Origin of the sequence: Algorimicrobium echini (assembly GCF_900115185.1) — a bacterium.
Lineage (GTDB): Bacteria > Bacteroidota > Bacteroidia > Flavobacteriales > Flavobacteriaceae > Algorimicrobium > Algorimicrobium echini.
This window is the reverse complement of sequence record NZ_FOVN01000001.1, coordinates 1,153,191-1,268,533: the sequence shown is the minus strand read 5'-3', so window position 1 is coordinate 1,268,533 and position 115,343 is coordinate 1,153,191. Positions and strand designations below refer to the sequence as shown.

Here is a 115,343-nt window from a genome sequence, read left to right as displayed (position 1 = left end):
AATAATCCAACGCGCTTCCAATCTTCATCACCTGTAACATCCTCTTCGGGAAACGAAACGGATTTATAGTAAATTAATTCTTCTAAAAATTTAGAGAAAAACACATCAGCTCCAAACTGAATGGCACTTTTATGCCCTAAACGTTTATCTGCATAAGCTGAAACAATGTAGAATGGAAATTGACCACTTCCTACTACATCACTTTCATTAATTCCGCTTCTAAAAGCAATGTTATACTTAATGCGTTCCGTAAACTTTTCTTTGGTAATGGTGTATTGGTATTCAGAATCTTCTTCATCTAGATTGTAGGTAACCCCTAAATTAAACGTAATGGAGTTGACACTGGTATTTGGCGCTTTCACGTTGGCATTGGAATAATGAATTAAACTAAAACCAGCTTGTAAACCGAACTTATCAAAAATCCGTTCGCGTTTATAGTTCAACATTAAATAAGTGCTACTTAAAAGCGACGTTCCAAAGGCATTATTTCTGGGATTTTCTATTTTGTCATACGGATTGGTTGTATAACCCAAACCCTGTCCAATACGCAACATTAAATTTCGTTTTAAAAAATAGAAATTATAATGTGCATACAATGAGTAATTGGTTCCTAAAACATCATTCTTTAAATTCTGGTAAGCGAATGACACACCATAATCTGGATAACCATAGCGTTGTTCCCAATCTTCATTACCAAAAGTTTTTTTGTTCCAACTTAATATAAAACCTTCTGGATGTCCTTTAATAAGGTGTAAAATATCATTATTATGAAGTGCTATATTTCCCTTAAAATAATTTAAGTCGAAATAGGAATCCGTGGGTTTATCTTGTGCCAAAAGCGTAGCAAAACCAATACAACATAAAAAAGTAAACAGGTGCTTCATTCTAAAACTTGTGGCGCAAATGTATGTAATTTCTTAAAAGCATCTTACTTTAATTTCTGAAGTGCATTTTCTAGCAGTTCAAAAACCGTATCAATATCTTCTTTTTTTGCTGTTCCTACCGATAGTCTGAACCAATTGGAATCTGTTGATGTTCCAAAGGCATAAAAAGGCACAATGGCTAATTTGGCCTCATGCAATAAAAAACTAGTAACCTCTTGAATGGTTTTAAGGGTTGTCCCTTCTTGCGTTGTTTTTCCTATTAAATCAAACTGAACCGTTAAATACAATGCGGCTTCAGGCTGAATAGCACGTACAGGAAACCCTTTAGTTTGTAAAGCATTAAAACCTTGGTAGAATAAAACTAACCTATCATTCAATTCGGTTTTAATATGTGTTAAATAGCCTTGAACCACTTCTGTCTGATTTAAATACGAAGCCGTTGCCAATTGTTCGGCTTTGGGAGCCCAAGCACCAATATGGCTCAATAAGGCTTTCATTTTATTAATTACATGTACAGGCCCAAAAGCCCAACCAACACGAACACCAGTAGCAGCAAATGCTTTAGAAATTCCATCAATAAAAATGGTGAAATCTCGCATTTCAGGAACCAGCTCCACAGGATTGTAATGAATGGTCTCTCCATAAGTTAATTGCCAATAAATTTGATCATACAGTAGGTAAAGTGGTTTTTCATTTAAAGAGGCACGACGCTTGTTTTCTTCAACTACCAATTCTGAAATTTCCAAAAGCGCTTCTTTAGTAAACGTTGTTCCTGTAGGGTTTAATGGCGAACATAAAGCAATTAAATTAACCTGTTGAATATGTGGTTTAATATCTGAAGCTGTGGGCATAAAGTTATTTTCAACCTTGGTTTCTAAAATGACAGACTTGTTTCGCGACAAATAGGTATAGGCATCATTATTCCATGAAGGAACTGGATACAAAACGGTATCTTCCAAATCTAAAATAGTTTGGTAAACGGCAAAAATTAAAGGTCTTGCTCCTCCAGAAATTAAGATTTCGTCTTTTGAATAGTCTAATTTTAAATTTCTTGACAAGTAATTAGACACACTTACACGTAAGGCTTCCATACCATTTGCCTGCGGATAATTGGTTTGGTTATCATTGTAAGCCGAAACAATTTCAGTTTTCAACTCATCTGGAATTGGAAAAATACTGGAATCAAAATCGCCTATAGTTTGGTTATAAACGACCTCGCCTTGTGCTTTTAATGCGGTAACTTCACCTGCAATTTTAATGATTTCAGAACCTTTTAAACCTTCAGCTAATTTGGATGTTTTCATGTGTATAAGTTACTATTTTTGCAAAAATAAGCTATAAGCAAGTATTAAAAAGAGAATTATATCAAATTTATTAAAATACGCTGGAAGCTATTGTTTTAATATTATCACTTTTACCCATAGAATAATAATGGAGCACTGGAATATTTGCTTGTTTCAATACTTGTGATTGTTGAATACACCATTCAATTCCAACCTGTTTTACCTGCTCATTTGTCTTGCATTTAATAATTTCTAAAATCAAGCTTTCAGGTAAATCTACATGAAACCGATGCGGAATTATATTTAATTGTTTTTTGGTAGCGATAGGCTTTAAACCCGGAATTATGGGCACTGTAATTCCAGCCTTACGACACTTATCTACAAAATCAAAATACTTTTGATTGTCAAAAAACATTTGTGTTACAATATAGGTGGCGCCATTTTCAATTTTATGCTTTAAAAATTGAATATCCCGATCCAGACTAGGCGCTTCCATGTGCTTTTCAGGGTAGCCGCCAACACCAATACAAAAGTCGGTTTTGGAAACATTGAGCAATTCCTCATCTAAATATTGCCCTTTATTTAAAGCTTCAATTTGCGCAACCAATTCACTAGCATAAGCATGACCTTCCTTTTCGGGTTTAAAATAGACATCGCTTTTTACGGCATCACCACGTAAAGCCATGACATTATCGATACCTAAAAAATCCAGATCTATTAGAAAGTTTTCTGTGTCTTCTTTAGTAAAACCACCACATAAAATGTGCGGAATAGCATCTACTTGATATTTATTCTGAATAGCGGCACAAATGCCAACAGTTCCTGGTCGTTTTTTAACAACTTGTTTCTTAAGCAATCCATTTTCTAATTCCTTATACACATATTCTTCTCTATGATAGGTGACATCAATAAATGGCGGATTAAACTCCATTAACGGGTCAATATTATTAAAAATAGATTGCACATTTTGTCCTTTTAAAGGCGGTAAAATTTCAAAAGAAAACTGGGTACTCCCTTTGGCTTGCTTAATATGTTCGGTTACTTTCATATTCATTTCCTATGACATTAGGAATCTCATTTTTTGCTTCAGATTGATAATCTTCTGTAGCTTGTTCATATTTTATTTTTTATTTATGCGTTATTTAAGAGCCTCATTTTATCTCTTACGTATTAGCGATACAGACAAATACTTTTTGGCTGCATTACATGAATTGATGTAAAAAGTATGTTATTATTATCTTACTAATCAGCCATACTTGGGCGCAACCATTTTTCTGCTTCCTCATTACTTATTCCACGTCTTTTGGCATAATCCTTTAATTGATCGGGTGTTATTTTACCCAATCCAAAATATTTAGCATTTTTATTTCCAAAATAATACCCAGAGACACTAGCTGCTGGCCACATAGCCAAACTATCCGTTAATTCCACTCCAATAGTTTCTTGAACCTTTAGCAGTTTCCAAATGGTTCTTTTTTCCAAATGATCTGGACACGCTGGGTATCCAGGAGCAGGACGAATACCATGATAGGCCTCTTTAATCAACTCCTCATTGCTTAAGGTTTCTTGATCTGCATAACCCCAAAAATTTGTACGGATTTCTTTGTGTAAATATTCGGCAAAAGCTTCCGCTAACCGATCAGCCAATGCTTTTATCATGATGGCATTATAATCATCATTTTCTTCTTCAAATTGCTTGGCTAATTCAGCTGTTCCAAAACCTGCACAAACACAAAAACAGCCCATATAATCTTGTTTTCCGGAATCTTTTGGCGCAATAAAATCGGCTAAAGCCATATTTGGTACTCCAGGCCGTTTTTCTAATTGCTGACGAAGTGTTAAAAAAGTAAAAACATCCGATTGATGCTTATTATCTACTTCAATATCATCATCATTTACTGCATTGGCAGGAAACAAACCGAAAACAGCTTTCGCTTTTAACAGTTTTTCATTAAACACACGTTTTAATAAGGCCTGTGCATCTGCAAACAACTCGGCAGCTTGCTCTCCAACCAGCTCATCTGTTAAGATATTTGGAAACTTGCCGTGTAAATCCCAACTCCTAAAAAATGGACTCCAATCTATAAATGGTTCCAATTTGGCAATATCAAAATGGTTTATTACCTGAACACCCAATTGTTTTGGTTTTATTATTTCCGTGGTATTCCAATCTATTTGAAACTTACGTTTACGAGCTTCTTCAATCGTGATATAATCTTTCTGTTTACCACGTTTTAAAAATTGTTCACGGAATTTGTCATATTCTTCACGAATCTGTTTCTTATAAACCTTATTGTCTTGCTGTAATAAATTACCAACAACGGTAACAGCTCTAGATGCATCATTAACATGAACGGTAGTGTGACTGTAATTGGGTGCAATTTTTACAGCCGAATGTGCACGTGATGTGGTAGCACCACCGATTAATAATGGGATGGTTATGTTTCGTTTTTGTAACTCTTTTGATACATATACCATTTCATCTAAAGAGGGTGTAATTAAACCACTTAATCCAATAATATCAACATTTTCAGCAATAGCGGTTTCTATAATTTTTTCGGGCGATACCATAACACCTAAATCAATAATCTCATAATTATTACAACCTAGAACGACACTCACTATATTTTTTCCAATATCATGAACATCACCTTTTACGGTAGCCATTAAAACACGTCCAGCAAATTCTTGTTTTCCATCTTTTTCTGCTTCAATAAACGGCTGTAAATATGCGACGGCTTTTTTCATAACCCGAGCCGATTTAACAACTTGTGGTAAAAACATTTTACCACTTCCAAATAAATCGCCAACCACATTCATTCCAATCATTAAGTGGCCTTCAATTACTTGAATTGGCTTTTCTGATTCTTGACGTGCTTGTTCAATATCGTCAATAATGAAGGTGTCTATACCTTTTACTAAACTATGCGTAATACGTTCTTGTAGTGGGTAACTTCGCCACTCTAAAACTTTAGCCACATCAGCTTTTTTATCATCTTTTACCGTTTCTGCAAAATCTAAAAGCCGTTCAGTAGCGTCCTCTCGTTTATTAAATAACACATCTTCAACACGTTTTAGCAACGTCTTTGGAATGTTATCATATACTTCTAAAAGTGTTGGATTTACAATTCCCATGGTCATACCATGTTGAATGGCATGGTATAAAAAAGCTGAATTTATAGCTTCACGTACAACCGTATTGCCGCGAAATGAAAACGACACATTGCTCACACCTCCTGATACATTAGCATGAGGTAAATTTTCACGTATCCATTTTGTAGCTTGGAAAAAATCTAAAGCATTTAAACGGTGTTCATCCATTCCTGTTGCTACAGGAAAAATATTAGGATCGAAAATGATATCTTCTGCTGGAAAACCTACTTGATGGATTAAGATATCATAGGATCGCTTACAAATTTCAATACGTCGTTCATAAGTATCGGCTTGTCCAACCTCATCAAATGCCATTATAATAACTGCAGCGCCATACCGCTTAACTAAAGTTGCTTGGCGTACAAATTCGGTTTCGCCTTCTTTCAAACTTATAGAATTCACAACCGATTTTCCTTGAACCACTTGCAAGCCTGCTTCAATAATTTCCCATTTAGAACTATCAATCATTATTGGAATTTTGGCAATATCAGGCTCTGAAGCTATGAGATTTAAGAATGTTATCATGGCGTATTTACCATCCAACATTCCTTCGTCCATATTAACATCTAGAATTTGCGCTCCACCTTCCACTTGATCGCGAGCTACATTTAAAGCTTCATCAAATTTTCCGTCTTTAATAAGTCGTAAAAACTTACGTGATCCTGTAACGTTAGTACGTTCACCTACATTAATAAAATTGCTTTCTGGTGTAACTACAAGCGGTTCTAATCCAGATAACCTCAAATATCTATGTTTCTTCATGGTTATTTGTGTTAAAAGGTTTCAGTCTGCACGGAAGTTTGTCTCGGTTTATATTTAGCTGCAACCTCTGCAATTGCTTTTATGTGTTCTGGCGTTGTACCGCAGCAGCCTCCAATAATATTGACTAAATCATTTTTTAAATAATTTTCAATAAGTTTTTGCATGTGTTTTGCAGTTTGTTCATATTCTCCAAAAGCATTAGGCAAACCTGCATTAGGATGTGCTGATGTAAACACATTCGTTTCATGAGCTAAACGTTGTAAGTACGGTTGTAGTTGATCTGCACCAAGCGCACAATTAAAACCCACACTTAACAATGGAATATGTGTAATAGAGTTTAAAAAAGCTTCTACTGTTTGCCCAGACAAGGTACGACCTGAAGCATCTGTAATGGTTCCAGACACCATAATTGGGATATTCATTTTACGCCCAACGTTAACTTCATCAATAGCAAATAAAGCCGCTTTTGCGTTCAGTGTATCGAAAATAGTTTCAACCAACAAGACATCTACACCACCATCTATTAAGGCTTCCACTTGTTGTTTATAAGCTACACGTAATTCCTCAAAGGTTATGGCTCGATATTCAGGTCTGTTGACATCGGGCGACAAACTTGCGGTACGATTGGTAGGTCCAATACTCCCAGCTACAAAACGCGGTTTACTTGGGTTGACTTTAGTAAACTCATCTGCCACTTGCCGTGCAATTTTAGCCGATTCAAAATTGAGTTCATAAACCAAATTCTCCATATTATAATCTGCCATTCCAATCGTGGTTGCAGAAAACGTGTTGGTTTCTACAATATCGGCACCTGCTTCATAATATTTTCTATGCACCTCTGCAATAGCTTGTGGTTGCGTTAAGGACAACAAATCATTATTCCCTTTTAACGAAGTTGGATACGCTTTAAAACGATCACCACGATAATCCGCTTCCGAAAAGTTATAACGTTGCAACATGGTTCCCATGGCACCATCTAGCACTAAAATACGTTTTTGAATTTCTTGTTTTATATTGCTCATAACGTTATTTTTTACTGAAACGTCCAAAAAGCATCTATTGGAACATTTCGCATTATAAATTATTAATTTAAACTGTTAGATAACTTTACAATATCTGAAAACAGTCCTCTAGCTGTTACAGCTTTTCCTGCTCCAGCGCCTTGAATAACAAAAGGCTTTTCGCCATAAGACTCTGTGAAAATTTCAAAAATGGAATCTGCTCCCTTTAGTTGTCCAATTGGTGATTGTTTCTGCTCTGTAATTAATTTCACCTCTAATGTTTGCCTAACTACATCCAACTCGCCAACATAACGTAAAACTTGATTTTTGCTCAAAGCTGTTTTCCGTTTTTGAAATGGCAAATCTAGCTCCTTTACTCGCGCATTAAATTGCTGCACATTGGTTTTTCCGTTTAGCTTTTTTGGTACTAGAGACTCTATTTTCACTTGCTGAAATTCTGTTTTTAAATTGAGTTCTCTAGCTAGAATTAACAGTTTTCTAGCCACATCATTTCCTGATAAATCTTCCCGTGCATCAGGCTCTGTCAAGCCTAATTTGGAGGCTTGCGAAAGCACTTTAGAAAATGACACGTCCGACTCTGAATACTCATTAAAAATATAACTTAATGACCCTGAAAATACACCGCGTATTTTAGCAATATGCTCACCAGAATTATATAAATTTTTAATGGTTTCTATAATAGGTAAACCTGCACCAACATTGGTTTCATATAAAAATGATTTGTTATGCTTCCGTAACGATTGACGTAAGGCTTCATAAAAATCATAACTCAAGGTATTTGCTACTTTATTTGCCGAAACGATATGAAATCCGTTTTCAATTAACGGCACATAATTTTGAACAAAATCCACACTAGCTGTTGCATCAATAGCAATGACATTTTTGATTTTTTTTGCTTTAATAAATTGAATAATATCCTCAATTTTATAAGGCTCCGAAAACTTCTCAAAATCAATTAACCATGAATTTTCAATTCCATTCTCGTTATAAAAAGCTAATTTGGAATTGGTAATTATTGGTATCTCAATCTGCAATTGATGTTTTAATTGCAGATTGGATTGTGCCATGTTAATTTGTTGAATTAAGGTACTTCCTACATTTCCTATTCCGAAAATAACTACATGAATATGCTTACTGTTTGACATAATTTCTTGTTGTTTTTACAGCAGCAAATGCTTTTGACAAATCAGTTATTAAATCTTCAGCGTCTTCAATACCACAGGATAAACGAATTAAAGAATCTTTAATTCCAGCTTGTAAACGGCGTTCACGTGGTACCGAGGCATGCGTCATTTGCGGTGGATGACAAAGCAAGCTTTTAACACCTCCTAAACTTTCTGCTAATTTGAAATAATTTGTACTTGTTACAAATTGATTGGCAGCTTCTTGCGTATCTTCTTTTAAAGAAAAGGAAACAATTCCTCCAAATAAACCATTTTGTTGACGTTTAGCTATTTCGTGATTTTTATGGGTTACCAAACCAGGAAAATACACGTCTTGAACTGCCGGATGATTGACCAAAAATGCCGCAACAGCAAAGGCGTTTTCACATTGCTTTTTATAACGAAGTTCCAAGGTTTCGATACCTCTAATAGTAAGAAAACAGTCCCAAGGCCCCAAAACACCGCCCGAAGCATTTTGAACAAATTTAATTTTTTCTGATAATTCAGGTGTTTTTGTAACGACTAAACCAGCCACTAAATCGGAGTGTCCACCAATATATTTAGTGCCGCTATGGATAACAATATCAGCACCTAATTTAAGTGGTTGTTGCGCAATGGGACTAGCAAATGTATTATCAACCACCAAATAAGCACCAATACTTTTGGCAATTTTTGCAATTTCCTGAATATCGGAAACTTTCAAGGTTGGGTTGGTTGGCGATTCAATCCATATCAATTTCGTTTTACTACTAATGGCATTTGCTACATTGTCAGGATTGGTTGTATCGACATAATTAATTTTAACACCTAACTTTTCATAAACATGGGTAAATAAACGATAGGCACCACCATAAATATCATCTACAGCTACAATCTCATCGCCATGGGTCAATAATTTTAACACTGCATCTATTGCTGCTAACCCTGTAGAAAATGCAAAGCCAGAATGTCCAGCCTCTAATTGGGCTACGACATCTTCTAAAACTTTACGAGTTGGGTTGTTGCTTCGAGCATAATCAAAGCCTTTGTTGACACCAGGAGCCTCCTGAATAAATGTTGATGTTTGGTACACTGGTACCGAAATAGCACCCGTTAATGGATCACTAGGAATGGAATGGATAATTTTTGTTGCACTCATTTTTCTAATTTTTTTGAGTTAATAAATGATTAAACCAAAAGTCAAATAGGCTTCGTTTGGAAGCGTACCTAATAGAAAAATGTTAAAAAGAAAAAATCGAATTACAGATGAGTAATTTCGTTTGTGTTATCTATCCAATTTCTAATAAATGAATTAAAAATTAAGTAGAATGTAGCACCTTCTTTGTATAGAACAAAGGGTTGCTAAGGCTTCAACGGGTCTAATCCCTCCACCTTTCTTGATAACATTTCAGTAAGTTTTTGAACTTTGTGAGGACAAATATTGCAATACAAAATTGTAAAAACCAAATTAATTGTGAAAAAAAGGCCAAAAAATTTTTGTTCCATTTTAATTTCTTACTTTTGCCAAGTAATAATTTAGAGGAAAAATTTGTCTGATTGCAACCTCATAAAAAAATGCTAAAGCAGTTCTACTCTACTACTCTAGCAGGCCTTAGCAATCACATAATTTTTCAAATTGTATAACGCATAAATACGTGAAAATATGCCATATTTATTTACTTCAGAAAGTGTTTCTGAAGGACATCCAGATAAAGTTGCCGATCAGATAAGTGACGCATTAATTGATAATTTTTTAGCTTTTGACCCTGAATCTAAAGTTGCTTGTGAAACATTAGTAACAACAGGACAAGTTGTTCTGGCTGGTGAAGTAAAATCGAACACCTACCTAGATGTTCAAAAAATTGCACGTGACACCATTAATAAAATTGGTTATACCAAGGGCGCCTACATGTTTGATGGCAGTTCCTGCGGTGTGTTTTCAGCAATTCATGAGCAATCTGAAGATATTAATCGTGGTGTAGATCGTGCTAGCAAAGAGGAACAAGGTGCAGGCGATCAAGGTATGATGTTTGGTTACGCCACGAGTGAAACAGAAAACTATATGCCTTTAGCATTAGATTTATCGCATAGATTATTATTGGAATTGGCAGAATTAAGACGTGAAAACAAAGATATTACTTATTTACGCCCAGATTCTAAAAGCCAAGTGACCATTGAATACAGTGATGATAATGTTCCGCAACGTATTGAAGCCATAGTTGTTTCCACGCAACATGACGAATTTGTTTTACCGAAATCAAAATCTGCAGTAGATAAAAATGCAGCTGAAGAGGAAATGGTAGCACAAATAAACAAAGACATTAAGGAGATATTAATTCCACGCGTGGTAGCAAAACTTCCAGAACATATTCAGGTATTGTTTAATGATGACATCACCTATCATATCAACCCTACTGGTAAATTTGTTATAGGTGGACCACATGGTGATACAGGTTTAACAGGACGAAAAATTATTGTAGACACCTATGGCGGAAAGGGCGCACATGGTGGTGGTGCTTTTTCAGGAAAAGACCCAAGTAAAGTAGATAGAAGTGCTGCTTATGCAACAAGACATATAGCTAAAAACTTGGTAGCTGCTGGTATTGCTGAAGAAGTTTTGGTTCAAGTGAGTTATGCTATTGGTGTTGTTAAACCGACTTCTATTTACATTGACACGTATGGTACCTGTCCTTTTAATTTAACAGATGGTGAAATAGCACAGAAAGTGTCTGAAATTTTTGACATGCGACCATTTGCTATTGAAAATCGCTTGAAATTACGTCAGCCTATGTACAGTGAAACAGCTGCCTATGGCCATATGGGACGCAATAATGAAACTATTAGTAAAACATTTGAACAGTTAAATGGTGAATCTATTACTTTGGATGTCGAGTTATTTACTTGGGAAAAATTAGATTATGTAGATAAGGTAAAAGCTGCGTTCGAATTATAATGTTATCAATAAAAAATCGCTAAAAGCCTGACATTTTTTGTTAGGCTTTTTTTGTGTTAAACCGTTTTAAGCATTCGGCCATATAAGGCCTTTAATTTTTCGGGATTGTAACCACACTTAAATAGTAAAACCATTATTAAATTGCATAAATTAACTTTTATATAGGAATTATTATCATATTTTCTAGCAGAAACAATTAAATCGTCATTTACAATTGTGTATCGTGTTTTTGCTTTCTTCATACGCTTGAAAAATTCAAAATCCTCCATCAAAACCTGATCTTCATTAAAAGCACCTAATCTTTGAAACACCTCTTTTTTAATAAACAAACATTGGTCGCCTCCACCTGTAAAGACTCCATCTGTTTTAGTAAAATGCGCATTAATTTTTAGCCAAAAACTATCGGAATCAAATTGATAAGAAAAGAATCCTGCATCCATTCCAGATACTATGGTTTCTTGAATACTCTTGAAAAAGGTTTTCGGTGGAATTACATCGGCATGGAGAAAAACAAGAATGTTACCTCGCGCATTTTTAGCTGCTTGGTTCATTTGAACTGCTCGTCCTTTTTCTTTACATTTTTCAATTAAAACTTCTTTTGAAGAAAAACAGGAAGCATCTAAATTATTGGACTCTGATGATAAAGCAATAATTATTTCTATATGAAATCCTTCAGAAATAGCTAATAGTCGTGGCACTAAAACCAACAAATTTTCCCGTTCATTATGGGCTGGAATAATTACAGAAATCTTTCTACTTAAAACCATATTCAAGAAATATACGTAAATTTATAAGAAAAGGATTTGTGCTCAATAATTAGAGCAAATTTATCCGCTTTAAATGAAAAACAACCTCATGAACATAAAACAATTTAAACACACCATTCTATTTATAAGTGTCTTTCTGGTTTCCCTACTAGGGATTGGTCAGACAAATAGCCATAATAATACAAACTTTAATAAACTTTCAGAACAACTTTTAATTAAAATTAAAAACGGACAAGAAACTCAAGACCTTGAAAGCATACTTAAAAACACCACATTAGAAATTTTAAGTACTAACCTTAATACGGATTCTGAAAAGTTAGCGTTTTGGGTAAATATTTACAATGCCTACATTCAAATTATATTATCCAAGCACCCAGAATTATATGAAGACCGAGGTTCATTTTTCAAGAAAAATCAAATAGCTATTGCTGGAAAAATGCTGTCTTTTGATAAGATAGAGCATGGTATTATTAGAAAATCGCAGTGGAAATTAGGCATGGGATACATTCGGAAATGGTTTCCTAATAAATTTGAACGGAAGTTGCGCGTTGATGAACGCGATTACAGAATACATTTTGTGCTAAATTGTGGCGCGAAAAATTGTCCTCCTATCGCTATTTATACACCCGATAAGTTAGAAGCTCAATTTGATATGAGTTCCAGAAATTATTTAATAAAAACAACCACTTATGATAGCGAAGAGAAAACAGTAACTATTTCACCCTTATTTAAATGGTTTCGTGGCGATTTTGGATGTAAAGATGACATCAAGAAGATTTTAAAATCTTATGCCATTTTAAATACTACTGAAAAAGTTTCTATTGAATATGGTAATTATGATTGGACTTTGGATTTAGACAATTGGGTAAAGCAATAATTGAAATCCAAAGTGGATATTTAAAATTCAAGCATAAACTCCGCTGATTTTGCTCAACACTCTAGATCACCAAAATTTAAACGTTAACGCCATATTATTTAATCTTAATAACATAGTTTTTGGATTAAAGGATTAACTGCGTTGATCCTGCTTAACACTTTTAGAAATTGAAAAAATCAAACTGAAAAAACAGTTTATTTTTTGTGTTATAAAATACGCTGTGAGTAAACTCACACATATTTTATAACACAAAAAATCCACACTTCCGTGTGGATTTTTCGAGTTAAAGTGGGGAGAGCAGGATTCGAACCTGCGAAGACGTAGTCAGCAGATTTACAGTCTGCCCTCGTTGGCCGCTTGAGTATCTCCCCAAAACCGACAGCAAATATATTACAGTTTTCTTTCTTTTTGCTAAAAAGAGCACACATTTTTAATTTAATTTTTACAGTAAAAACACAAAAAACTCATAATGAAACCATTAGTTTTATTATGAGTTTTCTTTTCCAAACGGCCTATCGGGAAAATTATTTTTATTCTAACAATTTAATCATCAATACCACCTTTGCGTTGTGGAGAACGTGGTTCTGGCCATGTGCGTTGCTCGCCTGTTCTAGAATTAACAGGTAAAATTATCTTTTCGGAAGATGCTCGGTTAGGGTCTTCACAAGCCATATACACTAAAATAGCAGTTAAAATTGCGTTGCTTCTTACATCATCAAAAACAATTTTATCGTAAGTATCTCTATTGGTATGCCAGGTATAGTTCCAATAAGACCAATTTAATGAGCTTAAATTAAACGAAGGCGCACCTGCTGCTAAAAACGACGCATTATCCGATCCGCCTCCACTTGGAGAACCAGGAAAATTAGTTTCAATATGTTTTGAAATTTCATTAGGTACTGGTTCTAACCATCGCGATAAATACTCATATGCATGCAAAAATCCGGCACCAGAAAGATTTACAACTCGGCCTGTTCCGTTATCCTGATTAAAAACCGCTTGAATGTTTTTAACTATTTCAGGATGATCTTCCACAAAAGCACGAGAACCATTTAAACCTTGCTCCTCACTGCCCCAGTGTCCAACTAAAATAGTTCGTTTTGGATTTGGATATACTTTTTTTAGAATACGCATTGCTTCCATCATAACCAAAGTACCTGTACCATTATCAGTTGCTCCAGTACCACCGTCCCAAGAATCGAAATGCGCAGACAACACAACATATTCGTTAGGTTTTTCAGTTCCTTTAATTTCTGCTATGGTATTATAGGTATCTACTACTCCTAAATCTTTAGATTCTGCTACAATTTTTACTCGTGGCTTGCTACCAGATTCTACTAAACGATATAACATGGAATAATCCTCTAATTCAATATCAACTGTCGGAATTTTTTCAGTTCTAGCACTAAAAATTTTGTTAGAACCAAATGCTTTGGACCAATATGAGGTTATAATTCCAGCTGCTCCAGCCGTTTCCAATGCTTGATTGATACTTCGCGATGTGTACCCCATTCTTCTTAAATTAGCATACCATTCTGTTGAAAGTGAATCGCGTACTTTTTTCATTTTTGTAAAAGATTCTTCTGTAGCAAATTCTTCCCAATTATAATCTGGACGACCCGTAATCTGATACATAGACGTCATAACAAATTTACCTTTAACATTCTTTAGCCAGTTATTAAACTCTATAGAATCTTTAACGGTTGGGAGGGTTATTACTTCAGCAGTAACACCTTTTGAGCCTGTACTCGGATTCCAAGCTAATTGCATACCATCCAAAGTTTGGATTCTTGGATACACCATATCAATATGAGTAATTCCCCGTTCCCATGCTCGCCATTGTCCCCATTTTTCATTTCTCGCTGAAATGTCCCATTTATCATATTGCGCAACAGCCCAATCATTGGCCTGTTTCATTTGGGGTGTTCCTACTAAACGCGGTCCAATAACATCTAACATTTCGTGAGCTAAACGCTCTAATTGTGAATTTTCAGTGGCCTCCTTAACAATACTTTCAACAACCGCATCTGTATTTTGCGCTTGTATGAAACCCATCGAAAATAATGCTATAGTAGCCAAACTGTGAGTGAAAAAATGTTTCATATTTATAGGTTTATAATATAATTAGTGGTCTTCCAAATTACAATATTTCTTTTATAAAGGCTGTTAAAATTAATTTATACTATTTACTTAAAACAAATAAGAGGCATTACAACGTAATACCTCTTTGAATTATAAACTATATGTTGATTACAAATTATAGATAACACGTAATGTTACAAAACGTGGCTGAATAAAATAATCATTAGTGCTAACAGATAATGTTCCAGCGTTAGTTTGACTTTGCGATTGGGTATTTAGTAAGTTGGTTGCTTTCAATTCAAATTCCCATTTAGCATCAGCATCTTTTCGGTACGCTAAAGACGCATCCCAAAAATCGAAACTATTAATTTTACCAACTTCATCACTCAACAAGTTATACTCGTAGCTTGTTTTAAATGTAAAAGCATTCCAAATAAGCGCATCAAATTCAATTTTTGGTGCATTTGTATAAAATTTTGAACGTCTATTACCTTGATCATTGTCCTGTATACCATAGGTATAGCTTACTTCAAAATTTGGTGCTTCCCGGTAATTGGAGCGTAAGGAAGCTGTATAAGATTGGTTATAGTTTTCGTTAACCGAACGTGCAAGTTCGCCTGGATTGTCTCTTGTTGAAATAAATTGATTGAATTTTGCATAACTAAAATTAGCTTGAGCTGTTGCTCGTAATTTTCCAAAAGCACGCTGAAAACGACCGTTTGCTGAAAAGCTCTCGTCAGCAAAATTAGAGTTAAAAGGAGTTCCTACACGAATAACACTTCCAGGCTGAAACTCGGAAGCTGTTCTTATTTGATCTATGTTTTTGGTGTAGTTTACACGTGCAAAGACATTAGTATAGTTAAACATGTTAAAACTAAAATACATTAAGCTTAAATTATGAGCTATAGAACTTTCTAATTCTTGATTACCTGTAAAGAATGAATTATATCTGTTTAACACCAAACCTTCCGCTAATTGATTAACATCTGTAAACTGGGTTTGCATGCGGTAGTTGAACGTTAATGTTTCACTCTTTTTAAATTGAATACGCGTATTGAAATCTGGTAAAACCCTGAAAAAATTATCAGTATAGCTTACACCAAACTGCTCGTTTTTAGCACTATAAGAATGAGCCGATAAACCAGGCGTAAAGGTGAAAATCCCTGCTTTTAATTGATAATGCAACCCAACATATAAATCTGTAAAGGTATAATTGATATCATTTTCTGGATCATAGATAACAGGTTGATTATTAAAGGTAGTTCCATCGTCTAACGTTTGAAATATTTCAGAATTAAACTTCTGATTACTTAAAATAGTACCAACAGTTAGGTTTATATTACTTTTATTATTTAACACGTTCCAATAATCTAACTTGGCATCCAACTGATTGGATTTTACACGTTTGTTTTGAGATAAATTGTATCTAAACTGATCCTGATTCATACCTAAATCTTCTGCGGTATCATCATAAGGATCATTTGGCATATCTGTGTTGTTTGTTGGGTCGTTTTCTAAAATTGCGTTGTAGAATGGGTCTTCGTCTTTTATTAAGTGTATTGCTTCAAAAGCAAAAATATTTTTTTCATTCAATGTGTAGTAGTAGTTCAAATTCTGATTAATACTAAACGGATTGGTCTCTTCATTTTGAGCCACACCACCAATGACAGTAGAAAACAAATTTTGTTCTTGTGTTTCTTGAGACATCCTACCTAATATTTCATAATCCAACTGATTACTAGCATTTGGTTTGTATTTAGCACTTAATTTTAACATCCCTAAATCACTACGTTGGGTTGTGTTACTTTGAGTACTCTCGTCTGGGATTCCTAATTCAGGATCGTTGTAAATAACGTCACTATTCTCCTGTAAGCGAATTTTGTTTCCAGTATAAATTCCAAAACCACTTAAATCTAACTTATCATTGGGAGAATAACTGAAGTTAGCTGCACCAAAACGTGCATTTATTTCTTTGGCTCGATTATTTTGAAGCGACAAAAAGGCTAAACCATTGTCACTTAAGTTTAAATTAGTTCCACTGGACTGACTTGGTCTGTTAAAACCGCCAGCAAAATTAAAATAATCCCGACGTGTAAAGGCTAACTCACCTATATTATTAATGTCGCCAATAACATTCACGCTGTATTTTGGACTGTAATAAAACAGCTTGGGTTGGGCTAAGTACAAACCATTATCGTCCGCAACACCAGCACCAGCCGTAACCGTTCCAAACCAAAAAGCGTCTTTTCCCTCTTTTAGTTTAATATTAATAGCTATATTATCTTGATTATTCTGAACACCACTTAATTGGCCAACTTCGGCATAATTTTTTAAGACTTGTACTTTATCTACCGCATTTGCTGGAATGTTTTTGGTTGCTAATTTTGAATCGCCATCAAAAAAATCTTTACCTTCTACCATGACTTTAGAAACCACTTTACCTTCAACTTCTATTTGGCCATCGGCATTTATTTCAACTCCTGGTAAATTTTTAAGAACATCTTCTAGCTTTCTTTCAGTTCCTTTATTAAATGAATCAGCATTATAAATAAGTGTATCCCCTTTTATAGTTACTGGCATTTCGTAAACCAACTCCACCTCGTCTAATGCATTATCATTTTCCAATGTAAAATTTTTAGTTACATCTGCTTCTTTGGTGGAAATAGAAGCATCGGCTGTTTTCATACCAATATAACTAACCTGAATTTTATAATCTGTATTTTTTTCTAAAGACAGTTTATAACGTCCTTGATCGTTGGTAATTCCATAGGAATCCAATTTGTTAGTTAGTTGATTGATGGCGATAACATTGGCTAATTCTAGTGGGTTACCGATGCTATCTTTTACAACACCTTCTATTTTTACTTGGGAAAAAGTGGCACATCCTACTAAAAGTAAAATTGCCGTCATTATATGTTTCATTTAAATGGTAATTGGTTTGTTAGTTTTAAATATTCAATCTTTATCGGCCTCTGCGACCACTATACATGTCACGCATTTCAGCCATTTTTTTCTGTACTATGTTTTGGTATTCTTTTTTTGTTACTTCTTTGCCTTTACTTGGTGCTTCAATTTTAGTTTTCTCCTCTGGATTCATCACAATTTTAGAGCATAAAATAGTTGTATTGTCTGCACTCACTTCTAAAATTAATCCAGGTAAACCTGTATACTCACCTGGTCCATGACTAACTGGAATTTGAGGAGTATACCATGCCTCGATTTGGGTCATTTTTATTTGCTTTATTTTTGTAGTGTCTGCTGTTGCTGCTGTTTCAGTTTCATTATTTCTTAACCTATCCCATGAAAAATCATACCAATACAGTTCAGTAGACGGAATCAATGCTACGGCTTTCATACAGTGATACTCACCAACTTTTTTGGTTTCGTTTGTTAAACTCCATTCTATAAGTTGTAGTTTATCTTTTACTAAAAACTGCTTACCGTAAAACTCTTGACTTTGTAATAAGGTGTTTGATTTTACATTTTTGTAAAGTTCCCCTGGCGCAAAATTTTTACCCCAAGAATCAGTAGCACCAGAAATAGCATCTAATTTTTCATCTTCATCATAAACAGATTCTTCGATACTGAACGTAAGGATATATACTTTCTCTAATCTATTTTTTAATCGTTCTTGTATTTGTTTCTTTTGAGCTTCACTCATGGTAGCGCCCCAATTTCCCAATTCCAATTTGGATTTAGTAGAATAATAAGCTTTACCTTGAAAGTTTTGAGCTATGGTATTAATTGATATGAAACCCGTTAAAACAAGTGCTAGGAAATGAGTGAAAGTTGTATTCATAATAAAGTTTTGTTTATTTTTTTTATATCAAAGTTAAACAAAACGACTGGTTTCGTATCATTAATTCGTATTTCTTTTGAGTAATTAAATTAGTCCACACCAAAACAACTAGCTTTTAGCCAACAACTTAACGTCCACGGCCTCCACCACGACCTCCTCTTCCGCCATACATTTCACGCATTTCTTCCATTTTTTGTTTCATAATGGTATTATATTCATCACGTGTAACTTCCTTACCCTTTGATGGCTTTTTTATTTCGTCTTTCTCGGACGGATTTAAAACAATTTTAGAACAAAGCATTGTGGTTCTATCTGCATTAATTTCTAAAATAAGCCCTGGAAGTCCCCAATATTCACCTGGCCCATTATTAACAGGAATTTGAGGTGTATACCATGCGGTAACGGTTATTTCTTTTGGCACCTCAATTTCAGACATAAAATCTTTACCAGTAGAGTTGGTTGCAGTAGAATCTGTTTCAACTTTCAACGAATCCTTACTTTGTTCTTTAGTTTCGTTTTCTTTATTTCTATCCGATCTTCTACGCATGCTAGTCCAATCAAATTCGTCAACTGTTTTTACAGCAGTTGCTTTAAAACACATATACTGCCCAATTTGTCTTGTTTCGCCACTTAATTCCCAATCCAAATCTTTTAAGGCATCTACTATAAGAAACTGTTTCCCAAAAAACTCTTGTTCTTGGAGCATTTGTTTGTCTTTAATATTCTTGTATTGTGCACCTCCTGTAAAGCTACCCATCATACCAAACCCTCTACCACTTCCTGGAGCTTCTAATTTTTCCTCCTCTTTGTAGGTTGATTCCGTTTGTGAAAACGTTAGCACATACGTTTTTTCGAGCATGGATTTCATCCGTTCCATTATTTGCTTTTTCTGCTGCTCACTCATTTGGCGTCCACCCCAATTATCCAAATCCATTGTGGTTTTAGTTTGGTAATAGGCCTTACCTTGAAAATCTTGTTGAGCATAGCTAAAAGAGGCAGTTGTGAATACTAAACACAAAATTGCGACAAACTTGTAAAATTGATTCATGTGAAAGTTTTATATGTTTTATTAAATATAGCCTGATTATTAGCTGTTAGACTGATTAAAAGGTAAAATGTTAATTTATTAAGTGTTAAAGTTTTCTTAAAAAGAAAATAACGATGATTAACAAACTAAAAACTTTAGATTAGTTTGAATTTTGTACTTTTCAAATGTCATGAAAAAACTTACTGTAATATTTAGTTTAGTATCACTATCTGTTTTTGCACAAGATAGCATTCCAACTATTAATCAATCTAATATCCCATTAGAAGTAGAAACCATAATTGGACTAGATAACTTTGGTACTACTTACTATGAAACAAATAATATTTTTTATAAGAAAACGGCTGATAAAACAATCAATTATAGCAACGTTCAATTAGGAAAAATAACCTCTATAGATGTTTTTAATCCATTAAAACTAATCACCTTTTTTAAAGATTTTAACACGGTAATTATATTAGATAATCGTTTAGCTGAAATTTTACGCATTGATTTTAATACGGTTCAACCTTATAAGAATGTTAGTTTCGTATCGTTAGGAAATGATAATACTATTTGGATTTTCAATCAAGATAATCAGCAATTGGAGCTGTATGATTACAAAGCAAAATCCGTCAGAGCAACTACCATGCCTGTCGTTTCTAATGTATTATCCCTTACTAGCAATTATAATTATGCATGGCTTCTAACGGAGAATTATATTTATAAATATAGTTATTTTGGAAGTTTAATTTTTAAAATTAAAAACAAAGGATACACCAAAATTTTAGAGCGTAATGATGATATTATTCTGCAGAAGAAAAACAGCCTCTACTTTTTGAATGATAAAACACTAGAAATTTCGCCTATTGCACTACCTAATTTGTTAATAAATCAGTTTTTAGTAACGGGTGAAACCTTGTATATTTACGATTCTAAAATTCTACATGAATTCCAACTAAAAAAATAAAACGTATGCATGTTGCAGTAGCCGGAAATATTGGTGCAGGAAAAACCACACTTACCAAATTATTAGCCAAACATTACAAATGGGAACCGCAACTTGAGGACGTGGTAGACAATCCGTATTTAGATGATTTCTATAACCAAATGGAGCGTTGGAGTTTCAATTTACAAGTGTATTTTTTAAACAGCCGTTTTCGTCAAGTCAATCAGATTAGAGAAAGTGGTAAGGATATTATTCAGGATCGAACTATTTATGAAGATGCTCATATTTTTGCACCTAATTTACATGCTATGGGACTCATGACAAATCGGGATTTTGAAAATTACCGCTCATTATTTGATTTAATGGAATCCTTTGTTCAAGGACCCGATTTATTAATTTACCTACGAAGTTCAATTCCTAATTTAGTAAATCAGATTCATAAGCGTGGCCGCGATTACGAAAACACTATTAGCATTGATTATTTAAGCCGCTTAAATGAACGCTATGAAGCTTGGATTCATGGTTATGATAAAGGCAACTTGCTAATAATAGATGTAGACAATATGGATTTTGTGGCTAACCCAGAAGATTTAGGGACTATTATCAATAAAATAGAAGCACAAATTCATGGGCTTTTTTAGTATCATTTTATAAAACCATTTGCTCTGGCATGTAAAATAGCTTGTTCACTATTGTCCATAAGTAAAACTGATGTTGTTTTATAATTTTCAAATAGGGTTTTAATTCGCTGCATGTTCTTTTTATGATTCACCCGTCTTAAATAAATGGCTAAAATTCGGTTGGGAAAACAATCTGCAATTTCTTTGTAAATATCAGCATCATGCTCACCACTATCACCTAATAAAATAAATTGCAAATTTGGATAAGCTTCTAATATGTGAATTATTTCTTTTTGTTTCTGTGGCTTATCATTTTGACGTTTTTTTTTAAAAACCGAATTCATACTGCGCAACAAAATGGGGCCTTTAGGGAAATTATTTTCTTTAAGAAAATAATCTAAATACCGATACATATTCCAAGGACTATGACTAACATAAAAAATAGGATTTGCATTCCCACCCGATTTCCCACGATGGAGCATCTGATAAAATTTGGCAGCACCTTCTAATGGAATTCGACTAAAAGCCCCTTTAAAGAACGTATTAAATAAAACACGCCATTTTAATCTTGATACAACACCAGTATGCAAAATGGTATCATCAATATCACTAATGACTCCGTATTCAGAACTTTCACTTGGTATTAATATTTCGGCAGGAAAACGGTTGTTATTAGTAATGGTTCTTTTAATTGTTACATCACTAAACGAAGCTACAATAGGCAACCAACCCTCACTGTTTACTAATGCACGTAATCCAATCAATTGTTTTTCGCATTTAAAATAGCCATGATTGTCCGTTTCAACTTTTAGCACTTGGTTATTTGGAAGCTTTAAGTTTATTTCAACATGTTTTACTTCATCGCTTTCAAAACGTTTATAAGTATTTATTAGTAATTTGAACCAGCCCTTGTCATCTAAATTAATAGATTCGTCCTCAAGCGCTCTGCCTCTTAAATAAAAATGTGTGTCACTTCCATAACTATGAAATGTTATAATTTGGAAAGGATCTTTTTTTAACCAACCCATCATTATAAGTGCCAAGATTCTGGCCAAAGCCAAATAATTAATAAACCGGTTACTAGTGCTATGCCAAATGCTGAAACAAGCCATTTAACGATATCTTTGGCTCCGAGCATTATTGCCATAACGCCCTTAAATACCAAATTGGATAGAGACGCTAAAAGGATAAGTTTCCAGCCTAAATCGGTTTGTAAGCGTTCACCTTTAATCATTTGTGATAAAGATAAGGTTATAGCATCGACATCGGTAAGACCACTAATAATAGAAACAACGTAAAGAGCATTATTACCAAATTGCTTTTTTGTAAAGGCTACTGCTAATAGAATAGCGCCATATAAAAGCCCGAATATCAGAGCACTTTTAAATTGAGCTGGATTACTAGGTTCAGGCATTTCATCATTGGATTTGTTTTTATTAATCCGATGAAACAACAATATACATATAACAGTTAGAATGGCAATTTCGGCAATAATAGGCAGTGCCATTAGACCTAATTTTTCAGGAATTACCACACCCACTTCAATTAAAACACGAACCAAGGAAACAGTAGACGCTACTGTAATAACAAAAACAGCTAATTTACTTATATCCTTACTATCCTTTGTTTTGCGTGCATAACTAACCGTTGTTGCCGTGCTACTAATTAAACCTCCCAAAATTCCATTGGAAATAATTCCTACTTTTTTCCCTGCAACTTTATAAATAAAATAACCTAACACACTGATACCCACTATTAGCGTAACCATAAGCCAAATACTTCTAGGATTGAGCACATTTAGAGGTCCAAAGGTTTTATTTGGAAGAATAGGAAGTATTATTAAACTAACACCAGCCAAAGTCATAATGGCAGACAGATCTTTTTGACTCAAGTTCTCGATAAAATCATGCAGCTTTTCTTTAATATAAAGTAAAACAGCCATCATCCCTCCAACCAATACGGCTATAGTTTGATTTCCAACCACTAAATAAGCGCCAATAGCAAACATTAACAAAGCAGCAACTTCAGTAGTTTGTCCAACATCTGCTTCCTCAAATTTTTTCATTTTAATAATGTTAGCCACCAAAAGCATTGAAGCTATAGCCAGCCCGAGTGTGGGTAATATAAATGGATTATTATAATCGCGAGTTAGAAAACCTGCTAAAACACCTAAAATAGATATTAAAGTGAAAGTTCTAACACCTGCCATTTCATGATCCGATTTTTGACGTTGAAGACCTACCAAAAGACCCAGACCAAAAGCAATACCTAAAGTTGTTAAATCGTCATAATTCATAATCACTAAAGTAATAAAAAAACAAATCACAGCTTAACAACCAAACTAAATTGTAAGCACCTGTAACTTTCTAAAAGTAAAAAACCACGCATAAGCGTGGTTTTTAAAACAATATTTTATAAGAGTTCGTTATTTAACTTCATTAGGCCTTTTATCGGTAACATCCATTTTAAATTGTGTAGCCTGACCTTTTAATTCAGATATTTTAGCATCAACCTCTTTTTTTGTTCCAGAAACTACAAGCTCTTCTTTAGAAATATCTTCTCCTTTTACATTGGTAATAGAAACAACAGCTTTAGCAAATTCATCGGATTCAATTATAAAATCAACATACACTTTTTTAGCATAAGTATCTCCAACAACTTCTGTTGTAGCTGTCTGCGCTAATCCTGTTTCTACAGAGTGACCTCCTAAAATTGGAGCAATGACTAAACCAATTAAACAGGTTAATTTAATTAAGATATTCATTGATGGTCCAGAGGTATCTTTAAATGGATCTCCTACGGTATCACCAGTTACAGCTGCTTTGTGAGCCTCTGAACCTTTATACGTCATTTCACCATTAATCATCACACCTGCTTCAAAAGATTTTTTAGCGTTATCCCAAGCACCACCTGCATTATTTTGAAAAATAGCCCAAAGCACACCAGAAACTGTAACTCCTGCCATATAACCTCCTAACATTTCAGCAATGGCTAGAGGATTCATTCCAAAAATCATAGGAACAAAAGCAATAATCAGAGGAAAACCAATAGTTAATAAACCTGGCAACATCATTTCCTTTAAAGACGCTTCGGTTGAAATAGCAACACATTTATCATATTCTGGTTTCCCAGTTCCTTCCATTATACCTGGAATTTCTCTAAATTGACGACGTACTTCTTGCACCATTTCCATAGCTGCTTTACCGACTGCGTTCATGGCCAAAGCAGAAAACACAACTGGTACCATACCACCAACAAATAACATGGCTAAAACTGGGGCTTTAAAAATGTTAATACCGTCAATTCCTGTAAACGTTACATAGGCTGCAAATAAGGCTAAAGAAGTTAGAGCCGCAGAAGCAATTGCAAAACCTTTACCTGTTGCAGCTGTCGTATTACCCACTGAATCTAAAATATCTGTACGTTCTCTAACAATTGGCTCTTGTTCGCTCATTTCAGCAATACCTCCAGCGTTATCAGATATTGGTCCAAATGCATCAATAGCTAACTGCATAGCAGTTGTTGCCATCATGGCCGAGGCTGCTAATGCAACACCATAAAACCCAGCAAAAGCATAAGATGCCCAAATAGCTCCTGCAAATAACAACACAGAAGGAAATGTAGAAATCATACCTGTTGCTAAACCAGCAATGATGTTTGTTCCAGCTCCAGTGCTAGATTGTTGAACAATTTTTAAAATAGGTTTTTTACCCAAGCCTGTATAATATTCAGTAACCGATGAAATAACTGCACCAACAACAAGTCCCACTAAAGTAGCATAGAATACGCGCATGGACGAAATTTCTTGTAAACCTTCGCCAAAGAAATTCATTTTCATGGTTTCTGGTAACATCCAGGTTACTAAACCAAAACACGAAATGGCAACTAATGCAATTGAAGTCCAGTTACCAACATTTAAAGCACCCATAACTTGGGCTTCTTTAGCATCGTTACTTTTAATTTTTACCAGCATGGTTCCAATAACCGAAATAATTATACCAGCACCAGCAATTGCCATTGGCAATAAAATTGGACCAATACCTCCAAAGGCATCATCAATCATGCCTCCCATATCTTTTATCACATAGTTACCTAAAACCATAGCTGCTAAAACTGTTGCAACGTAGGATCCAAATAAATCTGCTCCCATACCAGCAACATCACCTACGTTATCACCTACGTTATCTGCAATAGTTGCAGGATTACGAGGATCATCTTCTGGAATTCCTGCTTCAACTTTACCTACTAGATCGGCACCAACATCAGCAGCTTTTGTATAAATACCACCACCAACACGTGCAAATAAAGCAATAGATTCAGCACCTAAAGAAAAGCCAGCTAATGTTTCAAGAACAATAGTCATATCCATAGTGTTTGTCCATTCGCTTCCCATAAAGAACCAAAAGAAAAAGATAAAGAAAGCGGTTAAACCTAATACCGCTAAACCAGCAACTCCAAGTCCCATAACCGTACCACCACCAAACGATATCTTAAGGGCATTAGGTAAACTAGTGCGCGCTGCTTGGGTTGTTCTTACATTAGTTTTGGTTGCTATTTTCATGCCGATATTTCCAGCAAAAGCAGAAAAGATAGCTCCGAAAACAAATGCTATTACAATTAACCAGTGTGTTGTTGGGACAATAAATGAAACCGCAGCAAGTGCAATACTTACAATTAAAACAAATATGGCTAGTAAACGATATTCAGCATTTAAGAAAGCTAAAGCACCTTCATAAATATGATCTGAAATCTCTTTCATCTTCCCGTCTCCAGGGTTTTGTTTCATTACCCATTTTTGTTTAATCACCATATAAATTAAACCTAAAAGTGCCATGGCGATTGGCATATAAATCATCATTGATTCCATATATTAATATTATTTTTAGTTGTTAATTAGCTTGCTAAAGTAGTGAAATACATTAAAACTAAAAAACCCTTCTATTTAATTATAGAAGGGCTTTATTTTACTGTGTTTCTTACAACTAAATGGTAAAATTACCATTCGTTTTATGCGCGCTATTTTCATAACGGTCTAAACATTTATTTAAAATATCATAGGCTTCATCTGCATTTCCCCAGCCGCCAACATCAACTTTTTTCTTTTCTAAATCTTTATAAACTTGAAAAAAGTGTTCAATTTCTTTTATTTGGTGCGGATTCATATCAGACAAATCATTTAAAATATTCCAAATTGGATCTGAAACAGGTACACAAATTACTTTTTCATCGGGACCTTTTTCGTCTGCCATATGGAAAACACCAATTGGTTTTACCTCTACCACGCACATTGGAAAGGTTGGCTCACCTCCTAAAACTAAAACATCTAATGGGTCTCCATCTAGGGCAAGCGTTTCTGGGATAAATCCATAATCTGCTGGGTACATCATGGATGAAAACAGCATACGATCAAAACGTATTTTCTTTAAATCGAAATCATATTCATATTTATTTCTACTGCCTTTCGGTATTTCGATCAATACATCGAAAGATACTTTTCCGTTTTTTGTCATTCTATATTAATTTAACCTTCTAGGTTTGAATTTGTTATTTTTAAAAGAAACAGAAGGCGTTCACTTTATTGAAGCCTCAATTTTTATGGGCTGCAAAGATACACAAGTCTTTGGGTTTGGGCAACTAAATAAATTAGAGTTTATAACACATTTTAAAAATTAAAGCCGAAACTTCCTGTAATTCCAAAATTTCTGGCATCAGGTGCATCTCTATAATTTCCACGGAAGTTAAAATCGATTCTAAACACTTTAAAAATATTTCCAATACCTAGACTGTATTCGTAGTAAATTTCATCATTAGGTGCTTGCAATGGAATATTGGAAGGTGCGCTTAAGGCTATGTTTTCTTCAGACAAATCACCCCAAACACCACGAACACCAACTATTTCTCGCCAATTTAATTTTCGCAATAAGGGAATTCTAGAAAATAAGCGTCCGTTAAAGTTATGCTCTAAATGCAAAGAAGCATAGGTATCTGTAACAAACTCATAAAAATTTAATTGGGAAAATGATTTATAAATAGAAAAATATGATTGGTTTCCTGGTACCACACTTAATAAACCTAATGGTACTGTTCCAAAAGTTTTGCCAACTTCAAGGGTTGAATACAAGCGCCCTAAACCACCTAATTGCCAGGGTTGAATGTAAGAAAACTGTAATTTAGTATAATTAAAATCACTATTAAAAATATTTTTATCACCCAACGTGTACTGCGCAAAAATTGACGCATACGTGTCATTCCCATTCCGACGTTCCACACCATACCCTACCATTTTTCTTCCTGGAAAATACGACACGGCAAAGGTACTTTCAAATTGTTGAATTTCAGACGAAATACCCGTATCCGATTCGGGATCTACATAATCCAAACTAAACGTTGGTGACGCCGAAGATAAGGTTCTGTAATCACCACCTACTCGAAACAATACATTCTTAATGGGTTCAACTTCTATAGCTAAAGCTGTTAAATTAATATTAGAAAGTTTATCATTTGGTGCTGTTGTAAACACGGCATTAGAAGCTAAACTTCGCCCTAAAACATCTGTTGACGTTGTTAAGCTAGCACCTATTTGTTCAATATCACGCCGATGTCCAGCGGAAACAATTAGTCGGTTTCGTTTGTTTAATAAGTATTTGGCTGAAAAGCCGTATTTTACCTTATCATCTTTAAAGCCATAAGCTAAAAACCCTTGCAGGCGCCATAAATCATTAGGGCCAAAATAGGTTCTTGCTCCTGCGCGCAACCGAACACCTTCTACATCATTATAGCCAACTGTTGAAAATATTGGACCATAGTCTAGGTTTAGATCATCAAACTCAATATAACCTGAAGCCAAAACACTTCCTACATTATATAACCGCTTAAACTTTTTAACGGTTTTTAGTGTGTCTAACATTTGGTACACACCTTTTTCATCATTATTTAAAGCTTCCATTCGGTTTTTGTCCCAAAAATCCTCTTCACGATTGTAAGCATCTAAATTATAATCGAAAACTTCTTCTTTATAAAATTTTTCAGCTTTGGGCTTATTAAATTCATAATTATCATAAAGTGTGGTTCGCTTTCCGTAAACACCTCGAGATTCTTCTTTTTTATTAAAGGTGAAATCAGACATAAAGTAATCCCGTTTTATAAGGAATACAGAGTCATTAAGCACCTCAAACTCTTGTTCTATGTAAATTTCTTTTACCCAATTTATATTAGCACTTTTGGATGCCTGCATATTAATTTCCTTGATAGCAAAGGTGGTATCATTCACCCAAAAATTACCTTTAAAAGTCAATTCGTTTTTACGTCTTGGATAATAGGTAATATTATAACACCATTTATTATCTCTAAATGAGCTATCTGTTAGCACATAATTATAAGTGTTTACACCCGTTCTAGAAATTGGACTTACAAAACTTTTATCGAAAAATTTCAGGTAATTATCGTACACATCATATTCGGAATACAAGTCTTTAATAAATGCAATAATACTTTGGTTATTGCTAAAGCCAGAATTTTTGTTTCCCTTTAATTCTATTTTTTCTTTATTAATTATATTATCACCATACACTTTGGCTACTTCTTCATTTAAAAAAATTGGCAAGTATGTTTTACCGGTAACTTTAGAAGTATCTACTTGTTCGAAAATAAATTCCATCCCTTTAAATAGATTACTTTTTATTAAAGAACTATCAATGGTATTTAAATCGAATTCTACTTTCTCATACCGGTCGTATTCATACTGTTTAAATTGGTTTAAACCATTTTGCCGTTTGCGCTCCCAGATTTTTTGCAGAATAGCTATAGCTGGGTTTTCCTCTGCTTTTTTAGATTGTTTACCAGTAACAATAAACACTTCGTTCAAGGCGGCAGCTTCTTCCTCTATGGTGAAGTTTAAATCATAATTCACTTTTTTATCAAGTGATAATTCTATGGTTTTATAACCTACGAATGAAACGATTAATGTTGGCCATGTTTTGTTGGACTCTAAATAAAATCGACCATTTTCATCGGTTATTGTTCCTTCAAAAGAACCTTTAAAAATAATGTTAGCATAAGCCACGGGTTCTTGATTCTCATCATAGACGTAACCGCTTACCTTTGTCTGGGAGTAACCAACTAAAGAAGCTATGGTAAATAAAAAAAGTAGTAGATTAAATTTCATAGTTATAAAAAAACTTCATCAACAATCTAGCCAATGAAGTTTTATAAACGCAAAATATACGTTTTTATTTATACATTTTTATACATTACCTTTTTCACAGCTTTTATTACATCCGTGCTATTTGGTAACCATTCCTCTAAAAGCACAGGGGAATAAGGCGCAGGTGTATCTGCTGTGTTTATTTTTACAACAGGAGCATCTAGATAATCAAAGGCTTCCGATTGAACTAAATACGTTATATCTGTAGCAACATTGCCAAATGGCCAAGCTTCTTCTAAAACAACTAAACGATTCGTTTTTTTAACCGATTTTAAAATAGCTTCGCGATCCATTGGTCTAACGGTTCGTAAATCAATAATTTCACAAGAAATACCATCTTTTGCTAATTCTTCAGCCGCTTTGTAAGCTTCTTTAATAATCTTACCGAAAGAAACGATGGTAACATCGGTACCTTCGCGCTTAATATCTGCTACGCCTAATGGAATGGTGTATTCTCCTTCAGGCACTTCGCCTTTATCACCATACATTTGTTCGCTTTCCATAAAAATAACCGGATCGTTATCACGAATGGCAGCTTTTAACAAACCTTTTGCATCATAGGGATTGGAAGGAACAACAACCTTTAAACCTGGTGTATTGGCAAACCAACTTTCAAAAGCTTGTGAATGTGTCGCGGCTAATTGGCCTGCAGAAGCCGTTGGCCCACGAAAAACAATTGGACATGGAAATTGACCTCCAGACATTTGCCTAATTTTAGCTGCATTATTTATAATCTGATCAATACCTACTAAAGAGAAGTTAAACGTCATATATTCCACTATTGGTCTATTTCCTGTCATGGTAGACCCAATGGCTATTCCTGCAAAACCAAGTTCAGCTATTGGTGTATCAATAACGCGTTTTGGGCCAAACTCATCCAGCATACCTTTTGATGCTTTATAGGCTCCATTATATTCGGCAACTTCTTCACCCATTAAATAAACACTTTCATCACGACGCATCTCTTCGCTCATGGCTTCACAAATCGCTTCTCTAAATTGTATTGTCTTCATTTACTTATCTTAATTACGAAAGACAAAAATAACAATAAATAAAAAACTATACTCAAAACTTCTATTTAAAAATTTACTATGCGTGCATAGTAAAAATTCAAAATAAAATAATTAACTTCGTAACCTGAAAAAAGTATACTTTTTAATATAAATATATAGATATGAAAATATTAGTATGTATTAGTCATGTACCTGATACGACTTCGAAAATTAATTTTACAGATGGCGACACCAAATTTGACACCAATGGTGTACAATATGTTATTAATCCAAATGATGAATTTGGTTTAACGCGTGCCATGTGGTTTAAAGAAAAACAAGGCGCAAATGTTACTGTTGTTAATGTTGGTGGACCAGAAACAGAACCAACCTTACGAAAGGCTTTAGCCATTGGAGCAGATAATGCCATTCGTGTAAACACAGAAGCTAAAGACGGTTTTCAAGTTGCTAAACAATTAGCAAACGTGGTAAAAGAAGGTGGTTACGATTTAGTAATTGCTGGTCGTGAATCTATTGATTACAACGGCGGAATGGTTCCAGGCATGTTAGCTGGCTTAATTGGTGCTAACTTTGTAACCAACTGTATTAGCTTGGAAGTTGATGGTAATAATGCAAAAGCCATGCGTGAAATTGATGGCGGAAAAGAAACAGTTACGACAAGTTTACCATTAGTAATTGGCGGACAGAAAGGTTTGGTTGAAGAAAGCGATTTACGAATACCAAATATGCGAGGTATTATGATGGCTAGAAAAAAACCTTTAGAAGTTAAGGAGCCTGTTGATGCAAGCACTGAAACAGCATCGGTTAAATTTGAAAAACCAGCTCCAAAAGGCTCTGTAAAACTAATAGATGCCGATAATGTGGGTGAATTAGTAAACTTACTTCATAACGAAGCTAAAGTCATATAATAATCAATTTACAAATTTCAAATTCCGACGTTTTATTTTCAGGAATTTGCTTTTTGGAATTTAAATATAAATAAAATTATGTCAGTTTTAGTATATACAGAATCCGAACAAGGAAAATTTAAAAAAACCGCTTTAGAAGTTGCCTCATATGCAAAAGCTGTTGCGGACCAAATGGGTACTACCGTTACGGCCATTACCTTTAACGCTGATGACACCAGTATTCTTGGAAATCACGGTGTCGATAAAGTATTAAAAATAAGCAGTAGTGAATTAGAGAACTTTAATGCAAATGGATATGCCAGTGCTATTTCTCAAGCTGCTAAAAAAGAAGATTCTAAAGTCGTAATTGTTAGCTCTAGTGCAGATAGCAAATATTTAGCACCCTTACTAGCCATTAATTTAGAAGCCGGTTTTGCATCTAATGTGGTAGAAGCGCCATCAAGTGTGTCACCATTTACCGTAAAACGTACCGCTTTTACAAACAAAGCATTTAATATAACGACAATAGATACCAATGTAAAATTAGTAGGTGTTTCTAAAAATGCATTTGGCGTAAAAGAACAGACAGCTAGTGCAACGACTGAAGATTTTTCACCAAGCATTCCAGAATTAGGCGTTCATGTAGATTCTGTAGATAAAGTTACTGGCCAAGTAACTATTGCAGACGCAGAAATAGTAGTTTCTGGAGGCCGTGGCCTTAAAGGACCAGAAAATTGGGGAATGATAGAAGAATTAGCCGATGTTTTAGGTGCCGCTACCGCTTGCTCTAAACCTGTAAGTGATTTAGGCTGGAGACCTCATGGTGAACACGTAGGACAAACAGGAAAACCAGTTGCCTCAAATTTATATATTGCTATTGGAATTTCAGGTGCTATTCAACATTTGGCAGGTATTAACGCATCTAAAGTAAAAGTTGTTATAAATACGGATCCTGAAGCACCATTCTTCAAAGCAGCTGATTACGGAATTGTAGGTGATGCCTTTGAAGTGGTTCCTAAATTAATTGAAAAATTAAAAGAATTTAAAGCACAACAGTAAAAATATTTTTTTTAAATTGTTTTTATTAAAGGGCTGTTTAAGTTAGTATAAAATACTAAATCTGTATCATACAGTTTGGTAAAGTCCTAATTTAAACAGTTCTTTGTTTTTTAATTTACTATGAGTTTAGTACGACTAAAGATAAAAGGAATTTCATATAGCCAGACACAAAATGGCGCCTACGCATTAATATTAAATGAGGTAGATGGTGATAGAAAGTTACCCATAGTAATTGGTGCTTTTGAGGCACAATCCATTGCTATTGCTTTGGAAAAAGAAATTAGGCCACCAAGACCACTTACACACGATTTATTTAAAAATTTTGCGGACCGCTTTGACATTGTTATTAAGCAAGTAATTATTCATAAACTGGTTGACGGTGTTTTTTATTCTAGTATCATTTGTGAACGGGATAACGTTGAAGAGATTATTGACGCTAGAACCAGCGACGCTATAGCTTTAGCATTAAGATTCCAAGCGCCAATTTTTACTTATAAGAATATTTTAGATAAAGCTGGTATTTACCTAAAAATCAATCCTGAAGATGAGAATGAATCTGAATCCGATAGTATTTTAGTGGACGATCTTATTGCCGAGGAGCTGGAAACAGGAACGGTTAAAGAGAGTTACAACTCAAAATCTCTTGAAGAACTTCACAATATGCTTGATGAAGCCGTAGCCAACGAAGACTACGAAAAAGCAGCCAAAATACGAGACGAAATATCTAAACGATAACATAATTAATCAACTTATGAAAAAGCTATTTTTAGCATTAACAGCTATTCTTTTTTCTATTTGTACTTTAACGGCTCAAGATATTTCGAAAAAATGGCAATTTGAATCTGCTGAAAATATAGTTGGTGAAACCGCTTTTTCTGCCGATCCTTACACTGATATTCTAGAACTAAAAAATGGTGAGTTTCGTTTTTCGTTTAAAGATAACGATACCATTAGTGCTTCTGGAGATTATATGCACCAGAATAACCTATTAGTTTTTTTCTACACCAAACCAATTGACACCTTAAAACGTTATAAAATTACCGAACTAACCGATTCTACACTTGTGTTTACTGAAAAAGATAAAGTGTATAACTTTACAGCTGCAAAAACAGTAGAAGAAGCTGGATTAGTAGGGCAAATAATAGATGAGAATGCTATAAAACCAAGTGAAGGTTTCTCTTTTACAAGCCTTTGGCGTGGTGTTTTAGGAATGGTTTCTTTAATATTTATTGCATTCTTATTTAGCAGCAATAGGCGTGCTGTAAACTGGAAAACCGTAGGTATTGGTTTAGCTTTTCAGTTAATTATTGCCATTGGTGTTTTAAAAGTGCCGTTTATACAAAGTGCATTTGAAGGTATTGGCGGCTTATTTATTAGTATTTTAGATTTTACACGAGCAGGAAGTAAATTCCTATTTGAAGGACTGGTAGTAGACATGGACACATTCGGTTTTATTTTCGCCTTTCAAGTATTACCAACTATTATATTCTTTTCTGCATTAACATCCGTTCTATTCTATTTAGGCATTATTCAACGAGCAGTAAAACTTATGGCTATGCTGCTCACTAAACTCCTAAAAATTTCAGGCGCCGAAAGTTTAAGTGTTGCAGGAAATATATTTTTAGGGCAAACCGAAGCACCTCTTCTTATTAAAGCCTATTTAGACAAAATGACCAAGTCAGAGATGCTTCTAGTCATGATTGGCGGTATGGCAACTGTAGCTGGCGCAGTACTTGCTGCTTATATCGGTTTTTTAGGTGGTGATGATCCAGCCTTGCGTTTAGTGTATGCTAAACACTTACTAGCAGCTTCTGTAATGGCAGCACCTGGAGCCATTGTTATTTCAAAAATACTTTATCCTCAAACCGAAGAGATTAATACAGATGTCTCCGTATCTTCTGAAAAAATTGGATCAAATATTTTAGACGCTATTGCCAATGGAACTACAGAGGGTTTACGCCTTGCCGTTAACGTTGGTGCCATGCTTTTAGTTTTTGTAGCTTTTATTGCAATGCTCAATGGTATTCTAGGATGGATTGGCGAATTTTCAACCGTAAACACTTGGATGGCTGAAAACACCCTTATCCTGCACTTTCTTTAGAAGCCATTTTAGGAACTATATTTGCACCTCTCATGTGGTTGATTGGTGTGGCTACCGAAGATATAATGATGATGGGACAATTGTTAGGAATTAAATTAGCGGCTAGTGAATTTGTAGGTTATATTCAATTAGCCGATTTAAAAAACGTCGCTAACGAAGTTCACCTTAATTATAATAAATCCATAATCATGGCAACCTATATGCTCTGTGGTTTTGCAAATTTTGCATCTATTGGAATTCAAATTGGTGGTATAGGTTCACTAGCACCAAGTCAGAGAAAAACACTCTCCGAATTTGGAATGAAAGCCTTAATTGGTGGAACCATTGCCTCTTTAATTTCTGCAACCATTGCTGGAATGATAATTGGATAACCCCAATTCCTGCGAAGGCAGGAATCACAAAGCAAAAACCCCTTTAGCAATTTAACTTTAGCTAGTTAATAACTTTTCATATCATTTTAAAGGTTCCCTCTATTTGATTTAACCCTTTTCTTTATTTTAGCTTATCAATTTTGGGTTCTATTTCCCAGGTATAAATGAAATTTTTGTTTAATTAAAAAGAGATTCTCACGTTTGTGGGAAATATTATGAAACAATATCACGACCTTGTTAAGCACGTATTGGAAAATGGCAACGAAAAAGGCGACCGCACAGGAACTGGAACAAAAAGTGTATTTGGTTACCAAATGCGATTTGATTTAAGTGAAGGCTTCCCATTGGTTACCACAAAAAAACTACACTTAAAATCCATAGTTTATGAACTTTTATGGTTTTTAAAAGGTGATACTAACATTAAATACCTAACAGAAAATGGTGTGCGTATCTGGAACGAATGGGCAGACGAAAATGGCGATTTAGGACCTGTTTATGGCCACCAATGGCGAAATTGGAATAACGATGATATTGACCAGATTAAAGATATTGTTGAAACTTTAAAAAACAACCCTAATAGTCGTCGCATGTTGGTTTCTGCTTGGAATCCATCTGTTTTACCAGATACATCAAAATCTTTTAGTGATAATGTTGCCAACGGAAAAGCAGCACTTCCACCTTGCCATGCCTTTTTTCAATTTTATGTAGCCGATGGTAAATTGTCCTGTCAACTATATCAGCGAAGCGCTGACATTTTTTTGGGCGTGCCTTTTAATATAGGCTCCTATGCCTTGTTTACCATGATGGTGGCTCAAGTTTGTGGTTATGAAGCAGGCGAATTTATCCACACCTTTGGTGATGCTCATATTTACAACAACCATATAGAACAATTGGAATTGCAACTGTCTCGTGACATCAGACCTTTACCTAAAATGAAAATTAATCCTGAAGTAACTAATATTTTCGATTTCAAATTTGAAGATTTCACACTTGAAGATTATAATCCGCATCCACATATTAAAGGAAAGGTTGCAGTATAATTTGGATATGAAAAAACTACTATTCGCTATTTGCATACTTTATTGTATGAATAGCTTTTCTCAACAAAACTTCAAACTGGAGACTAAAAACTCACATTTCCCAATGTTTCGTGGTTGCAAAAAAGCCGTAAGTAATGAGGATTTAAAAAATTGCACTATTGAAAAAATAATGGATTATATCAAGGTTAGCATTAATTATGAGCTGGCCGATAAATTATTTCCATTAGATAAAAGCACCCAATTTCAAGTCAGTTTTGTAATTAATGAAAAAGGTAAAGCAGAAGCTATTTCAGCAAAAGCACACAAAAAGGAAATGGCTGCTGAAGCCATTCGCGTTTTAAAGCGCATGCCTAAAATGAAAGAACCCGGTACAATAAATGGTAAACCTGCAAAATTTCCAATTGACTTTCTAATGACTATTTATTTCTAATTTATTGCACAGCATCAATTCATTAAAAATTAGCTAAATTTGTTTAAATTCAGTCAATCATGTTTGGAAAGAAAAAAGATACTACTTCAGAAATAGACAAGGAACAACTGGAACTCTTAAAAACGGCTCAAAACCGCATTAAGCAAAAAAAACGTCTGTATGCGCATTTTGTTGTTTTTCTTATTGGATCCGTATTTTTAATACTTGCTAATACCGCTTTAGGTATTGGTGAAGGTGTTAAACTTTTTAATATCGATTGGTTTGTTTATGCCATTGCATTTTGGCTATTTTTATTTATCTATCATGTTTTTAATGTATTCGTTACCTCAAAGTTATTGAGTAAAAAATGGGAGGAAAAACAATTAAATCATTTAGTTTCCAAACAAAAAGCTCGAATAACCGAACTGCAAGCACAGGTTGAAAAAGATTATCCGCTTCCAGAAAAAAAAAGTTTGAAAACCACTTCTAAAAAATCTGAAATCACCATAATTGTTGCTGCTGGTGAAAATAATGCTATTGGTAAAGACAATCAACTTATTTGGCATTTAAGTGACGATTTAAAGCGTTTTAAAAACTTAACTAATGGACACCATATAATTATGGGTCGTAAAACTTTTGAAAGCTTCCCGAAACCCTTACCAAACAGAACACACGTAGTAATAACTAGACAGAAAAATTACCAAGTACCTTCCGGTGTTATTGTCGTTAATAATTTGGAAGATGCTTTGGATGCTGCGCGAACAGACAGTCAACCATTTATAATTGGTGGTGGCGAAATTTACAAGCAAGCTATAGATATTGCAGATAAGCTAGAAATTACCCGAGTACATTCCAATTTTGAAGCCGATACATTTTTCCCAAAAATAGATCCTTCAAAATGGAAAGAAGAGACGAGAACAACCCATCCAAAAGATGAGAAACATGCTCACAGTTTTTCGTTTATAACTTATGTTAGAAAATAACAAACACTTCTTATTGCAGAAAACCAATTTAATTATTTTTAATAAGCCTCACGGATTTTTGCTAATTTCGCAGTATGATTAAAGACATCCAATTGCGCGTTAGTTTAGCAGATGAAGAACGTGCTGATATTTTAATAATAAAAGCGTCTCAATATCTTGATATAAGTCCTGATAAAATTTCAGGCATCAAAATACTTAGAAAATCTATTGACGCGCGAAAACCAAGGATAGTTTTTAATTATAAAGTCGCTGTTTATATTAATGAACCTGTTCCAGAAACATCCGAATACATCTTCGATTATAAAGATGTTTCCAAAGCCAAACCCGTTCATATTATTGGCTTTGGACCTGCAGGCATGTATGCAGCTTTACGCTGTATAGAACTCGGCTTCAAACCCATTGTTTTGGAACGTGGTAAAAATGTAAAAGACAGACGTCGGGATTTAAAAGCCATCAATCAAGATCATTTTGTAAACGAAGATTCCAATTATTGCTTTGGTGAAGGTGGCGCAGGAACCTATAGTGATGGTAAATTGTACACTAGAAGTTTAAAGCGTGGTGATGTACGACGTATTTTTGAAAACCTGGTCTACCATGGGGCAACCAATCAAATTCTAGTCGATGCACACCCACACATTGGAACTAATAAGCTTCCAAAAGTTGTTCAGAATATTCGTGAAACTATATTAAAATATGGTGGTGAAATACATTTTGAAACACGTGTAACAAATTTCACCATAAAAAATAATGCCATAAAAGCTATTCAACTTTTAAATGGCGATGAAATGGAGGCCAATCGTGTCATTTTAGCAACAGGGCATTCGGCAAGGGATATTTATTATTTATTACACAAAAAAGAAATTGCTCTCGAAGCAAAATCATTTGCCATGGGTGTTCGAGCCGAACATCCCCAAGAAATTATTGACCGTATTCAATATCATTGTAGTGGTAAACGTAGTGATTTATTACCAGCTGCTTCTTATAGTTTGGTTCAACAAGTAAATGACCGTGGAGTGTATTCTTTCTGCATGTGTCCAGGTGGTTTTATAGTTCCAGCCGCAACTGCTCATGGTGAAGTAGTAGTAAATGGCATGTCGCCTTCCAAACGAAATAACCTATTTGCTAATTCTGGGATTGTGGTTGAAATTGATGTCCACAAAGATTTATATAAATATGAGCACTTTGGCGTCTTAAAAGGGTTAGAATATCAGAAAGATTTAGAGCGTCTGGCCTTTACTGCTGGCGGCAGAAGCCAAGCAGCTCCAGCACAACGATTAACAGATTTTGTAAACGGTAAACTATCAACTAGTTTAAATCCTACTTCATATCAGCCTGGATTAAATTCGGTGCCATTACATTCCCTATTACCCAAATTAATTGGGAGTCGTTTACGTCAAGGCTTTAAAGCTTTTGGAGAAAAAATGCGTGGTTATTATACAGACGAAGCGAATATTGTTGGTGTGGAATCGCGTACCTCTTCACCGGTTAGTATTCCCAGAAATGAACAATTAGAGCACCCACAAATTAAAGGCTTATATCCTTGTGGAGAAGGTGGCGGTTATGCTGGCGGAATTGTTTCAGCTGCTATGGATGGTGAGCGTTGTGCAGAAGCAGCCTGCAAATAGAATATAGCTTTCAGTTGCTGTTATTAATATTGCCAAATATTAATGTGGTTAACTTCAAATCATCATTTATATTGATTAAAAGTAATAAATTAAAAGAGGCTACTGTAAACTCCGACTGTAAACTGATAACGACCACTAAAAACTGATATAAAATTCCTATTTTTGCCACAATAAAATTTAACACATATGAACGCATATATATTTCCGGGTCAAGGTGCTCAATTTACAGGAATGGGATTAGATCTTTACGAAAAATCACCTATAGGTCAAGAATTATTTGAAATAGCTAATGATATTTTAGGTTTCAGCATAACAGACACAATGTTTGAAGGAGCTGCTGAAGATTTAAAACAGACAAAGGTTACGCAACCAGCCATTTTTTTACACTCCGTTATATTGGCCAAGGTTTTAGGCACTAATTTCAAGCCAGATATGGTTGCCGGACATTCATTAGGTGAATTTTCTGCTTTAGTTGCCAATGGCACGATGACCTTCGAAGATGGTTTAAAATTGGTTTCTACACGCGCTCAAGCTATGCAAAAAGCTTGTGAAGTTCAACCAAGCACCATGGCAGCTGTTTTAGGTTTGGAAGATGCTATTGTTGAAAAAATATGTGCTGAAACAGCCGGTATTGTAGTTGCAGCAAACTATAATTGCCCAGGACAATTAGTGATTTCTGGTGAAATTGATGCAATTAATACAGCTTGTGAAGCTTTGAAAGCAGCTGGTGCACGCCGAGCGTTAGTTTTACCAGTTGGAGGTGCATTCCATTCGCCATTAATGGAGCCTGCTCGTGAGGAATTAGCAGCTGCCATTGAAGCTACTACTTTTGGAAAACCAATATGTCCAATTTATCAAAACGTTACAGCTAGCGCTGTGATGGATGAAGCAGAAATAAAGGCGAATTTAATTTCACAATTAACAGCTCCTGTAAAATGGACACAATCTGTTCAGCAAATGGTATCGGATGGCGCTACGCTTTTCACTGAAGTTGGCCCTGGCAATGTCTTACAAGGTTTGGTGAAAAAAATCAATAGAGACTCGCAAACAGCTTCAGCAACTTTTGAAACGGAAGCCTAATGAAATTATCACGCAATACTTGGATTATTCTGCTTATAGTATTTAATATTGCTATAGACCAAATAACCAAACTTATAGTAAGAGCAGAAGTGGTTCCTGGAAGTCAAACACCTATTATTGGTGACATATTCACCTTACATAATGTGGAAAATTCTGGTGCGTTTTTAGGCATGGGAAGTGATTTCCATCCAACCCTACGCCTCATTTTATTACTCATTCTACCAACCGTTGTGTTAGGCTATGTGGTATACTACATTATTACTAATAAAAGTTTAGATCGCTATTCTTTAATTGGATTTTGTTGCATTGTTGGTGGAGGCGTTGCTAATATATATGATAGAATTGTATATGGTTCGGTTACCGATTTCTTTCACATTGATTTAGGTGGTGTTTTTAGAACTGGTATTTTTAATGTAGCAGATATGTCTGTTATGTTCGGTATGGGTCTTCTATTATTTGCAAGTTTTAAAAGCAGAAAAACCAATAAAATAACAACCTAAAACATTTTAAATATAAGACATAAAAAGTGTCTTGAAGTTATATTAAAAATATAACTTCAAGACATTCTTTTTTAAAAATGTGTTAAATAAACCTTTATCTCGCTAGCTCACAAGACTTACAATCTTTAATTTTTCCATAATAAGTTTCACGGTACTTGTGAACTGTTTTTACTGGAATACTTAAAAATTGCTTTTTAATGTAGGTTACTTTGGTAAGTAATTCACCCATTTTTGGTGTGAACCTTTTTTCGACTTTCGTCTCGCGTTTTACTGTAATCAATCTCATATTATCTCGTATCATTTGCTACAAAGTAACAACTATTTTGAGTAATACACAAAAATAGAACATTAAAACACTGTTAATCAGATTAATAATACGAATACTTTAATTGAAACGTGTATTCATTGCCATATCCATAATGAAACTTACTAATTATTATAAGATACGAAACACTAAATAATGTAAGAAATAACTTATAACTTTCGAACATTTTTTTCCCATTTCCATGCGGATAACATGGCATCGTCTAGAGATGATTTGGCTTTCCAACCTAATTGCGTATTTGCTTTGGTGGTATCTGCGTAAGCCGAAATAACATCGCCTTCGCGTCTATCTGCAATTTTATAATTTAAACTTTTATTAGAAACGCGCTCAAAAGAATTAATGACTTCTAATACTGAACTTCCTACGCCTGTACCAATATTGAAGGTTTCATAATTAACTGTATTCTTTTTATTTAACAAGCGTTTTAGCGCAATAACATGAGCTCTTGCTAAATCAACTACATGAATATAGTCACGAATACAGGTTCCATCTGGTGTTGGATAATCGTCACCAAAAACCGATAATGTCTCGCGTAAACCAGCTCCTGTTTGAGTTATAAATGGCACTAAATTTTGTGGAATACCAATAGGCAGTTCGCCTATAATTGCAGATGGATGTGCTCCTATAGGGTTAAAATATCGTAAAGCAATCGCTTTAAAATTGGGTTTTACCTTACACGTATCTTTAATGATTTCTTCACCTATTTGTTTGGTATTTCCGTAAGGCGATTCGGCTGGTTTTACAGGTGCATTTTCAGTAATTGGCATTTCGTCTGCTTGGCCATACACCGTACAAGATGAACTGAAAATAAAATTTGAATCTGGTTTGGAAACCAGTTCTTGTAACAAATAAATTAAAGTATTCAAGTTGTTTTCGTAGTACATTAAAGGTTCTTGAACGCTTTCGCCAACTGCTTTACTAGCAGCAAAATGAATAACGCCTTTAATATCTTTATTTTTTGAAAAGAAATTTTGAACTGCCGATTTATCTTTAAGTTCTAATCTTTCAAAAATGGGCGATTTACCTGAAATGGCTGTAATTCCCTCTAAAACATTAATGGATGAATTGGATAAATTATCAATGATTACGACTTCAAATCCTTCATTCTGTAATTCAACAACGGTATGAGAGCCTATAAAACCTAAACCACCTGTAACTAATATTTTATCCATTAATATATTCTAAAACTTTTGACGTTATAAAGTCTATTTGCTCATCATCCAATTCTGTGTGCATCGGTAGGGAAATAACACTTTGTACTAATTGGTTGGTTACTGGAAAATCGGCTTCATTGTAACGCTCGTCTTGATATGCTTTCTGTTTATGAAGCGGAATTGGGTAATATACACCACATGGAATGTCATGAACATTTAAAAACTTCACCAAACCATCACGATCCACGTTTTTGGTTTTTAGTGTGTATTGATGAAACACATGACAATCACAGGTTGAACAATTTCCTTGGCAGTCCAAATTTTTTCTGAAAGGAATTTCAATATTAGCATGATCTTTAAAGGCAGCATCATACTTCATGGCTGCTTCTTGTCGTGCTTTATTGTAGTTATCTAAATGTGGTAGTTTGGCATTTAAAACAGCAGCTTGAATCGAATCTAAACGGGAGTTCACACCAACCACATCATGATGGTAACGTTCATACATTCCGTGATTAACAATACCACGAATGGTGTGCGCTAAAGCATCATCATTGGTAAAAATAGCACCACCATCACCATAACAACCTAAATTTTTTGAGGGAAAGAATGACGTGGATGCTACATGACCGATAGTTCCAGCTTTCGCTTTTTTTCCATTACTATAGGTATAATCCGCACCAATGGCTTGTGCATTATCTTCTATAACATATAAATTATGAGCTTCAGCTAATGCCATAATCGCTTCCATATTGGCACATTGTCCAAATAAATGTACTGGTACAATAGCTTTCGTTTTTGGTGTTATGGCTTTTTTAATGGCCTCAACACTAATGTTGAAATCGTCTGGATTAACATCCACCAAAACTGGTGTTAGTTGTAAAAGGGCAATAACCTCAACGGTTGCTGCAAAGGTAAAATCGGCTGTAATAACCTCATCACCTGGCTTTAAACCCAAACCCATCATGGCTATTTGCAAAGCATCAGTACCATTAGCGCAGGGAATAACATGTTTAACATTTAAATAGGTTTCAAGATTTTTTTGAAACTCATGAACCTTGGGTCCATTAATGAATGATGTGTTATCAATTATTTCCTGAATATCAGGATTCACAACATCCTTTATACCGTTATATTGACCTTTTAGGTCAACCATTTGAATTTTTCTCATATGCTACGAAATTACGAAATTCATTAACGCGAACCAATGAAATTATTTCAAAGAAATGTATTTTAGCAACAAAGAATAGCAATTGAATATTATTTATAACATCGGGATTTATTTAGCACAAGTGGTTTTACCTATTGTAGCCTTGTTCAGTGGTAAAATAAAACAGGGTGTTATAGGCCGTTCAAATAGTTTTTCCATATTAAAAAACGCCCTAGACAATTCAGATAAAACGCTTTGGTATCATTGTGCTTCTTTAGGCGAATACGAACAAGGTCTGCCAGTTTTTAAAGAATTACGACCACTGTATCCGAATCATAAAATTATTTTGAGCTTCTTTTCGCCTTCGGGTTATGAAATTAGAAAAAACACAGATATAGCGGATGTTGTTGTGTATTTACCATTAGACACACCTCAAAATGCCAAACGCTTTTTAGATTTAGTCAATCCCGAATTAACACTATTTATTAAATATGACATTTGGCCTAATTATCTTTTAGAATTAAAAAAACGAAACCACAGAGCAATTCTAATATCTGCTTTGTTTAGAAAAGATCAATCTTATTTTAAATTCTATGGTGGCTTTATGCGTCAGGCACTCTTCGCTTTTGAGCATATTTTTGTTCAAGATAAAAACACTCAAAAGCTATTAAAATCTATAAATTACAATAAAACAACCCTGACTGGTGACACCCGTTTTGATCGGGTTTTCAGTCAATTATCACAAAACAATGAATTGGCTTTTATAGAGCAATTCAAAAACAATCAATTATGCTTGGTTGCAGGAAGTACTTGGCCTGAAGACGAAGCTTTGTTAATTGACTACATAAACCACACTAACTACAATACCAAGTTCATAATTGCCCCTCATAATATTAAAAGCAGCCAAATTGAAAAGCTCAAAAAGTCTTTAATAAAACAAACCGTTCTTTTTTCTGAAAAGGAGCATAAAAAACTTAATGAATATGATGTTTTCATAATTGACACCATTGGCTTACTGACAAAAATTTATAAATATGCAGATATTGCCTATGTTGGTGGCGCAATGGGAACCACAGGATTACACAATACACTAGAACCAGCTGTTTTTGGTGTTCCTATTATAATAGGCACACATTATAACAAGTTCCCTGAAGCTTCACAAATGATTTTAGAAGGCGGAATGGTTTCTATTAGTGACACAGTCAACTTAACAGAAACCTTAAATTATTTTATAAAAAACCCTTTACTCATACAAAAATCTGGTAATCAGAATTTTAATTACATAAAAAAAAATACAGGTGCCGTAATCCAAATAGTTGATTACCTACGTATATAGGTGAAACAGCGAATTTTTTAACGGTTGTTAAAAAATGTTAAAATTAAATGCAAAGTTTCATAATTTGTTATTAAATTCGCACAATTAAATTAACACTAAAATTTTAACTAATGAAAAAATTATTATTAAGTACAGCTTTATTATTAGCTTTAGGTGTAACTTTCACGTCTTGTAGAGATGAGAAAAATGCTGATAGCGTTGAGGAAACAATGGAAAATACTGGTGATGCTATGGAAGACGCTGCTGATGATGCTGAAGACGCTATGGAAGATGCTGCTGAAGAAACTGAAGGTGCAATGGAAGAAGCTGGTGAAGCTATTGACAATGCTGCTGAAGAAACTGGTGAAGCAATTGACAACGCAGTTGATGCAACAGGTAAAGCTATCGATGATGCTGCTAATGCAACAAAAGATAAAGTTAATGATATAACTGACGATAACTAATTAGTTTTTTATTAATCTAATTACGAAAAGCGCTCCCAACGGAGCGCTTTTATTGTTTATAAAGTTAATATTTCTATATCATTTAACTTGGGCATAATAACAGACCACTGAAACTCTGTTTGTATTTTTACTCGAAAAGCATCCATAGAAGCGGGTTCACCATGAACTAAATACACTTTTTCTGGAATGTTTTTTATGCCACCCATCCAATGCATTAAATCTTTCTGATCAGCATGAGCTGATAAGCTTTCCAAATGTGCCACACGCGCCTTTACAGGATAGTATTTTCCGAAAAACTTTATTTCATGAGCACCATCCAATAATTGTCTACCACGCGTACCTTCTGCCTGGTAACCAACTAGCAAAACCGTAGTCTCTTTTTGGTCTATAAGCTGTTGCAAGTAGGTTAATACGCGTCCTCCTGTTACCATTCCACTTCCAGCAATAATAATTTTAGAACGTTTATCATCAATCGTTTTCCAAGTATCTCTATAAGATTCCGTAACTGTAACATGCTGAAACATAGAATGATATTCGGAAGGTGTTAATTTATGCCAGTCTGGAAATTGACTAAAAACCTCCAGAACGTTCTGACCCATTGGACTATCTATAATTATTGGAATATTTGGAATCTTGTTTGCTTGATATAATTTCCAAAGTATAAACATTAAAGTCTGTAAACGTTCCACAGCAAAGCTCGGAATAATAAGATTTCCCTTTTTGGTGATTGTATCCTTTACCAAATCTGTTAAAATAGCTTCCACATTTTCTTCAGGATGTAATTTATTACCATAGGTACTTTCAACAAATAAAAAATCTGCCCAATCTGGTCGGTTTGGAGGCGCTAATAAATAATCTTGACGACGACCAATATCTCCCGAAAAAACAAAACGTCTGTCATGAATATCCAATTCAATAAAGGTAGCCCCTAAAATATGACCGTTAGCTTGAAATCTATACTTACAAAATTCAGAGAGCTCCACCCATTTGTTTGCTTCTTGAGAGTGAAACATGTTAATGGTTTTTTCAGCATCTGGTAGCGTGTAAAATGGCTCTGCTGGGTTATGTTTACTATACTTCTCTTTGTTTGCTTTTTCAGCTTCCTCTTCCTGAATTTTAGCACTATCCTTTAAAATAATTTCTGCAATTGCTAGCGTTGGAGCCGTACCCATTATTTTCCCATTAAAACCTTGCTTTACCAATCTTGGTAAATAGCCTACATGATCTAAATGGCCATGGGTTAATAGAACAACATCAATAGCAGAAACATCAATAGGTAAATTTTGCCAATTCAATTCCCGCAATTCTTTTAAACCTTGAAACATACCACAGTCAATTAGAATATTAATTTCTGGAGTTTCTAAAAAATACTTGGATCCTGTAACAACTTGAGAGGCACCTAAAAAAGTAACTTTAACGTGATTCATGATGACATAAGTTTTTGATTTCGTTTAATATTTTAGTTTTCCTAACATCAGAAACTCCCAAATGATCCAAATAAAAGGCATCACCAATTAAATCGCGGCAAAGTACCACATCTCGTGTCAGTAGGAATTGTTTTTCACGTTTTGTTAATAAAGTGGAAACAGTTATTGGATATAGTCCTAATCTATCAATTCGATCTTTGAGTCCGTCGTTTTTAGGATAATCCCAACTCAATAAATGCAATCCTATACAATTACCATATTGCAATGCATCTTTTGTAAATCGTGTGTTTGTAACAACCCAACCTTGAGTTAGGGTGGTTTTATGCTGTTTTTTATCCCATTGATTTTTTACATCTTGAAATCGGGAGGCGATATAAAGTGGAACCTTCACGTTACAATTTCGTCCTTCTTCACTATGAAACTTACACTCTACAATGGTAGTGTTGCCATTTTTGTTAGCAACAACATCTATTTCATGAGACACACAATCACCTTCCAGAACTTGGCCAACTTTGGTGTTAAATCCAGAATACTTTAAAAGCGCTGCTATAAAATTTTCAAACGGAAAACCTGTTGGTCCAAGTTCATAAATGGCTTTTTTTAATTTGTATTTTGAAGCATAATATCGTTTTTCTTTTTTTAGTAACGCATAGGCTCTATTATAAATTTCTTTTGTTGAAATACCTTGGTACAATTCATCCCGAACTTTATCTAAAATACGGTTTACAACATCGTTATCAGCACCAGACCGATGTAATGAGGCTCGTAATTTTTCTAAAGAAAACTTAACACGTTCTCCAGACGATTTTATAATATCGATATTCAGAGTATCTTGCTCCATATTACCTAAAAATTAGTATCTTTTTTATGATGGAATAACCAAAAATGGGATGGCTATATGAAATCCAATTTGGTCAATTCTAGACTTAAAAAATAGATTTTCAAAAAATGAATGTTTATTATTTATCATTACTAGCATATCAACAGGATGTTGCTGTTGAAAATCTACAATAGCAGCAGAAACGGCATCATTACGTATATCATGAAAGGTATGTGTTACATTTTTAAAATAGGTCTTTAAAACAGCTTGATGCTGTTTTTGTTCAGCAGTTAAGGGATTACCAAAGGAAACGTGCATCACACTTATATTTGATTCGTATTGTTTTGCAATTTCTAAAAGCGGCTTAATATTTCTATCTTGATAGTTAATGCCATAATCAGTAGGAAATAAAATATTTTTAGGTTTTTCAAAAGGTGCCGACACGGGAATAGCTAAAATAGGACAAGTGGCGTTTTTAAAAACATGAACTGTATTTGAACCGAAAAGGACTTCTTTTGCGCCTGTAGCTCCTTGGGTTCCCATTACCACATAGTCAATATTTTTTTGGGAAACTACGTTCTTAATCTCTTGAGTTAAGGTATTAAAAGAAGATATGGTTTGAACGGTATGATTCGAATTATTAAAATCTGAAGCCATTTTATTTTTAAAACGATTTAAACCATCTAACGAAGCATTTTTAACAGCTTCCATAAGTTCAAATTGCGCAGCTGTGTTTTGCATATAATCCATATTATAAATAACAGGCGTATAGGTATGAAGTAAATAAAACGTGGCTACTTCGTTTTTAAAGAGTTGCACGGCATGACTAATGGCATGATAAGAATTTTCAGAAAAATCGGTGGGTAAGAGAATATGTTTCATATGGATTTAGTTTTTAACGGTTTCTTTCATTAATTTCGATAAACATTCTGCATCACTAGAAATGGAATACCAACATGTAAGGATAATTTATCAATTGGCGATTGCATGAGTAGCGTTTCAAAAAACGACTGTCTGCTGTTTACCATGACCAACATATCGGTATTTCTTTTTTCAATATTTTTATAAATAGCTTCGGTAATATCACTGTGGGATTCTGTTATTAGCTCTATTTGGTTTTGGCAAACAACATCTTTTAAAAACATAAAATTATCTTCCTGACGCATAGAAAGCTTATCGCTTTTAGACACGTAAAGTACATCTATTTTTGAACGGTAAGGTGCAGCTATTTCACAAAGCAGTTTTAGTTCACGACGTTTATACGGAATTAATAAATTTGTAGGAAAAAGTATGTGTTTAGGTTGAGTATATGTATAATTTTCTGGAATGGCTAAAACAGGACAAGGCACATATTTTAAAACTTGAAGCGTATGACTACCAAAAACAATTTTTGGGTTATTTGTTTCACCTCGTGTACCCATAACAATTACGTCTATATTATGATTTTGAACCATATTTGCAGCTTCGTCTACAAGTGTATTATTAGCTGCCAAAACCTGATATGAATGTCGTGGATTAGGCGACAACTCCTCTACAAAGGCTAAAGTTTCTTCTAATTTATTTGCTACAAAATCTTCAACAGACTTCGTTACAACTTCCAAATTAGTACGTGTTAATTTTGGGTTGTTATATATAGCATCTTGATAGGCATGTAAAAAATAGAACGAACTGCGTTCATACTTAAACAATTCCAATGCATACGAAATGGCATTTTTAGCATTTTCAGAAAAATCTGTTGGCATTAAAATCTGTCTCATAGTTATTTGTTTTAAGCATCTTAAATTTAATGAATTATGCTGTTAAAAACCATGACATTTATCACGTTAACAAAATATTCACGCTTAATAGCAGCATTTTCTTAACCTAAATAACTAACTTTAAGTTTCAATCATTAAAGTTTAAAAACCTGTACTTCTAAAAGTTACAGAACATGAGAAAGTATTCCCTATCTGCTATTCTATTACTTTGCTTCGCCATATTTTTGGTAGATTATCTCGCGTTCTTTTGGCTTAAGTCCATTACCAATCTTTTAGAATCTAATACCCTAAAACATATTATTCATAGTCTTTTTTGGTTTTTCACCATAGGGCTTATTACCGCTATTTTTATTCTGAAATTAAAGTTAGACTCTATTGCACCTAAACGCAAGCAACTTTTAATTAGTTCGCTTTATGGCTTAACAATTTCTTCATTCATTCCTAAAATTATTTTCATCATTGTTATTAGCATTTTATTTGTTACTAACTATGCTATTACTAATAAAGAATCGCTTGTAATAATTCCGTTGCTTGGTTTATTTGCTGGCTTTTTACCTTTCTTTGTTATTGTTTATGGTATTTTTAAAGCTATTTATAATTTTAAAATTCATGAACATACGCTTACACATCCGCATTTACCAGAAGCTTTTAACGGTTTAAAGATTGTTCAAATTTCAGATTTACATTTGGGAAGTTTTAACCATCGCTTTCATGTTTTGGATCGTGCTTTTACCAAAATTAATCAATTACAACCTGACCTTATTTTTTTTACGGGCGATTTAGTAAACAACTACGCTTGGGAGTTACGTGGTTGGAAAAAATCATTCCGTCACCTTTCGGCAAAAATGGGCATGTATGCTGTTTTAGGAAATCATGATTATGGTGATTACAGCGTCTGGGAATCAGCAGAAGCCAAACAAAAAAACTTTGAAGGTATTACCAATTTTTTTAAAGACAATAATTTCAAGTTACTATTAAACACCTCTGAAATCTTGGAAATAAATAACCAACAATTAGCCATTATTGGTGTTGAAAATTGGGGCAATCCGCCTTTTAAGCAATATGGCGATTTGCAAAAAGCTTTAATAAATTCAAAACATATTCCTTTTAAAATATTACTTTCTCACGATCCCTCTCATTGGACAAAAGAAGTTCTAAACGAAACTGATATAGCTTTAACCCTGTCCGGACATACACATGGTATGCAGGCTGGTGTGAACTTTGGAAAAAAAGAATGGAGTCCCATAAAGTATAAGTATAAGCATTGGGCAGGTTTGTACAAAGAGAATGAACAATACCTGTATGTGAATCGCGGTTTAGGTTGGATGGGTTTTCCTGGTCGGTTAGGAATGCGCCCAGAAATAACTTGTATCACGTTACAGAAATCGCAAAAAAATTATTAAATTAAAACTAAAAATAAACCATGCCTTTTATAGATTATTACAAGGTTTTAGGCGTTCCAAAGGATGCCGATACGCAAACTATAAAAAAAGCCTATAGAAAACTGGCTCGAAAGCACCATCCGGATTTAAATCCAGGGGATTTAGAAGCTGAAAAAAAGTTTAAAGAAATAAACGAAGCTAATGAAGTATTAAGTCATCCTGAAAATCGTAAAAAATACGATGAATATGGTAAAGACTGGCAACATGCCGACGCTTATAATCAAGCAAAACAGCAACAAAGCCAAAGCCAGCAACGCCAATATTCAAATTCCAGTCAATTTAATGAAGGGGATTTTTCTGATTTTTTTGAATCCATGTTTGGTGGTGCTTATGGTGGCTCTCGTAACCAAGCCGGTTTTAGAGGCCAAGATTATAATGCCGAATTGCAGTTAGACCTTAAAGATGTTTATACCAGTCACAAACGCACATTAACTGTTAATGGGAAAAACATTCGCATTACCATACCTGCAGGCATTGAAAATGGACAAGTCATTAAAATTTCAGGTCATGGAGGTCCAGGTGTTAATAATGGACCAAAAGGTGATTTATATATAACTTTCACCATACATAACAGCACGAAATTTCAACGAGATAAAGCCAATCTATACAAAACAGTAGACTTGGATTTATATACAGCACTTTTAGGCGGTAACATTACGGTGGACACCTTTGATGGCAAAGCAAAATTAACCGTAAAACCAGAAACACAAAACGGCACGCGTGTTAAACTAAAAGGAAAAGGTTTTCCTGTTTATAAAAAAGCAGATGCCTTTGGCGATTTATATATTACGTATCAAGTAAAAACACCTACTAATCTTACTGAAAAAGAGAAAGCACTATTCACTGAATTATCTAAATTACGCTAATTATGGAAACAAAAAACGTAATAACTGTAACAGAATTTTGTCAGCATTATAACATTCCAGAGCAGTTTATTTTATCATTAAACGAATATGAATTAGTAGAACTCGCTAAAGAAAACAATACACCATGTATTTATATAACCGAGATTCAAACAATTGAAAAATTAATCCGTTTCCATTTTGAATTAGACATTAATATGGAGGGTATTCACGCTATTACAAATTTATTAAACAAAGTAGAGCGCTTGCAAGAAGATGTAAAAGCACTAAATAATAAATTAATGTTTTATGAACAAGGAACTTGAGGTTGAAAACTGACCTTTATCCGTCCTTACAGCTTAATCCTTGAGGTTTATAAAGAGTACATTTTAGTTTATGTGTCAGCAATTAACTGTGGTAATTCCCATTTCAGCATCTTGAGAAAAGCCCACATAAAAAGAGTGCATTGGTTCTTGGTTTTAAAAATATAATTGAAAGCCTGCTTTCGCACAATTATAAAAACAAAAAAGCCGAAATTTTCATTTCGGCTTTTTATCTGTACTGAAGACGGGACTTGAACCCGTACGTCCTAAACGGACATTGGATTTTAAGTCCAACGTGTCTACCAATTCCACCACTTCAGCATTGGAATTTATTTTTCAAAAAGTTTTCAGAGCGAAAGACGGGATTTGAACCCGCGACCTCCACCTTGGCAAGGTGATGCTCTACCCCTGAGCTACTTTCGCAATTTTTTAATGAACGTACCTGCGTTGTGCAAGCGTGCAATATTGTTTATTGCGGTTGCAAATTTAAAATATTTATATGAATTGCAAAGCCTTTTTTGAAAAATAATGCAATTTATTTTAAGCTTGCTTTTTCTTGACCAACATGCGCTTAATTTCATTGAGTTTCATGAGCGCTTCCACTGGTGTAAGTGTATCAATATCAATGTGTAAAATTTCTTCTTTGATGTTTTCTAAAAGTGGGTCGTCTAAATTAAAAAAGCTCAATTGCATCTCGTCCTCTTTCAAACGTTTCACTTTATCGGTCAATTCTTCGCTAGAATGTGATTTTTCAAGCTTCTTTAATATCTTATTTGCACGATGTAAAACTTGTTGTGGCATACCTGCCATTTTTGCCACATGAATTCCAAAACTATGTTCACTACCTCCTGGAACCAGTTTTCGTAAAAACAAAACATTGTCTTTCAATTCTTTTACCGAAACATTAAAATTCTTAATCCTATCAAATGTTTCCGTCATTTCATTTAACTCATGATAGTGCGTAGCGAATAAGGTTTTTGCTTTTGCTGGATGCTCATGTAAATATTCACTAATGGCCCAAGCTATGGAAATACCATCATAGGTACTGGTGCCACGACCAATTTCATCTAACAACACCAAACTACGTTCTGATAGGTTATTTAAAATGGAGGCTGTTTCATTCATTTCAACCATAAACGTTGATTCACCCATAGAAATATTATCAGAAGCGCCAACTCGTGTAAAAATCTTATCTACTAAACCAATTCTAGCCGATTTTGCTGGAACAAAACTTCCCGTTTGCGCTAGTAAAACAATAAGCGCTGTTTGACGTAAAATAGCAGATTTACCAGACATATTAGGCCCTGTAATCATAATCATTTGTTGCTTGTCTCGATCCAAATACACATCATTTGCAATGTAAGCTTCACTTGGTGGTAATTGTTTTTCTATAACAGGATGACGACCATCTTTAATTTCTAAATCGAAAGAATTATCAATAACGGGATATACATAATTATTGTCTGTTGCCAACTGCGCAAAGCCACACAAACAATCTAATTGCCCAATTAAGAAGGCATTTTGCTGAACAGGTTTAATATACTGTGTCATCCATAAAATTAATTCAGAAAATAGCTGTTGCTCAATAGCTAAAATTCGCTCTTCGGCACCTAGTATTTTGGCTTCGTATTCTTTGAGCTCTTCAGTAATATACCGTTCTGCATTAACTAACGTCTGCTTTCTAATCCACTCTTCTGGGACTTTGTCTTTATGGGTATTTCTAACCTCAATATAATACCCAAATACGTTATTGGAGGCAATTTTAAGCGACGTAATTCCGGTGCGTTCACTCTCGCGCTTCAACATCTGATCCAAATAGTTTTTACCTGACGTTGATAACCCACGTAACTCATCCAGTTCTTCTGAAAAACCTTTGGCAATGGTAAATCCTTTTAGCACATTAACTGGCGCATCTTCATTTAAGGTTTCTGAAATCTTATGTCGTAACACCTCACAACTTTGAAGTGTATCGCCAATTACTTTTAAGGCATCATTATTACAATTAGATGCTATTTCTTTAATAGGCACAATAGCTTCTAATGAGTTTTTAAGTTGAATAACCTCACGAGGATTCACCTTACTCGTTGCTATTTTTGAAATTAAGCGCTCTAAATCGCCAATTTGTTTGATGTGATTCTGAATTTTTTCAAGTACCGTTTTATTCTTACTTAAAAAATTAACCACTTCATGACGTTGCTTAATTTTAGCAACATCCTTCAATGGCAATGCCAACCAGCGTTTTAACAAACGGCCTCCCATAGGGGAAATGGTTTTATCTATAACCTGCAATAGTGTAACCGCATTATTATTAGTGGAATGATACAGCTCCAGATTTCTCATAGTAAACCGATCCATCCAGACATAATCATTTTCCGCAATTCTACTAATAGCCATTATGTGTTGTAACTTATGATGTTGGGTTTCTGCTAGGTAATGTAAAATAGCACCCGAAGCAATAACCCCTTCGTGCAAATCTTCGACACCAAAGCCTTTTAACGTTTTTGTATTGAAGTGCTTAATGAGCGTTTCATGAGTATAGTCCGTTTGGTATACCCAATCTTCTAGATAAAAAGTATGGAAATCTGTACCATAGCTTTCAACAAAATGGTTTCGCTTTTGTTTTGAGACTAATACTTCACTTGGGTTGAAATTCTGAAGTAATTTATCAATATACTCGGTATTTCCTTGAGACGTTAAAAATTCGCCAGTAGAAATATCTAAAAAAGAAATACCTATATGCTGTTTACCAAAATACACCGAACACAAAAAGTTATTAGATTTAGATTTTAGCACCTCATCATTCAAAGCAACACCAGGTGTAACCAATTCAGTAACTCCACGTTTTACTATATTTTTGGTGAGTTTCGGATCTTCTAGCTGGTCACAAATAGCAACACGTTCGCCTGCTTTAACCAGTTTGGGTAAATAGGTGTTTAAGGAATGATGCGGAAAACCGGCTAATTCTGTTTCGCTATCACTTCCTGCGCCGCGTTTGGTTAAAATTATACCTAGAATTCCAGCTGTTTTAATAGCATCTTCACCAAAAGTTTCATAAAAATCGCCTACACGAAATAACAGCAAGGCATCTGGATATTTCACCTTAATAGCATTATACTGTTTCATTAACGGTGTTTCCTTTTTTGCTTTTTTAGCCACTGCTTAACTGATTTTATGTATTACTTTTGTCCAAGTTATAGGATTGCTAAAGTACTTATTTATTTAAGGTTTTTAAAGTCAAGTTCCTATAAGTTATTTACAATTATCACAAAATAAAATATGCGAAAGTTAAAAAATAGCGAGTTGGATAGATTGAGTGTTGACGAATTTAAAGACACCAAAAAAACACCCATTATTATTATTTTAGATAATATTAGAAGTCTGAATAATATAGGGTCGGTATTTAGAACAGCAGATGCCTTTTTAATTGAAAAAATTTACTTGTGTGGCATTACTGCACAACCACCACACAAGGACATTCACAAAACCGCTTTAGGAAGTACCGACACGGTTGCTTGGGAATATGCCGAGAACACATTAGACGTGATAACCAAATTACAAACCGAAAACGTACAAATTTGTGCCATTGAGCAAGCTGAAAATGCTACCATGCTGAACGATTTCAATCCAAAACCCGACAACAAATACGCACTTGTTTTTGGAAACGAAGTTAAAGGTGTTGCGCAGCAAGTGGTAAATGCGAGTGATGTGGTTTTGGAAATTCCACAATTTGGCACCAAGCACTCCTTAAATATTTCGGTGAGTTGTGGTGTGGTTGTTTGGGATGTGTTTTGTAAACTTAACACGTCTATTTCCAATTAAAAACTTAAAAATTACAGCCATTAAATCAGTAATTTTATATATTAACCAAATTTGGTAAGCCAAGTCCATTCGGAATTTAATAATTTAACGTATTACAAATGGTTGTAGAAATTATAACGAAAATATTTTTCTTGATTGCAGTAATTGACCCTTTAGGTTCAGTTCCTGTCTATCTTGAAGCCACTAAACATTTGGATGAAAAGCACAAGAAAAAAGTTGCTATTCGAGCCTCTTTTGTTGCCTTTTTTATACTACTATTTTTTATTGTTATTGGACAAATTATATTAGAAGGTATGGAAGTAACATTAGATGCTTTTCAAATTTCAGGTGGTGTTATTTTATTTCTTTTTGCTCTTACTATGATTTTTGGTGTTGGGAAACCAGAATCAGAAAAAGATTTAATAAAGGACTATAAACATGTAACCATATTTCCTGTTGCTATTCCATCCATTGCTTCACCAGGTGCTATTATGGCTGTCGTGTTATTAACTGACAATCAGATTTATAATATACAGCAACAAGCCACAACCACCGTTTTAGTTTTAGTTGTCATTATAATTACCATGCTAATATTACTTGCTGCAAACTTGGTACAAAAGCGTATTGGCGAATACGGCATCACGGTTATTAGTAAAATAATGGGTTTAATTTTAGCAGCCTATGCAGTTCAAAGCATTTTAAGTGGTTTGAAAGATTTTTTCGTAGTTTTAAAGTAAGTATAATTATTTAAGCCCTTAATTTTGGCACAAACACATCCATAAATCTGAATGCCTTTATAGTCTTTTTGAAGAATTTTATTTTTATTGACTTTCGAATCCTAGAGATAAACTACCAAAACACAACATAATTCCCTATCTTACTTACAGAATTATAATTGTAGGTTATGATAAAAAACGTTAAACCGCCAACTACCTTTTGGCTAGTCGCCATTTTTGCTATTGTATGGAACCTCATTGAAATTTATTTTAGCTCCGTTGAATTAGATTTTCTGCAGGCAAATTCTACGGTTGAAGAATTTGAAAGAATCCAATCATTACCGTTTTGGTATGGCATTGTATTTTTAATTGCACTGTTTTCTGAAATGCTAGGAAGTTTTATGCTTTTTATGAGAAAAAAAATTGCCGTTAATTTTTTTGGTATCGCTTTAGTCACCCTGATATGCATAGAATTGTATTGGTTACTTGTTTTTGATATTAAAAAACAATCCATCGTGTTTTCTATTATAATCCCCTTATTGGTTATTTTAGTTGCCGGTTTTCTTTATGTATATAGTAAGAAAGCTAAAAATAAGGGGTGGCTTAAATAACTTAACCCTCCTTTCTATTTTTTTTTTACAATTAACGGTAGTGTTTCAGAATAATGCCGCTACACTTAAAAAAACAAACTATTCCTGCCTGTCAATAAAAATTCTAATTAGCACGTTATCAAACACTTAAATAAAGCCTTAAAAACACATCTTGAATCCGCAAGACCTATCATATTTATTTAAACAGTTCCGTATTTTAGTAGCCAACCAAAAACCCATTCACACAAATTTGACACTTTTTTTACATTTATAATTTGTCATAAAGCGTGACCATCATCTACATTTGGAAAACAAATCACGCAAACAATTTTAATCATGAAAAAACGTCTCACCCTATTTAGTATCGCATTAATCCTTTTAAGTCTTGGTGCTTTTAGTTTTATAAATTGGCACCAAGACACGCCAGACCAAACCAATCTTGTAGCCGCACATGAAGCTATTAACAAAGCTGTAAATGAAGTAAAACCCGTTTCGGATTCAGCTTTAAAAACAGCAGTTAAAAAACCACTCGCTTTTTTCTATAATATTGATAGCCGTTTTGAAGCCATAACAAAAAACCATGTTCAAAACGCCAAAACCATTCATGATTTTATTCCAGAAAAAGATTTTCGAAACATAGCACATATAAATAGTACGGAAGTTGTATTGATTAAAAACGATATTCAAACAGATATCCGTGCCTATGGAAACTCGGAAGTATTAAGTGATTCTCAAAAAGATTTATTACAAACCATTGATTATTCAGAACACTTTTTGTTTCGCGTAAATTACAGTAAAGCAAACGCGATGATATACGAAGCGGAAGCGCCACATTTTGGGCCTCATTATACGGTTGTTCCAGAAACGAAAGCAGCCTATGCTGATGGCTTTAAAGCATTGCTAGACTATATTAATGCCAACCAATTAGAAAACACAGATACCATAGATGCCAAAAAATTACAGGCTGTAAAAGTATCCTTTACCATTACTGAAAAAGGAACTATTAATAATGTAAAACTTGACAAAACCACTAACTATCCTGAAATAGACAACAGCCTTATAGAGCTAGTAAAACAAATTCCAGGAAACTGGATTCCAGCTAAAAACGCTAATAATGAAATCATGGAAGACAAGCTAGTGTTGTCATTTGGCTTGGCTGATGGTTGTTAAAAACCTTATTTAACAGGTATCCAAATTTCTTCTTGGTTGTCATCACGCATTGGATTATAACCCGAAGGAAGCTTTTCAAAATGTGGTCTGTTATCTAATTGATATCTGGCGTTTGGCAACCATTCGTTGTGGATATGTTGCCAGAATTTAACAAATTCAGCTATAGAACCTTGAAACGGAAACACTAAAAAATTACCACCAGGAATAATTAATGTTTCCATATTTTCTGGAATTGTGTTAAAACTTAACACCTCAACACCTACCCACTTTTCAAAAAGCGTTTTAGGCGTCATGGTTTTTATGTTGAAATTTTTATAATTCTGAATAGAAAAACTATGGGTTCCAACCCGATTGGTAATTTCATCTAATCGCGGCATAAATTGCTTGGCTAATTTACCTGTTCCTTCACCATTGGTTATGAAGGACAATTTGGCGTTATTACCAATAATTAATAGGTCTTTGGTTGTTACTTTTTGATAGTCCATTATTAAAAGCTACATGAGTTACTTGGTTATACTATTTTTCGTTTTCGTTTTTGTATAACAAATTAAAATACTTGTCATTCAGCGTGCAAACTAAAAATACTCTAATAGCTAGTACTCATTTTTGCAAGTCAAGTTTATTCTACTTTAGGTAGAACCGAAGCTATTTCATTCAATATCCATAAATAATCTTCACGGCTATTTACAAAATCCCGATTAGAGATATCAATAATTTTCACGTTGAGCTCGTCTTGGTTTTTTAAGAAAGTAAGATAACCTGTATTAATTTTCTCTAGATAGTCATCTTGAATATTTTGCTCATAATCACGACCACGTTTTTTAATATTCTCTTGAAGGCGCTGTGTATTTTGATACAAGTAAATATATAGTTCAGGTTTGGCAATATCTTTATACATTAAATAAAACAAACGTCTGTACAACTTAAATTCATCTTCTGGTAAGGTAATTTTAGAAAATATCAATGATTTGTATATATCGTAATCGCTTACAATAAAATCTTTAAATAAATCTAATTGCGATAAATCGTCACTAATCTGTTGGTATCTATCGGCTAAAAAACTCATTTCTAAAGTAAATGCATAGCGTTTTGCATCTTCATAAAACTTGGGTAGAAACGGATTATCAGCAAAACGTTCTAAAACTAATTTTGCGTTAAAATCGATTGAAATCATAGTTGCCAGACTCGTCTTTCCAGCACCAATATTCCCTTCAATAGCAATGTAATTATAATTGGAAATATTATATTTTTTACTCGGATTTTTCAACCATATGTTAATAGGTTCAATAGTACTTTTATCTTCACAAATTTCTAACAATTCAGCTATTGTTTTATGAAGAGTTGGATGTTTTTCTTTCAAAGCAATATCACACAAAGGTTGTAATACAAAGCGTCGGTTTGCCATTTGCGGATGTGGTACCGTTAATGTTTCGGTATGAATTACCGCCTCGTTATAAAGCAAAATATCTAAATCAATATTTCGCGATTCATAACCTGCTTGCTCACTTCTAACACGCCCCATTTCACTCTCAATCCGTTGTAGATCTTCTAAAACAATATCTACCGAATAATCGGTTTTGACAATAACACAGGTGTTTAAAAAATCTGAACCCTCAAAACCCAAAGCCGGTGTGTTGTAGACTTTGGCAATCATTTGTATTTTACCAACACGCTTGTAAATCAAATCTACGGCGTCTTGCAAGTGCTTTAAACGGTCGCCTTGATTACTTCCTAATGATATGTAAACGGTATTTGGTTGGGTCATAACTGATGCCAAAATAACTAAAAGAAAATTTAATAGTTTATATTTACACGGCCTTTTTATTCACAAAAATTCATGACCCAAAAAGACAGATTACTTTCCCAACGTATATATTTACTTTTAGCGGCTTTATTTATTACATCTTTAGTAGTATCTAATTTAATTTTTCAGAAGTTTTTTTATTGGTATCCTATAAATGCAACTTTGTTTGACACTAAGCTTTTTGAAATTTCAGTTGGTATACTTCCCTACCCTATAACCTTTTTAATCACGGATTTAATCAGTGAAATTTATGGCAAAAAAGCAGCCAATCAAGTGGTCGTTACAGGAATTTTCGCTTCGTTATTTTCTATGCTCATAATTTATACAGCAAATGCAGTTCCTGCTACATCATGGTCGCCAGTTAACGATGGTTTATTTCAAACCGTTTTTGGAAACACTGCTATTGCTGTTTTAGCAAGTATGATGGCTTATTTGTTTGCCCAATTTATTGATATCCATATTTATCATTTCTGGAAACACCTAACTAAAGGCAAACATTTATGGTTAAGAAATAACTTTTCAACTTTCTTTTCACAATTTGTTGATACCAGCACCATTTTATTGCTTTTGTGTTCATTTAATATTATTGAATGGAATAAATTTGCTGGATTACTAATAGCTGGTTTTCTATTTAAAGTATTAATTGCTTTGGTGGATACACCATTTTTATATTTGGGTGTATATCTATTTAGAAAACGGTTTAAATTAAAAATCAACGAAGAAATTAAATTGGAGTAACTATTAAAATTATATTAAACTTTTGGTTTTCAGCAACCTTTCGTTTAGTTTATACGTATATCCTTACAAACTTATTACTTAAAAATTTTTATGAAAAAAGCTTTCAAAATTATTGGAATCACCTTACTGGTTATAATTCTATTATTGGTTGCAATTCCTTTTGTTTTTCAAGGAAAAATTAAAGACATTGTTAAAAACACCATCAATAATAATGTGAATGCACAAGTAGAGTTTAGTGATATTAGCTTGAGCTTTATTAGAAGTTTTCCACAAGCCCAAGTAAATGTTAACGATTTAGAAATTACTAATTTCGCTCCTTTTAAAGACGAAAAATTAGCTTCCATTAAAACCATTTCGTTAACCATGTCTATTAAAGAGCTTTTTAAAAAGCCAAGTGATGGCCCTGTAATTATTAATAAATTTAATATTGATGAAGCCTTAATTGTCCTAAAGACAAATAATTTGGGGCAAACTAATTTCGATATTGCTAAAGAAACAGACAGCAAACCAAACGAAGCAGAAAATAACAGCAGTTTTACTTTAGATGTTCAAGATTACAGTATTAACAACAGTGCCTTAACCTATATTGACGAAGCTGCCAACACCATATTTTATATCACCGAGTTAAACCACTCTGGAAAAGGTACTTTCTCTGGAAATGTTTCGGAATTAGACACAAAGACCGCTGCTCAAGTAACGCTAAAAATGGACAGCACCGAATATTTAAGTAATAACACCTTAAAATTAGACGCTATTATTGGTTTAGATTTACCGAATAATAAATACACTTTTAAAGAGAATAAAGCTTATATAAATGAATTGCCTTTGGAGTTTCAAGGCTACTTCCAGCAATTAGAAAACGGTCAAGAATTAGATATCACATTTGAAAACCCAGGATCCGACTTTAAAGAGTTTTTAGCCGTTATTCCTAAAACCTATTCTAAAGACATTGCAAATGTAGAAACCAGCGGTGATTTCAAAATTACAGGACGCGTAAACGGACTGATTTCAGATGAAACTATTCCACAAATGGATATCAATATCGTTTCCAACAATGCATCTTTTAAATATCCTGATTTACCTAAACGCGTTGATAACATTAACATCAATACCAGTATTAAAAACACAACAGGAAAATCTGAAGATACTTATGTTGATATTAGCACTTTAAATTTCAAAATAGATAATGACCAATTTAATGCATCCGGTACTTTAAAAAATCTAACCGAAAACATGACAGTTAACGCCTATATTGATGGTGTTTTAAACTTAGCAAACATTACGAAAGCCTATCCTATTGAACTGGAAAATGAGTTAAGTGGTATTCTCAAAGCAAAAGTAAACACCGCTTTTGATATGGACGCCATTGAAACCAACGCCTATCAACGTATAAAAAGTAATGGTAGCGTTCAGGTCAGTAATTTTGTATATGCTTCCGAAGATATAGTAAATCCAATTAGTATATCAAATGCAGATTTAACATTTCAACCAGGCGTTGTTATGTTGAATAAATTTGAAGCAAAATCAGGACAGAGCGATTTAAACGCAAACGGTACCATTACAAATCTATTGGGCTATCTGTTAAGTAATAAAAAACTACAAGGAACCTTTAACATGACATCAAACACTTTTAATATTAGTGATTTTATGGTAGCAGACGAAGGTGAAACCGAAACTAAAAAAACAACCGATTCAAGCGTTCCGCTTAAAATTCCAGCATTTTTAGACTGTACCGTTAATGCCGATGTTAAAACCGTTATTTATGATAATTTAACTTTAAAAAACACTAAAGGCAAACTTGAAATTAAAGACCAAGTGGCAACATTAAATAACTTAACCACAAATTTATTTGACGGTACTTTAGCAGTTTCTGGAGATATCAATACACAAAAAGACATACCAAATTTCAACCTGAAATTAAACGCGAATGCGTTTGACATTACTGAATCCTTTACAACATTAGACCTCCTAAAAGCCATAGCTCCAATTGCCAAGATTTTTGAAGGAAAATTAAATACCGATATTGTGTTGAATGGCGATTTGGATAGTTCGTTTTCACCTATTTTAAGTTCAGTTACTGGTAACGCCTTTGCAGAATTACTTGCCACAAAAACAAATATTGATAATAGTCCAATACTGAATGCGCTTGATAGCAATTTGAATTTTATTGATTTTGATAAATTAAATTTAAATGATTTGAAAACTAACTTAACTTTTGATGATGGCCAAGTAAACATAAAGCCTTTCATGATACAATATAAAGATATAGATATTGCAATTGGTGGAAGTCACGGATTCGATCAAACCATGAATTATAATTTAGCGTTTGATGTACCTGCTAAATATTTAGGAAGTGACGTTAATCGTTTAATTGGAAAAATAAATGATCCCGAAGTCAACAAAATCAGTATTCCTGTAACTGCTAATGTAAAGGGAACCTTTAAAAACCCTAAAATTTCTACTGACTTATCTTCCAGTGTTACCAAATTAACTCAACAATTGATTGACATTGAGAAACAAAAATTAATTAATCAAGGTACAGATGCCATTAAAGATTTGTTAGGTGGTTTATCAAGTGGAAACTCATCTAACACCACCCCTAAAGACAGCACAGGGACTAAAACAGATACAACTAAAACAACAACACCAAAAGCAGAAGATGCCATTAAGAACATTTTAGGTGGTCTATTAAATAAAAATAAGAAGAAAAAAGATAGTACTAACTAACGGGTTTTAATGAGAAACGCACCTTTTAATTAAATTTATGAAAACATTCTATAAATAATAATAAAAGGACTACCTTAGCACCCATTAAATTTAAGAAAAATAATATGTTACGAATTGAAATTAAAGAAGGAGAAAATATAGAACGTGCTTTAAAGCGTTACAAGCGTAAGCATAGAAATGTAAAAGTTATGCAAAACTTAAGAGAGAAGCAATACTTTACTAAACCTTCAGTAAAAAGAAGACGTGAGATTCAGAAAGCTGAATACATCCAGAACTTAAGAGACCAAGAAGATATTTAATTGTTTTCTTAACATACTATATAAAAAAAGCACGCATTTTTAATACGTGCTTTTTTTATGCTATATTAAGCCTGACAACCAAACCTTCATTAGAGCGAATATTAAAAACCGTATCGTCCTCAAAAATAAGATACTGCCCTTTTATCCCTACCAATTTACCGACATAAGTTTCGCTCTTAATAATATTTAAACTTTTCGGTTTTATAGGATAATGATGCACTGGAAAAACCATATTGGTTTCGGTGTTATTTGCAATATAATACGGTTTAGCTTCTTCAGGAATATGGACTTCCAAACGATTACGCCATTCTACTAAATTTTCATCTTCAATATCATTTTTTAGCATATTACGCCAATTGGTTTTATCAGCTACAAAATCTTTTAAAGCAACTTCTGTAATTCCAGCTAAATATCTATTAGGCACTTCAACAATTTCAATAGCTTCGTGCGCACCTTGATCTATCCATCGGGTTGGCACTTGACTTTTTCGTGTAACACCAACTTTTACATTACTAGAATTAGCTAAATACACAATATGTGGTTGTAATTGTACGCGTTTTTCATATTCTAAATCCCGCTCCTCTTGATTTAAATGGGCTTTACTTAATTCAGGTTTTATAATCCAATCGGCAGCTTGAGGGATATCAAAAAAACAGCTTTTACAAAAGCCCTGTCTATAAATAGGTTTATTTAATCCACAACTTAAACATTGATAACCAACAAATTCTAATTGAATGGTTTTATCTAACAGTTGATTAATATGGATAAAATCGTTTTCAAAAATGAGGTAGTACTGGATAGGCTCTGTAAATTCCGTTGTCATTTTTGTTAAAACACCTTGGTAGGTCATAAAAAAAAGTATTATTTTTAGTTCATTAAATATACTGCAAATATGCCAATTCCTATTGTAAATTCTATTGCTTCTTGGTTTTTAAAAAAGCGATTTCACCAAATCGATTTGTTTTTAAAATACCCAAATGAAGTTCAAGAAGAGCTACTTATGCAATTATTGTACAAGGCAAAAGATACCGAATTTGGCAGGACGCATGGCTTCGATTCAATAAAGAGCTATCAAACATTTGCCAATCGTGTCCCTATCGCTTCCTATGAAGCATATCAACCTATGATTGAGCGTTCGCGTTTAGGAGAAAACAATATTTTCTGGCCTCAACCCATAAAATGGTTTGCCAAATCTAGTGGAACCACAAACGCTAAAAGCAAGTTTATACCAGTTAGTGAAGATTCATTGGAAAATTGCCATTATGCAGCCAGCAAGGATTTACTCTGTATGTATTTAAATAACAATGAAAATGCACAATTATTTACTGGCAAAAGTTTGCGTTTGGGTGGTAGCAAAGAATTATATAAAGAGAATGGAACCGTTTTTGGTGATTTATCAGCTATCCTAATTGACAATATGCCGTTCTGGGCAGAGTTCAGCAGCACGCCCAGTAACAAGGTGTCTTTGATGAACAATTGGGAAGAAAAAATGCAAGCTATTGTTAATGAAACCATTCAGGAAAACGTAACCAGTCTGGCTGGTGTACCATCTTGGATGTTGGTTTTATTAAACAATGTTCTAGAAACAACCGGAAAAGACAATCTTCATGATATTTGGCCTAACCTAGAAGTCTATTTTCATGGAGGCGTTAGTTTTTTACCCTATGTGGAACAATACAAGAAAATTCTACCAAAGAAAGATTTTCGGTATTATGAAATTTATAATGCATCGGAAGGCTTTTTTGCCATTCAAGATCAAAACAACTCTAGCGAATTATTATTAATGTTGGATTATGGTATTTTTTATGAGTTTATTCCCATGGATTCTTATGGAACTGTAAATGAAATTGTAATACCATTAAGCCAGGTAGAAATCAACACAAATTATGCGGTAATTATCACAACCAATGCAGGATTATGGCGTTATAAAATTGGCGATACCATTCGGTTTACATCCATTAACCCGTACCGTATAAAAGTTTCTGGACGAACCAAACACCACATAAATGTGTTTGGAGAAGAGTTAATTATTGAAAATGCCGAAGACGCTTTAAAAAGAGTTTGTAAAAAAACAAAATCTGAAATTGTAGATTATACAGCGGCTCCAATTTTTATGGAAGGCAAAGAAAAAGGTGCTCACGAATGGATTATTGAATTTAAAACACCACCCGAAAACATTCATTATTTTAATGAACTATTTGACAATGCTTTAAAAGCTTTAAATTCCGACTATGAAGCCAAGCGTTATAATAACATGACTTTAAACAAACCCACGATTCACATAGCTCGAGAGCAACTATTTTATGATTGGCTAAAGGCTAACGACAAATTAGGCGGACAACATAAAATTCCTAGGCTATCAAATACAAGAGATTATTTAGAAGCACTTTTAGAATTAAACAGGTGATACTTTTCAACCCAATTAATGACAAAAAAAATTCGGTTAACGAATTTAGTAGTAGGTTTATCTAAAAATAAAGCTTGTCTAGATTTTCTTACACAAAAAGCATTAGTTTTACAGTGCTATTAATCACACAATGATTTGCACATAATGCCAAATTATTAATTGTAATCCAAAAAACAACCAAAATAAGAAACCACGCAAATTGCGTGGTTTTTTTGTTTTATAGGTTTCCGAATTAATTAAGAAACCGCCTTCAATTTCTTAATAGTTGTTTTGCTTATTTTATCTTCAGCGTAGGCCTTGGTGACTTTCAACTCTTTTTCATCAGAACCTGGCATTTCAAACATAGCATCGGTTAGAATTTCTTCACATAAGGAACGTAATCCACGAGCGCCTAATTTATATTCAATAGCTTTATCTACAATAAAATCTAACGCACCATCAGTAATATGAAACTCAATATCGTCCATACTAAACAACTTTTTATACTGTTTAATAATGGCGTTTTTAGGCTCTGTTAAAATGGCACGAAGTGTTTTAGCATCCAATGGATCCATGTATGTTAAAACGGGTAAACGGCCAATAATTTCAGGAATTAATCCAAAGTCTTTTAAATCCTTTGGAATAATATATTGTAGTAAATGATTATGATCTACACGTTCATCAGACATGGACGCACTATATCCAACCGCTTGCATATTTAAACGCTTGGAAATAACTTTATCAATACCATCAAAAGCGCCACCAGCAATAAATAAAATATTTTCGGTGTTCACTTCAATAAATTTCTGATCTGGATGCTTTCGCCCTCCTTTTGGTGGAACATTTACTACGGTACCTTCCAATAATTTTAAAAGTGCTTGTTGGACACCTTCACCAGAAACATCACGCGTAATGGATGGATTATCGCTCTTACGTGCAATTTTATCTATTTCATCAATAAAAACAATTCCTTTTTCCGCTTTCTCTAAATTGTAATCTGCAGCCTGCAATAACCGTGTAAGGATACTTTCAACATCTTCACCAACATAACCTGCCTCTGTTAAAACTGTAGCATCCACGATAGCCAATGGTACGTTTAACATTTTAGCGATGGTTTTAGCTATTAAGGTTTTACCAGTTCCCGTTTGTCCAACCATAATGATATTACTTTTTTGAATTTCAATATCATCATCTGTTGGTGCTTGTAATAAACGTTTATAATGATTATAAACCGCAACAGACATCACTTTTTTTGTGGTTTCTTGACCTATTATATACTCGTCTAAAAATGTTTTTATTTTTTGTGGTTTGCGCAATTTTAGTTCTGCAGACAAATCGCTATTATCCGTTTGTTTAGATTCTTCCACCACAATGCCATGTGCTTGTTCAATACAACGGTCGCAGATATGAGCATCTAATCCTGCTATTAATAAACTGGTTTCTGGCTTTTTCCTACCACAAAATGAACATTCTAATTCTTCCTTTGCCATAAATTATTATATTTCAATTTTCAAATTCTTTTCACAATCGCTAAAAGCTAGATTGTAAAAGGTAATTAATTGTATTAGCTACGCACCAATACTTCATCAATCATACCGTACTCTTTAGCTTTATCAGCTTTCATCCAGTAATCACGATCACTGTCATTGTAAACTTTGTCGTAGTCTTGACCAGAATGCTTACTAATTATTTTATATAGCTCTTCTTTAAGTGTTAAAATTTCGCGAGCTGTAATTTCAATATCACTTGCTTGACCTTGCGCTCCACCTAAAGGCTGATGAATCATAACACGTGAATGGGTTAATCCACTTCGTTTTCCTTTTTCTCCGGCACATAACAAAACGGCTCCCATAGAGGCTGCCATTCCAGTACAAATTGTGGCTACATCTGGCTTAATAAATTGCATGGTATCATAAATACCTAAACCAGCATAAACACCACCACCTGGTGAGTTGATGTATATTTGAATATCTTTAGAAGAGTCTGTACTCTCTAAAAACAATAATTGTGCTTGAATAATATTAGCTACTTGATCATTAATTGCAGTTCCTAAAAAGATGATGCGATCCATCATTAATCTGGAAAAAACATCAAAAATAGCGATATTCATCTGACGTTCTTCAATAATATTAGGTGTTAAGTTTGTTGGGTACATATGACTAATAATTTTGTCGTAATATGTACTACTAATACCTTGATCTTTTATAGCGAATTTTTCAAATTCTTTTCCGTAATTCATTGTTTTTAAAAATTTTATAGGTTAAAATCCTGAATTAAAACAGGAAGTTTATAATCCCATTTTATCAAATAAAAATTTATTTAAAAAAATAGGCGCTGAAACTCATTATTTCAACGCCTAAATATAAGGATTTATTCTTTAAAACGCGGCAACTTATTTGTCTCCGTAAACTTCTTTTACAAAGTCTTCATAAGTTATATCTTTCGTTTTAATATTTGCCTTTTCTTTATAAAGCGCTAATAGTTTCTGGCTAATAATTTGTTCAGAAATACGACGTGCTTCATCTTGGTTAGATAATACACGAGCCGCAATGTCTTCTAGTTCTTTATCGGAAGGATTCATCTGACCGAATTGCGCCATTTGCGCTTTAATCATTTGCTTGGCATGATCTTTAATATCGTCCATACTTACCTTAATATCATTGTCAGTAATCAATTTACCTTCAATTAATTGGTAACGTAAGCTTTTTTCAGATTTTGCGTATTCTTCTTGAGCTTCTGCTTCTGTTAATTCTTTTTCACCTGCTGTTTGCATCCATTTCTGTAGGAATGTTGCTGGTAAATCGAATTTGGTGTTTTCTACTAAATATTCTGTAACGTCATTTAATAGTTTTTGTTCAGATTGTTGCTTGAATTGCTTTTCAGCATCTTCTTTAATTTTTGCTTTTACATCTTCTAGAGAAGTTGCAACACCTTCACCAAATAACTTATCAAATAACTCTTGGTTTAATTCTGCTAACTCACGCTCATTAATTTCGGTAATGGTAAAGGTTACTTCAATATCCAAATCATGAATATCATCATGCGATAATTTTAATGCATGCATTAATTCGTGATCATCTGCATATAAGCCTTTTGTTTTTAGCGTAATAACATCACCCACTTTAGCACCAACAAATTTCTTTTCGGTAGCTTTTCCTTTAAATTTATCTAGCGTTAATGTTACTGTGTTTTCAATGTCACGCTCGTCATTTTTATAAACACCTGTAATTTCAGAATCTTTAGAAACTACATCAGCAGAAATTAATTTCCCGTATTGCTTTTGTATGTTTAAAACTTGATCGTTAATCATTTTATCTCCAGCGGTAATATTATAATCAATAATCGCTTTCTTTGGTGACAAGTTCACCTCAAATTCTGGAGCTAACCCTAACTCAAACTCAAAAGATAATTTATCGGCATCCCAATCTAAATTATCCTGTGGCTTTGGTAATGGGTTCCCTAAAACATCTAATTTTTCTTCAGTTAAATATTTATTCAATGCATCTTGAAGTAACTTGTTAACCTCATCAACCAATACAGCTTTACCATATTGCTTTTTTACCATTCCCATTGGCACGTGGCCTTTTCTAAAACCAGGAATGTTTGCTGTTTTACGATAGTCTGTTAAAATTTTTTCAACCTTACCACTATAATCTTCTTTAGCGATATCGACTTTTACTACAGCATTTAATGCATCAATATTTTCTCTTGTAATATTCATTGTATTATGACATAAAAATTGGAGTGCAAAAATACTACTTTTTTACACTCCAACAAAGTATTTTAACGTATTGTCTTTCACCCGTTTATTTGTACTGATTTTCAGTAGGACTAACAGATTTCTAACCAAGATAAATGTTAAATAAAATTTACAGCTGCTCCTTATCTTGACCTAAAATGGCATAAAATATAGATTGTAAAATAGTTAATAGGATACTAAATAATAAGGCTGTCCAAAAACTAGAAACTTCAAAACCATTGATTAAATTATCTGCTAATAAAATCATACAGGCATTGATAACAAATAGGAAAAGGCCGAGTGTTACAATGGTAGCTGGTAAGGTTAAAAAGATTACTATAGGCCTCACTATTAAATTTAGCAACCCTAAAACAATAGCAACAAGTATAGCAGTTGTGTAACCTTCAACGGTAATTCCGGGTAACAATTTAGCAAGTAGAACAACAGCAACCGCTGTTAGTAATATTTTAAAAATGAGCTTCATACTATTTTATTTAGTGATTTATAAAAATATAACTTATTTTAAGAAAGCCATCACAGCTTCGTAAAATTCTTCTGGATTTTCCGCATGTAACCAATGTCCTGCATTTGAAATTGTGACAATATTCGCTTTTGGAAAATGAACCTGAATGATGCTTTCATCTTGATTACTAATATATTCAGATTTATCACCTTTTAAAAATAACGTGTTCCCTTCAAATTTGGCAGAACTTGGCAATGGCTCACCCACTTCACTCACCTGATTTGCTAAAACATCTAGATTCATCCGTAATGCTAATTGCCCTTTTTCTTTCCAATATAAGTTTTTTAATAAAAATTGTCGCGTTCCAACGTCTGAAACAAATTTTGCCAAACTTTTATCAGCTGCTCCACGACTTTTAATCGCGGAAAAGTCTAATTGACTCAAACCACTTAAAATAGCGTCATGATGTATTGGGTAAAAACGGGGAGAAATATCTGCAATTAATAATTTAGAAACCAATTCTGGAAATTGTGTTGCAAAAAGCATAGCGGTTTTGCCACCCATGGAATGTCCCATAAGCACAATATCTGAAAGTTGATATGCATCACAATAACGCTTCAAATCGGCTGAAAGCGTTTCATAACTAAAATCATCATCATGAAAACTTCTTCCGTGGTTTCGTTGATCCACTAAATGAACTTGATAACCTTGTTCTGCAAATTGACTTCCTAGGGTTTTCCAATTATCTCCCATTCCTAAAAAGCCATGTAGAATTATAAAGGGACTGCCTTCACCTAATATATTGGAATATAATTTTTTACTCTCAATCATTTTTTTTCGTTTTTACTTATTTCTCGTTACTCTGAACTAGGTATGTAAGACTGAAACCAATGCCACCAAACTAGAAATTAAGCCAATTTATGTAAATACATCTGAATGACGTTTTCTACACCCAAATACAAACTTTCAGAAATCAGCGCATGCCCTATGGAAACTTCTAGCAAATTTGGAATGTTTTCTTTAAAAAACCGAATATTATCCAGTGATAAATCATGCCCAGCATTAACACCTAAATCTAAACTATCAGCTAAAATAGCACATTCAGTATACGGTGTTATTGCTTTTTTATTTCCTAAACCAAATTCGTGTGCAAAAGATTCAGTATATAATTCAATTCTATCTGTACCTGTGGCTTTGGCTCCTTCAATTTGTTTTAAAACTGGATCAACAAAAATTGATGTTCGAATTCCATTACTTTTAAATTCCTGAATAACATCTACTAAAAAATCTTTATGTTTTAATGTATCCCAACCAGCATTACTGGTAATAGCATCTACAGAATCTGGAACTAGGGTAACTTGTGTTGGTTTGATTTCTAAAACCATATCCATGAATTTATCAATTGGGTTACCTTCAATATTGTACTCTGTATGAATTTCGGGTTTCAAATCGTATGCATCCTGATAGCGTATATGGCGTTCATCAGGACGTGGATGGATAGTAACACCTTCTGCACCAAAACGCTGAACATCTTTTGCAAACTGAACCACGTTGGGCAGGTCTCCTCCTCTAGAGTTTCTTAAAGTAGCAATCTTATTAATATTTACACTTAACTTTGTCATTTTCTAAATATTTGAATGACAAAAATACAAACTCAACTAACGGTTTTGTACTATTTTTTAATTAATTTGCAAATAACAAAAAACACATTATGAATTTAAACGAATTTGTTATTAACGATATCAAGCCATTAGTAAACACCGATAAAATTGGAGATTTACAAATGCTGTTTAATCAACTAACATATTCACATATTCCAATTCAAACAGCTGAAGGTTTATATTTGGGTTGCATGTCTGAAACCGACGTTTATTGTTTTGAAAAACAAGACATAATTGCCGACCAAATCCACGCTATAGAAGGTTTTTTTGTTCGTGACACCACAAACTGGTTAGATGTTTTAGAGGCCTTTGCCCAAAACAGCACGAACATCATGCCTATATTAAATAGCAACAATGCCTATCTAGGCTACTATGAATTAAATGATGTGATTGGTTTATTTAATGAAACACCATTTTTTGCTGAAGCAGGTGGTATTTTAGTTATTGAAAAAGGATTAGTAGATTATTCCTTTAGTGAAATAAGCCAAATTGTGGAATCTAATAACGGGAAATTACTAGGTGCTTTCATTTCAAAAACAGAAATGGATATGGTTCAAATTACATTAAAAATTGGTAATACCGGACTAAATGATATCATGCAAACATTCAGACGGTACAGTTATAATGTGATTTCTGGCCATGAGGAAGATAGTTATTTAAAAAGTCTGAAAGATCGATCTGAATACCTTAATAAGTACTTAAATATATAATGCTATGAAAATTGCCATTTTTGGTCAAGCCTTTAATTTAAGTACTGAAGAAGCGCTCGTTATCATTTTAAACTATTTAAAATCTAAAGAAAACGTTTCGGTTTACTTAATAAGTGAGTTTAATGAGAAAATCCATGAAGAAAAACAAACCAATCCCGATTATGCGGAAATTGTAACCGTTTTAGATGCCAGTTTCGATTTATTAATAAGTATTGGTGGCGATGGAACCATTCTTCGTGCCATTACACACGTGCAAGATTTAAACATCCCTATAATTGGTGTCAACACAGGACGATTGGGTTTTTTGGCAACCATTCAAAGCCAAGCAATTGTTCCCGCAATGGATGCTATTTTTAGTAAAGCATATAAAATATCGGAACGCAATTTATTAGCTATTGAAACATCCCCTAAACACGATGCTTTTAAAACATTAAATTTCGCCTTAAATGAAATAGCTGTCAGTAGAAAAAACACCACATCGATGATTACGGTAGAAACACGTTTAAATGATGAATACCTTACATCGTATTGGAGTGACGGACTCATTGTATCTACACCAACAGGGTCAACGGGTTATTCATTAAGTTGCGGCGGACCTGTTATTACACCGGACACCAATAGTTTTGTTATTACCCCTATTGCACCACACAACTTAAGCGCAAGACCTTTAATAATAACGGATTCAACTGAAATACAACTCAAAGTCAATGGTCGTGAAGATAATTTTTTAGTCTCCTTGGATTCTAGAATTGCAACCTTATCCAATGACACCATCATTACTATTAAAAAAGCATCTTTTTCTATAAAATTAATCGAACTATTAGAGGAAAGCTTTTTGGATACCTTAAGAAAAAAACTACTTTGGGGTGAAGACAAACGAAATTAGGCAATAATTTTATTTAAAATCAGTTTAATTCAAATACATTTTGAATCAAATTGTTATAGGCTAATCTTAGTTTATTATATTTGCAAACTTTTGAACGTTTATGAGGTATTTAACCATCGTACTATTATTATTTTTAAGCAGTCATTTCTGTCAATCTCAAACTCACGAATTGGGTGTGTTTCTTGGTGGTAGTAATTTTATAGGTGATGTTGGTAGCACAAAATATATAGCACCAAACAAACCCGCTATTGGCGCACTCTATAAATGGAATCGCAGTCCAAGACATGCTTTTAGAATCTCTGTAACTTATACAGAATTAGAAGGAAAAGACTCAAAATCAGACGATCCAAGACGACAACAGCGAGATTATAGTTTTACTAATAAACTCATTGAGGCTTCTGCCGGTCTGGAATTTACTTTTTTCGATTGGGATTTACACGATGGCAGAATTAAAGCCACACCATATTTATATTCAGGAATTGCCGTAGGGTATCATGATAATTTTTATTTCAATAGATTAGGAATTAAAAAAGACGAGAATACTTCCAGTCTAGCTTATGGAATTCCTATGGTTTTAGGCTTTAAGACAAATGTTTTAGGAAATTTGATTATAGCTGCAGAAATTGGTGCACGCTATACCTTTTCTGATGAACTAGATGGAAGCGTCCCTGATTATGATAATGAAGCTCCTGTAGCTTTTGGCAATACAAATAATAATGACTGGTATATGTTTACCGGTATAACATTAACTTACACATTTGGCAAGAAACCCTGTTTCTGCGTATTTTAAAACAACGTGAACTTAAAAGACTCTATACATACTGATCATTTACCAAAACACATTGCTATTATTATGGATGGAAACGGCCGGTGGGCTAAACAAAAAGGCCTTTTGCGAAGTATTGGTCATGAAAATGGTACAAAATCCGTACGTGAAACTGTAGAAGCTTCTGCTGAATTAGGCATTGAAAACTTAACACTGTATGCTTTTTCTACTGAAAATTGGAATCGTCCTAAATTAGAAGTTCAAACCCTTATGAAGCTTTTAGTCTCTTCTTTAAAAAAAGAAATTAAAACACTTCAAAAAAATGATATTCGATTAGCAGCAATAGGCTGTTTGGATGCCTTACCCAAAAAAGCACACACGGAATTACTAGAAGTTATAGACAAGACAAAACACAATAAACGTATGTGTTTAACATTAGCTTTGAGTTATGGCTCACGAGAGGAAATACTAAATACCGTTAAAGAAATAAGTCTTAAAGTTAAAAATAATATAATTTCTGCGGAAAAAATTGATGAATCAGTTATAAATGAGCATCTTTACACGCGAAATTTACCAGACGTAGATTTACTAATTAGAACCAGTGGTGAGCAGCGCATAAGCAACTTTCTATTGTGGCAAATTGCATACGCTGAATTATATTTTACACAGGTGCTTTGGCCAGATTTTACAAAGCAAAATTTGTATGAAGCAATTATTGAATATCAAAAAAGAGAACGACGATTTGGGAAGACAAGTGAACAACTCCATTAATATTACATCATTGAAAACGTATATAGGGCTATTTTTTACTTTTTTATTTTTAGTAAGTATAAACACACAAGCACAAGAATTACAACCAGCACCCACAGGAAAAAAATACACACTTGGTGATGTTTCTGTTTCTGGTGATACTCATTTTAGCGCTCAAACTATTATTACCTATTCAGGCCTCCGTAAAGGCGAGGAAATCATTATTCCTGGAGAAAAAATTAGTGAAGCGATTAGAAAATTATGGAAATCCAACCTATTTAGAGATATTAATATTTACCTTCTAAAAACAGAAGGTGAAGTGGCATATCTTGAAATCCGTCTTTATGACCTTCCTGAACTAAACGAATTAAAAATAAATGGTATTAAACGATCTAAAAAAGACGATATTATTACCGAAAACAACCTACAAAACGGTGTAAAAGTTACTGAAAACTTGGTAACGACAACTAAAAATTATTTAACATCCAAATATCAAAAGGATGGTTTCTACAACACCAAAGTACATATTAATACTATTGAGGTTCCAGATTCAACAGGACGCCCTGCTGTTAATATGGTTTTAAATGTCGATAAAGGCAAAAAAGTAAAAGTAAGCGAAATTAATTTTGAAGGGAATTCAGCAATTCCTGATTCAAAATTAAGAAAAGCCATGAAAAACACGAAGCAGAAAAATTTCTTGCGCCTCTTTAAACGTTCAAAATTTATTGAAGCTGATTATAAAGAAGATTTAGAAAGTGTTATCGATAAATTAAAAGAAAATGGGTATCGAGATGCGCGTATCATTTCAGATTCTATTTCTAGAATAGACAAGAAAAACGTAGCCATAAACATTAAAGTTGAAGAAGGTGAACAATATAGGTTCGGGGATATTACCTTTATTGGAAACACGGTATATTCTGACCAACAATTAAAAGGTATTCTACGAATCAACAAAGGTGATATATATAATGGCGTGCTTTTAGAAAAACGCATTGCAGACGAAACCAAACCTGACGCTTTGGATATTACCAATCAATACCAAAATAATGGTTACTTATTCTCAACTATCAATCCTGTAGAGGTCAATACAGAAGGGAATGTCATTGATATGGAAATACGGATTTCTGAAGGAAAGCCCGTGTATTTTAATAGCATTTCTGTAGTCGGTAACGATGTTACCAATGACCGTGTAATTTATCGTGAATTACATACCAGACCTGGGCAACTATATAGTAAAGCCAATGTCGTTCGAACCATTCGTGAGTTGAGCCAATTAGGGTATTTTGATGCCGAGCAAATTGCAACTAATTTTAATAATCCTAATCCAAATGAAGGAACTATTGATTTAGAATATGGTGTTGTTGAAACGGGATCTAGCCAAGTGGAACTCCAAGGAGGTTATGGAGGTGGAGGTTTTATTGGAACTTTAGGTTTATCCTTTAACAACTTTTCATTAAAAAATATTTTTAATTTAGATGCTTATAAACCAGTTCCTCGTGGAGATGGACAAAAACTAGCGTTACGCTTACAGGCAAGTCGTTTTTATCAAACCTATAGTTTCTCATTTACAGAACCTTGGATGGGTGGCAAAAAACCAGTTCAGTTTTCAACATCTATTTCGCACTCGGCACAATTTTTATATGATCCTACAACAGGAAACGCAGACCGTGACAAGCGTTTTAATATTACAGGTGTAACAGTTGGTTTAGCTAAGCGTTTGACGATTCCAGATGATTATTTCACCTTATCTCAAGCAGTCAGTTTCCAACATTATAACCTAAAAAATTATAACACAGGCTTATTTACCTTCGGTGATGGTTACTCAAACAATTTAGCTTACACTATTGGCTTAAGCAGAAACAATACTTACAATGATCCTGTATTCCCAACTGGTGGTTCTAATTTTAGTGTTTCAGCAAAACTGTCATTGCCATACTCCCTATTTAATGGCGTAGACTATGACCAACTTTTAGTTGAACGTGATGAGTGGTTAGAAATTGCTAGCACAACAGAAAATGCAAATTTAAGACAAGATGCATTAGACCAAGTTGGTGCTATTGATCAAGAGCGCTTTAAATGGTTAGAGTTTTATAAAATTAAAATGAAAGGTGATTGGTACACCAGACTATTTGGTAAGTTTATTGTAAAATCAGGTGTAGAATTCGGGTTTTTAGGAGCGTATAACCAAGCCCGAGGTGTCATTCCATTTGAGCGTTTCTTCCTTGGAGGAGATGGATTAGGAAGTTACAGTTTAGATGGCCGTGAAGCCGTTGCACTACGTGGTTATCCAAACCAATCTTTACAGCCGATTGATGGCGAAAATAACATTACTAATGATGGTGGTACTATTTACAATAAGTTTTCCATGGAGTTACGGTATCCAATTAGTATGAGTCAAACTGCTAAAATATATCTTTTAGGGTTTGTTGAAGGTGGTGTTTCTTACAATGATTTTCAGGATTATAACCCATTCAATTTATACAGATCAAGTGGTGCAGGAGTACGTATTTTTATGCCTGCCTTTGGCTTATTAGGTATCGATTTTGGTTATGGATTCGATGCACTTCCAGGCCAAACATCTCCTAATGGATGGGAAACTCACTTTATTATTGGACAGCAATTTTAATTTTGGCACGATATTTTCTATAACACTAATAATTAATTAAATCCCGAATTAAATTATTTTCAAATTAAAATTCATAATTTTGAAAACAGTAATTTAAAAATGGATAGAATAATATGAAAGGTCTGTCGTTTTAGAATTTACACGTTATAAATTATAAATATGAAACAGATGAAATTAAAAGTTCTTTTTTTAGTGGCTACGGTATTCATGTTAAGCATGTCTAGTTTTGCACAACGTGGTGTAAGAATTGGCTACATAGACACGGAATATATACTTGAAAACGTTCCTGAATATCAACAAGCAACCTCACAATTGGAAACAAAAGTTCAAAAGTGGAAAAGCGAAATTGAACAGCAATTAAGCGGAATTGCACAAAAGCGAAAAGATTTAAGTAATGAAAAAGCGCTTTTAACCAAAGAATTGATTGAAGAGCGTGAAGAGGATATTGCTTTTGAGGAAAAAGAAATATTAGATTATCAGCAAAAGCGTTTTGGACCGAATGGCGATTTAATGATTCAGAAAAAACAACTCATTCAGCCTATTCAAGATCAAATATTTTCAGCAGTACAAGATATTGCCGAAGCAAAGAAATACGATTTTGTTTTTGATAAATCAGCCGATGTAGTGATGCTGTATTCTGCAAAACGATATGATTTTAGCGAACAAGTTATAAGAAGTTTAACACGTAGTGCTAAACGTACTCAAGCAGGTTCAAGAGCTGAAAAACAAGCTGCAGAAGATGAAGACCTAGTTATTGAAGTTGATGAAGAATTAGAAGCGAAACAAGAAGCAGCGGATGAACGTAAAACAGAAATAATGAATGAGCGTGAAGCTCGCAAACTAGCCGCTCAAAAACGTCGTGACAGTATCATTGAGGCTCGTAATTTAGCGCGTGAAGAAAAATTAAACAGTCGAAATCAAGATACGGAAGCTACGGAAGAGGATGCTGATGAAAATAATGCTGATGAAGATAATGCTGAAGAAACAACTGTTAGCGAGAATAATAAGACAACAAATACTGATGATGAAAAAACGCCAGAGCAAATAGCGGAAGAGCGGAGACAAGAAAAATTAGATGACAGAGCACGCAGAAAGCAAGAATTAGAAGAACGTAAGCAACGAATTTTAGCGGAAAGAGAACGTGCAAGACAAGAACGAGAAAATGCTAGAAATAACACAAATGAAGACACGCCAGAAGACGATGATGGCGATAATTAATAATTAAATTTATAACACACATTAATACTATTTTTAAAATGAAACAATTCAAAACCCTTTTATTTGCAGCCGCATTATTTATTGGAGCAACTAGTTTTACACAAGCTCAAAGCAAAGTTGCACACATTAATACGCAAGATTTAATTAAGTCTATGCCAGAAATGGCGACTGCACAATCTGAAATGGAAAAATTAGGTAAAACCTACGAAGCTGATATTAAAGCCATGGTTACTGAATACCAAAATAAAATGAAGCAATACGAAGCGGAAGCACCAACTAAAACGGATGAAGAAAACCAAAAACGTTTGATTGAAGTTCAAACTATGGAACAAAACATCCAACAATATCGTGGTACCGCGCAACAAGACATGCAAAAGAAAGAAGTAGACTTATTAAAGCCTATTACAGAGAAAGCAAAAGCTGCTATTTTAAAAGTGGCAAGAGCTCAAGGTTTTCAATACGTATTTGATTCTACTCAAGGTGGTGGTGTAATTATGGCCGATGGTAAAAACTTATTAGACGATGTTAAAAAAGAATTAGGCATCTAATCTTTATTAAAAAAAATTATAAAAAGCCACTTATATCAAGTGGCTTTTTTATTTTTGATACATGAGTTCAAAACCTATTGGCATATTCGATTCTGGTGTTGGTGGCACGTCCATTTGGAACGAGCTACACTTACGGTTACCAGATGAAAACACCCTGTATTTAGCCGATAGTAAAAATGCACCTTATGGAACAAAAACAGAACAGGAAATTATTGAATTGAGTATTAAAAATACCGAATATCTTATTTCTAAAGATTGCAAAATAATTGTTGTAGCTTGTAATACTGCAACAACAAATGCCATAAAAATACTTCGAGAAACATTTAATATTCCATTTATTGGAATCGAGCCAGCTATTAAACCAGCAGCCTTAAATACTAAAACAAAAGCTATTGGTATACTAGCAACAAGGGGTACTTTGTCTAGCGCGCTTTTCCATAAAACAACCGATTTATATAGCCATAATATTCAAGTTATAGAACAGGAAGGTGAAGGAATTGTACAGCTAATTGAATCTGGTAAATTAGAATCAGCTGAAATGACTGCTCTATTGAAGCTTTATTTACAACCTATGATACATGCTAATATTGATTATTTAGTATTAGGTTGTACACATTATCCCTATTTAGTACCACAGCTTTTACAATTGCTCCCAGAACATGTTAAGATAATTGACTCTGGCGAAGCGGTGGCCAGACAAACCGAAGCCGTTTTAAAGGAACATAATTTATTAAACAACTCTAATAAAAAAGGTAGAGTGCTTTTCTACACTAATGGAGATACACAGGTTATCACCAAGCTTTTAGGAGCTAATCATGATATCTCATATTTAGATTTTTAAGCATCTACTCCTTAAACCAACCTGAATATGTCACGTAGTTTTCGGCAATTCTATTAATTTCACCTGAAATCAATTCTTTACTAATATCTTTTACTTTTTTAGCGGGAACGCCTGCATATATAGTGCCTGCTTCCACACGTGTATTCTGCGTAACTACAGCACCTGCTGCAATAATACTATTACTTTCTACAATACAATCGTCCATGACAATACTACCCATGCCAATAAGTACATTATCATGAATCGTACAACCATGTACGATAGTATTATGTCCAATAGACACATTATTACCAATAGTAGTTGGAGATTTCTGATAGGTTGCATGAATAACAGCACCATCTTGAACGTTAACCTTATTTCCCATTTTAATGTAATGAACATCACCACGAATTACGGCATTAAACCAAATGCTGCAGTTTGAACCTATTGAAACATCGCCAACAATGGTGGCATTTTCTGCTATAAAACAATCTTCTGGTATTTGTGGAGATTTTCCGTTTACTGATTTTATAAGTGGCATAATGGTACTGTTTTAAAAAATGTATTTTTTGTATTCGTTTTTATGTAAGGCTAATGTAGGTTTATTTTTGAGATTAAATTTACTCACTTTCCTGAAATGGTTTTGAGAAAGACCTAATAGGTTCCCAAAACCTGTTAGGACTGAAAACCTAAAGAGAATAAAAATTCAATAATTTCTAGCTTTGCTTGAATTGTTTCATGCTTTTTATTAATGTGAAGTGCAGTGTTTAAAGCTATGAGATTCCTGCTTTCGCAGGAATTCTATTTAAAAAAAGCCAATAATTCTGCTTTTCTGGAAGCCGAAACACTCACTTGCTTGCCATTACTTAACACCACACTTCCGCCCTTTCCTTTTACGTATTTAACAATTTCATTGACGTTAACTAAATAGGATTTATGAACGCGTGAAAAATGACTATCCATCAACGCATCCTCAAAATACTTTAAAGTTTTACTAACTAATTTCTTTTTTTTATTCGTTAAAAAAATTTCGGTATAGTTATCGTCGGCTTTGCAATATAAAATATCAACCGTGTTTATGACTTCAAATCCATCATGTTGTGGAATAGTTATTTTTCCTGCTACCGCATTCAGTTTAGGTACTAAAATTTGATCTTGTAGTGCTGATTCTCTCTGCTTAATATCGGTTACATAATCTACTGCTTTTATCAATTCGTCAATAGAAATAGGTTTCATTAAATAATAGGATGCATGCGCATTTAAGGCCTCCATAGCATACTGGTTATAAGCAGTTACAAATATGGTTTCAAAATTAATATCGCCCACTTTTTCTAATAAATCAAAGGCATTTCCATAAGGCATTTCCACGTCTAGAAATACCAAATCTAATGCGTTATTTCTAATTAAAACAAGAGCTTCTTCCACGTTTTCTGCTTCACCTAATATTTGCACATTTGGACAGTATCTCGTTAAGTAATTTTTTAGAATATCGCGACTGGTATGTTCGTCTTCAACGATAATGGCTTTTAGTTTCATATGCGTATGGTTTTTAGATTTGGGAATCTATTATTGTATGTTTGTTATTAATTTAAAACTTCTGTTTTTAAAAATTCTAATCCTTTTTTAAGGTAACTTCGACATGAGTCCCTGTGTCTTCCAATTCCTGAAAGTTAGATATGGTTACTGCTACTTTATCCTGATACATATCATTCAAAATAGACACGCGTTTCTTTATATTACTCATACCTTGTGAATTATGCTTTTTCTGATTGTTGGTTTTTAAATCTTTGGATCGTTTACGCCCAATCCCATTATCTGTAATAGTTATAGTAACTTCTGAATGACTTTTTTTATCAATTTTAATAGACAAAAAGCCTTTTGTGGTTTTATAACGCAAACCATGCCAAACCGCATTTTCTATATATGGTTGTAATAGCATTGGCGGAATTTGAAAATCAGAAACAACAACATTGTCAGATACGGTTATCTCGTAATCAAATTTATCTTGAAATCGGAAGTGTTCCAATTTGGTATAAAGTTCTAACAAAGCAATTTCTTTTTCCAAAGGAATAAAATCGGCTTCACTATTTTCTAAAACAGACCGCATAAGTTGAGAAAAATCTGATAGATATCGGTTGGCTGTACGTTCATCATTAGAAGCTATAAAACTATTAACCGAGTTTAAAGCGTTAAAAATAAAATGCGGATTCATTTGGCTTCGCAAGGATTTTAATGCTAGCAAATTATTAGCTAAACGCTGTTGTTTAATGTATTTGTACATAAAGTAAGCCGTAACCATTAATAAGAGTAAACCGCCAATTAAAGAATAAATAATGAGCTGCTGACGCTTATTTCGTTCAGATGTTAATTGGTACTTACTTTCGGATAATTGCCTATCTGATTCCAAACTCGTAATCCGATTTTGCTTTTCTGCAATTTCTTTACTAAATCTGGCTGCTTGAATAATTTCTTGTTCTTTTTTTATGTACAGAGCTTCAACTAAATCAGTATATTCTTTGTAAGTTTCTAGTGCTTTATCATACTCTCCAGAACTACTATAAACTTCAGATAATTTACGCTTGGCATCTTTAGCAACCACCAAATCATTTTTTTCACTGGCTTCGTCAATACTTTTTTCTAAATAGGCCTTGGCACTATCAAAATCCTTCTGTAAATAATAGGCATTTCCAATTTTATAATTTTGCTTCTGAATGGTTAATGAACTCTCATTGCCAATGGTTGAGTCGATTTCTATGTCTTTAAGATCTTCAATGGCTTGCTTACGAAGCTCAATTTCATTATCAAAATTGCGGCTTCTATTTTTAAAATCTGCGACCTTAACTTTTTCTTCTACGGCTCGAGATTTCGTTTCTTGGGATGCCAATGTCAAAGCATTATTAAAATATCCTGCGGCTTCCTTGTCGTTACCAGTCTCGCTAAAAACTTGAGCTATTTTCGAATTTAAATCGGTTATTTTTGCTTTAATTTTATACTGATTTGCTTTCTCAAGTGCGCTATTATAAGCTTTTAAGGCATTTGAATAATCCTGTATACTATAGTATGTATCACCAAGTCCTTCCTGTAAAACAACTTGCTGCCAGTTACTTAAATCTAACTTTTTAATACTTTTATATGTCGTGATACTTTCTTGATAGTTTTTATTAAACCAATAGGCTTTGGCTAACTTTAACAAAACAGCATTGGTTGACACGCTTTGAAGACTAATTCGATAATTACTAATAGCTATATCATACTGTTTCCAAAAGATATATAAATCTCCAAGCACTTCATATACTTGCGCATTTTCATTTATAGAACGACTTTTAGAAAGTGCTTCAGTAATAAATTGTAGACTTTTTTCAATATCTGTTTTTAAGTAGGTTTCAGCAGAATCTATTGAAGCGTTGAATGATAAGGCCTGTATTCTTTTTGGTTGTTCCGATAACCCTTTATTAGCACGAACTTCAATTTTAATACGTTCATTATTTTTTATTGTATAGTAAACCGTTTGGAAATCTTTATGCTTAACAACCAGTTCATCACCGTTTTTTACTTGAATTCTAAAATCGCCAGCCATATTGGTTGTCGTGTAAGCGCCTCCATTAACTTCTATATTAACTTGCGGAATAGGTTTACTAAATTCAGCATCATATACAGATCCTCGAACGGTAAAAACAGCTTGCTGCCTATTCGATGGTGTTTGTGTGTTTTGCGAAAAAGCTATATTTAAATAAAAACAACAACACAATAATAAAATGGGGTTTAATATGGGCTTCATTATTCAAATTTGTTCGTATAAACTTACGCACTTTAGGCGGTATATTAAAATACTGATTTGTAAATATCGCCTTTGTTTTGAGCAAAAAAGCGTTTTTTACGAATTGATTAAAGCCATTCCCTAATTAAAACTGTATATACACACATTCTTGTTTTTATTTAAACAAAAATTTACTGCATAAAAAAACTCGGAATAGTATTCCGAGTTTAAAATATATGTTTCTGACTTTATTTTAGTTAATAGCAGGACAATTACAGTGGTAACGTTCTTTTCTACATCCAAAGTTATAACCTAATGTAATTTGGTGAAAACCACCATTATTAAACACGACAGAATTTGATTGGTATGAATAGGTATACGCAAACATAAACTCTTTAAAATTAACACCTACAAGTGGTGAAATATATTGTAGTTTCTGACTACTCACGTTGTTATTTTCTATAAACTCGGCACCATCTAAACTACGACGGTAGGATAATCCACCCCAAAGTTTTCCAAAATCCATTTCCTTATAAACCTTGGCGTTGATATCTATAGATGATTCTTTAGTACCATCTTTATATTGAAACATAACAGACGGCTCATAACTCCATTCACTACCAAACTTGCCTAAAACAATACCTGTAGAGAATAAAAAGCGTCTTAAATTGCTAGTAATTTCAATATCGTTATTGATACCTTCATTATCTAAAATATTTTTAACAGTAGCGTGTGCATAAAAGTTATACAAGAAATATGAAAATCCAAAATCGATATTAAAATTGGTTGAACTTTGCTCGATACCAGAAATAATTCGGTCTGGTAATTCATTCAAAAATGCCGTTTCATCTAATTTATATTGAATAGCACCAACACTCAACCCAAAAGACAGCATGTTTAAGTCTACTTCATTTCTAGAAAACATTAATTGGTAAGCATAGGTCAAATAAGCACCGTTTTGAGAGTGATACCCATTTTTGTCCGTATAAAAAATAGCACCTATACCAGAATTTGAATCACCTATTCTACCGTTGGCACTTACTGTTAGCAATTTCGGAGCGTTTTCATGACCAAACCATTGCTGTCTGCCTGTCATTCGTATTTTGGCACAATTAGCAACACCAGCCATAGATGGATGGATTAAATAATAATTATCAGTAAGATAATCGGTATAAATAGGGAGTCCCTCTTGGGCTTTTACAAATTGTGTAAAAAAGGCAACAACTGCTATTAAAATAAACCTTTTCATTCTCATAGTATATATTTCAAGGTAGATTGGTAAAAAGAACACTAAATCTTTATCCTTATTTAAACTCGGTTTTTATAAAAAAATTATAAATCCGCGACCAAATATATAAAAATTACTTTTTATCACTTCATTTCAAAAGTTAAAGCTTATCAAGATTCATGAAATTAATAAAGTTTCAACACTATTTTTACCGAGCATTAAAACTCAAATATATGGATATCTGTAGTTTTCTTTTAGTATTTTTGCAAAAAATATATTTATCATGAATCCATATACAGTTTCCATTCAAGAAACTTCCAACAATACCATCATTAAATTTGAACTTAATCAGTTTATAACCAAGCATCAAAGCTTTGAATTTAATAATATTGACGAAGCAAAAAATTCGCCTTTAGCGCAACAATTATTTTATCTGCCTTTTGTAAAGAAGGTATATATATCTAGCAATTTTATTGCTATTGAACGCTTTAATATTGTCGAGTGGTCTGACGTTCAAGAGGAAGTTGCCGAACAAATTACAGAGTATTTAAATTCGGGCGCTGTTGTTGTAACAGATACAACAAGCGTAAAAAAAATACCTGTTACCGTTTACGCAGAAAGCACGCCAAATCCAGCTGTAATAAAGTTTGTAGCGAATAAAAAATTAGTAACTGCCACTTATGAGTTTACATCAATAGACGAAGCAAAAGTTTCACCATTAGCCACAGAATTATTTCATTTCCCTTTTGTAAAAAGTGTGTTTATGGAAGAAAATTATATTTCTGTAACCAAATATGATATGGCAGAATGGGAAACCATTACCATGGAAGTGCGTGAGTTTATTCGCTCATTTATTGAAAACGGTAAAGAAATTGTCAATTCTAATGCACAAGACGTTTTAAATAAATCGAGTGATAAATTAGATGAAGCCTATGAGTCCCGAGATGATACATCGAAAGAAATCATTAATATTTTAGAAGAATATATTAAGCCAGCAGTAGCTAGTGATGGTGGAAATATTCAATTTGAATCTTATAATCCAGATACTAAAACCGTTAAGGTTATTTTACAAGGCGCTTGTAGTGGTTGTCCGTCTTCTACATTTACGCTCAAAAATGGAATTGAGAATATGCTAAAAGAAATGCTTAAAGGACGTGTAGAAACCGTTGAAGCATTAAATGGTTAATTTTATTATTTGATTAATAATTAGTAACTTATTAGCATAATTAAAACCTAAAAATTATGGCTATTTTAAAAGTTATTGAAGTATTATCAAATTCTGAAACGAGTTGGGAAGATGCCACGCGAAAAGCAGTTAAAGAAGCATCTAAAACAGTAAAAAATATTCGGTCGGTTTATGTTAAAGAACAAAGCGCCATTGTTAATGGCGATAATGTAACTGAATTTAGAGTGAATATTAAAATAACCTTCGAGGTTAAATAACATCTATTAAAACCGCCCTTTTTAGGGCGTTTTTTATACATACCTTATGGATATACTGATTCCTTTCCTGGTTGTTCTTATTGCTATTGAACACATTTATTTTATGTATTTAGAAATGTTCCAATGGACCAAGCCAAAAGGAATTAAGGCATTTGGGCTCAAATCGAAAGTCTTTGCCGAAGAAACTAAAATCCTAGCTGCCAATCAAGGTTTATATAATGGATTTTTAGCTGCAGGACTTCTATTTAGCCTTTATTTAAATGATTATCGGCTGTTAATTTTCTTTTTAATCTGTATAATTATAGCAGGTATTTACGGTGCGTATTCCACCAAAAAACAGAAGTTATTTTACATACAAGCGGTGCCAAGCATTATATGCCTGTTAATCATTATTTTACGTTTCTATAATTTTTAGAACTGTTAGATAATCCCTAAATTTGCTTTTCAACTAAACTCGTTTAATAAATATGGATAAAAATTTAGATTATTGGATTGACCAAGCAATTGGTTTTGCAACAACCTATGGCTTAAAAATTATTGGAGCCATTGTAATATGGATTGTAGGCTCTTGGATTATTAAAAAGTTACTTAAGGCTGTAAGAAAAATACTAGACAAGGGGCATTATGAGGAAAGCCTGAAAAAATTTCTATTAAACCTAATGAGTGCGCTCCTTAAAGTTTTATTAGTAATTACTTTATTAGGTACTTTAGGTGTTCCAACCACTTCTTTTGCTGCTGTAATAGCTGCTGCAGGTTTAGCTATCGGCTTGGCTTTACAGGGTTCTTTAGGTAATTTTGCAGGTGGTGTTCTTTTAATGATTTTTAAACCTATTAAAATTGGCGATTTTATTGAAGCCCAAGGTGAAAGTGGTACGGTTAAAGAAATTGAAATTTTTACAACAAAACTAAACACAACCGACAACAAGGAAATAATTATTCCAAATGGTGCATTATCAAACGGTAATATTGTTAATTATAGTACTGAAGATACGCGTCGTGTAGACTTTACCTTTGGCGTTGGTTATGATTCAGACATTAAAAAGACCAAAGACGTCCTTTTGGGTGTAGTTAATTCGCACCCATTAGTTTTAAAAGAACCTGCTACAGCAGTAAATGTTTCTGAATTAGCAGATAGTTCCATTAATTTCTTTACACGCGTTTGGGTTAAGAAAGAAGACTATTGGACCGTTAAGTTTGATATCATTGAGCAAACAAAAGAAGCTCTAGATGCAGCCGGAATTGATATCCCTTACCCACACCAAGTAGAAATACAAAAACAAGGATAATACTTGTTAAGATTTTGGTTTTAAAGCCACGAAATCTTTTAAATAATAAGGCTCAAAATAAGCGACATCTTCGGTGTCGCTTTTTTGATACTTGCTAAAAGCTAAAGCACCCATTTCTTTTGCCGATGGCAATTTGTTTTCCACGAAAACGGCATTGGAATGTGTTATAAGAGTTTTCGTTTTTTCCACAGCATTACCAACAAAATACACCAAACCTCTCTGTAAAAAAACCATATAGGATGTTTCATTTAAAACCTCGGCTTCAATACCCCTTATTGGCTCGTAATTAGCTTGATAAACCGCTGCGTAGACTTCCATGCGTCTTGCATCCAACATAGGAATTATCATACCTTCTGAAATCTGTACCTGATGCGCTAAAGCTTCTAAAGTAGAAATACTAATTAACGGAATATTTAAAGCAAAACACAAGCCTTTTGCCGCCGAAACTCCAATGCGTAAGCCAGTATAAGAACCTGGACCTTTGCTAACTGCAATTGCTGCTATTTCAGATTTATCAATGCTATTTTCTTTCAAAATAGCATTGATAAAAATATGTAGACGTTCGGCATGCGAAAAGCCATTACTATTATCTTCTTTTAAAGCAAAAGTCTCTCCTGCTTTAGAAAGAGAGACCGAACAATTAGTTGTTGCTGTTTCTATACTTAATATAATTGCCACTAAATTACTGTGTTATTGGTTTTCCTAAATAGAAATCTAATACTTTTGTTTTAAATACAAAATCATATTTTGCATTTATTAAACGAGATTGAGCATTTATAAGTTGAATACGTGATTGTTCTAAATCGAAGGTATTCATACTCCCCAAAGTATAGCGTTCTTGAGCGTTTTCAAAAGATAATTTTTGAGCAGCTACAGATTTTTTTGAAGCTTCATAGGCTTTTAATGCAGCTTGAGCATCGGTAAAAGCACGCTGTATGTTACTTTCTAAATCTAATTTTGCTTGTTCTAAATCTAATTTGCTATTTTCTTTCTGAATTTTAGCTTTTGCAACAGCTGTTTTATTCTGAAACTGCGAAAAAATAGGAATTCCAATATTTAGAGAAAAACTATGGGCTTTATTATCATTTAATTGATTCATAAAAGTTGCCTCATCATCTTGTAAATTTGTATAAAAAACATTAGAACCAAAGCCATAACTAAACGAAACATTTGGCAAATAACCTCCTTTAGAAATTTCAGTATTCAATTCAGCTCCTTCTATATTTTTTTCAGCTACTTTTATCTCGTAACGATTATTATAGGCATACTCTAGAATTGGACCAATATCCTCATACATCAATGCCGCTGAAGGACTATCAACCTCAATAATTTCAACATTAAAGCCTTCATATGGTAATTGCAAAAGCTGTGATAAGCTTAAAATAGCTAAATTGTAATTATTTTCAGCCACTGTTAAGTTTTGCTCATCACTGCTCACAGTTGCCTCTGCATCATATGTATTAGCTTGAGCTTGAACACCTGCATCCACTAAAGCTTTAACCTGCTCAAGCTGTTTAGTAGAGAATTCTAATTGTGCTTGAGCCGTTTCTAAATTTTCTTTATTAAATAGTATATTTAAATAGGCATTCACAACATTTAGCGAAATGTCATCTTTAATGCGGTTTAGTTCAAGTTGGTTTCTATCTAAAGTTAATTGTGCTTGTTTGTGTAAATTAGTATTTCTGAAACCGTTAAAGATAGTCTGATTTACATTAATACCAATGTTAGTACTATTTGCTGTTCTATCTACAAATTGACCTGGAAAAAGCTCTTGGTTACCTAGAGACAGTCCTTGCCTAGCACTTGCACCTAAAGATGGTAATAGACTTCCTTTTGCAGCAGTTATGTCTTCTTCATTAATTAAAAGCGTATTTGAGCCCTTCTGAACAGTTATATTGTTTTCCAATGCATAATCCACACATTCTTGGAGTGTCCATGTTTTTTGTTGAGCAAAAACACCTCCAGACAATCCGAGTATTATAACTGTTAATGTCCGTAATTTATTAATCGTCATCATTATTATCTTCTTTTGCTTTATTCCACACTTTTATTTTATCCGTTTCGCCAATACCATCTGTAACTTCAACGTTTATTCCATCAGAAATACCTAATTCCACATATTTCTCTTCAAAGGTCCCATCTTCTTTTTGTATTTCCACAAAAGGCTTCTCTGTAAAACGGTTGAATTGCAATAAGGCTTCCTTGACAACCATAACACTGTCTTTACTTTCCATTTCAATTTCAGCATTAGCACTGTAACCAGCTCTAATTTTTACTGATGGATCCACTTGAACATCTGCTTTAATAGTAAATTGTACAGCGCCATTTTCCTCTATACCCTTTGGTGCCACAAAGGTTAATTTAGAAGGAAATTCTTGCTGATTAATAGCGCCAAGAACGACTATAATATCCTTACCTTCTTCAATTTTTCCAACTTCAGATTCATCTACTTTACCTTCAAAAATCATTTTACTCATATCAGCAATGGTAGCAATTGTAGTACCAGCATTAAAACTATTAGCTTCAATTACTTGGTCTCCTTCACGCACTGGAATTTCTAAAACTGTTCCTGGAATTTGGGCTACAATGTTGGTGTTTGCTGAACCGCCTCCAGATAACGAACCTTGCTTGATAATTTGAAAATCATTTTGAGCTTGACGTAAGGATTCATTGGCCTGATTTAAAGCTAATTCACTATTTTCAAAATCCTGTTTTGAAATTACACCTTTTTCAAAAAGCGCTTTGTTTCTATCGTATAAGGTTTTCGAGTTATTGTAAGACAACTCTGCAGTATTAATTCGGCTTCTAGCACTAACTAAACTTTGTTCGTTTGGCACGACACGAATTCTAGCAATTAAATCGCCCTTTTTAACAATATCACCCTCTTCCACCAGAATTTTATCAATAATCCCAGCTATTTGTGGTTTTAATTCAACTTCTTCTTCAGGGTTTAATTTCCCTGTGGCAACCACTTTTGTTTTTATGGATGTATAAAATGGTGTTTCGGTTTTAAACTCTTCAATGGCTTTGGAGTTGGAATCCTTAAAGTATTTAATTACCCAAACAAATAGTACTAAGACTACGATGCCAATAATGATTTTTACTGCTTTATTCATTTGATTGTGTTTATTATTTTTATTTGATCGGTTAGTTATATTTCTGTAAATTTTATTCTTCGCGTAAAGCTTCAATAGGTTTAATGCTGGTGGCTTTAAAGGCTGGAATCAATCCGATTAAGGTTCCTAAAATTACCAAAATTAACAATGCTATAAATACCACTGCAATAGAAACGGATGCATTTACCATGGTTGCGTCTGGTCCTTGACCGAATGCAGCATCCAGAGCTATAAGAATCCAACCGCCACTTATAATTCCAAAGAATCCTGCCAATAATGTAATGAAAACAGCCTCTACTAAAATCTGGCGTTTTATTTCATAAGGGGTTGCTCCTAACGCACGCCTTACACCAATTTCTTTGGTACGCTCTTTTACTGTTATTAATAGAATATTTCCAATGGCAAAAACGCCTGCAATAAGTGTTGCTATCCCTACAAACCAAGTTAAAAACTGCATACCAGATAGAAAACCTGTCATTTTTGCAAATTCTTTTCCTAAATTAAAGCTTCCAAAGGCACGTTTGTCTTCAGGATGCACATTGTTTAGGTTTCTTAAAATGAGTTTGGAATCTTCTTCTATTTGTTTAATGTTGTATTCAGGTTTACCAGTAATCATCATCCAACTAATGTTTTCACCACGATTATAAATTTGTTGAAAAGTGGTAAACGGTATATGCATATCGGTAGATGGTCCCATATTCATGTTACCAACTTCAAAAACACCAATAACTTTAAAGTTCATGCTATTAATTTGAATTAACTCTCCTATAGCTTGAACCCCTTTTTCAAAAAGTTGTTTGTACACATCTTCTGAAATAACAACGACTTTTTTATTAGATTCAATATCATTTTGATTGATAAAGCGACCGTGAATTAACTTCTTTTTCTGAACTTGGTCTAATAAAGGATAATCGCCATTGATACCAAAAGTACCTGAAAGGAAGTTACGTACAACCATAGCCTGGCTTTGGCTTCTAGGGACTACAAACTCAATACCTTCCACATTCTCTTCAACTTTTTTAGCATCGGTTAATGTCAGCTTAACTTGCCTACCTTCTTGAAAGCCTTGAAATGGTTTGCTGGTACTTTGTGCCCAAACAAATACACTGTTTGTAGCAAAATCGCCAAACAAGCGGTTAAAAGCATTTTCTAATCCTCGAGCTGAACCTAGAAGACCTATAAGGAGTAAAATTCCCCACCATACGCCAACCATGGTTAAAATAGATCGTAGTTTGTTTTTACTAAGACTATCAAAAACCTCTTGCCACGTATCTCTATCTGTTAAAAATTTAAACATATTAGTCGTCTCTTAATGCTACAATGGGTTTAATTTGTGAGGCTTTTTTAGCGGGTAAATAACCTGCAATGGCTCCTGCTAAAATAAGCGTTATGGTTGCGGCAATTATTAATGAAGGTTGCACGCTTGGATCTTTTATAAAGTAGGTTTCTAATGTAGGAGCAGCCAGTTCTAATATACCAACACCTAATAATAATCCAACATAACCTGCAATAGCTGTAATTAATATAGATTCTATTAATATAATGGATACAATGGAACGTGGTGTAGCACCTAGCGCTTTTCGGATACCAATTTCTTTAGTTCGTTCTTTTACTATAAATATCATAATATTACTAATACCAACAACACCAGCTATTAGAGTTCCAAAACCAATTACAAATATTATAAACCCTAAAGCGGTTGTCATTTGGCCAACTGCTTTGGTACCTTCTGCCATGTTTTGGATACGGATAGCCCGTTGGTCAGTTTCTGCAACATCAAATCGGTTTTTCATTTTATTGGTTAGCGTCCTACCAAAAGCAATAGCTTGATCATAATCCATTTCAGGGTTATAGGTTAAATTTATTTGATCGACATAATCCGTATTACCATATAACCGTTGTGCTGTAGAAATAGGCATATATATTAAGCGTTCTTCATTGTCTCCACCATCGTCAGAAAAAATACCAACGACCTTATACGGAATACCATCAAGATTAATATATTTCCCTAAAGCGGTTGTTTTTAAAAATAAATCTTCTTCTACCAATCGTCCAATTACCACGACTTTGGTATGTTCTTTCACATCCATTTCATTAATGTAACGACCTTGATCTATAATAGTCATTTCTAGATACTGATGGTCTGGATGAACCGCCCGAACAGAATAACTATTTTTTTCGTTTCTGAAAGTAGCGGTTACATTTCTGTAAACACGTGAGGTAATAAATTGAACTTTATCTTTGAATTCGTCCTTGACGTACTCATAATCTTCATTTTTAAACTGAATGCGTCTACCGGCTTGAAGCCCTTTATTAGCTTTAGTAGTCATACCTGAATAAATCATGATGGAGTTATTGGCATCGTCATTAAAGGCTTCAGAGAATGTATTCTGCAAACCATTAGCTAAACCAAACAGAACGGCAAACAAAAGGATTGCAAAAGCCACTGTAAATCCCGAGAGCAAGCTTCGCGTTCGGTTTTTATTGATACTCTGAAATATTTCGCGCCAAAGATCTAAATCAAACATATTGTTCGGCTCTAACTTGTTCTACAAAGACATCTTCCATTATAACACCATCCTTTAAACGAACGATACGTTTACACATATTAGCTATATCCTCTTCATGAGTTACCATTAATATGGTTTTTCCTTCATCATTTAATTGTTGAATAAAAGCCATTATCTCGTGAGATGTTTTCGTATCTAAAGCTCCTGTTGGCTCATCGGCAAGTAGTAATTTAGGATTGGCTGCTAAAGCGCGAGCAATTGCCACACGTTGTTTTTGTCCACCAGATAATTCATTAGGTAAGTGATGCGCCCAATTGGCTAAACCTACTTTTTCCAAATGAAACATTCCTAATTCTTGACGTTCAGCACGTTTCATACCTTGATAATATAGCGGTAATGATACGTTTTCGATAGCATTTTTATAGTTAATTAGGTTAAAGGATTGAAAGATGAATCCTAAAAACTTATTTCTATAAATGGCTGCTTTTTTTTCTGTTAGATTTTTAATAGGTACACCATCAAGAATATATTCGCCTTCATCGGCTTCATCTAACATACCAATAATATTTAATAAGGTCGATTTCCCCGAACCAGAAGACCCCATGATTGCCACCATTTCTCCCTCTTCTACGGAAAGATCAATCCCTTTTAAAACATGTAAACTTGAATCACCTATTGGATAGGATTTGTGTAATTTGCTTATAGTTAGCATAATTTACTGTGGTTGGTTAAATTCTATTCTATAAATAAGACTTACAAAACAGAAAAATGTTACAACAAATGTAAATATATTTTAATCTTACACTTTTTATGGTTTGTTAAACTTTTTATAAATATATGATTGGCAAGCCTTTATTTCTCAAATTGAACCTCGACATCTATAAGTGGATTTGTATAATAATAACTCGTTTTTCCAAAGGCTTTCCATTTCATTTTACGCTTTAAATGTGTCCATGGTTGTCCTCGAAAACTAGAATAGGTTAAAGGTTCCGAATTATACGTCATTACTAAATTGGGTGTGGTAATATACATACTCCCTGTTGGTTCAGCAGGTGTAGGGTTTACGGTTTCAATTCCTATATAAATACCTGTTTCTAAAAAAGGAATTAAAAAATCATCTAAATTCACCTGAATTTTCTGATTCTTGTTATTAGGTTTAAGAATACTGTCATAATATGAAATTGCGTTCCCAGGACCTTGATTATATGCATGCTTTTGGTAAAACTTAATTCGGAAATAAATAGGATGCATGTTGTAAATATCAGAATCGGCCTTTTTAACATAAAAACTAACCGATTTGATTTTCCCCTTTCTTCTCGATTTATTGGCAATAAATACACTACGTTCATAACCAATTGGAACGGACGATTTAAATTTAATTTTCTTTCTAGGTATGCCTAAAGTTTTTGCCGAAGTATATTTTTTCTTTTTATAGACAAGCAACACATCATCCAAATTTGTATTTAAACCAGACAAGCGAATATCCAATGCATTCGTATTATCTAAAAAGTGATGTAACGGAATTTTTTTAGTTTGATACCCTAACATGGAAACTAAAACTGTATCATTCGAGTGATTTTTTATTTCTAAAATATAGTTCCCTAAACTGTCAGTAGATGTTCCGTGTTTAGAATTTAAAACACTTAAGTTTGCGTACGCAAGTGGTTTATTAGAAAGACTATCTGTAATGACCCCTACAAGCGTTTGAGCATTTATAGAAAGAAAGCTCATTAAAAGGCAACCCGTGAAAAGAATCTGACGCACTTAATTTTTTTTTGCTCTAAAATTTCTATATATGAGAATTCCTATTCCTGCAACTAGAATATAGGGTATGGCCATTAAGTACACAATTCCATTATTGATACCTTCAGCTTGGGCTTGACCTTCTTCACTTTCTAAAACAGCACGACACATAGCGCATTGCGCCTCTGCTGGCAATGTGTAAAACAGCATTATTATAGAGGTAAAAATGAGTGCTTTCTTCATATTTAGAAATTAATGTGATTATTGCTTTATAACCTGTTTTCTGCTTGATAAATTAAGCATAATACGGTGATATCATAATAAAAACTACCACACCAGAAACTGCCACAAACAGCCATAATGGGAATGTAAATCGCGCAATTTTTTTGTGACGTTCTATGTTATTTGTAATGGCCCTAACATAGGTTATAAGTACAAATGGAATAACAACAACAGACAGGATGATGTGCAAGATTAAAATAACATAATACACATATTTCATAATACCTTCTCCTCCATATTTTGTAGAATCGCTCGTCATGTGGTAAGCTACATACATAACTAAAAAGGCTACTGAAAGTAATATGGCTACTTTCATCAAGTTTTCATGAAGTTTTTGCTTCCCATTTGTTATAGCCCAAAAGGCCGTTACTAAAACGAAAGCAGTAATTGCGTTTGTAGTAGCGTAAATGGGTGGTAAAAACATAAGTGGTTCTACATTTGGTATTTTTACGCCAAATAAAATAGCAACCACAATTGGAATAATTATAGACAGAATAATAATCCACTTATTATATTTCTGCTCGGCTTGTAAATTCTCACTCATTATTCTTTTAATAATTTAGCAATGTCTTTCTTTAACATACTGATTTCTTCTTTCTGACCATCTTCATCTACTTGTTCGGCTTCACTGATAATTCCAGAGTAGAAAATTTTAGGGTTACCAAAATCATCTGTTCTAGAGCGTATAAATCCATTTTTATCTATCAGCGCAAAATTCCCTGAATGTTCAAATCCAGCTTCTACGGTTTCATCTTGACCAACATAAATATTAAAACCAACATTTGCTAACTCGAAAATAGCATCTTGATTACCAGTCATTAAATTCCAATTTGGATTTGTAATTCCATATTTTTCTGCGTAGGCTTTTAATACTTCTGGTGTATCAGTTTCGGGCATTATAGAGAATGATGCAACACCAAAATTTTCAAACTCTTTGAATTCATTTTGAATTTGCACCAGGTTTTCATTCATCTTTGGACAAATAGTTGGACACGTGGTAAAGAAAAATTCAACAACATACACTTTTCCTAAATAATCCTGTTCTGTAATAGTTTTACCGTGTTGATTGGTAAAACTAAAGGCAGGAACTTTTTTTGGGGCACCATTTATATTCAGAAAAACAAGATCTGATGTTTCATCTTTTGAAAAATCAGTTTTAGATACTTGTTCGCTTCTATTGTCATTTCTTACGGTATCACCATTGGTAATACGATTTACAATTCGCGGTACAAACCAAATTCCAAATATTAGAATTACAAAGGCGATACCCACATAGGAATAATTAGCTTTCTTGCTCATGATTTGTTTGTTTTAATTCATTAGCACGACGTGTCTCCGAGTCGAAATTACCTTTTCGTTTTTGACGATATTCGGTAAAAAGAACTCGTAAATCTTCGGCACTCATTTTATTTTTAATAACTGCTACTTGAATGCAGTTGTACGCATCCAAACCATAAATTGGTTTATTACTAGCTTTTTCGTTATCAGACCGATCATCTAAACGACCACGCTGTTGAAGATCCGTATCCACAATAAACACGTTGTCCGTTGCCAAATTATCTGATAAGGAAAAAGATTTCTTTAAACTGTTAAAGGTATTTTTAATAGCTTCTTCATCTGCTTGAACAAAATGCCAAAAACGCAAATCTTCGTAGCGTGCTATTTCCTTATATAATGCTTCTGATTCTGCTTGCGTTCCATTTGGCACCAATACTACTATTTGAAATTTTTTGAAGCCTTTAAATTTATCGTATACTAATTCTTTAAGGTTGGAAGCTGCAATAGCCATATCCATGGGTTGTTTGCCAAAAAAAGCTAAAACAGTGATATGATCTTTTAATATTATATTATTTTCATTTTCTGGCAATTCCACCACATTTTCGTTAACTATATCTAAAGGATTGTAGTTGTCTTCGGAAAGGGAAAGTACCAGAACAAACATAACTGGTAGAAGGAATAAAACACCTAAAATAATATACTTTTTTATTTGCTTCTTTTTCATAATGCAAAAATAAAAAAAGGCGGTTTAAAAACCGCCTTTTGTAGAATATTTAACTGTGTTAAAAGTCTTGCTTAATAAAACCATCATGGTAGACACTTTCTATATAACCGCCTTCTTGTAAAAGAATAAAAACTAAATAGCAAATTAAGAAAATTGCTGTCCAAACAACCATCCTACGAAAAGCGGCTGTTTCATCACGCATGTGCATGAAATCCCAAGTAATATAGTATGCTTTTACTATGGTTAAAATTATGAAAATCCAATTTAAAATTTTCATTCCTAATAGGTGACCCATTAATATTTCAGGTTTATATATACCTAAAACTACTTCAACTGCCGTAACAATGGTAAGTAAAATAAGTACTCCCCAAATTTTTTGAGTGTTAGATTTAAACTTTACTAATCCTCTAAATATTTCTAATTTATGTGCGTCTGCCATTTTTTAACTGTATTATCTATAATTAAACAAGGTAGAAGAATGTGAATACAAATACCCAAACTAAATCTACAAAGTGCCAATAAAGACCAACTTTTTCAACCATTTCATAACTTCCTCTTCGCTCATAGGTTCCTAAAATAACATTAAAGAAAATAATGATATTTATAACAATGCCTGAAAATACGTGGAATCCGTGAAAACCGGTTATAAAAAAGAAGAAATCTGCAAATAGAGGCGCACCATATTCATTAACTGTTAAATTTGCACCTTCAACAACCGCTTTGCCGTCTTTTTTTAGTTTTTGTAAAGATTCTCCTCTACTAAGTACCGTTTTATGGCCATGCTCATTTAAAATCTCCGTTCTTACCAAAATATTTTCATGAGATTCTAAACCGTGAATAACTTCATTTAAAGTATACGTTGGCATCGTACCTTCTTCCACATACCATAAACCATTTTTACGCTCGTGTTGTGCTCTATCTTTAGGTGTTGCAACAACAAAATCTTTTAAGGCAACACGCTTACCATCTGTATCCACAAACTGTAAAATATGACCTCCTTTTGTTTGAATAGCACCATAATCACCTTGAATAAACGTTTTCCACTCCCAAGCTTGTGAGCCAACAAATATGATACCACCAATAATGGTTAAAAACATATAAATGGTAACTTTAGCTTTATTCATATGATGTCCAGCATCCACAGCCAATACCATGGTAACGGACGACATGATTAAGACGAACGTCATAAATGCCACATAAATCATTGGCAATTCCTGTCCATGTAGAAATGGCACGTGGGTAAAGACCTCATCGGCAATTGGCCAAGATCCAATAAACTTAAATCTGGAAAATCCATAGGCTGCTAAAAATCCTGAAAACGTTAAGGCATCTGATACGATAAAAAACCACATCATCATTTTACCGTAACTTGCTTTTAGCGGCTCGTTTCCGCCACCCCAGGTTTTACCTTCTGTTCCAGTTTTTACAACTGTAGTACTCATATGTCAGGTTTAGTTAATAAAAGTTGCACAAAAATAATCAATTTATCTTTTTAAAGAAACATCCACTCTAAAATTTTGGGTTGATTAGGCAGATATTGGTAAATACCTTATTTAATTCAAGTATTTAGCGGATTTAATTACCCCACAAAATATAAAAATAAAAAGAGATAGACCCAAAGTAAATCTACAAAATGCCAGTAAGTTGCGATTAATTCAACACCTAACATCTGGCTTGAAGAATACTTTTGTTTAAAATGATTATAAATTACGACCAGTAGGCAAATTAACCCTACGGCCACGTGTAAAATATGTACCACAGCTATCAAATAAATATAACTCATGGTAACATTACTTGTAGGACCCGTGAAATTATAACCCAATTCTATAATCTGTTGAAAACCTATAAATTGATTATAAATAAAAATGATCCCTAATACAAATGTGGATAACAACCAAACGGTTGTCATTTGTCTGTTGCTTTGAGTTAGGCTACGTTTTGCCAGCCATATAGTAATACTACTAATAATGATGACAATAGTACTAATTAAAAATGCTTGTGGCAACTCAAACTCCGAAGCCCAATCTGGCCTTGTACTACTCACAACAAAAGCACTTGTCCAGCCTGCAAAAGACATAATTAATGACAAAATACCAAACCAAAGCATCATTTTTTTTGCTCTGCCCTTTTTCTCCTCTAAAGTTCCTTGGGTTAAATCCATGGTTATCTAATAAATTTGTCTACAACGTAGACTATTTGTAATATAGTAATGTACAAAACACTTGCCAACATTAGTTGTTTAGCAGCCTGCACACTCATTTTTTTATACAGTTGAATTGCATAATATAGCATGCATAATCCTAATAAAAACACAATTACAGCAGCAAGGATTGATAATTTAAGTCGACCTGTAAATCCAAATACAGGAACAATAGACACTAATAAAGTCCATACCGTATACATGATAATTTGTTTCGCTGTTCCCTTATCTTGTTTGCCTGTAGGCAACATAAAAAAGCCTCCTTTTCTATAATCATCGAATAAAAACCAACCTATAGCCCAAAAGTGTGGGAATTGCCAAAAAAATTGAATGGCAAACAAGGTACCTGGTTCAATTCCAAAATCATTTGTTGCCGCTACCCACCCTAACATAAATGGAATTGCACCAGGAATAGCACCTACAAAAACGGATAATGGCGTTTTTGTTTTTAATGGTGTATAGACAGATGTATACAAAAAGATTGAAATAGCACCAAACATGGCTGTTTGAGGATTGATGACATATAAAATACCAATTCCCAAAACGGTAAAAAGACAAGCTATTGCAAAAGCGACATTTACAGACATACGACCTGCTGCTACAGGTCTGTTTTTAGTACGATCCATTAATGCATCTAAATCTTTTTCAATAATTTGATTAAATGCATTGGAAGCACCTACCATAAAATAGCCACCCAAAGCTAATAGAAAAAGTATTGTGAAATCGACCGTTTCGGCACCTAAAAGGTAACCTGCTATTGAAGAAAAAACAACGCTTAACGACAAGCGCATTTTCGTGATTTCTTTAAAATCAGAAATTATGGTATGTTTAACCGGTAAAGTAGCTTGCTTACTCAAAGTAATTGGTTGCTTTTACGCGTTTATTGCGAGTGCAAAGATACTTTGAAAAGTTAATTCTACAAATCAAAATACCAATTAAATAAATCCGTACGAATTCCTATATTAAACCAGACTGTATTACTTTTTAGTGCACTTGGTGTTACGGTATCTGGATTAAAATTTCTGAATGTTACATCAGCAAATAATTTTAAATTAGTTGCTGGGTTTATTAGATAACCAGCTTGTAAATTAGCAAACATGCTCGTGGTTTTATTGCCTTGCCCCACGGTGACTCCAGTATCGTAAGGTCTATCGTTGTAATTACGATAAATATCGCCACCATAGCTAAAGGTATCTATCCCGTTATTAAAATCCAATCCACGTTCACCAACAACTAATTTTGCATTACCAAACCAGCGCTTATAATGGTAGCGCCCAATTAAAACAAATTCACTAAAATTAGCACCCCAAAGGTGTGCCATACTCTGATTGTTGTGTCCGTAGTTTAAAACCACCGTGTTATGAGAGTACGTATAAGGACGTACACGATTGTATTCCGCTTGAAGCATTAAATTTTTGACTTTAAAAGCTTCGTAATATTTAATTCCTAATTGATAGCCATATTTGTTTTTCCAACTTTTATTACCACCTGTAATGTCTGACAATGAAAACTCATCTAAAATAAATTGACCATACAGATTCATATTATCATTCAATTTATATTTAGCCGACAATCCCATTACGGCATTTCCAGCATCTTGACCTGTTTCAAATTCTATGGCACGATAAAAAATAATGGGATTTAAATAACTAACATCAAATCCACGATTATCAGTTTTTGCCCAGATAACCGATTCAAAAAAACCAATATTTAAGCGTTTAGTTGCATTCCAGCTTAAAAAATGTGTTGCCATATACTTACTTAAATAAGCACCTTCTGGATCTATTACAACTGCTCTAGAGTCCTTTAACCACATCCACGTATTGGTATATTTTATTTTCCAAAATGTTGTATTTAATTTTAAAAATGGATTAGGACTTGCTACATCACTCGTAAAAAGCGAACGATAACCATCTCCAATGAAGTTTTTACCTTGTCCGAATTGCACATTGAAAAACTTTACCGGTGTAAAGGACAAATAAGCTTCGGCCACCGGATAATCATAGGAATCTTTTTTAAAACGTTTGGCGATACCTCGTCCAGGTATAATGGCAACTTCATCAGCTGCTTTAATAGATTCAGCATATTGATTATAATATTGGGCGAAACGCCCTTGACTTTCAAAAACAGATGCGTAAAAATTAAATTTCTTCCCTAATCCGCCTTGTATGTTTACTCCACGCGTGTTGTTGTAGGTAGAATTAAAATCAGCTTCAGTATCTTTTCCAACTTCAAAATCGAAAATAGGATCTACAGTAAACCAGTAGTCTTTGCCTTCAACACGTACCAGACGCTCATTCCAAAGTTTTCTTCCGGCAAAAGACGATTTCGTTTTAACTAATGCTTCTTTTTCTGCTTCAAAATCATAATATTTTGAAACATCATCATATGTATAGGGCTTAGAGCTAGTATGACTGTTAGTACCAACTAAATTAATTTGTTTACCGAAACGCGAATAATATTCATGTGTAAAAGGGATATTTAATTGGCTAGTGTATTCTTTATTTGAAAACGGTTTTAAGTTAGCATTTACACTATCATATTCTTGTTTGGCACCACGTTCTAACTCGGCCAATTCTTCATCCTTTGATAAATCTTTTGTGGTAATGGTTTGTTCTACCAAAGGAATCTTTAATGAAAAAGAGTATTGTTTAAAAGTTGGGTTACCGTTATAAGTAGCTGGTTTGATTTTTGGAAATTCATCAAAAACACGTTTGGCTTCATCTTTCAGTTCTGAATAGATGGCATCCACATAAATTACTCTGAAAGCACCATCTTTATCAACTTCAAATAAAATAACTACATTCCCTTGATAGTTTTCTTTTAAAACCACATCAGGCACAGTAAAACTGTTAAATACTTTTTTGAACACCTGATTATCAAAACAGGCCTGTAACATATTAAGACCTACAGATTCGCATTCTGGAAAAACAGGTGGTTTCTCGTAGAACTTATTAGATTGAGCAAAAACGCTACATTGAAGTAAAAGAAGCAGAATAAAACAGAGATTCTTTTGGTTCATTAACTAAAGATTTATGAATGCTGAAAGATACTATTTTTTTAATAACACGCCTATAAAAATGCCGTTATCATAGTTACTATAAAAACGGCATTCATTTAATATTTGATATAAATTAATATCTTACTTGAAAGGCAATTGGGAGGGTGTAAAGAACATCTACTTTTTTGTTACCATGTTGAGCAGGAATCATTTTAGGAAGTTTATTAACCACGCGTTTCGCTTCTTTCTCTAAAATATCGTGTGGTGCTCGTGTTTGTAAAATTTCTATGTCGCCATTTTTATTAATTTTAAAATTAACATAAATTTTTTGCACTCCTTGAAGGCCAATATTTTGTCCCTTATCTGTATTAAATTGATTTTTTACAAAGTTGCTTACTTTAGCATTTAGGCATGCGCGACGTTGATCGTTGTTTGTTGCCGACTCACATCCAGGGAAAACAGGCACTTTTTCAACTAACATAATATTAATTGGATCTTCAGGAACTTCAACAATATGTACATCACCTGCATCTAAATCCGGTTTTTCGTTAGAGGAATCATGACTTAAAAAAGTGTCAGTAGTTTCGGCTGAAGTGTCCGTATTACTTATCACTTCTAATTCTGGAGAATCTGTTGGTGATTTCTTTTTTTCAACAACGGGTTCCTCTATCGGTTCTTTGTAAACCTGAAAACTATTCATTAAAAACTCCGTTGGAGGTTCATCTACAACTCCTAATTGAGGATTCGTAGTTTCCACATTTTGAAAACGCATTTCCAGTAAACCATAAGCAAAGAGCAAACAAAGAATCAAACCCACTTGAAAATAGATGGTTGCGTTTTTTTGTAAATTAACATCGTGCTTATGATGTTTTTTAACCGAAGGTTTACTGCCCAGAAAGTTCCCTTCCTTTTTGTTTGAAAAGTTCATAATATTAATATTTTAATGCCTTCATTATGGAGAGCAAGTTAATATTATGTTAAAACACAATAAGTGTACCAAAAAAGAAATCCCGTTACTGAATGAGCAACGGGATTTTAATTTATATAGAACAGATAATTAATTTAGTCCTGAACTTGGAATTTTATAGGTAAATAGTAAGGCACCCTTACGGCTTTACCTCTTTGTTTTCCTGGTTTCATTTTAGGTAATAAACCAATAACTCGCATGGCCTCTTTTTCTAAACTTGGGTGCGGAGCTCTTGCTTTAACATCAACGATATCTCCATTTTTATCAATCTTAAAGAACACACGGATTTGCTGAATACCAGACAAACCTAATTCCTGTGCTAAATCTGTATTAAATTTTTTAGCAATGAATTCGTTCATCTTTTTATTCATACAAGCCTTTTTCGCTTCATTATTTCCACTTTCGCAACCTGGAAAAACAGGAACGTTTTCAATAACTGCAAATGGAACCTCTTCAATTTCCTCTACTTCTTCGACTTCTACCTCTTCAATTTCTACAATTTCTTCTTCTTGACTTGTTTCCGTTGACTCAATAACAGTTTCTTCAACCTCTTCTTCATCTTCCACAACTTCAATCACTTCTGGCGCAGCAGGTGGTGGTGGTGGTGGTGGTGGTGTTGCTATTGTTTCTGTAATTGGAACTTCCTCTTCTAATTCCTCACCCATATCTAAAGTACCAATATCTATTAATTCTTTATCATAGGTTTTGTAGTTAATAGCATAATTTGTTAAAAACAACATGAGTGCTAAACCAATGGCAAAGAACAACGAACTGTTTCTACCAACATTTGCTTTTGGGTTTTTTTTAGGTTCCATAGTTATAAATTTATTACTGCTTGCTAAAATAACCAATAAATTGGTAATTAAACAAACGATTAATATTATTTAACGTGACTTTTTTTGTAGAGAAGCACTATGGAAGCCGCAATAACGACACCTCCAATATTTGCTGTTATATCATACAAATCAAAAGAACGTGTATTTGTTAATTCTTTTTGTAATACCTCAATAATTATACCAAACGCAATACAAGCACTTGTTACAATTAGTAATGTTTTCATTTTAGTGAAATTAAACCTTGTAATAATGACATAAAACCACAAACAGGTTAAGAGACCATAGGCAGCAAAATGAAACATTTTATCACTAAAAGAGGGGACTAAATCTTCAATCTTATTAAGGTCTAAACGTATAAGGCTAACCGTAAATAATGTTAGTGTATACGCAACAGAAATTAATAAGGCATGTTTTTTAAGCACCTATAAGTTCTTTATACGCTTCAGCAGACAACAGGCCATCTAGGTCTGAAACATTAGCGCATTTCACTTTAATCATCCAACCAGCTCCATAAGGATCTGTATTAACTGTTTCTGGAGCATCTTCCAACGATTCATTGAATTCAATAATTTCACCAGCTACTGGTAAAAATAAATCTGATACGGTTTTAACAGCTTCAACAGAACCGAAAATTTCATCGGCATCTAATGTCTCATCAACCGTTTCAACTTCAACATAAACAATATCACCTAATTCGCCTTGGGCGAAATCTGTAATACCTACTGTTGCCACATCTCCTTCTAATTTAACCCACTCGTGGTCTTTTGTATATTTTAATTCAGCTGGAATATTCATGATTTTTTATATTTTTTTACAAATGTATTTATTCGCTTTATATTTTCAAACAAATCTGTATTAATTACCAAAAGTATATCTTAAAGTGATTCCTGATCGAATAGTTGTTTGCGGAAATGCTGTAGATATAGCATATTCAGAAAAGGCATAATCAAAATAGAATATTCCTGTTAGGTTTTTACTGAAAGCGTAATCTGTAGAAAATTTCAAAGACCAAATTGTTTGCCCAGATGTAATTTGGTTATTATCTAAATCTAAATAACGGATAATGGTTTTATTATCGCGAACAGAAATATCGGCTTTCATATTTAAATCACTTACAATTCGTTTTTTAGGGCCTGCCAATTTGGTTTTAATGCGCACATCTTTTATCCGGTAACCCAACCCAACAATATATTCATTTCCTTGAATTTCTGTCATTAAATTATTATCAAAGCTTAAAGACAGTAAGCGATCTTTTTTCATTTCAAGCAAAATTTTAATAGAGTTCTTCATTTCCATATCGATACGAAAAAGCGGACTGAACATTTCACTTAAATTGATATTGCTATATAGTTTTTCGTTTTTAAAATTTCCACTTTGGTCTACAGCAGTTGGATTGCTAGCGTCATAATCTAAATTAGACCGAAATTGATTTATAGTATAATTAGAGCGGTAACCGTGAACTATTGAGAAACGCTTAAATTTGTTTTTAAACCATTTTAAATTCATCAAACCGGTGTATTTAATATCCCAATTTGGAATAGGCACATCACGGAAAGCACTTAAAGATACTTTTTCAGCCTTCTGACCTGAATAGGCAGATAAAAACGATGGTAATAAAACGGCTTGGCTGTTTTTACCAAACCCTACTGGGTAGCCTTCCGCATCAACTGGGTAGGCCGAATTACCATAAAACTCTTGTGCTAATCGGTTTGCTACCTTTAATCGGTTAGATCTAAATTCATCAAATGTCTGTGACTGGTTTTCATCACTTGAACTGAAAGCTGTTTTGATTAAAACTGTTGAAATATTAAAATTTCCAAATGCATTAGGTGTTAAAGATTCATATTCCAATTCACTGCCTAGGTCATTTACTCGGTAATTTTCTGTGTAATTTTCAGAATACATTCTATTACCTACTAAATCAATTTTCAAATCGTTGAACGGTTCAATGTTGGCAGAAAAATCTAATTGTCGTGTTTTATTAACGCGATACTGATCATTAAAGTCTGGGTATAGGGTTAACCAACCGCGTCTTGCTGCCATATTTCTTACATCATTTTGACTTCCAAACGTAAACCCAGTAGTTGGCTTTAAGGTTCCAATAAACCCTGGTGTTTGCAGATAACCAGGCAGGTAGGTACCATTGGTTTCTGCGTAGTTAAATTGTATACGTTTTACTGCAGTAACAATACCAACACCTGTATTTAAAAGCTTCGTTCCTGTATTGTTTTTAGCAACCTTTTTATTGTCTGGAATTTGACCCTCTTTTGATAAACTTTCTTGACCAGGAGGTGTTGGTGTTCTTTTCACCTCTTGATTTCCGGATGCTGTTTTACGTATAGGTTTCTTTTTTAAACCTATGTAATTGTAAAACTTACTCATATTAAGTGTGGTATTCAGGTTGTGTTGATTGGCATTGGAGATTGTGTTTCCCAAATCATATGTTATGCCATCTACCTCTAGATCGCCAAATAAATCAGATCCTTTCTGCCATTGGAATTCTCCACTATACGAATAGGTAGCATCAACAAAAGCAAAAGTTGGTATTTTATTTAATGGTATTTCATAGTTAATCCCTAACTGCTGATACTGTGTGTTAGGATCACCAACATCAAAAAAGCCATCCCAAACATCTAATTCAGGATCTTGTTCACCATTGATAATATTGTTTTTGAAATAATTCCGGACAATATTAACGTTTGACGCTGTGAAATTCATGGATAAAGACTTCGTCAAATTGTAATTAATTGTATATCCAAAGTCGAAGGTATAATTACGTCTATATAATTCCTGAAGCCCAATATTACCGCCTCCTAAATCTATCTCTCTGAATTTTTGTTTATTAAACTGCCTATTTATATTTGAATTCACCGTAAAACTTGCAGGCACCGGATTTATATTAAAATCTTTTAAAATCTTCCAATATTTACCCATAAATAAGGAATCGTTTTTCTTAAAAGGCTCTATACTTAATGGTGCAAAGTTATAGGCATAATTAACACCAGTTCGAACATTTTTATCAACAGCACTTTCAATTTCAAAATCACGATGCTCTACTTTATTAAAGGAGTAATTTACTGTGAAATTTTCTACATCATAAAAACGTGGTGCAGACTCTCCTGTTCTAATTTTTCGAACACCTATAAAATTGATACTTTTCCGTTTTGTGTAATTTTCGTTGACTTTTAAAATGGAATCTTGATCGGCATTATTATCCAATTGTGTTTGTAGTTCTATATCGCGATAAAACTCATCAAACTGTGGTGTAATCCGTTCTTCTCCTACGCCATAATTAAATGGTATTTGAATTCCCCACTTTTTAGGTAATAACTGACCAACATTTACGTTGGTAACCACATCATACTGTTCCACATCTTCACGACTACGCTCTTGAGGACCTTGCTCGATACTACCAAAGCCCGAAGTACTTTTACGTCCTGTTGCACTTACACTGGCAAAGTCTGCAATATTAGAGTCCATACTTAAAACGGCTGCCCAGCCACCTTCGCTATCCATATCTGATAACCGTAGCTCATTAAGCCACACTACAGCACACTTATTTAGTGCCGATCTATTTTTAACACCAACCATTAATGTTCGGATATCCCCAAAGTTAGGATTACCAATAATAGCAATACGATGGTAATTATCAGAATCTCCAATTCCAACAGGTAGCGGATCGTATTGATTAACAGGAGATTCACTTAACTGTTCTCCAATTACTTCATAATAAGTTGGATCTAAGTTACTAATATTTCCTGCTGCTATAGATTTTGATTTAATATCCTGTAACAGCTCCAACGGTAAGTTAATTTGATTGGCTTCTGGCCAAAGCGCTTCTCTTGATATGCCTTGTGATACTTTTAGAGGCACCATGATTTCATAATAGTTTTGGGTTAAGTCATTACCCATTCTAATAAAACCAAATAAATCGTCATCATTTAATCCTGGCTGATCACCTTCTTCTGCGTGCATATACATACGTAATCGCTTGTATTGGCGCATATCTACATTAATATTCTTAAATACCGCTCGACCATCTTCAGATTCTAATCCGCAGACATCTAATAATAAAGATTGTTCATTTTGTCTAACAACGGTATTATTATTAAATAGTTCCTCGGGATCTACTCCTGGAGGCGATTGGTAACTACCATCATTTTTTAATGTGCTTACAACACCAACTGAAAATTCTGTATTATCTAAAGCAGGATCACCTTCATCAGTATCTAATGTTTGCGTATAACGACGCCATTCACTTCGTACTAAATCTAAAGTTCCAAAACGTAAAACTGTTTTCTCGGTAAATTCTTTCAGATACATACGCGCAAAACGAATGGAACGCAAATCAGAAATTCCACCAATGGCTGTTCTATCAACATCGTTAACAGGAATTCTGAACTGATACCATTTTGGAACAACTGTTTGTCCGTTAGGCAATGTTCTAATCTGATTCTCTTTAATATCAACAATATATGGGTTGTTTATATTTAAATCTGCTGGGTTTATATCCAATTCATACTCAAAATAACTATCTATTGTATTCATGGTATTATCGCGATTCACATCTTCAACATCGGGTTGAGTTGTAGAACCTCGATTGGTATCAGAAAAAGTATCAGGTGAATTTCCATCTACACCATTATAATTTTTATAACGCTGAAAAATATCGCCATCAACATTTAAAAAGTAGGCGTAATTATCATTTGCTGGATCTGGTAATGCCGAATAATCTGTAAAAATGGTGCGTTCTTCATTGTCATCATAACCATCATAACCGACATCTTGATTGGTACGTTCTTCACCTGTGGTATCAAAAGCATAAATTAGAGATTGGTTTTGAGGATACACCGTATTCCATGAAGGTGATTGTGGTAAGACTCCAATAACATTACCATCAATTGGCAAACCATTTTCATATAATTTTCGACCATCTTTAACAACATCTTCAGAAATGTTTCCAAGATTAAAAATTAATTTACCACCTGGGTTAGATGCATTTTCTTGAAACGGATCTTGAAGCCAGAACTCTATATATTCAACATTAGACTGCTCAAAATCGGTGGAGGTTAATTGTCTTGTAATTCCAGCCCAACTATCTTGGGGATTTGTAAGTGTATTATTTGGAATATCTATGTTATTCGTTTGAAAGTTATATGGCCCACGCTCTGTTGGATAATAGGCTAAATCTAGGGTAAAAAGAACTGTAGTTTGACCTTGAGCAATATCCTGTGCAGGAAATAGCTCGTTTATAAATACACGACTGGTAAATAAATCAGAAATATCGTCATCTGAAATACCATCTGGACTTCGATTACTATAAAAAATAGGGTCTATGGAATACCAATTTAGCATAGCACGATCAAAACCTTGAGCAATACCATTCTGGTCATCGTTATTGCCATTAATGCCACGCGGTCTACTAGAAAGGAACCATGATTGAGGCGATTTTAAATCGATATTATTTTGAGACCCCTCAAAATCATCTACATAAGATGTGGCTTCTCCTTGGAAATCTGTTCCTTTAGGAGATCCTGGCGCTAAATAAGCAAACTCGCCACGAACCGACACATTGGACATAACATCTGTATCAATGTTAGGAAGTTTGTTTACTAACCGTGTTAAAAACGGAACTTCGGTTGAGTAATTTCCATTAAAACCAAAAATATGATTATTAATTGGCTCTTGACTGTAATTGGCTTTTTGAGTAATTGGTCGTTCATTTAAATGTAACCATGTACCACCAATAACAAAGTTTTCGTTGAACTTATGTTCTACATTTACTCCTGTAAATCGCTTGGTTTGTTGTCCAAAGACGGCATTGTTTTCTGTAGAAACTTGAATAGGTGTATTGGAGGCTTTTAGCGCTTCATCTAAAATTTGAACTGTTCCTGCTGTATAATTTACGGTATAATCTACACCTTCTACTAATGTTCTTCCTCCAGCCGTTACTGTAACTGAACCTCTTGGCACATTAAATGCACCTATTGGAATACCATCACCACCTTCGGATTTATAACGTCCTTTTAATAAAAATTTATTCTTATCTGCTTCTTCCAAAGCTGCAGCTTTTGTTTCCTTATATAAAACATCATAAACATATTTCGCCTGATTGGCATTATATGTTAAGTCGTTATTATAATCTTCAGCATTAGATAAAGACAGGGTGTTAAATAAATATTCACCAAATGGCTCTACTTTTGTAAAAACTATTTTACCATTTTGAGGCAAGACAGTAATGCCAGGCACAAAATCAAAAAATCCGTCACCATTAGTTTGCGGATCATTATTGAAATTTAATCTATCAAAATTAAATAAACGTAATAATGTAGTTTCTTGAATAGGATTCCCCTCAAAATCTGGAAACGGTGTTCCTGAAACCGGTGAAATGAAATTTAAGGGCGATGCTTCGTTGTAAAAAATATTTAATTTAAAATCTTCTTGACTTAATTGATATGCGCCAGTATCATAAATATTTTTCATCATTAAGTCCCAAATTGGCTGTTGCACATTAGTTACTGGACTTTTTAATAACTTTAAAATTAACGTATTGTTGGTAACAGTTGTTATGGGACCTGAATTATCAATTCCTGTCGGATCCACACCTCCATTGGCAAATTCCCCAACTTGATACACTTGTCCGCCAACAGTATATTGAAATGCAACAGCTACAACTTCGTCATTATTTAGGCGTTGATTTAAAGAAATATAACCCAATTGGGTATCTACGGTATATTCTTGGCCTTCGGTTAACTTACGAGCGTTTTCTAATTTTGCATAATCTGAACCTTCATTGACAACGGCTGATAGGCTTCCAAAGCCTTGTTGAGCGGTTGCTATATCACGAATATTATCGTTCAAAACGGAGCCTGAACCAATAGTAGTAGGATCAAAATCGTTGTTACCATTATCTGGAAACGCATTGGGCCCTGCATTTAAAAACCCGGGAGGAATTGGGTTTAACAAGATATCATTTGCAGCCGGATTTGGATTGGATTCTCCTAAATCTTGAAGTGCCACAATATTTCGTACATTTTCGGTTCTATTCGTTCTGTTCGTTACCCAAACTTCTATTCGTGTTATTTGGACATTGGTATTGATAAATGGGTAATTAGCTAAAGCATCATCATATTTATCTCTAAAATAATGTGCTAAAAAAAAGTGACGATTTTCATCATAATCACGTGCAAAAAAATCAAATTCTTCTAGTGTCCCACCACCTTGAGCAACAACGGTTCGTCTATCTGAACGTTGTTCAGAAAACACGCCTGTTATGGTTGTTCTCCCAAATTGTAATTCTGTTTTAACACCAAACAAACTTTGAGCGCCCGTTATTAAAGAACTATTTAATGGCATACTCACGTTACCAACTTCTATTTTCTGTATGATATCGTCTTCAGTTGGTGTGTATTCTAATTTTATTAAATTTTGAAAATCGAAAGTCGATTCGGTATCATAGTTAGCCGTTACTTGAAGTCTAGTTCCAACTTTACCTAATAAACTTAAACTGATGCGTTGATCAAAATCAAAGGTAAAACTGCTTCTATTCCTTGGTGAAAAAGCTGGGTTATCCTGTTTGGTAAATAGAATACCTAAATCCATTTCTACCGAACCTTGTGGGATAACTTCAATGGTATTGCTTCCAAAAATTGTTTCGAAAAAACCAGAATTGACGTAAAATTCAGGTAATAAATTTTTTTGTTCCTCTTCAGTACCTTCTTTTAACCCATCAAAAGCATCAATTTTTTGCTTGTAATATGATTGCAAATTTTGTCTTACAATTAAATCCTGATATTCTTGAGGTGTTAAAATAATAGGATAATTAATATTGAATTCACCAACGGTTTCAGTATAAATGTACCGATCGGTAATCGGGTCATACTTGTATTTGGATTCTATACTGGAAGGATTTGGCATTTGCATATTGCCAAAACTAAATCCAGTTTGTGTAGAATCCTGTTCAGTTGGTTCTGTTTGCGACCAAGCTATTATGGAGCAAAATAGCGCGCTGGCAATAAGGACGTAATTTTTTAAGGATTTATATAAATTAGGGTTGGTTGTATTCAAAATCTATTATAAATTTTTTAGCGCTTGCTTAATAATGGTTTCAACGTCAGCTTGTGGTTCTTGACTTAAAAATTTGTCTATAACACGTTCGGATTGTTTCTTGGTAAAACCCAAAACTTCTAAAGCAGATAACGCTTCATCTTTATTTGTATTGCTTTGAGGGCCTGAATTTTCATCAATATCATAGACTTTCAATATTATATCTTTTAAATCTAAAATAACACGTTGTGCCGTTTTAGCGCCTATACCTTTTATAGACTGTATTAATGCCACATCGCCAAGGGCAATGCCTTCGCGAACTTGAATGGGAGTTAAGGAAGATAACATGGTACGTGCAGTACTTGCCCCAATACCACTAACAGACAAAAGCATGCGAAATATTTCGCGTTCTGCCAACGATGAAAAACCAAATAAGGTATGCGAATCCTCCTTTACTTGAAGATGGGTATACAACTTAAGATTTTCATTATCTGGTATTTGCGAAAAAGTGTGTAGTGATATGTTTAAATGATAGCCAACACCATTGCAGTCTATAACAACATCTGTTGGTCTTTTTTCAACAAGTCTCCCTTGAATATGTGTAATCATTAATTAACAATATATTAACTCTCAAATGTAATAAAATTATTGACAAAACAAAGGTGTTTACTAACCGAATCACCCATTTTGTGCTTCAGCTAATTTTTCTTTTTGTTGCGCATCAATAACTGCAATGGCTGTCATGTTAACAATTTCGTCTACACTTGCTTCTAATTGAAGAATATGAACTGGTTTTCGCATACCCATCATGATAGGTCCTATAGATTCTGATTGATTTAATTCTTTTAGAAGTTTATAGGTTATATTTCCTGATTCTAGATTTGGAAAAATTAAGGTATTAACTTTTTTTCCTGCTAATTTAGAAAATGGAAAAGTATCTTGAAGCATCTCACTGTTTAATGCGAAATCGGCTTGTAGTTCTCCATCCACTAACAAATTAGGGTGCCGTTTATGTAAATAAGCTACAGCTTCACCTACTTTTGTTGCTGTTTGATTTTTTGAAGAACCAAAATTGGAATAGGAAATCATAGCCATAACAGGTTCCATACCAAACATTTTCACAACTCCAGCCGTCATTTGGGCAATTTTGGTCAAATCGGTTGCTGATGGATTGATATTGATAGCTGTATCACTTAAAAAAAGTGGTCCGCGCTGAGTCATTAACAAATTTGTTGTTGCTACACGAGTTGAACCAGGCGCTAAACCTATTAATTCTAACATTGGTTTCACAACAGATGGATAACTTCTTGAAAATCCAGAAATTAAAGCGTCTGCATCACCAATATTTACCATCATAGCCGCAAAATAGTTGCGCTCACGCATAATTTTTTCTGCAGAATACAGCGTAACACCTTTTCGTTTGCGCTGTTCCCAATAAACTTTTGCATACGATTTTAAGCGCGCTTCTTCCTCATCAGATTTTGGGTCAATAATTGGTACATCGGCATCAAATTCTATTTCGGCTTTTAGCTTTTCAATTACAGAACGTCTTCCCAATAAAATAGGCATGGCTATACCTTCATCATGAGCTATTTGGGCTGCTTTCAACACATCTAAATGATCGGCTTCTGCATATACTACACGTTTCGGATTTAATTTAGCACGATTTAAAAGTAACCGCACAATTTTATTATCTGAGCCTGAACGCTCTAAAAGTTCATTCTCATATTTGTCCCAATCTGTAATTGGGTTTTTAGCAACACCACTTTCTATAGCTGCTTTGGCTACAGCAGGTGGTACTTGCGAAATTAATCGTGGGTCAAATGGTTTTGGAATAATATAATCGCGACCAAACGTTAAACGCGTTTCTCCATAGGCAATATTAACTTGTTCAGGAACAGGTTCTTTAGCTAATTGAGCCAAGGCTTTAACAGCTGCCATTTTCATTTCTTCATTAATTTTCGTGGCACGCACGTCTAAAGCACCTCTAAAAATAAATGGAAAACCTAATACATTATTAACTTGATTAGGATGGTCACTACGTCCTGTGGCCATAATAATATCTTGGCGCGTTGCAATGGCTATATCGTATTGAATTTCTGGATCTGGATTAGCCATAGCAAAAACAATTGGGTTATCTGCCATGGATAATAACATGTCTGGAGATACAATATCAGCGGTTGATAAACCAATAAACACATCGGCACCTTTCATTGCTTCATCTATAGTATCAATTTTTCTATGCGTTGCAAATTCGGCTTTTTCTGTTGTTAGTGTTTCACGATCCTGTCTAATAACACCTTTACTATCCAACATAACCATATTTTCTCGTTTTGCGCCAAATGCTTGGTATAAACGAGAACAAGAAATAGCGGCTGCTCCAGCGCCACTAATAACTATTTGGACTTCTTCAATATTTTTTTCAGCCAATTCCAAAGCATTCAATAATGCGGCGGCTGAAATAATAGCGGTTCCATGTTGATCGTCATGCATAACCGGAATATCTAGTTCTGCTTTTAATCTACGTTCAATTTCAAAGGCTTCCGGTGCTTTAATATCTTCTAAATTGATACCACCAAATGTTGGTGCAATCATTTTTACGGTTTGTATAAATGTTTCAACATCTTCGGTATCCACCTCAATATCAAACACATCAATATCAGCAAATATTTTAAAGAGGAGGCCTTTACCTTCCATTACGGGTTTGGACGCTTCCGGACCAATATTTCCAAGTCCTAAAACAGCTGTTCCATTGGAGATAACAGCAACTAAATTTCCTTTGGTAGTATATTTATAAACGTTATCTATATCTTTTGCAATTTCCAAACAAGGCTCTGCAACGCCTGGTGAATAGGCTAGTGATAAATCGCGTTGACTAGCATATTTTTTTGTAGGAACTACTTTTAT

The 115,343-nt window shown here is 33.9% G+C and carries 100 protein-coding genes, 3 tRNA genes, 1 pseudogene and 1 riboswitch (2 of these 105 cut by a window edge); of the genes and pseudogenes, 39 read left to right on the top strand and 65 right to left on the bottom strand.

Going from position 1 to position 115,343, the window contains the following annotated elements; all coding sequences use genetic code 11:
• From BM239_RS05700 to BM239_RS05670, 7 genes are all read right to left on the bottom strand, one after another.
• Nucleotides 1–884, bottom strand: the 5' portion of a protein-coding gene (locus BM239_RS05700) for an acyloxyacyl hydrolase (RefSeq protein ID WP_092206645.1). It extends 208 nt beyond the left edge of the window; the window shows 884 of its 1,092 coding nt (coding positions 1–884); its start codon is at nt 882–884; its stop codon lies off the left edge, out of view.
• Between the two features lie 44 nt (nt 885–928).
• Nucleotides 929–2,188 (bottom strand): pyridoxal phosphate-dependent aminotransferase, encoded by a 1,260-nt coding sequence (locus tag BM239_RS05695; RefSeq protein ID WP_092206644.1) that lies wholly within the window; start codon nt 2,186–2,188, stop codon nt 929–931.
• 70 nt (nt 2,189–2,258) lie between these two features.
• A complete protein-coding gene (metF, locus tag BM239_RS05690) occupies nt 2,259–3,215 on the bottom strand; it encodes a methylenetetrahydrofolate reductase [NAD(P)H] (RefSeq protein ID WP_092206643.1) in 957 nt (318 codons plus the stop codon).
• 194 nt (nt 3,216–3,409) lie between these two features.
• Nucleotides 3,410–6,082, bottom strand: a complete 2,673-nt coding sequence (gene metH, locus BM239_RS05685; protein ID WP_092206642.1) for a methionine synthase — start codon at nt 6,080–6,082, stop codon at nt 3,410–3,412.
• An 11-nt stretch (nt 6,083–6,093) separates the two neighbouring features.
• On the bottom strand, nt 6,094–7,104 hold the full coding sequence (locus tag BM239_RS05680) for a homocysteine S-methyltransferase family protein (RefSeq protein WP_092206641.1): 1,011 nt from the start codon (nt 7,102–7,104) through the stop codon (nt 6,094–6,096).
• A 62-nt stretch (nt 7,105–7,166) separates the two neighbouring features.
• Nucleotides 7,167–8,249 carry a homoserine dehydrogenase family protein gene (locus BM239_RS05675; RefSeq protein ID WP_092206640.1) on the bottom strand — a complete coding sequence of 361 codons (1,083 nt, stop codon included), beginning with the start codon at nt 8,247–8,249 and terminating at the stop codon, nt 7,167–7,169.
• The gene (locus BM239_RS05670; RefSeq protein ID WP_092206639.1) at nt 8,236–9,405 is read right to left on the bottom strand and encodes a trans-sulfuration enzyme family protein; all 1,170 of its coding nucleotides are present in this window, start codon (nt 9,403–9,405) and stop codon (nt 8,236–8,238) included. The genes BM239_RS05675 and BM239_RS05670 overlap by 14 nt, the downstream gene beginning before the upstream one ends.
• A 123-nt stretch (nt 9,406–9,528) precedes the next feature.
• Nucleotides 9,529–9,653: riboswitch (SAM riboswitch) on the bottom strand.
• 256 nt (nt 9,654–9,909) lie between these two features.
• On the opposite strand from BM239_RS05670, the gene metK reads away from it, so the two are divergent.
• On the top strand, nt 9,910–11,199 hold the full coding sequence (gene metK, locus BM239_RS05665) for a methionine adenosyltransferase (protein ID WP_092206638.1): 1,290 nt from the start codon (nt 9,910–9,912) through the stop codon (nt 11,197–11,199).
• A gap of 56 nt (nt 11,200–11,255) precedes the next feature.
• On the opposite strand, the gene BM239_RS05660 is transcribed toward metK, so the two are convergent.
• Entirely contained in the window at nt 11,256–11,966 is a 711-nt protein-coding gene (locus tag BM239_RS05660) for a TIGR04283 family arsenosugar biosynthesis glycosyltransferase (RefSeq protein ID WP_092206637.1), read from the bottom strand.
• An 88-nt stretch (nt 11,967–12,054) separates the two neighbouring features.
• Between BM239_RS05660 and BM239_RS05655 the strand changes: the two genes are divergently transcribed.
• Entirely contained in the window at nt 12,055–12,843 is a 789-nt protein-coding gene (locus BM239_RS05655) for a DUF547 domain-containing protein (RefSeq protein ID WP_092206795.1), read from the top strand.
• Nucleotides 12,844–13,132: 289 nt separating this feature from the next.
• Here BM239_RS05655 and BM239_RS05650 read toward each other — a convergent pair.
• The 5 genes from BM239_RS05650 to BM239_RS05630 form a co-directional block, all read right to left on the bottom strand.
• Nucleotides 13,133–13,214 (bottom strand) — tRNA-Tyr (locus BM239_RS05650).
• A 172-nt stretch (nt 13,215–13,386) separates the two neighbouring features.
• A complete protein-coding gene (locus BM239_RS05645) occupies nt 13,387–14,898 on the bottom strand; it encodes a M20/M25/M40 family metallo-hydrolase (protein ID WP_394333915.1) in 1,512 nt (503 codons plus the stop codon).
• Nucleotides 14,899–15,093: 195 nt separating this feature from the next.
• The gene (locus tag BM239_RS05640; protein ID WP_092206635.1) at nt 15,094–17,847 is read right to left on the bottom strand and encodes a TonB-dependent receptor; all 2,754 of its coding nucleotides are present in this window, start codon (nt 17,845–17,847) and stop codon (nt 15,094–15,096) included.
• A gap of 40 nt (nt 17,848–17,887) precedes the next feature.
• On the bottom strand, nt 17,888–18,724 hold the full coding sequence (locus BM239_RS05635) for a GLPGLI family protein (protein ID WP_092206634.1): 837 nt from the start codon (nt 18,722–18,724) through the stop codon (nt 17,888–17,890).
• Between the two features lie 127 nt (nt 18,725–18,851).
• Nucleotides 18,852–19,772: a GLPGLI family protein gene (locus BM239_RS05630; RefSeq protein ID WP_092206633.1), complete on the bottom strand. Its 921-nt coding sequence runs from the start codon at nt 19,770–19,772 to the stop codon at nt 18,852–18,854.
• A 169-nt stretch (nt 19,773–19,941) separates the two neighbouring features.
• Here BM239_RS05630 and BM239_RS05625 point away from each other — a divergent pair, with 169 nt between their 5' ends.
• Together BM239_RS05625 and BM239_RS05620 are read left to right on the top strand one after the other, a co-directional pair.
• Nucleotides 19,942–20,718, top strand: coding sequence for a hypothetical protein (locus tag BM239_RS05625; RefSeq protein WP_092206632.1), 777 nt, complete (start codon nt 19,942–19,944; stop codon nt 20,716–20,718).
• A gap of 5 nt (nt 20,719–20,723) precedes the next feature.
• A complete protein-coding gene (locus BM239_RS05620) occupies nt 20,724–21,338 on the top strand; it encodes a deoxynucleoside kinase (protein ID WP_092206631.1) in 615 nt (204 codons plus the stop codon).
• Nucleotides 21,339–21,340: 2 nt separating this feature from the next.
• Here the strand turns inward: BM239_RS05620 and BM239_RS05615 are convergent, their stop codons facing one another.
• The 6 genes from BM239_RS05615 to BM239_RS05590 all read right to left on the bottom strand — a co-directional run bounded on the left by BM239_RS05615 (nt 21,341) and on the right by BM239_RS05590 (nt 30,533).
• On the bottom strand, nt 21,341–22,372 hold the full coding sequence (locus tag BM239_RS05615; protein ID WP_317042720.1) for an App1 family protein: 1,032 nt from the start codon (nt 22,370–22,372) through the stop codon (nt 21,341–21,343).
• Nucleotides 22,348–23,613, bottom strand: a complete 1,266-nt coding sequence (locus tag BM239_RS05610) for an MgtC/SapB family protein (protein ID WP_092206629.1) — start codon at nt 23,611–23,613, stop codon at nt 22,348–22,350. Before BM239_RS05610 ends, BM239_RS05615 begins: the two co-directional genes overlap by 25 nt.
• Nucleotides 23,614–23,742: 129 nt before the next feature.
• Nucleotides 23,743–26,184, bottom strand: a complete 2,442-nt coding sequence (locus BM239_RS05605; protein ID WP_092206628.1) for a sodium-translocating pyrophosphatase — start codon at nt 26,182–26,184, stop codon at nt 23,743–23,745.
• Nucleotides 26,185–26,299: 115 nt separating this feature from the next.
• The gene (locus BM239_RS05600; protein WP_092206627.1) at nt 26,300–26,827 is read right to left on the bottom strand and encodes an inorganic diphosphatase; all 528 of its coding nucleotides are present in this window, start codon (nt 26,825–26,827) and stop codon (nt 26,300–26,302) included.
• Nucleotides 26,828–26,979: 152 nt separating this feature from the next.
• A complete protein-coding gene (locus BM239_RS05595; protein ID WP_092206626.1) occupies nt 26,980–29,481 on the bottom strand; it encodes a DUF5686 and carboxypeptidase-like regulatory domain-containing protein in 2,502 nt (833 codons plus the stop codon).
• 68 nt (nt 29,482–29,549) lie between these two features.
• On the bottom strand, nt 29,550–30,533 hold the full coding sequence (locus BM239_RS05590; RefSeq protein WP_092206625.1) for a pyruvate dehydrogenase complex E1 component subunit beta: 984 nt from the start codon (nt 30,531–30,533) through the stop codon (nt 29,550–29,552).
• A 161-nt stretch (nt 30,534–30,694) separates the two neighbouring features.
• Between BM239_RS05590 and BM239_RS05585 the strand changes: the two genes are divergently transcribed.
• From BM239_RS05585 to lspA, 10 genes and pseudogenes are all read left to right on the top strand, one after another.
• Nucleotides 30,695–31,441 carry an electron transfer flavoprotein subunit beta/FixA family protein gene (locus BM239_RS05585; protein WP_092206624.1) on the top strand — a complete coding sequence of 249 codons (747 nt, stop codon included), beginning with the start codon at nt 30,695–30,697 and terminating at the stop codon, nt 31,439–31,441.
• Between the two features lie 78 nt (nt 31,442–31,519).
• Nucleotides 31,520–32,479: an electron transfer flavoprotein subunit alpha/FixB family protein gene (locus BM239_RS05580; protein WP_092206623.1), complete on the top strand. Its 960-nt coding sequence runs from the start codon at nt 31,520–31,522 to the stop codon at nt 32,477–32,479.
• Nucleotides 32,480–32,599: 120 nt separating this feature from the next.
• Nucleotides 32,600–33,214 (top strand): bifunctional nuclease family protein, encoded by a 615-nt coding sequence (locus BM239_RS05575; protein ID WP_092206622.1) that lies wholly within the window; start codon nt 32,600–32,602, stop codon nt 33,212–33,214.
• Nucleotides 33,215–33,230: 16 nt separating this feature from the next.
• Nucleotides 33,231–34,951 (top strand): annotated as a pseudogene (locus BM239_RS05570) (nucleoside transporter C-terminal domain-containing protein).
• A gap of 215 nt (nt 34,952–35,166) precedes the next feature.
• Nucleotides 35,167–35,991 (top strand): thymidylate synthase, encoded by an 825-nt coding sequence (locus BM239_RS05565; RefSeq protein WP_092206621.1) that lies wholly within the window; start codon nt 35,167–35,169, stop codon nt 35,989–35,991.
• Nucleotides 35,992–35,998: 7 nt separating this feature from the next.
• Nucleotides 35,999–36,421, top strand: a complete 423-nt coding sequence (locus BM239_RS05560; protein ID WP_143094894.1) for an energy transducer TonB — start codon at nt 35,999–36,001, stop codon at nt 36,419–36,421.
• 59 nt (nt 36,422–36,480) lie between these two features.
• Entirely contained in the window at nt 36,481–37,383 is a 903-nt protein-coding gene (locus BM239_RS05555; protein ID WP_092206619.1) for a dihydrofolate reductase, read from the top strand.
• A gap of 74 nt (nt 37,384–37,457) precedes the next feature.
• Nucleotides 37,458–39,008 (top strand): NAD(P)/FAD-dependent oxidoreductase, encoded by a 1,551-nt coding sequence (locus BM239_RS05550; RefSeq protein ID WP_092206618.1) that lies wholly within the window; start codon nt 37,458–37,460, stop codon nt 39,006–39,008.
• Nucleotides 39,009–39,194: 186 nt separating this feature from the next.
• Nucleotides 39,195–40,088, top strand: a complete 894-nt coding sequence (gene fabD, locus BM239_RS05540; protein WP_092206616.1) for an ACP S-malonyltransferase — start codon at nt 39,195–39,197, stop codon at nt 40,086–40,088.
• Nucleotides 40,088–40,588, top strand: a complete 501-nt coding sequence (lspA, locus tag BM239_RS05535; RefSeq protein WP_092206615.1) for a signal peptidase II — start codon at nt 40,088–40,090, stop codon at nt 40,586–40,588. Before fabD ends, lspA begins: the two co-directional genes overlap by 1 nt.
• A 94-nt stretch (nt 40,589–40,682) precedes the next feature.
• Here the strand turns inward: lspA and BM239_RS05530 are convergent, their stop codons facing one another.
• The 3 genes from BM239_RS05530 to BM239_RS05520 form a co-directional block, all read right to left on the bottom strand.
• Nucleotides 40,683–40,874, bottom strand: a complete 192-nt coding sequence (locus BM239_RS05530) for a hypothetical protein (RefSeq protein WP_092206614.1) — start codon at nt 40,872–40,874, stop codon at nt 40,683–40,685.
• Nucleotides 40,875–41,062: 188 nt separating this feature from the next.
• Nucleotides 41,063–42,085 carry a UDP-glucose 4-epimerase GalE gene (gene galE, locus BM239_RS05525; protein ID WP_092206613.1) on the bottom strand — a complete coding sequence of 341 codons (1,023 nt, stop codon included), beginning with the start codon at nt 42,083–42,085 and terminating at the stop codon, nt 41,063–41,065.
• Nucleotides 42,078–43,235, bottom strand: a complete 1,158-nt coding sequence (locus tag BM239_RS05520; protein ID WP_092206612.1) for a DegT/DnrJ/EryC1/StrS family aminotransferase — start codon at nt 43,233–43,235, stop codon at nt 42,078–42,080. The genes galE and BM239_RS05520 overlap by 8 nt, the downstream gene beginning before the upstream one ends.
• Nucleotides 43,236–43,317: 82 nt before the next feature.
• On the opposite strand from BM239_RS05520, the gene BM239_RS05515 reads away from it, so the two are divergent.
• Nucleotides 43,318–44,550: a 3-deoxy-D-manno-octulosonic acid transferase gene (locus BM239_RS05515; protein ID WP_092206611.1), complete on the top strand. Its 1,233-nt coding sequence runs from the start codon at nt 43,318–43,320 to the stop codon at nt 44,548–44,550.
• A gap of 110 nt (nt 44,551–44,660) precedes the next feature.
• Nucleotides 44,661–44,993, top strand: a complete 333-nt coding sequence (locus BM239_RS05510; protein WP_092206610.1) for a hypothetical protein — start codon at nt 44,661–44,663, stop codon at nt 44,991–44,993.
• 56 nt (nt 44,994–45,049) lie between these two features.
• Here the strand turns inward: BM239_RS05510 and BM239_RS05505 are convergent, their stop codons facing one another.
• Genes BM239_RS05505 through BM239_RS05490 form a run of 4 tightly spaced genes read right to left on the bottom strand, consistent with a single transcriptional unit; the run spans nt 45,050 to nt 48,997 of the window.
• Nucleotides 45,050–46,420, bottom strand: a complete 1,371-nt coding sequence (locus BM239_RS05505; RefSeq protein WP_092206609.1) for an MBL fold metallo-hydrolase RNA specificity domain-containing protein — start codon at nt 46,418–46,420, stop codon at nt 45,050–45,052.
• The gene (locus BM239_RS05500; protein ID WP_092206608.1) at nt 46,407–47,261 is read right to left on the bottom strand and encodes an ATP cone domain-containing protein; all 855 of its coding nucleotides are present in this window, start codon (nt 47,259–47,261) and stop codon (nt 46,407–46,409) included. The genes BM239_RS05505 and BM239_RS05500 overlap by 14 nt, the downstream gene beginning before the upstream one ends.
• A gap of 24 nt (nt 47,262–47,285) precedes the next feature.
• Nucleotides 47,286–48,122 (bottom strand): universal stress protein, encoded by an 837-nt coding sequence (locus BM239_RS05495; protein WP_092206607.1) that lies wholly within the window; start codon nt 48,120–48,122, stop codon nt 47,286–47,288.
• 29 nt (nt 48,123–48,151) lie between these two features.
• Nucleotides 48,152–48,997: a universal stress protein gene (locus tag BM239_RS05490; protein ID WP_092206606.1), complete on the bottom strand. Its 846-nt coding sequence runs from the start codon at nt 48,995–48,997 to the stop codon at nt 48,152–48,154.
• A gap of 173 nt (nt 48,998–49,170) precedes the next feature.
• Here BM239_RS05490 and BM239_RS05485 point away from each other — a divergent pair, with 173 nt between their 5' ends.
• The 3 genes from BM239_RS05485 to BM239_RS05475 are packed head-to-tail and all read left to right on the top strand — an operon-like array spanning nt 49,171 to nt 51,607.
• The gene (locus tag BM239_RS05485; RefSeq protein WP_092206605.1) at nt 49,171–50,400 is read left to right on the top strand and encodes a metallophosphoesterase; all 1,230 of its coding nucleotides are present in this window, start codon (nt 49,171–49,173) and stop codon (nt 50,398–50,400) included.
• A 20-nt stretch (nt 50,401–50,420) separates the two neighbouring features.
• Entirely contained in the window at nt 50,421–51,305 is an 885-nt protein-coding gene (locus BM239_RS05480; RefSeq protein WP_092206604.1) for a DnaJ C-terminal domain-containing protein, read from the top strand.
• Between the two features lie 2 nt (nt 51,306–51,307).
• Nucleotides 51,308–51,607, top strand: coding sequence for a chaperone modulator CbpM (locus BM239_RS05475; RefSeq protein WP_092206603.1), 300 nt, complete (start codon nt 51,308–51,310; stop codon nt 51,605–51,607).
• 233 nt (nt 51,608–51,840) lie between these two features.
• Here the strand turns inward: BM239_RS05475 and BM239_RS05470 are convergent.
• From BM239_RS05470 to mutS, 3 genes are all read right to left on the bottom strand, one after another.
• Nucleotides 51,841–51,925: transfer RNA gene (locus BM239_RS05470), tRNA-Leu, on the bottom strand.
• Nucleotides 51,926–51,955: 30 nt separating this feature from the next.
• Nucleotides 51,956–52,027, bottom strand: a tRNA-Gly gene (locus tag BM239_RS05465).
• 117 nt (nt 52,028–52,144) lie between these two features.
• The gene (gene mutS / locus BM239_RS05460; RefSeq protein ID WP_092206602.1) at nt 52,145–54,760 is read right to left on the bottom strand and encodes a DNA mismatch repair protein MutS; all 2,616 of its coding nucleotides are present in this window, start codon (nt 54,758–54,760) and stop codon (nt 52,145–52,147) included.
• Nucleotides 54,761–54,880: 120 nt separating this feature from the next.
• On the opposite strand from mutS, the gene BM239_RS05455 reads away from it, so the two are divergent.
• The 4 genes from BM239_RS05455 to BM239_RS05440 all read left to right on the top strand — a co-directional run bounded on the left by BM239_RS05455 (nt 54,881) and on the right by BM239_RS05440 (nt 57,878).
• The gene (locus BM239_RS05455; protein ID WP_092206601.1) at nt 54,881–55,423 is read left to right on the top strand and encodes an RNA methyltransferase; all 543 of its coding nucleotides are present in this window, start codon (nt 54,881–54,883) and stop codon (nt 55,421–55,423) included.
• 98 nt (nt 55,424–55,521) lie between these two features.
• Nucleotides 55,522–56,139 carry a MarC family protein gene (locus BM239_RS05450; RefSeq protein WP_092206600.1) on the top strand — a complete coding sequence of 206 codons (618 nt, stop codon included), beginning with the start codon at nt 55,522–55,524 and terminating at the stop codon, nt 56,137–56,139.
• A 167-nt stretch (nt 56,140–56,306) separates the two neighbouring features.
• Nucleotides 56,307–56,729, top strand: coding sequence for a hypothetical protein (locus BM239_RS05445; RefSeq protein WP_092206599.1), 423 nt, complete (start codon nt 56,307–56,309; stop codon nt 56,727–56,729).
• A 315-nt stretch (nt 56,730–57,044) separates the two neighbouring features.
• Nucleotides 57,045–57,878, top strand: coding sequence for an energy transducer TonB (locus BM239_RS05440; protein ID WP_092206598.1), 834 nt, complete (start codon nt 57,045–57,047; stop codon nt 57,876–57,878).
• Nucleotides 57,879–57,883: 5 nt separating this feature from the next.
• On the opposite strand, the gene BM239_RS05435 is transcribed toward BM239_RS05440, so the two are convergent.
• Nucleotides 57,884–58,363, bottom strand: coding sequence for a GyrI-like domain-containing protein (locus BM239_RS05435; RefSeq protein WP_092206597.1), 480 nt, complete (start codon nt 58,361–58,363; stop codon nt 57,884–57,886).
• 134 nt (nt 58,364–58,497) lie between these two features.
• Nucleotides 58,498–59,643 carry a 2-amino-4-hydroxy-6-hydroxymethyldihydropteridine diphosphokinase gene (folK, locus tag BM239_RS05430; protein ID WP_092206596.1) on the bottom strand — a complete coding sequence of 382 codons (1,146 nt, stop codon included), beginning with the start codon at nt 59,641–59,643 and terminating at the stop codon, nt 58,498–58,500.
• Nucleotides 59,644–59,715: 72 nt separating this feature from the next.
• Between folK and BM239_RS05425 the strand changes: the two genes are divergently transcribed.
• From BM239_RS05425 to rpsU, 3 genes are all read left to right on the top strand, one after another.
• A complete protein-coding gene (locus tag BM239_RS05425; RefSeq protein WP_092206595.1) occupies nt 59,716–60,420 on the top strand; it encodes a queuosine precursor transporter in 705 nt (234 codons plus the stop codon).
• A 90-nt stretch (nt 60,421–60,510) separates the two neighbouring features.
• On the top strand, nt 60,511–63,147 hold the full coding sequence (locus BM239_RS05420; RefSeq protein WP_092206594.1) for an AsmA family protein: 2,637 nt from the start codon (nt 60,511–60,513) through the stop codon (nt 63,145–63,147).
• A 104-nt stretch (nt 63,148–63,251) separates the two neighbouring features.
• Nucleotides 63,252–63,446: a 30S ribosomal protein S21 gene (rpsU, locus tag BM239_RS05415; protein ID WP_066248272.1), complete on the top strand. Its 195-nt coding sequence runs from the start codon at nt 63,252–63,254 to the stop codon at nt 63,444–63,446.
• A gap of 55 nt (nt 63,447–63,501) precedes the next feature.
• On the opposite strand, the gene BM239_RS05410 is transcribed toward rpsU, so the two are convergent.
• Entirely contained in the window at nt 63,502–64,296 is a 795-nt protein-coding gene (locus tag BM239_RS05410) for a DUF2797 domain-containing protein (protein ID WP_092206593.1), read from the bottom strand.
• 42 nt (nt 64,297–64,338) lie between these two features.
• Here BM239_RS05410 and BM239_RS05405 point away from each other — a divergent pair, with 42 nt between their 5' ends.
• Nucleotides 64,339–65,853, top strand: a complete 1,515-nt coding sequence (locus BM239_RS05405) for a GH3 auxin-responsive promoter family protein (RefSeq protein ID WP_092206592.1) — start codon at nt 64,339–64,341, stop codon at nt 65,851–65,853.
• 236 nt (nt 65,854–66,089) lie between these two features.
• Here the strand turns inward: BM239_RS05405 and clpX are convergent, their stop codons facing one another.
• The 6 genes from clpX to BM239_RS05375 form a co-directional block, all read right to left on the bottom strand.
• Nucleotides 66,090–67,322 carry an ATP-dependent Clp protease ATP-binding subunit ClpX gene (gene clpX, locus BM239_RS05400; protein WP_092206591.1) on the bottom strand — a complete coding sequence of 411 codons (1,233 nt, stop codon included), beginning with the start codon at nt 67,320–67,322 and terminating at the stop codon, nt 66,090–66,092.
• A gap of 74 nt (nt 67,323–67,396) precedes the next feature.
• On the bottom strand, nt 67,397–68,071 hold the full coding sequence (gene clpP, locus BM239_RS05395) for an ATP-dependent Clp endopeptidase proteolytic subunit ClpP (protein WP_092206590.1): 675 nt from the start codon (nt 68,069–68,071) through the stop codon (nt 67,397–67,399).
• 153 nt (nt 68,072–68,224) lie between these two features.
• A complete protein-coding gene (gene tig / locus BM239_RS05390) occupies nt 68,225–69,553 on the bottom strand; it encodes a trigger factor (protein ID WP_092206589.1) in 1,329 nt (442 codons plus the stop codon).
• Nucleotides 69,554–69,701: 148 nt separating this feature from the next.
• Entirely contained in the window at nt 69,702–70,055 is a 354-nt protein-coding gene (locus BM239_RS05385; protein WP_092206588.1) for a phage holin family protein, read from the bottom strand.
• A gap of 33 nt (nt 70,056–70,088) precedes the next feature.
• Nucleotides 70,089–70,865, bottom strand: coding sequence for an alpha/beta fold hydrolase (locus BM239_RS05380; protein ID WP_092206587.1), 777 nt, complete (start codon nt 70,863–70,865; stop codon nt 70,089–70,091).
• A 77-nt stretch (nt 70,866–70,942) separates the two neighbouring features.
• Nucleotides 70,943–71,656 carry a pyridoxine 5'-phosphate synthase gene (locus tag BM239_RS05375; protein ID WP_092206586.1) on the bottom strand — a complete coding sequence of 238 codons (714 nt, stop codon included), beginning with the start codon at nt 71,654–71,656 and terminating at the stop codon, nt 70,943–70,945.
• Nucleotides 71,657–71,745: 89 nt separating this feature from the next.
• Here BM239_RS05375 and BM239_RS05370 point away from each other — a divergent pair, with 89 nt between their 5' ends.
• The 8 genes from BM239_RS05370 to murI all read left to right on the top strand — a co-directional run bounded on the left by BM239_RS05370 (nt 71,746) and on the right by murI (nt 80,040).
• A complete protein-coding gene (locus tag BM239_RS05370) occupies nt 71,746–72,405 on the top strand; it encodes a CBS domain-containing protein (protein ID WP_092206585.1) in 660 nt (219 codons plus the stop codon).
• A 4-nt stretch (nt 72,406–72,409) separates the two neighbouring features.
• The gene (locus BM239_RS05365) at nt 72,410–73,291 is read left to right on the top strand and encodes an NAD kinase (RefSeq protein WP_092206584.1); all 882 of its coding nucleotides are present in this window, start codon (nt 72,410–72,412) and stop codon (nt 73,289–73,291) included.
• A gap of 100 nt (nt 73,292–73,391) precedes the next feature.
• Nucleotides 73,392–74,081: a type IX secretion system protein PorG gene (porG, locus tag BM239_RS05360; protein WP_092206583.1), complete on the top strand. Its 690-nt coding sequence runs from the start codon at nt 73,392–73,394 to the stop codon at nt 74,079–74,081.
• Nucleotides 74,082–74,144: 63 nt separating this feature from the next.
• Nucleotides 74,145–74,828, top strand: a complete 684-nt coding sequence (locus BM239_RS05355) for an isoprenyl transferase (RefSeq protein ID WP_394333914.1) — start codon at nt 74,145–74,147, stop codon at nt 74,826–74,828.
• Nucleotides 74,761–77,433, top strand: coding sequence for a BamA/OMP85 family outer membrane protein (locus tag BM239_RS05350; RefSeq protein ID WP_092206581.1), 2,673 nt, complete (start codon nt 74,761–74,763; stop codon nt 77,431–77,433). Before BM239_RS05355 ends, BM239_RS05350 begins: the two co-directional genes overlap by 68 nt.
• 168 nt (nt 77,434–77,601) lie before the next feature.
• On the top strand, nt 77,602–78,651 hold the full coding sequence (locus BM239_RS05345; RefSeq protein ID WP_177208983.1) for an OmpH/Skp family outer membrane protein: 1,050 nt from the start codon (nt 77,602–77,604) through the stop codon (nt 78,649–78,651).
• Nucleotides 78,652–78,689: 38 nt separating this feature from the next.
• Nucleotides 78,690–79,199 carry an OmpH/Skp family outer membrane protein gene (locus BM239_RS05340; protein WP_092206579.1) on the top strand — a complete coding sequence of 170 codons (510 nt, stop codon included), beginning with the start codon at nt 78,690–78,692 and terminating at the stop codon, nt 79,197–79,199.
• Between the two features lie 61 nt (nt 79,200–79,260).
• Nucleotides 79,261–80,040: a glutamate racemase gene (gene murI, locus BM239_RS05335; RefSeq protein WP_092206578.1), complete on the top strand. Its 780-nt coding sequence runs from the start codon at nt 79,261–79,263 to the stop codon at nt 80,038–80,040.
• 4 nt (nt 80,041–80,044) lie between these two features.
• Here the strand turns inward: murI and BM239_RS05330 are convergent, their stop codons facing one another.
• The 4 genes from BM239_RS05330 to BM239_RS05315 form a co-directional block, all read right to left on the bottom strand.
• Entirely contained in the window at nt 80,045–80,560 is a 516-nt protein-coding gene (locus BM239_RS05330; protein ID WP_092206577.1) for a gamma carbonic anhydrase family protein, read from the bottom strand.
• A 260-nt stretch (nt 80,561–80,820) separates the two neighbouring features.
• Complete coding sequence (locus BM239_RS05325; RefSeq protein ID WP_092206576.1) at nt 80,821–81,555, bottom strand: LytR/AlgR family response regulator transcription factor; 735 nt, start codon at nt 81,553–81,555, stop codon at nt 80,821–80,823.
• Nucleotides 81,556–81,631: 76 nt separating this feature from the next.
• Nucleotides 81,632–83,797, bottom strand: coding sequence for a histidine kinase (locus BM239_RS05320; RefSeq protein ID WP_092206575.1), 2,166 nt, complete (start codon nt 83,795–83,797; stop codon nt 81,632–81,634).
• 232 nt (nt 83,798–84,029) lie between these two features.
• Nucleotides 84,030–85,031 (bottom strand): PorP/SprF family type IX secretion system membrane protein, encoded by a 1,002-nt coding sequence (locus BM239_RS05315; RefSeq protein WP_092206574.1) that lies wholly within the window; start codon nt 85,029–85,031, stop codon nt 84,030–84,032.
• Between the two features lie 256 nt (nt 85,032–85,287).
• Here BM239_RS05315 and BM239_RS05310 point away from each other — a divergent pair, with 256 nt between their 5' ends.
• The 4 genes from BM239_RS05310 to BM239_RS05295 are packed head-to-tail and all read left to right on the top strand — an operon-like array spanning nt 85,288 to nt 87,733.
• Nucleotides 85,288–86,190: a NifU family protein gene (locus BM239_RS05310; RefSeq protein WP_092206573.1), complete on the top strand. Its 903-nt coding sequence runs from the start codon at nt 85,288–85,290 to the stop codon at nt 86,188–86,190.
• 56 nt (nt 86,191–86,246) lie between these two features.
• Nucleotides 86,247–86,447 carry a dodecin family protein gene (locus BM239_RS05305; RefSeq protein WP_092206572.1) on the top strand — a complete coding sequence of 67 codons (201 nt, stop codon included), beginning with the start codon at nt 86,247–86,249 and terminating at the stop codon, nt 86,445–86,447.
• Nucleotides 86,448–86,493: 46 nt separating this feature from the next.
• Nucleotides 86,494–86,862, top strand: a complete 369-nt coding sequence (locus BM239_RS05300) for a DUF1304 domain-containing protein (protein ID WP_092206571.1) — start codon at nt 86,494–86,496, stop codon at nt 86,860–86,862.
• A 52-nt stretch (nt 86,863–86,914) separates the two neighbouring features.
• A complete protein-coding gene (locus tag BM239_RS05295) occupies nt 86,915–87,733 on the top strand; it encodes a mechanosensitive ion channel family protein (protein WP_092206570.1) in 819 nt (272 codons plus the stop codon).
• Between the two features lie 6 nt (nt 87,734–87,739).
• On the opposite strand, the gene tsaB is transcribed toward BM239_RS05295, so the two are convergent.
• The 23 genes from tsaB to BM239_RS05180 form a co-directional block, all read right to left on the bottom strand.
• On the bottom strand, nt 87,740–88,411 hold the full coding sequence (gene tsaB, locus BM239_RS05290; protein ID WP_092206569.1) for a tRNA (adenosine(37)-N6)-threonylcarbamoyltransferase complex dimerization subunit type 1 TsaB: 672 nt from the start codon (nt 88,409–88,411) through the stop codon (nt 87,740–87,742).
• A gap of 4 nt (nt 88,412–88,415) precedes the next feature.
• Nucleotides 88,416–89,750 (bottom strand): TolC family protein, encoded by a 1,335-nt coding sequence (locus BM239_RS05285; protein ID WP_092206568.1) that lies wholly within the window; start codon nt 89,748–89,750, stop codon nt 88,416–88,418.
• Nucleotides 89,737–90,849, bottom strand: coding sequence for an efflux RND transporter periplasmic adaptor subunit (locus BM239_RS05280; RefSeq protein WP_092206794.1), 1,113 nt, complete (start codon nt 90,847–90,849; stop codon nt 89,737–89,739). Before BM239_RS05280 ends, BM239_RS05285 begins: the two co-directional genes overlap by 14 nt.
• 52 nt (nt 90,850–90,901) lie before the next feature.
• A complete protein-coding gene (locus BM239_RS05275; protein WP_092206567.1) occupies nt 90,902–92,146 on the bottom strand; it encodes an ABC transporter permease in 1,245 nt (414 codons plus the stop codon).
• Between the two features lies 1 nt (nt 92,147).
• Nucleotides 92,148–93,377 carry an ABC transporter permease gene (locus BM239_RS05270; RefSeq protein WP_092206566.1) on the bottom strand — a complete coding sequence of 410 codons (1,230 nt, stop codon included), beginning with the start codon at nt 93,375–93,377 and terminating at the stop codon, nt 92,148–92,150.
• Entirely contained in the window at nt 93,370–94,071 is a 702-nt protein-coding gene (locus BM239_RS05265) for an ABC transporter ATP-binding protein (RefSeq protein ID WP_092206565.1), read from the bottom strand. Before BM239_RS05265 ends, BM239_RS05270 begins: the two co-directional genes overlap by 8 nt.
• Before the next feature lie 140 nt (nt 94,072–94,211).
• Complete coding sequence (locus BM239_RS05260) at nt 94,212–95,123, bottom strand: carboxypeptidase-like regulatory domain-containing protein (protein ID WP_143094893.1); 912 nt, start codon at nt 95,121–95,123, stop codon at nt 94,212–94,214.
• On the bottom strand, nt 95,124–95,345 hold the full coding sequence (locus tag BM239_RS05255; RefSeq protein WP_092206563.1) for a hypothetical protein: 222 nt from the start codon (nt 95,343–95,345) through the stop codon (nt 95,124–95,126).
• 52 nt (nt 95,346–95,397) lie between these two features.
• Nucleotides 95,398–95,928, bottom strand: coding sequence for a DUF420 domain-containing protein (locus tag BM239_RS05250; RefSeq protein ID WP_092206562.1), 531 nt, complete (start codon nt 95,926–95,928; stop codon nt 95,398–95,400).
• Entirely contained in the window at nt 95,928–96,683 is a 756-nt protein-coding gene (locus tag BM239_RS05245) for an SCO family protein (protein WP_092206561.1), read from the bottom strand. The genes BM239_RS05250 and BM239_RS05245 overlap by 1 nt, the downstream gene beginning before the upstream one ends.
• The gene (locus tag BM239_RS05240; RefSeq protein ID WP_092206560.1) at nt 96,667–97,386 is read right to left on the bottom strand and encodes a hypothetical protein; all 720 of its coding nucleotides are present in this window, start codon (nt 97,384–97,386) and stop codon (nt 96,667–96,669) included. Before BM239_RS05240 ends, BM239_RS05245 begins: the two co-directional genes overlap by 17 nt.
• Nucleotides 97,387–97,444: 58 nt before the next feature.
• Nucleotides 97,445–97,825: a cytochrome C oxidase subunit IV family protein gene (locus BM239_RS05235; RefSeq protein WP_092206559.1), complete on the bottom strand. Its 381-nt coding sequence runs from the start codon at nt 97,823–97,825 to the stop codon at nt 97,445–97,447.
• A 22-nt stretch (nt 97,826–97,847) separates the two neighbouring features.
• Nucleotides 97,848–98,828, bottom strand: coding sequence for a cytochrome c oxidase subunit 3 (locus BM239_RS05230; protein WP_092206558.1), 981 nt, complete (start codon nt 98,826–98,828; stop codon nt 97,848–97,850).
• 137 nt (nt 98,829–98,965) lie between these two features.
• Entirely contained in the window at nt 98,966–99,547 is a 582-nt protein-coding gene (locus BM239_RS05225; protein ID WP_092206557.1) for a cytochrome c oxidase subunit 3, read from the bottom strand.
• Between the two features lie 2 nt (nt 99,548–99,549).
• On the bottom strand, nt 99,550–100,443 hold the full coding sequence (gene cyoE / locus BM239_RS05220; RefSeq protein WP_092206556.1) for a heme o synthase: 894 nt from the start codon (nt 100,441–100,443) through the stop codon (nt 99,550–99,552).
• 59 nt (nt 100,444–100,502) lie between these two features.
• Complete coding sequence (locus BM239_RS05215; RefSeq protein WP_092206555.1) at nt 100,503–102,608, bottom strand: energy transducer TonB; 2,106 nt, start codon at nt 102,606–102,608, stop codon at nt 100,503–100,505.
• Nucleotides 102,609–102,720: 112 nt separating this feature from the next.
• Nucleotides 102,721–103,515, bottom strand: a complete 795-nt coding sequence (locus BM239_RS05210) for an energy transducer TonB (RefSeq protein ID WP_092206554.1) — start codon at nt 103,513–103,515, stop codon at nt 102,721–102,723.
• Nucleotides 103,516–103,649: 134 nt separating this feature from the next.
• The gene (locus tag BM239_RS05205; protein WP_092206553.1) at nt 103,650–104,369 is read right to left on the bottom strand and encodes an energy transducer TonB; all 720 of its coding nucleotides are present in this window, start codon (nt 104,367–104,369) and stop codon (nt 103,650–103,652) included.
• A 65-nt stretch (nt 104,370–104,434) separates the two neighbouring features.
• Complete coding sequence (locus tag BM239_RS05200) at nt 104,435–104,812, bottom strand: VanZ family protein (protein WP_092206552.1); 378 nt, start codon at nt 104,810–104,812, stop codon at nt 104,435–104,437.
• A complete protein-coding gene (gene gcvH / locus BM239_RS05195) occupies nt 104,805–105,185 on the bottom strand; it encodes a glycine cleavage system protein GcvH (protein WP_092206551.1) in 381 nt (126 codons plus the stop codon). The genes BM239_RS05200 and gcvH overlap by 8 nt, the downstream gene beginning before the upstream one ends.
• Before the next feature lie 60 nt (nt 105,186–105,245).
• A complete protein-coding gene (gene sov, locus BM239_RS05190; RefSeq protein ID WP_092206550.1) occupies nt 105,246–112,457 on the bottom strand; it encodes a T9SS outer membrane translocon Sov/SprA in 7,212 nt (2,403 codons plus the stop codon).
• A gap of 6 nt (nt 112,458–112,463) precedes the next feature.
• Complete coding sequence (ruvA, locus tag BM239_RS05185; RefSeq protein ID WP_092206549.1) at nt 112,464–113,045, bottom strand: Holliday junction branch migration protein RuvA; 582 nt, start codon at nt 113,043–113,045, stop codon at nt 112,464–112,466.
• A gap of 69 nt (nt 113,046–113,114) precedes the next feature.
• Nucleotides 113,115–115,343: the 3' portion of an NADP-dependent malic enzyme gene (locus BM239_RS05180; RefSeq protein WP_092206548.1), read on the bottom strand. 63 nt of this gene lie beyond the right edge of the window; only the last 2,229 of its 2,292 coding nucleotides appear in the window; its start codon lies off the right edge, out of view; it ends in the stop codon at nt 113,115–113,117.

Excerpts from the sequence above, each read along its gene's own strand:
- BM239_RS05605 (WP_092206628.1), bottom strand. The coding sequence starts at position 26,184 with ATGGAATCAATGATGATTTATATGCCAATCGCCATGGCACTTTTAGGT.
- BM239_RS05620 (WP_092206631.1), top strand. The coding sequence starts at position 20,724 with ATGCATGTTGCAGTAGCCGGAAATATTGGTGCAGGAAAAACCACACTT.
- BM239_RS05380 (WP_092206587.1), bottom strand. The coding sequence starts at position 70,865 with ATGATTGAGAGTAAAAAATTATATTCCAATATATTAGGTGAAGGCAGT.
- BM239_RS05385 (WP_092206588.1), bottom strand. The coding sequence starts at position 70,055 with ATGAAGCTCATTTTTAAAATATTACTAACAGCGGTTGCTGTTGTTCTA.
- BM239_RS05565 (WP_092206621.1), top strand. The coding sequence starts at position 35,167 with ATGAAACAATATCACGACCTTGTTAAGCACGTATTGGAAAATGGCAAC.
- BM239_RS05250 (WP_092206562.1), bottom strand. The coding sequence starts at position 95,928 with ATGAGTGAGAATTTACAAGCCGAGCAGAAATATAATAAGTGGATTATT.
- tig (WP_092206589.1), bottom strand. The coding sequence starts at position 69,553 with ATGAATATTACAAGAGAAAATATTGATGCATTAAATGCTGTAGTAAAA.
- BM239_RS05305 (WP_092206572.1), top strand. The coding sequence starts at position 86,247 with ATGGCTATTTTAAAAGTTATTGAAGTATTATCAAATTCTGAAACGAGT.
- BM239_RS05560 (WP_143094894.1), top strand. The coding sequence starts at position 35,999 with ATGAAAAAACTACTATTCGCTATTTGCATACTTTATTGTATGAATAGC.
- BM239_RS05645 (WP_394333915.1), bottom strand. The coding sequence starts at position 14,898 with ATGGGTTTCATACAAGCGCAAAATACAGATGCGGTTGTTGAAAGTATT.
- BM239_RS05225 (WP_092206557.1), bottom strand. The coding sequence starts at position 99,547 with ATGGATTTAACCCAAGGAACTTTAGAGGAGAAAAAGGGCAGAGCAAAA.
- BM239_RS05455 (WP_092206601.1), top strand. The coding sequence starts at position 54,881 with ATGCGAAAGTTAAAAAATAGCGAGTTGGATAGATTGAGTGTTGACGAA.
- galE (WP_092206613.1), bottom strand. The coding sequence starts at position 42,085 with ATGGATAAAATATTAGTTACAGGTGGTTTAGGTTTTATAGGCTCTCAT.
- BM239_RS05550 (WP_092206618.1), top strand. The coding sequence starts at position 37,458 with ATGATTAAAGACATCCAATTGCGCGTTAGTTTAGCAGATGAAGAACGT.
- BM239_RS05370 (WP_092206585.1), top strand. The coding sequence starts at position 71,746 with ATGAATTTAAACGAATTTGTTATTAACGATATCAAGCCATTAGTAAAC.
- BM239_RS05580 (WP_092206623.1), top strand. The coding sequence starts at position 31,520 with ATGTCAGTTTTAGTATATACAGAATCCGAACAAGGAAAATTTAAAAAA.
- BM239_RS05435 (WP_092206597.1), bottom strand. The coding sequence starts at position 58,363 with ATGGACTATCAAAAAGTAACAACCAAAGACCTATTAATTATTGGTAAT.
- BM239_RS05490 (WP_092206606.1), bottom strand. The coding sequence starts at position 48,997 with ATGAGACAGATTTTAATGCCAACAGATTTTTCTGAAAATGCTAAAAAT.
- BM239_RS05350 (WP_092206581.1), top strand. The coding sequence starts at position 74,761 with ATGAAGCAATTATTGAATATCAAAAAAGAGAACGACGATTTGGGAAGA.
- BM239_RS05555 (WP_092206619.1), top strand. The coding sequence starts at position 36,481 with ATGTTTGGAAAGAAAAAAGATACTACTTCAGAAATAGACAAGGAACAA.
- BM239_RS05310 (WP_092206573.1), top strand. The coding sequence starts at position 85,288 with ATGAATCCATATACAGTTTCCATTCAAGAAACTTCCAACAATACCATC.
- BM239_RS05235 (WP_092206559.1), bottom strand. The coding sequence starts at position 97,825 with ATGGCAGACGCACATAAATTAGAAATATTTAGAGGATTAGTAAAGTTT.
- BM239_RS05345 (WP_177208983.1), top strand. The coding sequence starts at position 77,602 with ATGAAATTAAAAGTTCTTTTTTTAGTGGCTACGGTATTCATGTTAAGC.
- BM239_RS05485 (WP_092206605.1), top strand. The coding sequence starts at position 49,171 with ATGAGAAAGTATTCCCTATCTGCTATTCTATTACTTTGCTTCGCCATA.
- BM239_RS05440 (WP_092206598.1), top strand. The coding sequence starts at position 57,045 with ATGAAAAAACGTCTCACCCTATTTAGTATCGCATTAATCCTTTTAAGT.
- clpP (WP_092206590.1), bottom strand. The coding sequence starts at position 68,071 with ATGAATTACGGAAAAGAATTTGAAAAATTCGCTATAAAAGATCAAGGT.
- BM239_RS05375 (WP_092206586.1), bottom strand. The coding sequence starts at position 71,656 with ATGACAAAGTTAAGTGTAAATATTAATAAGATTGCTACTTTAAGAAAC.
- BM239_RS05585 (WP_092206624.1), top strand. The coding sequence starts at position 30,695 with ATGAAAATATTAGTATGTATTAGTCATGTACCTGATACGACTTCGAAA.
- BM239_RS05630 (WP_092206633.1), bottom strand. The coding sequence starts at position 19,772 with ATGAATCAATTTTACAAGTTTGTCGCAATTTTGTGTTTAGTATTCACA.
- BM239_RS05245 (WP_092206561.1), bottom strand. The coding sequence starts at position 96,683 with ATGAGCAAGAAAGCTAATTATTCCTATGTGGGTATCGCCTTTGTAATT.
- BM239_RS05475 (WP_092206603.1), top strand. The coding sequence starts at position 51,308 with ATGGAAACAAAAAACGTAATAACTGTAACAGAATTTTGTCAGCATTAT.
- BM239_RS05575 (WP_092206622.1), top strand. The coding sequence starts at position 32,600 with ATGAGTTTAGTACGACTAAAGATAAAAGGAATTTCATATAGCCAGACA.
- BM239_RS05655 (WP_092206795.1), top strand. The coding sequence starts at position 12,055 with ATGAACATAAAACAATTTAAACACACCATTCTATTTATAAGTGTCTTT.
- BM239_RS05675 (WP_092206640.1), bottom strand. The coding sequence starts at position 8,249 with ATGTCAAACAGTAAGCATATTCATGTAGTTATTTTCGGAATAGGAAAT.
- gcvH (WP_092206551.1), bottom strand. The coding sequence starts at position 105,185 with ATGAATATTCCAGCTGAATTAAAATATACAAAAGACCACGAGTGGGTT.
- BM239_RS05340 (WP_092206579.1), top strand. The coding sequence starts at position 78,690 with ATGAAACAATTCAAAACCCTTTTATTTGCAGCCGCATTATTTATTGGA.
- BM239_RS05270 (WP_092206566.1), bottom strand. The coding sequence starts at position 93,377 with ATGTTTGATTTAGATCTTTGGCGCGAAATATTTCAGAGTATCAATAAA.
- BM239_RS05240 (WP_092206560.1), bottom strand. The coding sequence starts at position 97,386 with ATGAAAAAGAAGCAAATAAAAAAGTATATTATTTTAGGTGTTTTATTC.
- BM239_RS05275 (WP_092206567.1), bottom strand. The coding sequence starts at position 92,146 with ATGTTTAAATTTTTAACAGATAGAGATACGTGGCAAGAGGTTTTTGAT.
- BM239_RS05325 (WP_092206576.1), bottom strand. The coding sequence starts at position 81,555 with ATGAAACTAAAAGCCATTATCGTTGAAGACGAACATACCAGTCGCGAT.
- BM239_RS05600 (WP_092206627.1), bottom strand. The coding sequence starts at position 26,827 with ATGACAAAAAACGGAAAAGTATCTTTCGATGTATTGATCGAAATACCG.
- BM239_RS05405 (WP_092206592.1), top strand. The coding sequence starts at position 64,339 with ATGCCAATTCCTATTGTAAATTCTATTGCTTCTTGGTTTTTAAAAAAG.
- BM239_RS05420 (WP_092206594.1), top strand. The coding sequence starts at position 60,511 with ATGAAAAAAGCTTTCAAAATTATTGGAATCACCTTACTGGTTATAATT.
- metH (WP_092206642.1), bottom strand. The coding sequence starts at position 6,082 with ATGAAGAAACATAGATATTTGAGGTTATCTGGATTAGAACCGCTTGTA.
- BM239_RS05280 (WP_092206794.1), bottom strand. The coding sequence starts at position 90,849 with ATGAATAAAGCAGTAAAAATCATTATTGGCATCGTAGTCTTAGTACTA.
- BM239_RS05355 (WP_394333914.1), top strand. The coding sequence starts at position 74,145 with ATGGATGGAAACGGCCGGTGGGCTAAACAAAAAGGCCTTTTGCGAAGT.
- BM239_RS05500 (WP_092206608.1), bottom strand. The coding sequence starts at position 47,261 with ATGGAGCAAGATACTCTGAATATCGATATTATAAAATCGTCTGGAGAA.
- BM239_RS05635 (WP_092206634.1), bottom strand. The coding sequence starts at position 18,724 with ATGAATACAACTTTCACTCATTTCCTAGCACTTGTTTTAACGGGTTTC.
- BM239_RS05505 (WP_092206609.1), bottom strand. The coding sequence starts at position 46,420 with ATGAATCACGTTAAAGTTACTTTTTTAGGTGCCTCTCAAGTTGTTACA.
- BM239_RS05265 (WP_092206565.1), bottom strand. The coding sequence starts at position 94,071 with ATGCTAACTATAAGCAAATTACACAAATCCTATCCAATAGGTGATTCA.
- lspA (WP_092206615.1), top strand. The coding sequence starts at position 40,088 with ATGAAATTATCACGCAATACTTGGATTATTCTGCTTATAGTATTTAAT.
- fabD (WP_092206616.1), top strand. The coding sequence starts at position 39,195 with ATGAACGCATATATATTTCCGGGTCAAGGTGCTCAATTTACAGGAATG.
- BM239_RS05480 (WP_092206604.1), top strand. The coding sequence starts at position 50,421 with ATGCCTTTTATAGATTATTACAAGGTTTTAGGCGTTCCAAAGGATGCC.
- folK (WP_092206596.1), bottom strand. The coding sequence starts at position 59,643 with ATGACCCAACCAAATACCGTTTACATATCATTAGGAAGTAATCAAGGC.
- BM239_RS05210 (WP_092206554.1), bottom strand. The coding sequence starts at position 103,515 with ATGAACTTTTCAAACAAAAAGGAAGGGAACTTTCTGGGCAGTAAACCT.
- porG (WP_092206583.1), top strand. The coding sequence starts at position 73,392 with ATGAGGTATTTAACCATCGTACTATTATTATTTTTAAGCAGTCATTTC.
- BM239_RS05530 (WP_092206614.1), bottom strand. The coding sequence starts at position 40,874 with ATGAGATTGATTACAGTAAAACGCGAGACGAAAGTCGAAAAAAGGTTC.
- BM239_RS05320 (WP_092206575.1), bottom strand. The coding sequence starts at position 83,797 with ATGAAGCCCATATTAAACCCCATTTTATTATTGTGTTGTTGTTTTTAT.
- BM239_RS05495 (WP_092206607.1), bottom strand. The coding sequence starts at position 48,122 with ATGAAACATATTCTCTTACCCACCGATTTTTCTGAAAATTCTTATCAT.
- BM239_RS05520 (WP_092206612.1), bottom strand. The coding sequence starts at position 43,235 with ATGAGAAAAATTCAAATGGTTGACCTAAAAGGTCAATATAACGGTATA.
- BM239_RS05215 (WP_092206555.1), bottom strand. The coding sequence starts at position 102,608 with ATGAACCAAAAGAATCTCTGTTTTATTCTGCTTCTTTTACTTCAATGT.
- murI (WP_092206578.1), top strand. The coding sequence starts at position 79,261 with ATGAGTTCAAAACCTATTGGCATATTCGATTCTGGTGTTGGTGGCACG.
- BM239_RS05680 (WP_092206641.1), bottom strand. The coding sequence starts at position 7,104 with ATGAGCAATATAAAACAAGAAATTCAAAAACGTATTTTAGTGCTAGAT.
- metK (WP_092206638.1), top strand. The coding sequence starts at position 9,910 with ATGCCATATTTATTTACTTCAGAAAGTGTTTCTGAAGGACATCCAGAT.
- BM239_RS05230 (WP_092206558.1), bottom strand. The coding sequence starts at position 98,828 with ATGAGTACTACAGTTGTAAAAACTGGAACAGAAGGTAAAACCTGGGGT.
- BM239_RS05590 (WP_092206625.1), bottom strand. The coding sequence starts at position 30,533 with ATGAAGACAATACAATTTAGAGAAGCGATTTGTGAAGCCATGAGCGAA.
- BM239_RS05300 (WP_092206571.1), top strand. The coding sequence starts at position 86,494 with ATGGATATACTGATTCCTTTCCTGGTTGTTCTTATTGCTATTGAACAC.
- BM239_RS05625 (WP_092206632.1), top strand. The coding sequence starts at position 19,942 with ATGAAAAAACTTACTGTAATATTTAGTTTAGTATCACTATCTGTTTTT.
- BM239_RS05365 (WP_092206584.1), top strand. The coding sequence starts at position 72,410 with ATGAAAATTGCCATTTTTGGTCAAGCCTTTAATTTAAGTACTGAAGAA.
- BM239_RS05510 (WP_092206610.1), top strand. The coding sequence starts at position 44,661 with ATGAAAAAATTATTATTAAGTACAGCTTTATTATTAGCTTTAGGTGTA.
- BM239_RS05205 (WP_092206553.1), bottom strand. The coding sequence starts at position 104,369 with ATGGAACCTAAAAAAAACCCAAAAGCAAATGTTGGTAGAAACAGTTCG.
- BM239_RS05610 (WP_092206629.1), bottom strand. The coding sequence starts at position 23,613 with ATGAATTATGACGATTTAACAACTTTAGGTATTGCTTTTGGTCTGGGT.
- BM239_RS05695 (WP_092206644.1), bottom strand. The coding sequence starts at position 2,188 with ATGAAAACATCCAAATTAGCTGAAGGTTTAAAAGGTTCTGAAATCATT.
- BM239_RS05660 (WP_092206637.1), bottom strand. The coding sequence starts at position 11,966 with ATGGTTTTAAGTAGAAAGATTTCTGTAATTATTCCAGCCCATAATGAA.
- clpX (WP_092206591.1), bottom strand. The coding sequence starts at position 67,322 with ATGGCAAAGGAAGAATTAGAATGTTCATTTTGTGGTAGGAAAAAGCCA.
- BM239_RS05410 (WP_092206593.1), bottom strand. The coding sequence starts at position 64,296 with ATGACCTACCAAGGTGTTTTAACAAAAATGACAACGGAATTTACAGAG.
- BM239_RS05445 (WP_092206599.1), top strand. The coding sequence starts at position 56,307 with ATGATAAAAAACGTTAAACCGCCAACTACCTTTTGGCTAGTCGCCATT.
- BM239_RS05425 (WP_092206595.1), top strand. The coding sequence starts at position 59,716 with ATGACCCAAAAAGACAGATTACTTTCCCAACGTATATATTTACTTTTA.
- rpsU (WP_066248272.1), top strand. The coding sequence starts at position 63,252 with ATGTTACGAATTGAAATTAAAGAAGGAGAAAATATAGAACGTGCTTTA.
- BM239_RS05595 (WP_092206626.1), bottom strand. The coding sequence starts at position 29,481 with ATGAAATTTAATCTACTACTTTTTTTATTTACCATAGCTTCTTTAGTT.
- ruvA (WP_092206549.1), bottom strand. The coding sequence starts at position 113,045 with ATGATTACACATATTCAAGGGAGACTTGTTGAAAAAAGACCAACAGAT.
- metF (WP_092206643.1), bottom strand. The coding sequence starts at position 3,215 with ATGAAAGTAACCGAACATATTAAGCAAGCCAAAGGGAGTACCCAGTTT.
- BM239_RS05315 (WP_092206574.1), bottom strand. The coding sequence starts at position 85,031 with ATGAGAATGAAAAGGTTTATTTTAATAGCAGTTGTTGCCTTTTTTACA.
- BM239_RS05255 (WP_092206563.1), bottom strand. The coding sequence starts at position 95,345 with ATGAAGAAAGCACTCATTTTTACCTCTATAATAATGCTGTTTTACACA.
- BM239_RS05640 (WP_092206635.1), bottom strand. The coding sequence starts at position 17,847 with ATGAAACATATAATGACGGCAATTTTACTTTTAGTAGGATGTGCCACT.
- BM239_RS05295 (WP_092206570.1), top strand. The coding sequence starts at position 86,915 with ATGGATAAAAATTTAGATTATTGGATTGACCAAGCAATTGGTTTTGCA.
- BM239_RS05670 (WP_092206639.1), bottom strand. The coding sequence starts at position 9,405 with ATGAGTGCAACAAAAATTATCCATTCCATTCCTAGTGATCCATTAACG.
- BM239_RS05450 (WP_092206600.1), top strand. The coding sequence starts at position 55,522 with ATGGTTGTAGAAATTATAACGAAAATATTTTTCTTGATTGCAGTAATT.
- BM239_RS05330 (WP_092206577.1), bottom strand. The coding sequence starts at position 80,560 with ATGCCACTTATAAAATCAGTAAACGGAAAATCTCCACAAATACCAGAA.
- BM239_RS05285 (WP_092206568.1), bottom strand. The coding sequence starts at position 89,750 with ATGATGACGATTAATAAATTACGGACATTAACAGTTATAATACTCGGA.